The organism is Rathayibacter sp. KR2-224, from assembly GCF_049446075.1.
In the GTDB taxonomy this organism is placed as follows: Bacteria; Actinomycetota; Actinomycetes; order Actinomycetales; family Microbacteriaceae; genus Humibacter.
Genome location: NZ_JBMSEB010000002.1, coordinates 115,344 through 229,061, shown reverse-complemented (window position 1 = coordinate 229,061; position 113,718 = coordinate 115,344). Strand labels below are relative to the sequence as shown.

The following is a 113,718-nucleotide window of genomic DNA, read 5'->3' as shown; positions in this document are numbered from 1 at the left end:
CTTCCGCACCGGGCGCCCCGTGCTCATTCCCGCGGTCGACGAGATAGAGCCGCGTTGGTCGCGGTTCGGGGCAATGGCCTCGAAGGAAGGCATCCTCTCCGTCTACTGCGTGCCGCTTCGGCTGCGCCGTCTGACCATCGGCTCCCTCAACCTGTTCTCCGACCGCGAAGGCATGCCCCCTCACCTCGACCAAGTGGCCGCTCAGGCGATGGCGGATGTCGCGACGATCAGCATCCTGCAGCGCCGTGAAGCTCACGATAGCCAGGTCATCAGAGAGCAGCTGCAGCACGCCCTGGACAGTCGAGTGCTGATCGAGCAGGCCAAGGGAGTCGTCTCGTACAAGCGGCGCATCCCCGTCGACCAGGCGTTCCAGCTCATCCGCTCGTACGCACGGAGCAACCGACTGCGTCTCGACGACGTCGCCCGGCGGATAGTGGGACGCGAGCTCGACCTGTAGAACCCGAAACCCGAGTTGTAAAGGGGTACGTCGCGATTGCTATGAGATTTACCGTTGATGGTCACGTCGCCCTGGACCCCGGTGGCACCACAATCCTTCGTCTGGGGAATCATGAAGCGAATCAACATCGCAGGTACTTCGCTGGTCACCGGTTCGGCGCTCGCCGACGCCGTTCTGGCGTACTGGATGAGCTTGGCCAGACTGCACCGCCTCGACACCACTGAGATCCCGTTCGTCGACCACGACGGGTCTCGCCAGCGTGCCCGTCTCGTGCTGAGCGCCGACAGTCCCATCTGGACGTCGACGGTCACCACGAGCGAGACCGAGGTGGAGGATGCCGTCGCGCTGGCCGATCTCAGAATGCGCACGGCCGATCTCGAGCCGTCGTGGTCGCTGAGAGCGACGGGGTTCGATTGACGGCGTCCTTCGACAGGGCACGTCCTTCGGGCTGGCCACCTCGCTCAAGGCGGCCGGCGGTTCGGGCAACGACCCGCGAAGCCCTAGGATTCGAGCACGATGCTTGAGAACTTCCAGCCACAGCCCGGCTCGCAGGTCGTTGTGGTCAACAACACACCATTCACGCTCGTGCAGTCCGAAGACGGCGAGCCCTGGAACATCCTCCGCAACGAGACGGTGCTCGGGTACCTGTATCGCAATGATGCAGGCGCGTGGGCGGTCTGGCCGCTCTATGAGGGCTGCACGTACATCCCGTCTGCGCCGACCCCGGGAGAAGCGCTCCGCCAGGCTCTGTAGTCCACGCGGTCGCACGAGTCCAGCCGTTTCGTCGCCCCTACCTTGTCGGCAACAATATGCCGATGAGACCCTGGCTGAGAGCCGTCTTGCCCGTACTGCTCATCGTGGTGTGGCTGGCGCTCGCCGGAGTGGGCGGTCCGTTCTTCGGACGGGTCTCGGAGGTGTCCAGCAACGACCAGGCAAGCTATCTTCCGGCGAGTGCTGATGCCACGAGGGTGGCCGACCTCCTGCCGAAGTTCAGTGGCGAGACCTCCGTTCCGGCCATCGTCGTGTACCAGCGCTCCTCAGAACTGACCAAGAGCGACTTGGCGTCGATCGGGAATGACGCCATGAACATCGCTGGCCTGCCTGGGGTCCTCTCCCGCGTCTCGCCACCGGTCGTGTCGAGGGATGGCAAGGCCGCAGAGGTCTTCGTACCCTTCGCCGACGACTCCGAACTGGCCTCGCACGTGGCAGGGCTTCGCGGTCATTTGGACTCTCGTGCTCCACACGGTGTTTATTCCTACGTCACCGGACCCGCCGGCTTCACTGCCGACCTGGTGGCCGCGTTCGCCGGAATCGACGGCATTCTTCTCGGTGTCGCGCTCGCTGCCGTGTTCGTGATCCTGGTCATCGTCTACCGCTCGCCGCTCCTGCCGATTCTCGTGCTCGCCACGTCGATTTTCGGTCTGTGCGCCGCGTTGCTCGTGGTCTGGTGGCTCGCCAAGTGGGGAGTCGTACAGCTGAACGGTCAGGTGCAAGGCATCCTGTTCATTCTCGTGATCGGGGCGGCAACGGACTACTCGCTCCTCTACGTCTCGCGCTATCGGGAGGCTTTGCGTGACGAGCGGAGCAGATGGACGGCGACGTGGGCGGCCATCAAGGGTGCGTTCGGGCCGATAGTCGCATCGGCCGCGACGGTCATCGTGGCGCTGCTCTGCCTTCTTTTCAGCGACCTGAACTCGAACAAGGCGCTCGGCCCGGTCGCGGCCATCGGCATCGCCTTCGCGTTCCTCGCAGCGATGACGCTGCTGCCGTCGCTTCTACTTCTGATCGGAAGGGCGGCGTTCTGGCCGGTTCGACCGAACCTGGGGTCGGAGCATCCGCAGGTGGTCGGACCTCGAGCGAGTGGACTGTGGGCGGCAGCCGCCCGGTGGATCAGCCGCGCGCCACGCGTCATCTGGATCCTCTGCACCGCCGCCCTGCTGCTCGGGTCAACGGGCATCGTGCAACTCAGGGCTGAAGGTGTGCCGCAGAGCGATCTGATCCTCGGGCATTCGGACGCGCGAGACGGCCAGAAGGTTCTCGCTCAGCACTTCCCCGGCGGCTCTGGGAGCCCAGCTCTCGTGATGGGCCCGCAGTCTCAGATGCGGCACATGGCGGACCTGCTGCTCGAACACTCCGGTGTGTCCTCCGTCGGGATCGTGGCCAAGGGAGCCCCCGACGGAACGGCACAGGTGACCAAGCGGGGGGTTCAGCCGATAGGGCCGCCGGGCACTCCGGTCCCCACAGCCACCGTCGTGCACGGTGACGTACTGCTTCAGGCGACGCTCGAGCGGCCGGCCGACTCGGATGCCGCTGAGACGACGGTACGAGCGTTGCGAACGGATCTCTCGCGGCTCGACCCCGACATCAAGGTCGGGGGAGTGACTGCGGTGGCCATCGACTCGAACGACGCTTCCATCCACGACCGCAACACGATCATTCCGATCGTGCTCGCGGTGATCCTCGTGGTGCTGATGCTTCTGCTGCGGGCGGTCTTGGCGCCGATTCTGCTCGTGCTGTCCGTCGTGGTGTCGTTCGCGGCTTCCCTCGGGGTGTCCGCGTTCGTGTTCGACGGCTTTTTCGGATACCCGGGCGCGGATCCAGCGGTGCCGCTCTACGGTTTCGTCTTCCTTGTGGCGCTCGGCATCGACTACAACATCTTTCTCATGACCCGGGTGCGCGAAGAGTCTGCGCTGCACGGCACGAGGGAAGGAATTCTGCGCGGGCTCGCCGTGACCGGCGGCGTCATCACCTCTGCAGGGCTCGTGTTGGCCACGACGTTCGCGGCTCTCGGCGTGATCCCGATCCTGTTCCTTGTGCAGATCGCGTTCATCGTGGCGTTCGGGGTGCTTGTCGACACGCTTGTCGTTCGGTCGCTGCTCGTTCCCGCCGTTTCGTATGACATCGGGCGTGCGATTTGGTGGCCATCGTCGCTGTGGCGCCGTGAATCAGGACGGGCCGGTGGCGAGCATCCCGCGCCTGACCCTCAGGCGTAGCTGCGAACAGGGCGCGGACTCGAGCTCGCCGCGAGGCTGGGCGCGCGTCTCAGCTTTCGGCCGGTCCGCCGTCGGTCGTCCAGGCCTCGCCTGGACCGAGCAGCACCTGCCACAGCCAGTCGGCCGCGACTTCGGCGGGCGGCCGTGGGTCGCGCTCCAGCCAGGCGCGTACTACCCCGAGCGCCGACCCGGTGATGCCGGCGGCGACGACGTCGACCGGGACGCCGTCGAAGGCGTGCATGTTCCCTCTGCTGATTCCCTCGACGGCTACGCGTTCGATCCGATCTCGCATGCGGGCGATCACGAGCGCCGAGCCTCGCTCGCCGAGGAGCCTGGAATAGAGCGCAGCGTTCTGCTGGATGTGCTCCAGGTACACGAGTAGTCCCTCGGGTGGCCCGGACACTGGTCCGCTCAGCTGGGCGAGCCGCTCCTCGGTGTCTTTCACGGCCGAATCGAGGGCGTCTGCCAGCAGTACGTCCTTGTCTGAGTAGTGCTGGTAGAAGCTGCTGCGATTCACGCCTGCCCTGTCCGCGATGTCGGCAACGGTGATCTCGTCCAGGCTCCGCTCGCGCGCCAGCTGCAGCAGGGCGTCTTGCAGGCTGGCGCGTGTGCGTGCGATGCGGGCATCCATGATCCGTGATTCTGTCACGAAGTCTGCGATTGCCTGGGAGTTCTCCAACATTTGACGGATGTCCAACATCTGTCGAATACCGTTAGGTCATCGCATCGTCGCGCGCTCCCTCTACCCGAATCGAAAGGGCTCGTCGTGGCCAACCTGCTCAACCGCCTTGGACTCTTCTCGGCGCGACGGCCGTGGACCGTCGTGGTCGGCTGGCTGGTCATGCTGGCACTGGCCGGGGGAGCGTTCCTCGCTTTCGGCGGCACGCTCGCGACGAGCTTCACGCTTCCCGGCACCGCGACCTCGAAGGTGACTGACCAGCTCAAAGAGCACCTCCACCAGAGCGGCGGCGCCACTGGAACCGTGGTGTTTCAGTCCACGAAGGGCGCGCTCGATGCGAGCCAGCGGGCGCAGATCACGGCGCTGCTGAAGTCGGTCACCGACGTGAAGGGCGTCGACAGCACCATCGATCCGTTCCAGACGCAGCAGCAGCGCCAGGATCAGCAGACCAAGCTGGCCGACGCGCGCTCGCAGCTGGATCAAGCGCAGGCGCAACTGGATGCCGGCAGGCAGCAACTCGATGCGGCGATCGCTCAGGCCAAGTCGGCAGGGGTGTACGACAAGGCATCCGCCCAGTTCGAAGCGCAGCAGGCACAGCTCGACGCGGGTCAAAGCCGGCTCACGGCGTCCGAGAAGCAGTTGGATGCCGGGCAGACGCTGCTCAAGGCATCCGCTGGCATCAAGACGGTCTCCGACGACGGCACGACCGCAGTCGGCGCCGTTCAGTTCCACGACAGCCTGTTCGCCCTGCCCACCGAGGTGAAGAAGGCGGTGGCCGACAAGCTGGATGCCGCGCACATCGAGGGCGTCAGCATCAACTACTCGTCAGAGATCGCCAACTCGATCGATGGGGTCATCGGCCCCGGCGAGATCACCGGCGTCATCATCGCGCTCATCACGTTGATCGTGATGATGCGGGCCATTCGGCCCGCCGTGATGCCGTTGATCTCGTCGCTGATCGGCGTCGGCGTCGGCGTGGCCGGTTCCATGGCGTTCTCCCGGGTCGTCGACATGTCGTCGGTGACGCCCGTGCTCGGGTTGATGCTCGGGCTCGCTGTCGGAATCGACTACTCGCTGTTCATCCTCAATCGGCATAGGCGGCAGATTCTTGCCGGCATGAACGTGCGGGAGTCGATAGGTCTAGCCAACGGCACGGCGGGCAACGCCGTCGTGTTCGCCGGGGCAACGGTGCTCGTCGCCCTGCTGGCGCTCAACGTGAGCGGCATCCAATTCCTCAGCGTCATGGGAACGGTCGGTGCCGCGTGCGTGCTCGTCGGCGTGCTGGTCGCGGTGACGCTCACGCCTGCCCTGCTCGGCCTGCTGAAGCTGCGTGTACTCGGCCGGAAGGCGCGCGAGCGCATCGGGCACGAGGACCACCAGGCGCGCGTGGTGCGCCCGATGCGCACGAGCCGCGCCGTGATCACTGTCGTCGCCTCCGTCATCGGCCTCCTGATCATCGCGATCCCCGCGCTCTCCATGCGTCTTGGACTGCCCGACGGTTCCTCTGAGTCGACGAGTTCGACGCAGTACAAGGCGTACAAGGCCGTCGCGCAGCAGTTCGGCGCTGGCCAGAACGGTCCGCTCATCGTGACTGCCACCCTCCCGAACGGAGTGGACAAGGACGAGGTCACGATCGAACAGGCCAGGATCACCACAGAGTTGATGTCGCGCAGCGACGTCGTCGCCGTCGCGCCCGTCGGAACCTCGGATGCCCGCGACTTCTTCGCGTTCGAGGTGGTTCCCAAGGGCGGCCCCAGCAGCGCATCCACCGAGACGCTCGTGCACGACCTACGCGATCACGCCGAGCTTTCCGGCGGCGTCACGCTCGGCGTTGCGGGCCAGGCGAGTGCGAACATCGACGTGTCCGACAAGCTGGCAGGGGTGCTGCCCCTGTACCTGGCCGTCGTGATCGGACTCTCGCTGATCATCATGATCATCGTGTTCCGCTCACTGCTCGTGCCCCTGATCGCCACTGGCGGGTACGTGCTCACGCTCTTCGCGGCGTTCGGCGGGATGACGGCCGTCTACCAGTGGGGATGGCTCGGGGCGGTCTTCGGCGTGCACGATCCCGGGCCCGTGCTCAGCTTCGCCCCCATCATCGTCATGGGCGTGCTGTTCGGGCTCGCGATGGACTATCAGTTGTTCCTGGTCTCCGGCATGAGGGAGGCGTACGTGCATGGACTCTCGGCGCGCGAAGCGGTTGTGTCCGGCCTGCGCGCAGGTCGTGCGGTGGTGACGGCCGCGGCCATCATCATGATCTCGGTGTTCGGCGGATTCGTGTTCTCCGAGCTCGCGATGGTGCGTCCCCTGGGCTTCGGTCTTGCGTTCGGAGTGCTGTTCGACGCCTTCGTGGTGAGGATGCTGCTCGTGCCCAGCCTCATGCACCTGTTCGGCAGGTCGGCGTGGTGGCTGCCACGGTGGCTTGACCGCGTGCTGCCCGACGTCGACGTCGAGGGGGCCGCCCTGGAGCGCAGCCACCCGCTGCACGGGGTGTCGGCTGACGACAAGCCAGCCGCACAGAAGACTGCCGCGGCCGTGCCGTGACGGAACAGGATCGACCAAGGAGAGAAATGTCGGAAGAACGCAAACCCCTCACCGCGAACAGCTCGATCGGCGAGTGGCTCGACGATGCGGAGGGCGGCGAACTGGTTCGCGGCCTGCTGTCCGCCAGCGGTGCGGACGAGTCCACGCTGGCGCCTATCAAGGGTCTGCCGCTGCAGCAGCTCGTCGCGCTCAGCCAGGGCCAGTTGCCGCAGTCCGTGGTGGACGATCTCGTGCGCAAGGTCAACGGGGGAGTGATACCCGAAGAGACCGAGACGGCCGGTTGGCATGAGGTGATCACGCAGGGACGGTTCGCCGGCAAGACGGTCATCGTCACGGGCGCTGCCTCGGGCATCGGGCGCGCCACCGCCTCCCGGGTGGCTCGTGAGGGCGGCCGCGTCATCGCCGTCGACGTGTCTGAGGCACGATTGCAGGAGTTCGCCGATTCGCTGCCCGACGCCCAGGTGGCGACCATCGTCGGCGACATCACCAAGCAGGACGACATCGATGCCATCGTCGCAGCCGCAGGTGACCGCATCGACGCGCTCGCGAATGTGGCCGGCATCAACGACGACTTCTCGCCGCTGCACGAGACCTCGGATGCCACATGGGACCGCGTGATCGGCATCAACCTGACTGGCGCCTTCAAGCTGACACGCGCCGTGCTTCCTGCCATGATCGCCGCCGGAACCGGAGCCGTCGTGAACATCGCCTCAGAGGCGGGCCTTCGGGGCAACGCATCCGGCAACGCGTACACCGTGTCGAAACACGGTGTGATCGGACTCACCCGCAGTGCCGCCTTCATGTACGGGCCGCAGGGGATCAGGGTCAACGCCGTCGCTCCGGGCGGCGTGGCGACGGGCATCCCCTTCCCGCCGAATGTCTCGCAGGCAGGCTCGGCCCGCCTCCAGCCGTTCCAGGCAGCGATCCCCACCGTCGCAACGGCCGAGCAGCTCGCCGCCTCCATCACGTTCCTGCTCAGCGACGACAGCGTGAACATCAACGGTGCTGTACTGCCGTCCGACGGCGGCTGGTCGGTGCAGTAGGGCGTACATACCGCCGAGGTTCTAGCCTTGCCGGATGCACCGCATCGCGTTGGATGTCCACGGCAACACTCCCGCGTTGCTCGCGGTGCTCGACGCCATCGCCACAGATGGCGTCGAAGCACATCGTGAACCTCGGTGACGTCGCCTCGGGCGGAGTCGACCCCCGTGGAACGTTGGATACGCTGCGCTCGCGGCCGGACATCCTGACCGTGCGCGGCAATCACGAACGCCAGCTGCTCACGCTGCCACGGGAGCGCATGGGCCCATCCGATCGCCTGGCGTACGACGTGCTGGGCGCAGACGACCGGGAGTGGCTCCTCGCGCTGCCGATGTGTCGCGAGATCGCCCCTGGGGCGCTCGCATTCCACGGCTCGCCTGACGACGACCTGCGCTACCTGCTCGAGACCGTCGACCCCGAAGCCCCGGACGGGCTGAGGGAGGCGTCCGATGCCGAGATCGTCGAAGGGCTCGGCGAAGCGTTCGCAGACTACGACCTCTACGTCTGCGGGCACACCCACCTGCAGCGCACACGCGTCCTCCCCGAGGGCGCTCGCGTGGTCAACCCCGGCAGCGTCGGGTGGCCGGCATACGAGGACGACGCACCCGCGCCGCATCGGGTGCAGGCCGGTTCGCCCCACGCGAGGTACACGATCGTGGAGCGGCGAGCATCCGGATGGGTCGTCGACGAACGAGCGATCGACTACGACTACGACGCGGCCATCGCGCTGGCACGCGCGAACGGCCGGCCGGACGTCGCCCACGCGCTGCGCACGGGCCGCGTCGGTTCGGACGTCGGCGCCGGCCCTCAGGCGGACTCACGCACCACGAGCGTGTGAGCCACGCTGCGGTGCAGGGCGTCCCCTCTCTCGCCACGAAGCAGTGCGCCCACGAGGTCGATCGCGTGCCTGGCTACGGCCTGCATGTCGACCGCGAGGGTCGTCAGCTCGGGAGTGACGAGCGTGCCGATGTCGAGGCCGTCCACACCGATCACGGCGACATCCTGCGGAACGCGGATGCCCGCCCGCGCGAACCCCTTCAATGCACCGACCGCGAGCACGTCGTTGAAGCACACGACGGCGTCGGTGTCGGGCGAGGCGGCCATCAGGCTTGCGGCTGCTGCGATCCCACCCTCGTGCGTGGTGGGCACCGGCACTGCGCCGGCGAGCGTCAGGCCGCGCCGTTCGAGGGCCTCCGTCAGCAGTCTGCTGCGGAGCGATTCGGCGTGGTCCGCGTCGATCATCGCTATGCGACGTCGTCCGGCCGCCACGAGATGGGCGACCGCCTCGTGCATACCCTCGCCGTAGTCGAATCGCACGCTGGCTCCCGTGTCGACGGGGTCGTCGGTGAGCAGCACGGTCGGCACGCGCGAGGTGACCAGCTCTCGATGCTCGCTGCCGAGGTGGCCGACGACGGCGTCCACTCTGTCGACCATCGCCTGCACGCGTTCGGTGCCGCGCGGCCCGCCCAGATCGGTCATCACGACGCCCCAGCCCTGCTCGGCAGCCCGGCGCGTCAGCTCCGCTGCGAGCTCCGGGTAGTACGGGTTGCGCAGGTCTGAGACGACGAATCCGATGGTGACGTCGCCACCGCGCACCAGCCGCTGCGCAGCCCGGTTGGGCCGGTACCGAAGGGCGGCAGCGGCATCCTGTACGCGCTGCTTGGTGGCTGGGCTGACATCGGGCAGATCGTTCAGTGCTCGTGTCACCGTCTGGCGCGAGACTCCGGCAGCGGCTGCGACGTCGTTGATCGTCGCGGGTCTGCCGCTGCCGCGCCCGAGGGTTGCCATGCTCGGAATGGTACTGGTAATGTCGCAAGCCGTGAACGTTCACGGTTCCGCTATGGCGGCGAGAACGCGCACCACAGACATCCGGTCGCATGCGGACATCCGTTACGGCCGCCAACCACCAACGACGGAGGAAAGCCATGGCCGAGGGTCTGCAGCACGTGCGATGGGGAATCGCCGGCCCGGGTGGTATCGCCCACCGATTCGCTGAGCAGCTGCCGCACAGCAGCACGGGCGAGCTCGTCGCCCTGGCCAGCCGCAACCCCGAGCGTGGATACGCCTTCGCCGCGGAGTTCGAGCGCGAGCCGGGCGCCATCCGCGTGCACGATTCGTACGAGGCGCTCTTCGCCGATCCCGACGTCGACGCCGTCTACATCTCCACCGTGCACACGCAGCATGTGCGCCTTGCGATCCAGGCGCTGGATGCCGGCAAGCACGTCGTGTGCGAGAAGCCGCTCTCGGTCGACCACGCGGGTGCCATGGCGGTCGTCGAGGCCGCTCGTCGTAACGGCAGGTACCTGGCCGAGGCGTTCATGTACCGCTTCCACCCGCAGGCAGTGCGGCTGGCCGAGCTGGTCGCCGAGGGCGCCATCGGGGAGGTGCAGCACATCGACGCTTCGTTCGCGTTCCATGCCGACCTTCCTGCCGAGCACCGGTTGCTGAATCCGGAACTGGCCGGTGGCGGCATCCTCGACGTCGGGGGGTACCCGGTGTCGGTTGCGCGGCTCGTCGCCGGCGCGGCGGTCGGGCAGCGGTTCGCCGACCCGGTCTCGCTCACCGCGAAGGGCACCATCGGTGCGACAGGCGTGGACGAGTGGGCCAGCGCGTCGCTCGTCTTCGGGTCGGGCATCACCGCCCACGTCACGTCAGGAGTGCGACTGGAAGACGACAACCGGGTCGTCGTGACCGGGTCGAAGGGGCGCATCGTCGTCGGGCAGCCGTGGTTGCCCAGCCCGACCGAGCCGAGCGTCATCGAGGTCTTCACGACCGATGCCGACGGTCCTGCAGGTCGGCAGAGCATCCGCATCGAGCCGGCGTATCAATACGCGCTGCAGGCGGATGCCGTGGCAGAGTTCGCCTCGGCGGGCCAGAGCCCCAACATGAGTTGGGCGGACACGCTGGGCAACGCCCGCACGCTCGACCAGTGGCGGGCCGCGATCGGCCTGCAGTACCCGTTCGAAGCGGCGACCGCGAACATCCCACCGGCGAGCGGCAGTGCGCCACGACGTCGCTCCGACGCGACGATGCGGTATGGCCGCATCCCGGGGCTCGACAAGGACGTGTCGCGCCTGGTCATGGGTGTGGACAACCAGACGACGCTCGGACATGCCTCGGTGATGTTCGACGATTTCGTCGAGCGTGGCGGCAACGCGTTCGACACCGCCTACATCTACGGCGGCGGCGTGATGGAGTCTGTGCTCGGGCAGTGGATCGCCAACCGCGGCATCCGTGACGAGGTCGTCGTCATCGGCAAGGGGGCCCACACGCCGCATTGCGACCCGGAGTCGATCGTTCGCCAGCTCGACGAGTCGCTGGATCGCCTGCAGACCGACCACGTCGACCTCTACCTCATGCACCGCGACAACGAGCAGATCCCGGTCGGGGAGTTCGTCGACGTGCTCGACGAACTGGCGCGCGGGGGGCGCGTACGTGCGTTCGGTGGTTCCAACTGGTCCGTCGAGCGGTACGAGCAGGCGCTCGCGTACGCGGATGCCAACGGCAAGCAGCGTTTCTCGGCGCTCAGCGACCACTTCGGCCTGGCGCACGCGCTCGACGTTCCGTGGGCGGGATGCCGCCACGTCACCGATGTCGAAGACAAGGAGTGGCTCGAGCGCACAGGGACGACCCTGCTGCCATGGTCATCGCAGGCTCGCGGCTTCTTCGCACGTGCCGACCGTGCGGACACGTCCGACGCGGAACTCGTGCGCTGCTACTACAGCGACGACAACTTCGAGCGCCTCGCGCGGGCCCGCAAGCTGGCGGACGAGCTCGGCGTCGCGCCGACGGCCATCGCGCTTGCCTACGTGCTGGCGCAGTCGTTCCCGACGTTCCCGCTGTTCGGACCGCGAAGTGTCGAAGAGACTCGCACTTCGATGGCCGGGCTCGACGTGACACTCAGCGACGAGCAGGTGCGCTGGCTCGACCTGCGCTGAGAAGCCAGCGCGCGTTGAGTAGCACGCGGCGCGCGTCACCGTGGGTTGAGTAGCACGCGCAGCGCGCGTATCGAAACCCCGACACTGGTTTCGATACGCGTCGCCTGCGGCGTCGCTACTCAACCCACGGTGGGGATGCGCGTGCGGCGTCGCTACTCAACCATCGGTGGGTTACAGGTCCCCGGGATGCTCCACCGTCGCGTCCGTTCCGGGGAACACGAGCGTCTCCCGTCCGTCGTCGAATCGCACGACGTAGGGCGGTGCTCCGTTCTCGCCTCGCACTTCGACGATCTCACCGTGTCTGTCAGGTGTCTCGACGGTTGTTCCGCGAATGACGATGCGTTCGCCCACCGATGCGTGCACGGTCACCATCTCCTTCGACCAGCTGTGACCCGATCCGCCGACGCTTCCAGGCTACGACGGCATCCCGAAGCGTTCCAGAATCAAGGAAAGCCGTTCGCGGATACCCCGAAAAGGGGGTGCGATCAGGCCCGCGACTCGTTCACGATTGCTTGACACTGTTCACTGCCGAGGGCGAAGCTTCTCTTGGGTCGTTCATTGCTCCCGTGGGGGCGGTGAGCATGCGGCCCATTCGATCACTCGCCCGCTTGCCCCATCTATTGCCCGGTGAGCCGGATCTCCGGCCCATCGGGCATTGTGCTTGGCGGGGTGCGACAGCGAGAGTCGCGGGCAACGGTGCGCGGCCTCCCCGGGCGAGGCGGAAAGGGGAAGCGATGTTCACTGCCATCGATTCGTTCAGCGGATTCAGCGTTGACGATCTGGATGCCGCGCGAGAGTTCTACGGAACCACGCTCGGACTCGAGGTCGAAAACGAAGGCGGTATGGGCATCCATCTCACGCTGCCGAGTGGCGCCGAGGTCTTCGTCTACGGCAAGCCCAACCACACGCCCGCCGCCTTCACGATTCTCAACTTCGTCGTCGACGACATCGATGCTGCCGTCGACGAGCTGAACGCGGCGGGAGTGCAGACCAAGATCTACTCCGATGCTGACTTCCCGACCGACGAGAAGGGAATTGCCCGCCCGGAGAACCCGGAATGGGGTCCGGATATCGCGTGGTTCCGGGATCCAGCCGGCAACGTTCTGGCCGTGATCCAGGCGTGACCTTTGTGTGACCGGTCGTGACGCTGGTGTGACCGGTCGTGACGCTGGTGTGAGCCAGTCGTGACGCTGGTGTGACCCAGTCGTGACGCCGGTGTGATCCGGGCGCGACGGCGGATGCCGGTCCCGGTCTGCTGACCGGGCGCCGGCATCCGTCGTCTCTGGAGATTCAGCTGATCGGTCAGCCCACCAGACCTCGCCTGCGAACGAGTACCAGCGCGCCCAGGCCCACGAGCAGCGCGAGTACCGCGGCCCCCATCGCACCGAGCGTGTCCGATCCCGTGTCGGCGAGCGCACCGCCGCTGCCGCTCACACCTGCTGCCACCTTGGCTGCCGTGGCGTGAATCGAGGCGGCGGGCACGATGCCGCCAGGGGTGCCCGGGTTGCCGGGAGTTCCCGGCGTTCCAGGCGTTCCCGGTGTTCCCGGCGTGCCGGGGTTGCCTGGCGTGCCTGGCGTGATGGCGGTCGCGCATCCAGAGGTGCCCGAGTCGCCGAGCACGCTCACTGCGTTGCAGCCCACCGTGACCGGAACGTCGACGCCGATCGGCGTCAGGATTCCGCCAAGCAGGCCGCCACCCGTGGTGGTGCCTGCGGTGCCTCCGCCACCCGCTGTCGTGGTGGTCGCGCCGGTTGAGGTTGCATCGCCGAGCACGCTCACCGCATCTCCTGTCACCGTGACCGGTGCGCTGGCACCGATGGGTGCTAGCAGACCCCCGAGCGCCCCGTTGTCACCTGAGGTGCTGCCGCCGGCCGGAGCGGCCGAGCCGGAGCCCGAGCCGTTCGTTGTCGTCGCGCCCGTGGTTGTGGCGTCGCCGATACCGCTGACGGAGTTGCCGCTCGCGGTCACCGGCGCGCTGGCACCGATGGGTGCAAGCAGGCCGCCGAGCACCCCGTTGTCACCTGAGGTGCTGCCGCCGGCCGGAGCCGCCTGGCCCGCGCCGCTGACGCTCGTGGCCGGATGCGTGGTGGTGGAATCGCCGATCACGCTGACCGCGTTGCCCGATGCGGTGACCGGAGCGTTTGCTCCGACCGTGGCCAGTGCTCCGCCGAGCACTGCGTTATCGCCCGAGGTGGTGCCGCCGGACGGTGTGGCTGAGCCGGAGCTCGTGCCGTTCGTCGTGGTCGCACCTGTCGTGCCCCCGTTGCCGACGCCGCTGATGGAGTTGCCGCTCACTGTGATCGGAGCGTTCACGCCCGCATCCGCAAGCAAGCCGCTCAGCGCCCCGTTGTCACCAGAGGTTGTGCCTCCGGACGGTGCCTGACCGGAGCCGCTCGCCTGTGTGGCGGGATCAGCCGTCGTCGAGTCGCCGACCGCGCTGATCGAGTTTCCACTGACCGTGATCGGCGCGCTCGCCCCCACCGGCAGCAGGAGGCCGCCGAGAAGGCTGTTGTCGCCCGAGGTGGACGGCTGGCTGCCGGCGGCAGCTGGTGCTGTCGTGCTCGTCGACGTGCCTGCGTTGCTGGAAGTGGAGTCGCCCAGCACGCTGATGCCGTTGCCGCTCACGGTGATCGGTGCGCTCACGCTGACCGGTGCCACCAGACCACCGAGCACACTGCTGTCGCCGCTCGTGGTGGCCGGCTGCCCCGTGCTCGCCGAGCCAGCGCTCGTCGGAGCAGGTGCGGTCGTTGCTCCGCCGGTACTGGTGGAGCCTCCGGCCACGCTGACTGCGTTCCCCGACACCGTGACAGGCACGCTTACCGTTGCGCCCACCGCGTCGCCCGAGGCGATGCCGTTATTGCCTGAGGTGCTTGCCACAGGTGCTGACGTCGCCGGAGACGTCGAGGTCGACGTCGTCGGCGTGCTCGTGGAAGCACCGCTCGTGGTCGCGTCGCCGAGACCGCCGATCGCGTTGCCGACCAGTGAGATCGGAGCGCTGAGATTGATGCCGAGCACGTCGCCGGAGGCTGCTCCGTCGTTTCCGCTCGTGGTGGGCTCGGCCGCGTTGGCTGCACCGATTCCCGCCAGTGATAGGCCGCCGAGGATGACTGTGAACCACAGCCCTCTCGACACGATTTTGTTCATGATGTAACTCCCCGAATGAGTTGATTCGCTCCCGTGGCGCAACGAAGGCGCGCAGAATCGGGAGACTTGAGACCCGTTTTCGTCCTGGGCAGCGCGACATCACTTGGACGCCGTGCCGAAGCAGAGCGAAGAGGCCTGACTCAGTCGGGGGTGGAGTCGGTGTCGTAGGTAGGCGTCGAGGGAAGTCGATCGTCTGTGGCGAGGCCCGCGCCGAGGCCGCCGAAGGCATCCGGTGCGGTGAAGTCGAGTGCTGTGATCAGAGCGGTGCCGCCGCCGGACCCGCCGGCGCGTGAATCGGAACCGCTCGAGACGCCGCCTGGCGGCGGGTTCGGAGCGGGTCCGTCGTGCGACGGGCCCGGTTTGCCGTCGCCGAGTCCTGAACCTGCGGCGTCGGAAGCCTGTGCTGCCCCGAAGAGGGATGCCTGCCCCGAGCCGTTCCCGGAGGTCACGGCAGCCACTGCAAGCGAATCGCTCTCGATCGCCAGCCATGGAGCGGTGGTGCCTTCGGCGGTTGTCGGCGGGGTGCTGCCGCCCCCAACGGGCGGCGCAGGCGGCCCGAAGACCGAGCCTGCGACGGCTCCGATGCCGTTGAGTGCGCCGTCCACGGCTCCCGTCGCGGGAGCGGTGGCATCCGATACCGGGCCGAGCGCAGAAGTCAGTGATGGTCCGACGAGGGGCAGGCCGCTCACGACCTGGTCGACGGCACCGGTGACGGGGGCGACCGCTTGAGTGACCGAGACGGACTGGACGGTGGAGGCGACGGCATCCGTGACGGGTGCGACCGCCTGCTGAACCGGTGCGGGCAACGCGTGAGCGACCGGGCTGACGACAGCGGAGACGGTCGAGGTCACAGTGCCGACCGCCCCGGAGACAGGGGTGGTCACGCTGCCGACGAGTGCGCCGACGGAGCCCATGAGTCCGGACCCGGATGACGCGGTCGATGCCGCAGGCGCCGGCGGCGTAGTGGGCTCGTCTGCGGAGGCCGAGAGGGAGCCGAACGCGAGCCCGAGCAGCACGAGACCGCCGGCGACGCCCAGCCCGCACAGCAGCAGGCGCAGCAGTCGCCCAGGCGATCGCGCCTCGGCATGCTCCATCGTGTCCCCCAAAGTGAAGCTGAGGCCAAGGGTAACCCCGGCCCCGCGGCATCCGATAGGGGTTCAGGCGCAGCAGATCGGCTGATCGTGTACCGAAAACGGGGGACAGGACGAGCCCCGTGGACGGGCTTGAAGGCAACCGACCGGCGAGCCATGAGGCCTGAGCTGGATCGGTCGTAACGGCACCGGTCGCTTCGACACGCCGGTGCGACACGCCCTACAGGGCGGGCTCGAGGACCGTTCGACGGTGAGTCTGCGCCCGGGATCCGCGGTATGTCGGGGGCTTCGGCTAGCTTCGACATAGGCAGGCAAGAAAAATCCCAAAACACAACATCTAGTGGAATGACAATCGTGTGATTCACGTTATATAGTGGGTGAACACCGCGGGGGGAAACACCAAGCGGCCGGGCCTACAGCCCGGAATCGGAACTTCAGGGGAGGTCATCATGGACTACGAAAACGACAGCGTCGGCGGCTATGCAGTGCCCGTCGACCCGATGGACCTTCTGCAGTGCGACAGCTGCCAGTAGGCAATCGGCACTAACAGACTGCGAAGGACCCCAGGCATCGCGCCTGGGGTCCTTTCTTGTGTCACGGCCGACACCACGGGCACCAGCCTGCGGATGTCGAGCCGCGCTGCGTAGGAGATCCGCGGCGACACGCCGCGCGCTGGGCGCGACGCGCCGACCCCTCTCTCGAATCTCCGATTTTCCGCGGTGGGTGCGCGGCGGGTGCGCGGTGGGTCGGCGGTGGGTGGGCGGTGGGTCGGCGGCGAGTGCCGTGCGGGGGCGACGTCCGGAGAGGGGTGGGCGAGGCATCCGTACAATGAAGTGCGTGTCAGTGAACCCCGCGATCCAAGGTCGCAGCTACCCTCCGACTGCCCCTTACCTGGTCGGGAGGGAGAAGGTCAGAGAGTTCGCTCGGGCCGTGTTCGCGACGAATCCCGTCAACCTCGACCCCGAGGCGGCGAGGGCTGCCGGACACGCCGACGTGGTGGCCCCACCGACGTTCCCCGTCGTGGTGCAGGAGCAGACCCTCGCACAGCTGCTGGCCGATACGGATGCCGGCATCGACTTCTCGCGAGTCGTGCACGGCGACCAGCGGTTCGAGTATTCGCGCCCGATCGTGGCCGGCGATGAGCTGACCGCGCAGCTCACCGTCACCGCGGTGAAGACGCTCGGCGGCAACGCAATGGTGACCGCCGAGACCCGCATCACCGACGCCGGTGGCGATCACGTCGTGACGGCGACGTCCACTCTCGTGGTGCGAGGAGACGAGTGATGGCGTACATACAGGGGCCGGCGCCCGACCTCAGCACCTTGACCGTGGGCGACGAGGTGGCGCAGGCGGAATTCCTCGTCACGCGCGACTCCCTCGTTCGCTATGCAGGGGCATCCGGCGACTTCAACCCCATCCACTACCGCGACGACGTGGCCGAGTTCGTCGGCCTGCCCGGCGTGCTCGCGCACGGCATGTTGACCATGGGCATCGCGGTGCAGCCCGTCGTCGACTGGGCTGGCGATCCCGCCCGCATCGTCGACTACCAGGTGCGGTTCACGCGTCCGGTGGTCGTCGATCCCAACGACGGCGCCACGCTGTCCGTCACGGCGAAGGCAGCCGTCATCGACGCCGACAACGCACGCGTGCGAATCGACATCGTGGCCACCGTTGCCGGTCAGACGGTGCTCGGCAAGGCCCAGGCGTGGGTCTCGCTCGCGTGAGCACGATGCTTCTCCGCCGTCCGGCGGCGCTCGGCAGCCTGGGCCGGGGCGCATGACCGAGGCCGTCCCGACCTTCGCCGAACTCACGACGATGCGCGTGGGCGGCCCCGCGCGCGACCTGCTCACCGCGACGACGGAGGCCGATCTGGTCGCCATGGCGGCGGATGCCTACAGCAGCGGCGAACCGGTGCTGCTGCTCGGCGGCGGATCGAACACCATCGTGAGTGACGACGGATTCGACGGCACGGTCATCCGTATCGCAACGAGCGGGGTGCAACGCGTGCAGACGCGTGAAGGCGGCGACGGGCATCCGGATGCCGTACGGCTGCGCGTGCAGGCGGGTGAGAGCTGGGACGCGCTGGTGGCGCTTGCCGTTCGCAACAGGTGGGCCGGAATCGAGGCGCTGTCCGGGATCCCCGGAAGCGTCGGCGCCGCTCCCGTGCAGAACATCGGCGCGTACGGCCAGGAGCTGTCGTCTGTTCTGGTGGCCGTCGACTTCGTGGATGCCGCCAACGGCGACGTGCGACGCCTCACTGCTGTCGACCTCGAGCTCGGCTACCGCACGTCGGTGCTCAAGCGGGGGCTGGAGGGCGTCGTCGTCGCGGTCGAGCTCGAACTGATGCAGCGTCCAGCTGTGGGTGCGGCGCTGGGAGAGCCGATCGCGTACGGGCAGCTGGCCAACGCTCTCGCGGTCGACGTCGGCACGCGCGTGTCGCTTGGGGAGATGCGGCGCACAGTGCTGTCGCTGCGCGCATCGAAGGGTATGGTGCTCGATCCGAACGACCCGGATTCCGTCAGCGCCGGCTCGTTCTTCACCAACCCGATCGTCTCAGCACACTTCGCGCGCACACTCCCCGCGGATGCCCCGCGCTGGCCGCTCACCCCCGATGAGCCGGACCTGGTGGCGCCCCTCGACGGAGCGACGGCCGAGGAGAGCGTCGCGGTGGGCATGCTCGCGAACGCCGCGGCGGACCGCGAGCGCAGGCGCGCGCAGGCGGAATCGAGCGACGGCCCAGGCGTGAAGCTGAGCGCAGCATGGCTCATCGATCGGGCGGGGATCTCCAGGGGCTTTGCACTCCCGGGATCGCGTGCCGCCATCTCCAGCAAGCACACGCTGGCGATCACGAACCGCGGCGGGGCATCCGCTCTCGAGATCGCGCAGCTCGCGTCATACGTGCAGGGTCGGGTGCAGGCCGAGTTCGGCGTGCTGCTCCACCCGGAGCCCGTACTCGTCGGACTCGAGCTCTAGGGCCTCGACTTCTGGCCCCGGTGCGGCAGGCGTCGTCGCGTCAGGAAAGCAGGCCGGGGCGTTCGTCGTCAGCTTCTGGCTGAGCCGGCCGCGCGGCGCTGGGCGCCACGGATCGCGGAAACGCCCGCGACGAGGAGCACGACGACACCCAGGGCGATCACGCCTAGGACCGCCCAGCCGGCCGGAGTGACGGATGCCTGCCACGCCTGGAACGCGGATCGCACGTCGGCCGCACCGCAGACGGTGACGGCTGCCGCGGCGAACGCCATGACGAGCACGCCCCATACGATGGCGCCCGCGCGAACGCGAGGACGGATCCGGGCCGGCTCGCCGTAGCCGGCGAGCGTCGGCCGCGGTGGCTGGGGTGTGGCCTGCTGGCCGAACGGCCACGCGGCTGATCCGTCCGACGGCCCGATGCCCTCGGTGGGAGCGGTGGCCTCGGTGGCCTCGGTGGGACCGGTGGCGCTGTCCAGCACCTCGGTCGGACCGGTGGCGCTGTCCAGCACCTCGGTCGGTAGAGGCTGCGTCTCGTGGGTCTCGTGCGTCTCGTGTTTCTGGGCGGCGTCGGCGCCGCGCTCGTCGTCCGGGTTCTGCTTCACCGTCGTCTCCTCGGTCATCGGTCGGTGGATGGGTGGTACTCGACCCGGATGGTGCCGAGACCCTGATCGATATGCAGGTCGATGCTCGGTGTGCCATCGCCGATCACGTAGGTGTGTGCGCCGGCCGCACCACCCTTCGCGGATTCGACCTCTCGCGCGTTGCCTGCTTCATCGACCTGTACCGCATCGAAGGTGCTGTTCGGCGCGTGCTGCAGGACCTCGATGCGGGCGCTGACGCCGTTCTGCAGCAGCACCGTCACCGTGCCAGCGCCCTGCTCGATGTCGCCGCCGCCCGCTCCCGACACGTCGTAGTACAGCCGAGTCGCTCCGATCGGTTGGTAGACCTTCAGGTCGTGCGGGTTCGAGTACGACGTGGCAGGCAGCAGTACGAGCTGGTGAAGTCGCGGCGGCAGCGCGGCCGCGAGAGTGGCAGCGATGAGCACGATCGAGACGAAGGTGAGGAATCCACTGCGGCGCCTCAGGATGCCTGCCGTCGCGATGGCGAGACCGATCACTCCTGTCGCAGTGGCCAGAGCGATCGCGAGCGCGAAGTCTCGGCCTGAACCGGCGAGCGCGAGCGCCGCGGCTACGCCGCCGCCGACGAGCGCGATGCCCAGTGAGATGAACACGTATGCGGCGCTGGTTCGGGGGTTCGCGGCACGGCGCTGCCTGCGTGCCTCCTCAGCCTCGGCGGCCAGGGTCTGAGCCTTCGCGCGCATCTCGGCGGAGCGTTGCTGCCTGATGACGCGCTCGTCGTTGCGCTGAGCCGTCCACGCCGCGTAGTCCGTCTTCCACGCCTCCTGTCTGGCGCGCCAGTCGGCGAGGTCGCTCTCCGGCGCGTTCGCCTCGGTGGCGCCCTGCGTCGAATCGGTGGCCGCCTGCTCGCCGGCTGGCTGTTCGGTGGCCGTCTCGTCGCTGGCCGTCTGCTCCGTCGCCGTTCGCTTCGGTGTCTGGGCCCCGTCCGTGGCCGTGCGGGTCTGCTCCGTCGCTGTCGGAGCCTGTGCTGGCGATGCCGGGGCGGCGCTCGCGGAAGCGGAATACGCTGAGCCGCCACCGGCATCCGTCGGTGAAGCAGGGGGCGTGGGTCGCGGCGGTGCAGGCGGAATGCGACCGCTGCGTGCTGCCCACACGATCACCCCGACGATCAGTGCGATCACGAGCAGCGTCCACAGCACCCGGCCGGCGGACGAGAACCAGCTCAGGCCGCCCCAGAACTGTGCACCGGCCCACCAGAAGCCTTGGGCGAATGGCAGCAGAGAGAAGAGCACGATCACGATGATGGCGATGATGGGCGGATCGAAATGCCCCTTGATCAGCCGTTCGAGGTGGATGTCACCGCGTGCGTCCGGCAGCAGAAGCCAGGCCGCCGCGTACAGCAGGAACGCCGGTCCGCCGAGCACCGCGACGACGACCGCGATGCCGCGGACGATGATCGGATCGATGCCGAGGCGGGCGGCGACTCCACTGCACACGCCGCCGACCCAGCCGCCCCGCCTGGTGATGCCGAGGCTGCGAAGCCATCCGAAGAACCGGGCGGAGCCGGCGCCAGGGGCCGAGCCGGAAGCGGAGCCGGGGTCGGCGTAGTGCTGCTGGGGAAGATCAGGCATGACTCGATGGTGCCCGACCCGGACTGCGCGCCGCGATCGGGGATGCCCCTGATCCGTCCCTGAGATCCCCCATGAAGAAGTCGGTCAGCGGTCCCCGGATGATTGGATGCCTTTGTGTCCACCCTGCCCGCGCGCCCACCGCTCGCCCGCCCGCGCGACTGCGTGCTCGGCGGAGTCTGTGCAGGCGTGGCGAGGCATCTGGGCTGGGGCGAGACGGCGACCAGATGGCTGGCCTGCGGCCTCGCGCTCTGCGGTGGAGCGGGCATCCTGCTCTACGCGTGGTTGTGGGCCATGACGCCCCTCGAGCCGGCGCCCGCCGATACGCACGGTCTCGTACACCGCCGCGTCTCGATGCCCTGGGTGCTGTTCGCCATAGCCGCGGCGCTCACCGTGCTGATGTTCGGCTTCGGCGCCTCGTTCCAGGCTGGCATCGTCGGGCCCGGCGTGCTCGTGCCGGTACTCACCGGAGTCGTCGCGTGCGGGGCTGGCGCAGCCGCATGGGACCAGCTCGTGGATGCCGCGGCTCCGCGAAGCGAGACCGCGTCGCGCTGGTTGCGCGTCGCGAGCGGAGTGCTGCTCGTGGTTGCCGGCGTGCTTGGCCCGCTCGTGTGGGGCGGAGAGGCGCCCGGTTGGGCGTGGGTGGCGTTCATCGGCGTCTTGCTGGCGGGAGTCGCAGTGCTCGCGGGGCCATGGGCGCTGCGACTGTGGCGGGAGCTCATCGCCGAGCGCACCAAACGCGTTCGCGAGGAGGAGCGCGCCGAGATGGCTGCGCACCTGCACGACTCGGTGCTGCAGACGCTCGCGCTCATCCAATCGAGGGCCGGGGCATCGAGCGAGGTCGCGAGACTCGCTCGCGCCCAGGAGCGCGAGCTGCGCGAATGGCTGTTCTCGGGCGAGCCGCGAGCCGACAGCGATCTGGTCACCGACCTGCGCGACACCGCGGCAGGGCTCGAGCTGGACTACTCGGTGCGCTTCGACGTCGTGGCCGTCGGCGAGACGCGGGAGCGGTCAGGCGGTGAGGTTGCGGCGGCCGCGCGGGAGGCCATGCTGAATGCGGCACGGCACGCGGGCGGCGATGTGAGCGTGTACATCGAGAGCACTCCGGGATCGGTGGACGTCTTCGTGCGCGACCGCGGCCCGGGCTTCGCCCTTGACGAGGTGCAGGCCGACCGCATGGGCGTTCGGGAGTCGATCATCGGGAGGATGCGCAGGGCAGGCGGGCAGGCATCCGTTCGCCCAGGAGCCGGCGGGCAGGGCACGGAGGTGCACGTGCACTTCGAGCAGCAAGAGGAACAACAGTGAACGACATCAGCGTGGTCATCGTCGACGACCACTCCATCTTCCGCTCTGGCCTCAGGGCCGACCTGGGGGAGGGCATCCGGGTGATCGGCGAAGCGGATGCCGTCGAGTCGGCGATCGAGACGGTCGCTGCCCTGCGTCCGGACGTGGTGCTGCTCGACGTGCACCTGCCGGGCGGCACGGACGGTCCGAACCGCCAGGGTGGTGGAGGCGCCGAGGTCGCGAGGCGCGCTGCGCCGTTGTCGCCGCAGACGCGGTTCCTCGCCCTGAGTGTTTCGGACTCGGCAGAAGACGTCGTCGCCGTGATCCGCGCGGGAGCCAGGGGCTACATCACGAAGGGTAGTTCGGGCGCGGAGGTGACGCGCGCGGTGCACGCCGTCGCAGAGGGCGACGCCGTGTTCTCACCACGGCTGGCCGGATTCGTGCTCGATGCGTTCGGCACGGCGTCGGGAGAGCAGGCCGAGAGCGGGGACGAGCTCGACCGGCTGACGGCGCGGGAACGGGAGGTCATGCGCCTCATCGCCAGGGGATACGCATACAAAGAGGTCGCCGGAGAGCTGTTCATCTCGGTGAAGACGGTCGAGACGCACGTGTCTGCAGTGCTACGAAAGCTGCAGCTCTCGTCGCGGCACGAGCTCACGGCGTGGGCGCTCGCCCGCCGCCTGCTGTGAGGTGACGCGGCTTTGCGCTACCCGGTACCGCTCGCCTACACTTGACCGAGGTTGTTGAAGTCAGCCAAGCTTTTCTGCGCCCATTTTTGCCGGGCGTCGAAGGGGTTGAATGCGACGCCGCCAGTGAGTTCGCAGGCCGAGTGTCCAGCGTTCGCCCAGGGTGGTGACGACACGATTTCATCACCGAAGGGCGGTGGCTCAATTGGTAGAGCAGCGGTCTCCAAAACCGCAGGTTGCAGGTTCGAGTCCTGTCCGCCCTGCAAGTCGGTGCTCTTGCGCCGGCCCACGAAAGGTATGAGGTGGCCCGAAAAGTCATCGACGAACCCAGCGAGGATGTCGTCGCGAACGCCAAGAAGGAGCGGGATGCCAAGCGCAACCCCTTCTCTCGGATCGCCCTGTTCATCCGGCAGGTCTTCGGCGAACTGCGCAAGGTCGTCACGCCGACGCGCAGGGAGCTCTTCAGCTACACGGGCGTCGTGCTGGTCTTCGTGATCATCATGATGGCGATCGTGTTCGGGCTGGACCAGCTCTTCAGCTGGCTTGTCATCCTCGCCTTCGGCAGCCCGGCATCCTGACGGCCGAGAGGCCGCGGGGCGCAGGACGAGGCCTGGATGATTCGGCGGCGCGGGCCGTACCGCGCAACAACAGGAATGGATTGGTAAAGCTAAGTGTCTGAACGAGAGCGCGACGACGTCGATTGGGCGACGGCTGCCGAGCAGTCCGCCGAAGACGACGAGGCGCAGGAGGGCAACCAGCTCAAGTCCGCTGAGGACTCGACGGATGCCGCCGAGCGCGAGGCCTTGCACGTGACCGACGCAGACGGCAACGACATCGATCTCGATGCCGTGCTCGATGCGATAGCCGAGACGGCCGACCCCGAGGCGGATGCCGCGGTCGACGAGGCGCTCGAGATCGACGACGCCGACGAGGCGGAAGCCGCGTTCGAGGCGATCGAAGACGAAGAAGAGGTCGATGGCGCCGCCGAGGAGCCGTCGGACGAAGAAGAGGTCGAGGTCGACCCTTACGAGGAGTTCAAGCGCGAGCTGCGCCGCCTTCCCGGCAAGTGGTACGTCATCCACTCCTACGCCGGTTTCGAGCGTCGGGTGAAGCAGAACCTGGCCAACCGCACGGCATCTATGGGCATGGAGGACTACATCTTCCAGGTCGAGGTGCCGATGGAAGACGTCGTCGAGATCAAGAACGGCCAGCGCAAGATGGTCAACCGCGTGCGCATCCCCGGCTACGTGCTGGTGCGCATGGACCTGAACGAGGACAGCTGGTCGGTGGTTCGCCACACGCCAGGCGTGACGGGCTTCGTGGGCAACGCTCACAACCCGACGCCGCTGCGCTTCGATGAGGCCTTCAACATGCTGAAGTCGCTCGTGCAGGTCGAGCCGGTGGCGACCAAGGCCGCCTCTGGCAAGGGTTCGAAGACCACGGCACGCGTCGCCCCGATCGAGGTCGACTTCGAGATCGGCGAGACCATCACCATCAAGGAGGGCTCGTTCGCGGGCCTTCCCGGTTCGATCAGCGAGATCAAGCCGGAGAGCGGCAAGCTCACCGTGCTCGTCTCCCTGTTCGAGCGCGAGACTCCCGTCGAGCTCAGCTTCGACCAGGTCACCAAGCAGTAGGTCGTGCCGCGCCAAGAGGCATGACCGCGCAAACCGCGCGGGAACAGGCAGGACTTGCCTGCTCTCGCGCGGTTTGCCTGTTTTCGCCAGGGGCAGGCATCCGTGCGGCCAAGGCACAGCCGCGCATCGGGTAAGATTGTGTGGTTTGCGCGTTCGCGCACCGTCACCACGTTCCGGACAGTCCGGCTTCGTGGGAGAGAGGATGCCTCGGCACCCGCTCGAAGAAAGGAAAATCAATGGCACCGAAGAAGAAGGTCACTGGTCTGATCAAGCTTCAGATCAAGGCCGGCGCCGCCAACCCCGCACCGCCGATCGGTCCGGCGCTGGGTCAGCACGGCGTCAACATCATGGAGTTCTGCAAGGCGTACAACGCCGCGACGGAGTCGCAGCGCGGAAACGTCATCCCGGTGGAGATCACCGTCTACGAGGACCGTTCGTTCACGTTCGTCCTCAAGACCCCGCCGGCAGCAGAGCTCATCAAGAAGGCCGCGGGTGTGGCCAAGGGTTCCGGTGTTCCGCACACCACGAAGGTGGGCAAGCTCACCGCCGCCCAGGTGCGTGAGATCGCCGAGCAGAAGCTCGTCGACCTGAACGCGAACGACCTGGATGCCGCCTCGAAGATCATCGAGGGCACCGCCCGTTCCATGGGCATCACGGTCGAGTAATCGCACCGCTTCCTTCTTTTTTCAGTGGCAGCGTCGGCCAGGCGCGATGACCACACTCTCGTTCACAGGAGAATTCACATGGCACAGAAGTCCAAGGCCTACCGGGCCGCGGTCGAGAAGATCGAGCCCGGCAAGTTCTACACACCCGACGAGGCCGTCGCGCTCGCACGCGAGACCGGCTCGTCCAAGTTCAACTCCACCGTGGAGGTGGCGCTGAAGCTCGGCGTCGACCCCCGCAAGGCGGACCAGATGGTGCGCGGCACCGTCATCCTTCCGCACGGCACGGGCAAGACCGCCCGCGTCATCGTTTTCGCAACGGGCCCGGCGGCCGAGGCGGCCATCGCGGCCGGCGCCGACGAGGTCGGCGGCGACGAGCTCATCGAGCGCGTCGCTGGCGGCTGGACCGACTTCGACTCGGCGGTCTCCACCCCCGAGCTGATGGGCAAGGTCGGTCGCCTGGGTAAGGTGCTCGGCCCCCGCGGCCTCATGCCGAACCCGAAGACGGGCACCGTGACGCCGGATGTGGCCAAGGCCGTCTCCGACATCAAGGGCGGAAAGATCGAGTTCCGCGTCGACAAGCACGCCAACGTGCACTTCGTCGTCGGCAAGGCAGGCTTCACCCCCGAGCAGCTGCAGGAGAACCTGAAGACCGCGCTCGAGGAGGTCGTGCGCCTCAAGCCTTCCGCCGCGAAGGGCCGTTACATCCAGAAGGGCGCGGTCTCGACCACGTTCGGACCGGGCATCCCGCTGGACGTCAACGCGATTTGAGTCTGCCCCGCTAAGCAGCGCACAGAAGGCCCCACCCGTTCATCCGGGTGGGGCCTTTCTGCATTTCGGCGCAGCACGCCCCGGAAGGCGGCAGAGGCGCCTGCCCACTCCGCTACCCGTGTGTCGCTCGTGTTTCGCACCTTGTGTCCCTCTTGTGAGGGGGTGATGTGTGGGCATAGGGTCCGAATCACGCGTGTGCCGAGGGGTGGCGCCCGCGAAGAATCGAAGGGAACAACACGGATGACCATACGAGTCGGCCGGCGAGCGCTCACGAGGCGCGCGACGGCCATCCTTGCCACGGGGGCGAGCATCATCGCCTTGTCTGCCGTGGGAATGCCAGCGGCGAGCGCGGCGTCGCGCGTCGATTACTCGGGTTCGGTGCCCGGCTGGGCGACGAGCAGCAACGACGCGGGAGCGGCGGCCAGCGACACTACGGTCGAGGGCGAGCTCTACCTGCATCTGCGCGACGAGCAGGGCGCCGCAAGCCTCGCGCTCGCCGTCTCGACGCCAGGCAACAAGCAGTACCGCCACTGGCTCAGCCCACAGCAGTGGATCGCGACGTTCTCTCCGACGAAGAAGTCGTACGACGCCGTGGTCTCCTACCTGAAGTCGCAGGGGCTCACCATCACGGGCACGCCGGCGAGCCGGCAGTACGTCGTCTACCGCGGAACGGTTGACCAGCTCGATGCCGCCTTCGGCACCACGCTGCACACGTACAACCACAGCGGGCACAAGCTCGTGGCACCGTCGAGCGCGCCGTCGCTGCCATCGGATGTCGGGGCATCCGTCAGCGCCGTCAGCCTCGACCAGTCGCGCACGCTGACCAGGCCGGACTCCATCCAGCAGGGCGACATCCCCGCGACGACGGGTCCGAGCAGCCCGCAGATGCAGCGCAGGCAGGCGGTGCAGCCAACTGTCGACGCACCGTGTTCGACGTACTGGGCACAGAACACCGTGACGGTGCCGCCCGCGTACAACGGCCAGACTCAGTATCCGACCAACATCTGCGGTTACGTGCCCAAGCAGCTGCGCTCGGCATACAACCTCGACACGTGGTCGAAGTTCGGCATCAACGGGTCGGGTCAGACGGTCGCGATCATCGACGCCTACGCGTCGCCGAGCATCCAGGCGGATGTCAACCAGTACTCCGCACAGAACGGTGAGCCGGGACTCGCGCCCGGTCAGTACAACCAGATCGTGCCGGATCCCAGCCAGTTCACCGACAAGGACCTGTGCCAGGAGCCCAGCGGGTGGCAGGGGGAGCAGACGCTCGACGTCGAAGCTGTACACGCCATCGCGCCGAAGGCCAGCGTGCTTTACGTAGGCGGCTTCAACTGCGGCGGCGGCCTCGACATCGCGATGTCGACCATCCTCGACAAGAAGCTCGCCAACATCGTGAGCAACAGCTACGGCGACGTGGGTGAAGACGTGCCGGCAGACGTGATCGCTGGAGAGCAGAACATCCACCTGCAGGCCGCGGCCGAGGGCATCGGACTCTACTTCTCCAGCGGCGACAACGGCGACGAGGCAGCCAGCCTCGGCTATGCGTCGCCCGACTTCCCGGCATCCTCGCCGTACGTCACTTCGGTCGGCGGAACGTCGATCGGGGTCGACAAGAACGGCAAACTGGCCATGGAGGTCGGCTGGGGCGTTCAGGCCGACGTCATCCAGAAGGATGCCGCTGGCAACCTCTCCTACACCGACCCGCTTCCCGGATCGCTCTTCGCGGGCGGCGCGGGCGGTGGCGTCAGTGCGGTGAATGCCGAGCCGGCGTATCAGAAGGGTGTCGTGCCCGATGCGTTGTCCAACGGCAAGCGCGTCTCGCCCGACCTGGCAGCGCTTGCCGATCCCTACACCGGGTTCGAGATCGGCATCCAGCCGATCATCGACGACGACACGCTCGCCACGGGCGGCTACATCAACGAGACGTACGGCGGCACGTCGCTCGCGTCACCGCTGACGGCTGCCCAGATCGCGCTGGCGCAGCAGCTGACCCACTCGACGATCGGCTTCGCGAACCCGACGCTGTACGCGATCGACCGCGTGCTGCCGTCGTCGTTCCGCGACGTGCAACCGCCGTCGCAGGAGGTCGCTGTGGTGTACACGAGCAAGACGAGCGGTCGTTCGTTCCTGATGACGCTCAATCACGACACGTCGCTGACCGTTGCCAAGGGCTACGACGATGTGACGGGTCTTGGAGCGGTGTCGTTCGACCTCGCCCACTCGCTGGCGCTCGGAAAGCACTGAGCCGACACGGATGAAAACGGGCCGGTCCTTCGGGGCCGGCCCGTTTCGCGTCTGGCGCGCCGTTCCGCTACGTCGCCCGTTCGGCGTCAGCCGTTCTGGCCGGCAAGCCGCGATACGAAGGGATCCAACCGCGCCCACAGCGCCTCGGGATTCTCGAGTTGCGGCAGGTGTCCGGCGCGTTCGATGACTGCGAACTCCGCGTCGGGGATCTCTGTGGCCATCGCTCGGCCGTACGCCGGCGTGGCCACGCGGTCAGCCGCGCCCCAGAGGACCAACGCGGGCACGGCGATCTCGGCCAGGCGAGCCAGCAGCGAGGGGTCGTGCATGTACGGATCGCCCGCCAGAGTCCTGATCGTCGCCTGATTCGCCCGCTGAACAGCGCGTTGCTCCTCGGGGAGCGTTGCCGGGTCGAAGTATCCGCGGTCCGGGTCGAACCACGCCGCCTCGGCAAGGCCCCGAGGGTCGAGGGCGAAGACGTCCGTGATCGGTTCTCCTGCCACGGCGATTCCCGTGCCGTCGATCACGACGATTGCGGAGAGAACGCCGGCGTATCGCTCGTCACCGGCCGCAGTCGCGGCCATCTCGAGCGCCATCCAGCCGCCCATCGACGAGCCGACCACGAGCACGTCGCGTTGGCCACGCTCGAGCAGGGCGTCGAGATAGCCGCGAGCCAGCCTCGGGATGCTGTCGACGGCATCCGGCCGCGCGCTGCCGTTCCAGCCAGGCAACGTGGGAGCCAAGACCGGCCAACTCTCCGCATAACGGGCGACGATGGGAGCCATGGTCGCGGGGCCGCCCCCGCCGTGCAGCACGAGCAGCTTCCGCTCGTCCTCCTCGACGATGGGTGGCAGGGTTGCGGCCGCAGCCTCCACGACGAGTTCTGGTTCCATGGCAGATCCAATCAACATGTTTATATAAGGATGTTGATACACTAACACCATGAGCGAAGGGCGCAAGGGACCGAGCGATCTGGAACGCCTCGGGCGAGCGATCAAGCAGGTGCAGCACCGCGACCACCGGGCCATGGAGGCCGCGCTGCAGCAGGCGGGCGTGTCGCTCGTGCAGTGGGACGCACTGCGGGCCATCGATCGCATGCCGGGGGCATCGAGTCACGATCTCGCCGTCGCGGTCTTTCAGAGCGACCAGGCGTTCGGTACGCTCGCCGGCCGGCTGCAGCACCGCGGACTGATCGAGCGACGACCGGGACTCGGCCGTCGCGTCGCATTCGAACTGACCGATCTCGGCCGCCACGTGCTCGCGGAAGGACGAGCAGTGGTGGCCGACGTGTGGGAGCGACTATTCGGCGGCCTGTCGGCTGCGCAGCGCGATCAGCTCCTCGAACTGCTCGCCCTCCTCGGCGCCGACGCCGCCTGAGCGGTAGGCGGTCAGTCGTCGCTGGAGTGTAGTCCGTGCCGAGCAGCGAGCAGGGTGATCTCGGGATGCTCGTCGGCGAGCATCCTCTCGGCGCGGGAGAGCACATCGCGAACGTGTCCGGCGTCGCGCGCGACGACGCCGACGCCGATGGTGGCGCGGCGATACAGGTCCAGCGTTCCGACCTCTGCGACTGCTGCCTCGGTGCGACGGCTCAGCTCCGCGATCAACGGACGCACGACCGCCCGCTTCTGCTTGAGCGAGCGCACGTCGCCGAGCAGGATGTCGAACTCGATCCATCCGATCCACATCGGCTCGAGTCTGACATGCGGTGCCGGCCGAGACACCCGTCGCCCTTGGGCACCCCCGGTCTTATGCTGTGCGGCATGGGGGAGCTCACGGACTACTACGCGACGCTGCCGAGCGACGTTCGCGAGCTGTTCGACGGCATCCGTCTTCGTGCGCTCGAACTGGTGCCCGATGCAGTCGAAGGGCGCAGCTACGGGATGCCGGCCCTCCTGTACCGCGGCAAAGGGCTGCTCGCCGCGATGCAGACGAAGACGCATCTGGCGATCTATCCGTTCAGCGGCTCCGTGGTGTCTCGCGTGGCGGACCGCCTGCCCGGCTACTCGGTCTCCAGGGGCGCAATTCGCTTCAGCCTTGATCACCCACTGCCGGCCGAGGTCGTGGACGACGTCATCCTGTTCCGCGCCCACGAACTCGACGGCAAACACGCATGACATTCGGTTCGGAGACGTGGGCAACCCTGGGCGGTTCGATGCATTTCAACGAGCGCGCCGAGGACTACGACAGTGCCCGCCCGTCGTACCCCGCTGACCTGTGGACGACCCTGAGAGAACAGGGCCTTCTCGAGCCTGGGCTTCGGGCGCTCGACCTCGGCGCAGGCACGGGCCAGGCGACCGGGCCGCTCGTTGCTGCCGGTCTGTCGGTGACGGCCGTTGAGCCCGGGCCGAGGTTGGCAGAGCGACTACGGGCCCGCTATCCAGGAGTCTCGGTCGTCGCGGATCGTGCCGAAGACCTCGGGATGCCCGATGCCTCGTTCGATCTGGTGGTTGCCGCCACGGCCGTTCACTGGTTCGACCTCGACGTCGTGCTGCCGAAGATCTCCCGCCTTCTGGCACCCGGCGGCCGCTTCGCTGTGTGGCGGAACGTCTTCGGCGATCCCACGGTGACGACGCCGTTCCGACAGCGGGTGGGCGACATCGTGCGACGACGCGACCCGCGACAGCGGCGGTCGCCGGATCCGGAAGATCTGGATGCCACGGTCGAGCGGCTGACCCGCGGCGGCATGTTCGAGCTCGTACAGACGTCGACCTACCGCTGGAGCGTGGAGCTCAGCGCCGAGCACGTCCGGCGGCTGTTCGGCACGTTCAGTGACTGGTCCGAGAGGGAAGCAGCGCAGGCGGGAGCAGCGGTGGAAGAACTGGGTGGAAGCGTCGTCGAGCACTACCAGTCGTGGCTGATCCTGCTTCGCCCGGGTAAGCGATAGCGGCCGAGGGGACTTGCGGTCAGCCGATGCGGATGAGCTTCTTGTTCACGAACTCGTCTGCGCCGAGGCGTCCCATCTCGCGGCCCGTGCCGGAGCGCTTCACGCCGCCGAACGGCAGCTCCACCCCATCGGCGAGCACGACGTTGACGAACACCATGCCTGCCTCGATCTTGTCTGCCACCCGCTGTGCCTGCGCTGGGTCTGTCGTGTACACGTAGGATCCGAGCCCGAACGGGATGTCGTTGGCTACTTCGACCGCCTCGTCCTCGTTCGCCACCCGATAGACCGAAGCGACGGGCCCGAAGAACTCCTCCTGACGAACCGGATTGCCCGGCGCGATGTCTGTGAGCACGATGGGCGCGAAGTAGTTGCCCCTGCGATCGCCCGTGGCATGCAGCTTCGCGCCGTTCGCCACAGCGCGGTCGAGCTGTTCCTGCAGCCGGTCGGCGGCAGCCGACGACGACAGCGGGCCGAGTGGCGAGTCGGGGCTGGTCGGATCCGCCGGCTGCGATTCGGCGAGCTTCGCCCTGAACTTCTCGAGGAAGGGCTCGTAGAGGTCGTCGACCACGATGAACCGCTTTGCGGCGTTGCACGACTGACCGCTGTTGTCGAGGCGCGCTGCAGCAGCATCCGCCGCGACCTTGTCGAGGTCATCCGCGGACAGCACGATGAAGGGATCCGAGCCGCCGAGCTCGAGCACGACCTTCTTGAGATTCCGTCCGGCGATCTCCGCAACGGCTGCGCCGGCGCGTTCCGAACCGGTGAGCGAGACGCCCTGGAGGCGGCGGTCGGCGATGACCCACTCGATCTGCTCGTTCGTGGCGAAGATGTTGATGTACGCATCGTCGGGGAACCCTGCGTCGTGGAAGATCTGCTCGATCGCGAGGGCCGACTCCGGACACTGTGGCGCGTGCTTGAGCAGGATGGCGTTGCCGATCACGAGGTTCGGCCCTGCGAAGCGCGCGACCTGGTAATAGGGGAAGTTCCACGGCATGATGCCGAGCAGAACGCCGAGCGGGCTGCGTCGGATGACGGCCGATCCTTCGCCTGCGAGCAGCTCGATGGGCTCGTCTTCGAGAACCTTCGGCGAGACATCCGCGTAGTAGCGGTAGATGTCTGCGGCGAAGTCGACCTCCGCGAGTGCCTGCTCGACGGGCTTTCCCATTTCGCGCACGATGATCGCAGCGAGCTCATCGCGACGCTCCGAGTGCAGGTCGCCGACCTTGCGCACGAGCTCTGCCCGTTCCGCCGCGGTCGTGGTGCGGCCCCAGCTGCGGAAGGTCGCATCCGCTCGCGCGATCGCGTCGTGCAACTCGTCGTCGGTGATCGTCTGGTATTCCTTGACGGTCTCGCCGGTAGCGGGGTTGACCACGGCGTAATAGCTCATGGGAGTCCTTTCTCGCCTCTGCGGCGTCGCGCACCGCTGGTGTGTGCGACGCGAGCGGATGCCTGGAGCGGCGCATCGGGAGCGGCGCGTGGCATCCGCTGCCAGCCTAGGCGGAGGATCGGCGCGGAGTGCAGGGTCTCGCGTCCGGAATCGCGGACGTCGGCGAGCGATTCGTCCGCCCTGCCGGGGTCAGGAGACGGGCGCGTGCGCCTCGAGGAACTCGAACACCTCGGTCTCGTCCACACCGGGAAAGCTCCCCGTCGGCAGGGCAGCGAGGAGCGATGTGGGCGTGCGCGCCGCCGGCCACGCGTAGGAAGCCCAGGCATCCGCGAGTTCCGGGGGAGCCTTGCGGCAGCAGCTCTCCTCGGGGCAACGCGAACTGGCACGGTTGACGGTCTCTCGTCCCCTGAACCACTTCACGTGTGCGAACGGCACACCGACACTTACCGAGTACTCGCCCTCCTTGGCCTTCTCGATTCGGGATGTGCACCAGAACGTTCCCGTTGACGTGTCCGTGTACTGATACCAGGGGCTGAACCGGTCGGATGCCTCGAACACCGTGCGCGCGGTCCAGTTGCGGCACACCGTGGTGCCTTCCACGGCACCGGTCGCATCGGACGGAAACCGCACCGAGTCGTTCTCGTAGGCCTTGATGATGGTGCCCGACTCGTGCACTTTCATGAAGTGCACGGGGATGCCGAGCCGAGTCGTGGCGAGGTTCGTGAAGCGGTGCGCGGCCGTCTCGTACGAGACCGCGAACGCATCGCGCAGGTCTTCCATCGAGATGCGATGCAGGTTCTTCGCCTCGGTGAGCTGGCGCACGGCATCCTTCTCGGGCAGCAGCACGGCCGCGGTGAGGTAATTGGTCTCCACTCGTTGTCTGAGGAAGTCGGCGTAGCTGCGCGGTTCGTCATGCGCGAGCACCTGGCTGGCCAGCGCCTGTAGCACGGGGGAACGGGAGTCGCGCGACGAGAACTGCTGCACGGGAAGGTAGATGCGGTGATGCCCCTTGTCGGTCACCGACCTCGTCGCGTGCGGCAGGTCGCCCACATAGTGCAGGGTGAATCCGAGCCGAGCGGCGATGTCGCTCACGGTCTGCTGCGACACCGGGCCGCCCGAGTGTCCGGCGACACCCAGAAGGTCGGCCGCGGCACGCTCGAGCTCGGGAAAGTGGTTGTCGCGTGCACGCATCTCGGCGCGCAGTTCCGCATTGGCGCGTCTGGCCTCCTCCGGCGTCGATGCCCGCTCCCTGTGCAGCCGCTCGATCTCGCCGTGCAGTCCGATCAGAGCCTTGAGTACGTCGTCGCTCATCGACTTGGACGCACGGATGCCTGGCAGCCCGAGCGAGGCGAACACCGGTCCGCGCACGGCCCGCTCCACCGCGATCTCCAGAGCCGCACGCTCGTCGGGTGCATCGGCGCGCACGAGGTCGTCCACCGTGGTGTGCAGCGCCGCAGCGATGGTACGCAGCATGGAGAGGCGCGGTTCTCGCTTGCCGTTCTCGATCATGGAGACCTGTGATGGGGCACGCTCGACGGCTGCCGCCAGGTCGTCGAGCGTCATACCGAGTCGTCTGCGGCGCTCCCGGATGCGCCTGCCGAGGGTGAGAGCATCCAGCTCGTCGGCCGACTCAGGTGCTGCGGGCGCTCGATCGACGGTGATCATGTGCCGATGCTGTCACCGGTGCTGCTCTTCAGCTGGGCGTGAGACAGCAGAAGAACTGCCGTTCTTCTGCATTCGGGGGAGGAGTCGTGGATTTTCCGCGGCACGGAAGTCAGGCCCACCTTCTTCTTCCGAATCCCGGATCGCGGCGGCCCGACGGCCGCAGTCTTGTCGCAGCGAGCCGATCAGACCGGGTGGGTGGTGCTCGCAGCCACCGAATACGAGCGTCAGGAGAACACGATGACCGAGCAGATCGCACCACGACCAGGCGAGGCGACACAGACCGCTGACGAGCTGGAACTGGAATGGAGCGCCGATTCGCGATGGGACGGCATCCGCCGCGACTACAGTGCCGCCGACGTCGTCGCGCTTCGCGGTCGGATCGGCGAAGAGCACACGCTCGCCCGTCGCGGAGCCGAGCGGCTGTGGCGGCAGCTGCAGCAGACCGAGGTTCCTGCCACGGGTGCGGACTCCCGCTCGGCGGGCGGCGACTACCGGTGGATCGCAGCTCTGGGTGCGCTCACCGGCAACCAGGCGGTACAGCAGGTGCGTGCCGGCCTTCAGGCCATCTACCTCTCCGGTTGGCAGGTGGCGGCCGACGCCAACCTCTCCGGCCAGACCTACCCGGACCAGAGCCTCTACCCGGCGAACTCGGTGCCGGCGGTCGTGCGTCGCATCAACAACGCGCTGTTGCGAGCTGACCAGATCGACGCCTCGAGCGGCAGCCCGAGCGACATCGACTGGCTCGCCCCCATCGTGGCCGACGCGGAGGCCGGCTTCGGAGGACCGCTCAACGCCTACGAGCTCATGCGCTCGATGATCGAGGCGGGCGCTGCCGGGGTGCACTGGGAAGACCAGCTCGCCAGCGAGAAGAAGTGCGGGCACATGGGCGGCAAAGTGCTCGTGCCGACGTCGCAGCACATCCGCACCCTCAACGCCGCGAGACTCGCGGCCGATGTGGCAGACGTACCCACTGTCGTCATCGCGAGAACGGATGCGCTGGCCGCCACCTTGCTCACGAGCGACCACGACGAACGCGACCGCGAGTTCCTCACCGGAACGCGCACCGCCGAAGGGTTCTACGAAGTGCGGAACGGCATCGACCCCGTCATCGCCCGCGGAATCGCGTACGCACCGTACGCGGACCTGCTCTGGGTCGAGAGCTCCGAACCCGACCTCGAGCTCGCGCGACGCTTCGCCGAACGCATCCATGACGACTTCCCGAACAAGCGGCTGGCGTACAACTGCTCGCCGTCGTTCAACTGGAAGCGACACCTCGACGACGCGACGATCGCACGGTTCCAGCGGGAGCTGGCCGCGATGGGGTACGCGTTCCAGTTCATCACCCTCGCGGGCTTCCACGCGCTGAACCACTCGATGTTCACGCTCGCACGTGACTACTCGCAGCGGCAGATGAGCGCGTACGTCGAGCTGCAAGAGGCCGAGCTCGCATCCGAGGCCGACGGGTACACCGCCACCCGCCACCAGCGAGAGGTCGGTACGGGCTACTTCGACCTCATCGCGACCGCTCTGAACCCTTCGAGCGCCACGCTCGCGCTCGCCGGTTCGACCGAACAAGCACAGTTCTAAAGCCGCTCGCTCAGGGAGCCTGGAAAAACGAAGGAATGGACATGAACACCACCGAAGAACACGAGCCGCGCATTGAGATCGCCGCGGCGCTGGGCGACCGCTACGAGCAAATCCTCTCGCCTGGCGCGCTCGGTTTCCTCACCGAACTGCACGATCGCTTCGCTGCGCGTCGGCACGAGCTTCTCGCGGACAGGATGCGACGGCGCGCCGAAATCGCGAACGGCCGGGATCCCGACTTCATGCCCGAAACGGCATGGATACGCGACGACTCCACGTGGCGAGTCGCCGGCGCAGGTCCCGGGCTCGAGGACCGGCGCGTCGAGATCACCGGGCCAACGGATCGCAAAATGGCGATCAACGCGCTGAACTCAGGCGCCCGAGTGTGGCTGGCCGACCAGGAGGACGCGACCAGCCCGACCTGGGCGAACGTCGTAGAGGGTCAGCTGTCGCTGTTCGACGCCGTCCGAGGAGAACTGACCCACAGGAGTCCAGAAGGCAAGGAATACCGGGTCACCGCGGAACACCCGCCCACCATCGTGATGCGTCCCCGCGGCTGGCACCTCGGAGAGAAACACCTGCTGTTCGTCGACCGCCAGGGTCGCAGCCTCGCGGCGTCAGGCAGCCTCGTCGACTTCGGTCTGTACTTCTGGCACAACGCGCAGAGCCTCGTGGACGGCGGCACCGGCCCGTACTTCTACCTGCCCAAGCTCGAGCATCACGAGGAGGCGCGGCTCTGGAACGACGTCTTCGCGTTCGCGCAGGAACGCATCGGGATGCCAGTTGGCACGATTCGCGCAACGGTCCTGATCGAGACCCTGCATGCCGCTTTCCAGATGGAGGAGATCCTGTACCAGCTGCGCGAGCACTGCGCCGGCCTGAACGCCGGACGCTGGGACTACCTCTTCAGCATCATCAAGACCTACCGCTCACGCGGCAGCGCCTACGTGCTTCCCGACCGGTCGCAGCTGACCATGACGGTGCCCTTCATGCGCGCGTACACTGAACTCCTCGTCTCCACGTGCCATCGGCGCTGGGCATATGCCATCGGCGGCATGAGCGCGTTCATCCCCAACCGGCGGGACCCCGAGGTCACACGGCGCGCACTCGAGAGAGTGGCGGACGACAAGAGGCGCGAAGCGGGCGACGGGTTCGACGGCACGTGGGTGGCGCATCCGGATCTCATCGCGACCGCGCTGGCCGAATTCGACGCCGTGCTCGGGTCGAAGCCGCATCAGCTGGAACGCACGAGGCAGGACGTGCGGGTGCAGGCATCCGACCTGCTCGGCTTCGCGGGGGCCCCGGGAACGGTGTCTCGTGCTGGAGTGCGCGACGACATCCAGGTCACGTTGCGCTACGTCGAGGCGTGGCTGCGGGGCGTGGGCGCCGTCGCGATCGATAACCTCATGGAGGATGCCGCCACCGCCGAGATCGCACGCTCGCAGCTGTGGCAGTGGATCGAGAACCGGGTAGTGACCGCGGAAGGCGAGCTCATCGATCTGGAGTTCGTTCGACGCGTGCGAGACGAGGTGATGGCAGGCCTACCGCGAACACCGGCGGACCGTTTCGACGACGCCGCCAGGGTGCTCGACGAGGTGGCGCTGCGGCCCGAGTATCCGGCGTTCCTCACCGTGGTCGCCTACCTGCGCTACCTGGGCGACGATGCAGACGTCGTCGTGCCGCCGAAGCCGGCGAGGGAGCACGCAGCCATGGAGCGGGCGGCGTGAGCAGCAGCGCCCTGCGACCGAGTGCGAAGGCGAGCGGCTAGCGTGAAGGCATGACCGAAGTGACGATCCGCCGGGCGACCGCGACGGATGCCGACGCCCTGGCATTCGTCGCGGCCGTCACGTTCCCGCTCGCCTGCCCTCCGCACACCACGAGGGAGGATGCCGCCACCTTCGTCATTGAGAACCTCTCGGCCGCCTCCTTCCGGGCATACCTCTCCGATCCGGATCGGGTCGTGCTCGTCGCCGAAGAGAACGGGCAGCCGATCGGCTACACCATGGTCGTGTTCGGCGAGCCGCACGACGAGGACGTGGCCGGCGCCCTCACGTTGCGCCCGACCAGCGAGCTGAGCAAGTGCTACGTGCTGCCAGGCCATCACGGCCGAGGCGTGGCGGGACGCCTGATGCAGGTATCCATCGATGCCGCCCGCGAGCACGGTGCCGCCGGAATGTGGCTGGGCGTCAATGAAGAGAACGAGCGCGCACAGCGGTTCTACCTCAAGAGCGGCTTCTCGAAGGTGGGCGTGAAGCGTTTCCGGGTCGGGGACCGCTGGGAGGACGACTTCGTATTCGAGCAGGCACTGGCGCCGGTGACCGCTAAGTGACGCCGGGCCTCATACCTTCACTCAGCTTCTGACCCATTGGCGGCCTGTCGCCCTGCGCCCTCCCTCAGTCCTCGGAGCGAGTCGGCGAACTCCGTCAACGCTTGCGGCTCGAGCGAGCCGCCGATCAGCCGGTCGAGTGCGTCATCGAAGACAGGACCGGCCCCTTTTGTCACGGCGGTTCCGGCATCGCTCAATTGAACGATCGAGGATCGACGATCGCTCGGGTGCGCGGCGCGTCCTCGTGGCGGACCTCGCGGAGAACGAAGGGATCCAGACTGTCGCCGATCGCCTTTCCCAAGGCGATGTCGACGTTCTCGTGAATAACGCCGGAGCCGGCGGTTACGCTCCGCTTGCCACGGTCACGCCGGAGATGGTCAGTCAGCTCTGGACGTTGAATGCCGCCGCGCCGCTCCTTCTCAGTCGCGCAATCCTTCCGAGACTGCTCGAGAGGGGATCGGGAGGGACCATCAACGTCGCGTCGTTGCTCGCGTTCAGCGCGGGGCAGCGCGCGCCGTATCTGCCAGCCCGTGCGATCTATGCCTCGGCCAAAGCCGGAATCGTCGCGCTCAGCCGGCTGCTGGCCGGCGAAGTGGCGGGTACCGGCGTACAGGTCACGCTCGTGTGTCCCGGACGCGTGCAGACCGAGTTCGCCGAAGGTGCTGCCCGGAGCGACCCTCAAGCCATGACCGCTGATGACGTCGCTGTCGCTGCCTGGGGCGCATTCAGCCGCGGCGAAAGCGTGTGCATTCCCGCGCTGGGCAATGCGAACGATCTGCAGGATCTCGCGGCGGTTGAGCTGGGACTGCTGGAGGGCGGGAACCGTCCGTCCCTGAACGCGCGCTATAGGACGTAGACCAACCGCCGACGGCATCGGGCGCGACATTGGCCCGGGGCGCCAACGCTCACGCAGACGCCCTCCGTCACACCCGGCCGGTCGCGAGCACTCCGATGAGCTGACCGGCAAGGCGCACCAGCAGCTCGATCTCGTCCTCGTCGCGATCGATCCAGCGGCACTCCGGCTCGCCGATCGGCACGAATCCGTCGTGACGCTCCCACACGACGAGCGTGCGTTCGGCACCGAGCACATACTGCTGCCACCACACCTGTCGCAGGTAGTGCCTTGGGATGCTTCGCCACGGCTTGTTCGTCGTCTTGATCTCGGCGAGCTCCAGGCGACCGGTCTCCCGTGCCACGAGCCCGTCAGGAGTTGCGAGGTGTCGTCTGTCGCTCACCGCGTGGAACAGTGCGTCGCTCGGCACTATCCCGTGCTCGCTCAGCACCCACTTGGCGATCTGCGGTTCCCTGGCCTTGCCGTGTTCCGTGAAGACGTTTCCGGTGAATCCGGATCCGTGCACCTTCTGCCTGGCGGCGGCCAGAACGGATGCCGGAGTGGACAGCTTCGCGACATCGGTCGCGGTGATGCCGCGGGCACGGGCACGCAGCCACGCAACACGATCCGATGCGTGGGCGAGGATGCGCCGCTCGTGCGGAAGCACGGGCTTTGCCGCGGCCCGCGGCGCTTGCGCGCCCTGGGGGTGGAGAGCGGCCTCGAGCTCCTCATCGAACAGAGAGAGCATCGTGTCGGTCACCGCTCCATTGTGCCCCCGGCGGGAGACGACGCCGCGCGTCGTGGCGGGTGTCCGAAGAGTTCCACCGCACGACGGAGTGTTTCGAAGCGACTCATCCCGGCCCCGAAGTGTGGTTCAATCGATTCGACCCCGATCTCTGGCCGTCGCAAGCGGTGCCAGAAGCGGTGCGCGAAGCAGTGTCCAGGAGCATTCGCTGGATCAGTGCCTCGACGCGTGCCCGCAGGGGACGTTGACAACGAAGCATCGGCCTCGCCGCGGCATCCGTCCGCGCTACGAGGCTCTCGACGAGGAGAATCGTGACCACCTCACCTGTTTCCGTGCAGCTCTACACCGTGCGTGAGGCGCTGCAAGACGATCTGCAGGGCACCCTGAACAAGCTCGCCGAGGTGGGCTTCACTCAGGTCGAGCCTTTCGCCTTCACCAACTTCCCCGGCTTGGGCGACGCACTGTCTGCCGCCGGACTCGCCGCACCGACCGTGCACGTGCATTTCCTCGGCGAGACCGACGAGGAGATCGCGGCGACGTTCGACGCGGCCAAGGCGCTCGGCGTGCAGACCGTTATCGATCCGCACGTGCCTGAAGACCGGTGGAAGACCGCCGAGGCCATCGAGCACACGGCGGCTCAGCTGAACAGCGCAGCGAAGATCGCTGCCCAGCACGGCGTGCGCGTCGGGTACCACAACCACGCTCACGAGTTCGAGAACAAGATCGACGGGCAGAACGCCCTCGAGTACTTCGTCTCGAAGCTCGACCCCGAGGTGGTCATCGAGCTCGACACCTACTGGGTCGCCGTCGGCGGCGAGAACCCCGTCGAGGTGCTCGGCAGACTGGGCGACCGCGTGGTCGCACTGCACATCAAGGACGGCCCCGCGACGAAGGACACAAAGGACCAGGTCGCAGTGGGAAGCGGAAGCCTGCCGATCCGTGACATCATCGAGGCCGCCCCGAACGCGCTGCGAGTCATCGAGCTCGACGACTCACGCGACAACCGCTTCACTGCGGTCGCCGACAGCTTCGCGTTCCTCACCAAGGAAGGTCTGGCATGAGCGAGTCCACCACCACTCCGGGTAAGACCGGCCCCGTCGGAGTCGGCGTCATCGGCGCAGGCAACATTTCGACGCAGTACCTGACCAACCTCACGGCGTTCCCGGATGTCGACGTGCGCTTCATCGCCGACATCGACCTCGAGCGCGCCGCCGAGCAGGCCGAGAAATTCGGAGTGCCGGCATCCGGCACCGTCGAGCAGCTGCTGGCGGATCCCGAGATCGAGATCGTCGTGAATCTCACGATCCCGAGCGCTCACGCCGAGGTGGCACTCCAGGCTGTGGCCGCAGGCAAGAACGTGTGGAGCGAGAAGCCCATCGCTCTTGACCGCGAGAGCGGAAAGCGTGTACTGGACGCGGCCCACGCCGCCGGCCTGCGGGTGGCATGCGCACCCGACACCTTCCTGGGTGCGGGCATCCAGACGGCCCGAAGGCTCCTCGAGTCGGGCGCGATCGGCGTGCCGCAGACGGCGCTCACGATCATCCAGAACCCGGGTCCGGAGTCGTGGCACCCGAACCCCGCCTTCCTGTTCCAGGAGGGCGCGGGCCCGCTTTTCGACATCGGCCCGTACTACATCACGACGCTGATCCAGTTCTTCGGACCGGTGAAGCGCGTGGCGGCGGTGGCGTCGAAGGCCAAGCCGATTCGCACGATCGGATCCGGCCCGCTTGCTGGCCAGACCTTCGACGTGACGGTCCCCACCCACGTGACCGCCGTCTTCGAGTTCGAGAGCGGCCAGACGTCGCAGAGCATCTTCAGCTTCGAATCGCAGATCAAGCGCACGCTCTTCGAGGTGACCGGCGTCGACGGCGCGCTCGAGGTCAATGACCCGAACATGTTCGTCGGCAACCTCGTGCTGCACGACGGCAGCGACGAGCCCAAGACGATCGAGGTCGAGGGCGAGCTGTCGGCCCGCGGAACCGGCGTTGTCGAGCTGGCGCGCGCCATCCGCGCAGGAGTGCCTGAACGTGCAAGCGGTGAGCAGGCGTACCACGCGCTCGATGTGATGGTCTCGACCATCCAGGCGGCCGAGACCGGCGAATGGGTCACGGTCGAAAGCACCTTCACTCCGACTGCAGTCCTCCCAGACGGATGGGATGCCTCGGCAGCGACGCTGGCCTGACATCCACCAGGCATAATGCCGCGAGTCCCGCCCCCTGAGGGGCGGGACTCGCGGCATTTGCGTCTGCCGAGCGGTCGGTCTATGCGACCTCTTTGACCTTGCCCTGCTTGATGTGCAGGCGACGCTGGGCGCGGCGGGCGACCGCTGAGTCGTGCGTGACGATCACGAGCGTGAGGCCGCGGGCGCGCCACAGACCCTCGAGCAGCTCCATGATCTCGTCGCGGGTCTCCTCGTCAAGGTTGCCCGTCGGCTCGTCCGCCAACAACACTTCGGGTTCCTTCACCAGCGCCCTGGCGATGGCGACGCGCTGCTGCTGACCTCCGGAGAGCTCCGCCGGCCGGTGGTCGCCGCGATCGCCCAGCCCCACCGATTCCAACGCCTTCGTCGCGCGCTCCCTTCGCTCCGGACCGGGAATGCCGAGCGGAACGAGCGCGGTCTCGACGTTCTCGAGCGCCGTGAGCGTGGGGATGAGGTTGAAGCCCTGGAAGACGAACCCGATCTCCTTGCCTCGGATGCCCGTCAACCGTCCGTCGCCCAGCTTGCCAAGGCTCGAGTCCTCCAGCTCGACCGTCCCGGAGGTCGGCCGGTCGAGCGCGCCCAGCATCTGCAGCAGCGTCGACTTGCCGCCACCTGTTGGTCCCTGGATGGCCACAAGCTGGCCGTCCGGGATCTCGAGCGTGACATCGTTCAGCGCCGTCACCTTTCCCCCCTTGGCCTGGTATTGCTTGGTGACGTTCGTCAGCTTGTACATGTCGCGTTCCTTATGTTGTCGTTGATCGCGGATGCCCGGCCTACTGCACGGACCGCAGCGCTTCGGCGGGGCGCAGGCGCGAGGCCCGCCATCCGCCGATGGCACCGGCCAGCAGGCCGCCGAGGATCGCGAGCCCGACGGCGGCGGCGATGATCCAGACCGTGACGGGTGCGCTCAGGTCAACCTGGGTGGTGGCAGAGCTCGCAGCGGATCTCGCCGCCGCCCCGAACCCTCCGAACCTGCCCGTGCCGGGCGCCGCGCTCGATGCAGCACCGCTTCCGCTCGCGCCACCACCGGAGAACGCTCGGCGGGCTCCGTCGGCGAGGGCGCCGCCGAATCCACCGCTGGAGACGCCTCCGGTGAGACTGGGCGAGATGACGTTGACCACGAGAACGCCGATGAGTCCGATGGCGATGCCGACCACGCCGCCGATGAGCCCCTGCACGACGGATTCGCCCGCCACCTGGCCGACGATGCGGCGGTTCGACCAGCCGATCGCCTTCAGAGTTCCGAACTCCCGGGTGCGGCGGGTGACGCCGGAGATGGTGAAGAGGATGGCGATCAGGAACGCCGCCGCAAGCACGATGACCGAGAGCCACGTGCCGAGGTTGGCGACCAGTTGTCCCGCGCTCCCGAGCGAGCCCGACACGTTGGAGGCCAGGTCTGCCTGAGTGGAGACCGTGGTGCTCGGCAGGGTCTTCTCCAGGGACGTCTTCAGCGAGTCGACGTCGGTTGCCGATGCTGCCGTGACGTAGATGGTGGAGATCTTGCCCTTCTCGTCAGAGAGCGTCTGCGCGAGGTCCAACGGGATGTAGACATTGGATGCGGTCGTCGAGTCTGAGCCGGTCGGCTTCACGGTTCCGACGATCTTGAAGTCCTTGCCGCCGACGCTGATCGTGTCGCCGACCGACAGGCTCTTCGACTTCGCGTAGCTCGAGTCGAGCACGGCGACGTACTTGCCGGCGTCGGACGACGTGAGCGTGCGTCCCTTCGCGAGTGCGGTTGATGCGACCGGGCCGACGGCCTTCGCTCCTGGCGTGATGCCCATGACGCTGAACGAGTTGACCTGGAACGAGCTTCCGCCCTGGCCGTCGGATCCGCCGGTGCCTCCAGACGTCGACGTGCCCGACTTGGGCGTGGTGCCCGTGCCGTCCCTCAGCTTGCTGAAGTCGGGCAGTGTTCCCTTGAAGCTCGTGTTCTGGAGCGATAGCACAGCGGCGGCCCCGGAGACGCCCGAGGTCTTCTGCACCTTGGCGAGGGCCGAAGCGCTCAAGGTGTTGCCGCCCGGGCCGACGCTCAACCGTGAGGAATCGACGCTGCGGCTTCCGTCACTGCTCTGCGAACCGGCGTTCGCACCGAAGTCGAACCGCGGCCCCTGTGCGGATCCTGCGGTAGGGGTGCTGACGGGCTTCGTGATGGTGATGTCGGTGCCGACTCCGTACACGGACTGCAGCACCTCCGCCTGGGCGTTCTTCACGCCTGCCGCCACCGAGTTCACGATGATGACGAGTGCGATCGCCAACGCCATGCCGATGGCGATGATGAGCGTCTGTCTGCGGCGGCCGAGGAGTTCTCGGCGCAGGTAGGTTCCGAACATAGTGGTCCTCCGTGGGGTCTTCCCGCACCGTAGGCATCCGTTTTGTGGCGCCGCTATGTCGCGCTTGTGCTTCAGCAGTGCGTCTTCGGCGGAGTCAAACGCGGGAGGCGGCCGCAGCGACCGGTGACCTCGGAACGCTTCTGGTCACCGACGTTCCCGCATGAGAGCCGGATGGGCGTTTCTCAGACTTCGCATAAGTAGCGCACAGGAGGCCCGAACCGGGCTTTCGATAATGGGAAGCATGTCCACCCCAGTCACCGCCGCGTCCGAGCGCGGCCAACTCCGCCCCACGACGGCACCCCTGCATCACGCGGACGGCTCGCCGATCCGGATCCTCGTCGTCGACGACGAGCACACCCTCACCGATCTGCTCCAGATGGCCCTGCGCTATGAGGGCTGGGAGGTGAAGTCTGCCGCCAATGGTCAGCAGGCCCTCACCGTCGCACGCGAGTTCAAGCCGGACGCCGTCGTGCTCGACATCATGCTTCCCGACATCGACGGGCTCCAGGTGATGGCGAGGATGCGTGAGGGCGGCGGCGAGACCCCCGTGCTCTTCCTCACCGCGAAGGACTCGCTCGACGACCGCATCGCGGGCCTCACCGCAGGCGGCGACGACTACGTGACCAAGCCGTTCAGCTTGGAGGAGCTCGTCGCCAGGCTGCGTTCGCTGCTGCGAAGGTCGCGCGCGCTCATCGCCGACACGCAGGATCCGCGCATCGTGGTCGGCGACCTCGTGCTCGACGAGGATTCGTACGAGGTGACGAGGGCAGGTGAGCCCATTTCGCTGACCGCGACGGAGTTCGAACTGCTGCGCTATCTCATGCGTAACCCGCGCCGCGTGCTCTCGAAGGCGCAGATCCTCGACCGCGTATGGAGCTACGACTTCGGCGGCACCTCCAGCGTCGTCGAGCTGTACATCTCCTATCTGCGCAAGAAGATCGACGCAGGGCGGCCGGCGATGATCCACACGGTCCGTGGCGCCGGGTACATGATCAAGGCCGCGGAGTGACCCTCCGTCGACGTCTCTCAGGGCGAGAGTGAGCGGAACGTGAGCACGAGTTCCGAAGCGGGTACCGCGAACCCCTATGCCGCGACCACGGCTGCGCCAGGTACGCCGCATCCGGAGCCACGGCAGGGGACGGGGCGGGGCCGAAGGACCGGGCGTGCGTGGTTGCGCGCCGCGTTGCATCCGCTTCGCCATACGACGCTGCGCACGAAGCTCGTGCTCTCCGTCGTCGCGCTCGTCGCGGTGCTCGGCGTCGTGATCAGCCTGGTCAGCGCCCTGTTCCTGCAGCGGTACCTGGTCGAGCGCCTTGACGCGCAACTGGGTAACGCCGCGAGCAGAGGCGAGCTGACCGCGTTGCAGGCGATCGGCGCTCCGGGCGGTGTCGCGGCCGACGACCTTCTTCGGCAGGTGCTCGACTCACGCGGGCTTTCGCCCGGCACCGTCGCGGCGCTCATCACCTCAGACGGACACACCTATTCCATGTATCTGAGCGGTGACCAGGCAGCCACCCCGCAGACCGCGTCGCCCGACGCGAGCACCAAGATCGCGGCCGTCCCGACGAACGGCACCGCGACGTCCGTAGACCTCGGCGGAACACTCGGCCAGTACCGGCTCGTGGCCGTCGCTCTGCCGCAGTCGGCGGAGCTCGTCGTTGGCCTTCCGCTCGCCGATGTGAACGCCACAACGACCCAACTGCTCACGATCATCCTTCTCGTCACTGTGGTCGCCATCGCGGCCGCCGGCGGAGTCGGTCTGCTCATCGTGGTGCTCGCGCTGCGCCCGCTCGGACGCGTCGCAGCGACGGCCACAGCCGTCTCCCGGCTACCGCTCGAGCGGGGCGAGGTGGCCCTCGCGGTGCGTGTGCCGACCGAAGACACCGACCCACGCACCGAGGTGGGCAGGCTGGGGGCCGCCTTCAACAACATGCTGGGGCACGTGGCATCCGCTCTCTCGGCCAGACAGGCGAGCGAGAACAAGGTTCGGCAGTTCGTGGCGGATGCCTCGCACGAGCTGCGAACGCCGCTCGCGTCCATCCGCGGCTACGCAGAGCTCACGCGACGCGCCCCTGAGCAACTACCGCCGGACACCGTTCGGGCCATCGGACGCATCGAGTCGGAGGCCGAGCGCATGACGGCGCTCGTCGAAGACCTGCTGCTGCTCGCCCGGCTCGACGAGGGCAGGGAACTCGACCACGAACCCGTCGACCTGTCGCGGTTGGTGATCGACGCAGTGTCAGACGCACATGCCGCCGGCCGCGACCACACGTGGACGGTCGACTTGCCGCCGGAGCCGGTGTCGGTGCTCGGAGACGCGCCACGGCTCTACGAGGTGATCGCCAACCTGCTCACGAACGCCAGGGTGCACACCCCGGAGGGAACGAGCGTGTCCACCGAGTTGAGCGTCGAAAAGAGCGCGGACCGCTCCTTCGCGGTCGTCACCGTTACCGATGACGGACCGGGCATTCCCGATGATCTGCAGCCGGTGCTGTTCGAACGATTCGCCAGGGGAGACTCGTCGCGTTCACGGCACACCGGGTCGACCGGCCTGGGTCTGGCGATCGTGCGTGCTGTCGTCGGGGCCCAGGGCGGAACCGTCGATGTGGAGAGCGAGCCGGGACGCACCCGGTTCACGGTGAGACTGCCGGTGGACGAGTCGGCCAATGCCGCAACGGGTGGCGGCCTTGACGCCGCCTCCGATGGCGCCGTCTCCGTCACCCAGGAGGAGCCGCTCCCACTCGCCGAGCACGACGCCGAAGCGCCTGGGGCCGATGCAGCGCAGGCCGAGGCGCACGACGACGAGGCGGCCACACGCAAACGCGGCACGTGATGCCAAACTGGCGATCATGCGCATTGCTCTCACCGGTGGATCAGGAAAACTTGGACGAACGGCCGTGCGGATGCTCCGCGAAGCCGGTCACGACGTCACCTCCTTCGATGTCGTCGGCCCGCGCGGGCCGGGCTATCTGCAGGTCGACCTCACGGACTACGGCCAGGTCATCGACGCCCTCGCCGGTGTTCACGAGGGCGTGAGGCAGACCGGGTACGACGCGATCGTTCACCTTGGCGCAATCCCTGCGCCAGGCATCCGCAGCGATGTGGCCACGTTCGAGAACAACATCCTGAGCACGTACCACGTCTTCCAGGCGGCGCGCACGCTCGGTATCAGCAACATCGTCTACGCGTCGAGCGAGACGGTGCTCGGCCTGCCCTTCGACGAGGATCCGCCGTATCTTCCGATCGACGAGGAGTATCCGGGGCGCCCCGAGTCCACCTACTCGCTCGTGAAGCACCTCGAGGAGACCATGGCGAGGCAGCTCACCAGGTGGGATCCGGAGCTGAAGATCATCGGCCTGCGCTTCTCCAACGTCATGGACCCCGAGGACTACGCGGCGTTCCCCGGGTACGACTCGGACACCAAGAACCGCCGCTGGAATGCGTGGGGCTACATCGACGCGCGCGACGGCTCGCAGGCGATCCTCAAAGCGCTGGAGGCCGAGCTGACCGGTTTCGAGGTGTTCATCATCGCCGCCGCCGACACGGTGTCCGATCGGCCGAATGCCGAGCTGGCGGCTGCGGAGTTCCCCAACGTGCCCGTGCACGGCGACCTGGGAACGCACGACACTCTGCTCTCGATCGGCAAGGCGCGCCGCCTGCTCGGCTATGAGCCGCAGCACTCCTGGCGCAACCACGTGTAGCCGCTGCTGACCTGCGGCCGAGCATCCGCGGAGCATCCGCAAAGCCCTGCCAAGCCCTGGAAGCCCTGCCAAACCCTGCCAAGCCCTGCCGAGCCCTGCCAAGCCCTGCCGAAAATCGGAGATTCGTCGCGACCCGCCGACGAGCGTCGCGGCCAGCCCGCGCGTCGGCGCGAATCTCCGATTTTCGGAAGAGCGTCGATGGATGCCTGTCACCGCGCGGTGTCGTGCGGAGCGACGCACGCGGATGTCTGCGACCTCGATTTGGGCATCCGTTCGCCGTCGCGTACGATTGTGGATGCCCAAGACCGCCGGTCATCGGCGTGCCAGCACGTCGATCGAAGGTTCTCGAGCCGGACAGCACCGAAATGTGCCGCCCGAACCGAGACGGCCCGCGCAGGCGAGAACGAGAAGATGGCAGCATTTCGCTGCCGTTCGACACGCTCCGTGCCTGCGCACGGAGCTTTTTTCATTTCCGGCCGGTGCGAAGGCGACGCGCAGCATCCGCAGCGCGTCTCGTATGTAAGAGGAGTGGCCATGGCGAACAAGGAAGCCACGGTTGCCGAGCTCGAAGAGAAGTTCAAGAGCTCGACCGCCGTTCTGCTGACCGAGTATCGCGGTCTGTCTGTTGCGAAGCTCAAGGAGCTCCGCAGGTCCATCAGTGCAGACGCGACCTACGCCGTGGTGAAGAACACGCTGACCAAGATCGCGGCGAACAACGCCGGCATCTCGACGTTCGACGACGAGCTCGCCGGACCGTCCGCGATCGCCTTCGTGCACGGTGACCCCGTGAACGTCGCAAAGGGTCTGCGTGACTTCGCCAAGGCGAACCCCCTTCTCGTCGTCAAGGGCGGCTACTTCGATGGCAGCCCCCTTACCGCCGAAGAGGTAGGCAAGCTCGCCGACCTCGAGTCCCGTGAGGTGCTGCTGGCCAAGCTGGCCGGCGCCTTCAAGGCCTCGCTGTTCGGAGCCGCATATCTGTTCAACGCGCCGCTGTCGAAGGCCGTCCGCACGGTCGACGCGCTGCGTGAGAAGCAGGAGTCCGCAGCGTAGGCATCCACCGCCCATTCGGGGTGAAGGATGCTCGCCGCGGTGAGTACACGTAGAAACCAAGGAGAAGAAAATGGCTGACAAGCTGTCCACCGAGGAGCTGCTCGAGCAGTTCAAGGGTCTGACGCTCATCGAGCTGTCGGAGTTCGTCAAGGCGTTCGAGGAGACCTTCGAGGTCACCGCCGCCGCTCCCGTCGCCGTCGCTGCCGCGCCGGCCGCCGGTGGCGCAGGTGCCGGTGCCGAAGAGGTCGAGGAGAAGGACTCGTTCGATGTCGTTCTCGAGGCCGCTGGCGAGAAGAAGATCCAGGTCATCAAGGTCGTGCGCGAGCTGACCTCGCTCGGCCTTGGCGAGGCGAAGGCCGTCGTCGACGGTGCTCCGAAGGCCGTGCTCGAGGGCGCGAACAAGGAGACCGCCGAGAAGGCGAAGGCTGCCCTCGAAGAGGCCGGCGCGACCGTCACGCTCAAGTAGTTCCCGCCCCGGTAGGGGCATCGTTCCGCAGGCCTTATGGCGTGCAGAACCGCAGCGAGGGCGTCATCCCATCAGGGGTGGCGCCCTTCGTCGTGTCCGAAGCGCCGCACCCCGCGACCCGGTGGTGCCGTTGCCCGCGTTGCGTCACCCGATCCGGCCCATCCCGCCCGTCTCGTCCGCAGGACCGCGTCGGCTGAGGTTCCCCCACCCACACAAACACCCACGATTTCAGGACATGGCCTCATCCGCGGGCGCTATGTCACCCGCCTTCCGCATGTCCTGAAAACGTGTCGTGTTTGGTGGCGAACCGCCGGCCTCAGCGGCCGCTGAGAGCCGATACTGACCCCACCCGGCAGCTCCCGCCGAAAACAGCAGAAGTGCCCGAGAACAGCAGGATTCCTGCTGTTCTCGGCGCGAGAGCGTGATCACTGCTGTTTTCAGAGCGGCCGCCGCCGGGGCGTGGCCGCCGGTCGAGGCTCGGCGGTCCGGTACGGGGCTCGGCCGCCCCGGGGCGCGGCAGAGCAGAAGCGGGACTCGACTGGGCGGAAGCGGAGGCGACGCCGCGGAGGCGCCCGGCTTGAGATATATAGCTAAGCTATATATAATAGTTTCATGCTTACCGAACCGATCTCTCTTCCCTTCAGGGACGACACGGGCAGCGACGCTGAACTGCGATACCTTCTGAGCGACTACGTGCAGCTCTCTGGCCGACTCACCCGACTGGCCCACCGTCTCTCCGGTGGGCCAGAAGGCCCAGCCACGTGGCGCACGCTCGCCGTGCTTCAGCAGTCCGGCCCGATGCGCCTCGGCGAACTCGCCGCCCTGAGTCACGTCGCCCAGCCGACGATGACCAAGATCGTGGCCGGCCTCGTCGAACGCGAATGGGTGAAGCGCATCGCAGACGCCGACGATGCCAGGGCATGGCAGATCGGCATTTCCGCGAAGGGCATCATCCAGCTCGTGGAGTGGCGCAACAACCTTGCGAGCGCCCTGCTGCCGTACTTCCAGGACCTGTCCGACGACGATCGCCGCACCATGCAGCGTGCCCTCGAGCTGCTGCTTCCCCGGCTGGCGGAGGCATCCGCCTCAGCAAACCCCCTCTCAGGAAAGACGAACGACTGATCTCGATGACCCAGACCGACATCCCCGACACGAACTCCATCGCACAGCCCACGGTCGGCGCCGCCAAGAACCGGGCGGATGCCACGCCCACCGCACGAAGCAGTGGAGCGAACAACCCGCACGCCGGTGGGCATTCCGGAGGCAGCGGCATCCTGAAGCAGCCGCTCGCCGTGTGGGCAGTGGCCTTCGCCTGCGTCGTCTCGTTCATGGGCATCGGTCTCGTCGACCCGATCCTGCCCGCTATCGCGGCAAGCCTGAAAGCCACCCCGTCGCAGACCGAGCTGCTCTTCACGACCTACCTGCTCATCACCGGTGCCGCCATGTTCTTCACGAGCTGGCTGTCCACCCGCATCGGCACGAAGAAGACGCTGCTCATCGGGCTCGCGGTCATCGTGGTCTTCGCGGCGCTCGCCGGCGCGAGCGGTTCGGTGTGGGAGATCATTGGGTTCCGGGCAGGCTGGGGACTCGGCAACGCGCTGTTCATCTCCACCGCGCTCGCCGCCATCGTCGGTGCGGCATCCGGCGGTGCCTCGCAGGCGATCATCCTCTATGAGGCGGCCCTCGGCCTCGGGATGGCCCTCGGCCCGCTCCTCGGCGGCCTGCTCGGCAACGTGTCGTGGCGTGGACCGTTCTTCGGCACGGCGACGCTCATGGCCGTCGGCTTCGTCGCGATCATGACCATGCTGCGCAAGGGCAGCGAGTCCAAGCCAACGCCCACGAAGCTGACGGCACCGTTCCGCGGCCTCGCCCGCCCCGGTCTCGGCGTCATGGCCGGAGCAGCGCTGTTCTACAACATGGGCTTCTTCGTGCTGCTGGCCTACACACCGTTCGCGTTGGCCGACCTCGGCCTGGATGCCGCCATCCCGCTAGGCCTCATCTTCACCGGTTGGGGAATCGCGCTCGCCATCTCATCCGTGTGGCTCGCTCCCGCGCTGACCAACCGGCTGCGCCGCACCACGGTGCTCATCATGGTCATCCCGCTGCTCGCGGCCGACCTGTTGCTGATCGCCCTGCTCGTGAAGTCGATCGTCGCCATCATCGTTCTGGTGATCGTGGGCGGCATCTTCCTAGGCATCCTCAACACCGTGCTCACCGAGTGCTCCATGGAGGCGACAGATCTTCCCCGTCCCGTGGCGTCGTCCGCCTACTCAGGTGTTCGCTTCATCGGTGGCGCCGTCGCTCCTCCCGTCGCCGCAGCGCTGGGCAACTCCTTCGGTGCTGCCGTTCCGTTCTTCTTCGGGACGGCCGTGCTCGTGATCTCGACGCTCATCGTGGTCTTCGGCCGGCGCGCGCTCCGTCGGGCGGACGGCGCCGTCGAGAACGCGGAGCAGGAGGCGGAGGCGATCGCCATCGGCGACGCCGACTAAGACCCCAGGGGCGGACCGAAGCCGGCTCCCTGACCACTCAGCTGCGCAGGGACTGCGCCACTTCTACGAGGAGGCCCTCCGGTCCGCGGAGGTAGCCGAGGCGGTAGACATCCTCGTAGTCGACGAGCTCGCCGACCAGGTCGTAGCCGGCGGCCCTGCTGTTGGCGACGACCGCGTCGAGGTCGTCGACCTCATAGCTGAGATGGCGGTATCCGACCGTGTTCGACGGCAGGTCCTCCTCGCCGATCGCTTCGGGGGAGCGGAACGCAGACAGCTCGAGCGCCGCACCGCCGCCAGGCGGGCGGAGGAACACCACCTCGCTTCGCACATCCCCGAGGCCGATGATGCGGTCCACCCATTCCCCGCTCACCTCGGACGAGCCCTCGCGCGTGAACCCGAGCGCGACGAAGAAGTCCACGACGCGCTCGAGGTCGCGCACAACCACACCGACATGATCGAGTCTGAAGGATGCCATATCGGCAGGCTAGCGCCGGCCGCGGCCCTCAAGGTTCAGGTGGGCAGGGCCGACTCTCCGGAGACATGCCGCCGCGCAGCTTCGCGGCGCTCCCGCCAGACCCGCTGCCAGCTCCCCAGAGCTGAGCCCTGCCCTCCGCCGCCGTGTCAGCGCGGCGGCGCCGTGCTGCCGCGGTCGACGAAACGCACGGGATGCCGTACCGACCGCATGCGCTTGTCACTGCCCGCCAACTCGTCCAGCAGCATCCGGGCGGCCGCAGCACCCTGCGCCGCGGGATCCTGCTCGAAGGTGCTCAGCGAGAACACGCCGGAAAGCGGATGCCCGTCGACGCCGATCACGGAGACGTCGTCCGGGATGCGTAGCCGGTGCGCCCACAGCGACAGCATGGCCCCCATGGCCATCTCGTCGCTGCCGGCGAAGATGGCGGTCGGATGCCCGTCCGCGGCATCCAGCATGGCGTCCACTGCGTGCCGGCTGACCTCGGTGTCGAACCGGCCGTGCAGCACCCGGTCGTCGCGTGCCGCGAGCCCGGCGGCCTCCATCGCCCGGCGCCACCCCTTCTGCCTCGACCGCGGCACAGTTGGGTTCAGTCCTTCCTCGTCGTCGCCGCCCAGGTAGGCGATGTCGGTGTGACCAAGGTCGATGAGGTGCCTCGTCGCGGCCTCCGCCACGCCGAGGTCGTCGATGCCGATGTGACGGATGCCGCGCACCGGTCCGCCCACCGCGATGGTCGGGTGCCCGGTCGACGCGAGCTGCCTGCGTTCCTCCGCGCTGAAGTCGAGGCACAACGCCACGAGCGCATCGGTGCGCTTGCGCAGGATCGACCTGTGGAAGACGCGCGACCGGTCCCCGCCGCGCCCGCCGAGGTTGAACAGGATGAGGTCGTAGCTCGCCTCGCGCAGCTCACGGTCGATGCCCTCGAGCACCGAGGTATAGAACCACCTGCTCACCGACGGGACCACGGCTCCCATCGCGAGCGTGCGACCGGATGCCAGCCCTGCCGCGCCCGCGGACGGCACGTACCCGAGGTGGTCGGCCGCCCGCCTGACCGCCTCCCTCGTCGTCGGTGCCACGTTCGGCAAGCCGCGCAGAGCGCGCGACACCGTGGCCGTGGACACGCCGCTCGCGCGTGCGACGTCATCGATGCCGGTCATTGCGGAACCTAGTGGCCGGTGGTGCCGGTGCGGTTCTCGGTGGGAGGCCGCACCAAGTGGTCATCGCCGGCGGGGCGCATCCGTTCGGTCATGCGGTGCCGTGCTGCCAGCAGCAGTGCGAACAGCACGACGAACGCGAGCAGGGTGATCGCCCAGCCGAGGGCATCCTGCCCCGTTAGCTCGTAGATCACGGTGATGACGAAGAACGCGGCCGTGAAGAACCCGATGCCCCCGATGAAGAGGTCGAGGATCTCCCGCGGGTCGGGTTGCGACGCGCTGCTCAACATGCGGATGCGCGGCACCGGCGTCAGCCCTTCACACCGCCGGCGGTCAGGCCGGCCACGATGCGGCGCTGGAAGATCAGCACCAGGATGACGAGCGGGATCGTCACGACGACGCCGGCAGCCATGACCGCCGTGTACGGCTCCTGGTGTGGCTGGCTGCCGGTGAAGCCGGCGATCGCCACCGTGACCGTCTGCGTCGCATCGGTGGTCAGCTGGCTGGCGATGAGGTACTCGTTCCAGCTGGCGATGAACGCGAGGATGGCTGTGGTGAAGACCGCGGGAGCGGCCAGCGGCAGGATGATCTTGCGGAACGCCTGCGCCGACGTGCAGCCGTCGATGCGTGCGGCCTCCTCGAGATCCCACGGCATCTCCCGGAAGAACGACGTGAGCGTGTAGACCGTCAGCGGCAGTGCGAACGAGATGTCCGGCAGAATCAGTGCCTGGTACGTGCCGATCCAGCCCCAGTTCGTGAAGAGCTGGAACAGCGGGGTCAGCAGCGCGACGCCAGGGAACATCGAGGCGCCGAGGATGATGCCCATCACGATGCCCTTGAACCGGAAGTCCAGGCGCGCCAGCGCGTAGGCGGCGAAGATGCCGAACAAGAGGCAGACGATGGTGGTCGCGGCGCCGATGATCAGGCTGTTCAGCAGCGCGAGGCCAAGATGGTTGCCGAGGTTCGTCGACAGCGCCGTGACGTAGTTGTCGAACGTGACGTGGGTGAACCAGAACGTGTTGTCGAAGGTGAAGCCCACGTCGCGGAACGACGTGACGATCATCCAGTAGAACGGGGCGATGCACCAGATGACGATGACGATGGCGCTGATGCCCGTGCGGAGGCTCTGATTGCGGCGCCGGCGCCTGCCGGTCTTATTCGCCGCCTTGGTTCCGGACCGCCGCAGATCCGCGCCTTCGGTCGTGGCAGTGGCTGGCCCCGCGATGGCGCTCATAGCGTGCCCTTCTGCTGGGACTCCTGAGTTCGCACAACGTTCGCGCCGAGGAACCGCACGAAGATGAATGCGACCAGGAAGATGATGATGAACGTGATGGTCGACAGTGCAGATGCGCTGTTCGGTCCCTGCCTGATCTGATCGACGACCAGGATCGAGAGGGTGGTCGTGGCGTTGCCGCTTCCGCCGCCGCCTCCCGTGAGGATGGCGGGCAGGTCGTAGATGCGCAACGCATCGAGGATGCGGAAGAGCACCGCGACCATGAGGGCCGGCTTCAGCAGCGGTAGCGTCACGCGCCAGAACCGCTGCAACGTGGTGGTCCCGTCCACCTTCGCCGCTTCGTACAGCTCCTCAGGGATCAGCTGCAGACCGGCCAGGATGAGCAGGGCCATGAACGGCGTGGTCTTCCAGGTGTCGGCGATGATGATCGCCCAGCGCGACGACCACTCGCCGCTCACCCAGAGGATGCGCTGGCCGACGAGAGCGTTGGCGATGCCGGCTGCCGAGAAGATGAAGTACCAGAGCTTCGCGGTGACCGCCGTCGGGATGGCCCACGGCACGAGGATTGCTGCACGCACGATGCCGCGGCCGTGGAATGCGCGGTTCATGATGATGGCCATCCAGAGCCCGAACAGCGTCTCGAGGATCACGGTGACCACCGTGAAGAAGAACGTGACCCCGACGGCGTTCCAGAACTGGGCACCCAGGCTACCTGGCGGGCACGCGATGGCGCCGGTGGACGACGAGCACTGCTGCAGGAGCCAGTGCGCGTAGTTCTGGAAACCGGCGAAGCCGCCCTGTACGAACAGGCCGGTGGCCGAGTCGAGGCCGGGATCCTTCTGGAACGACATCACGATCGCGCTGACGATCGGGTAGCCGATCACGACGGCCAGGAGGGCCATCGTCGGCAGGATCAGCCAGACGACCGATTGCACCTGACTGCGCTTGCGCTGTTGTCTGCCGGGTCGCGGTGTTCGCACCGTCCCCGCGGCGGTGGCTGTCTCCGTTGACATGCACGCCTCCATGAGCTTTCGAGCCGATGACCCCGTCGCGGCGACTGCACGCCTCGGACGGAGCCGAAGAAAAGAGATGGGTGGGGATGGGCCGGCGGCGAGACGGATGCCTCGACGCCGGCCCGATGACGCGGCTAGCTTCCCGCGCCTGCCGCCTTGATGGCGTCGGACATGTCGCTGAGCGCCTTGTCGACGGTTTTGTCACCCTTCAGTGCGCCGTATGCGTTGTCCTGAATCGCCTTGGTCACCGCCGGGTAGAACGGGGTCACCGGGCGGGGAACCGCGTTCTCGATCGACGTCTTGAGCGTCTTCAGGTAGCCGAACTTGGCGTTGAGGCTGGCGTCGTCGTACAGCGAGGCGAGCACAGGCGACAGCGAGCCCTGGGTCACGAAGAACTTCTGTGTCTCCGCGCTCTGCAGGAACTCGACGAAGTCGTGCGCCGTCTTCTTGTGCTTCGAGTACACGCTGATGCCCGCGTTGTGTCCGCCAAGGCTGGATGCGCCGGGCTTGCCGTCGCCGTTGCCCGGAAGCGGCGCGATCGCGAACTTGTCCTTCACGACGCTGGATCCGTCGGTCTTGGCCAGGTTGTACACGTACGGCCAGTTGCGCAGGAACAGCAGCTTGCCCGACTCGAACGCCTGCCTGCCCTGCTCCTCCTGGTAGGTGATCGCCTCCGCGGGGATGTTGCCGTCCTTGAAGGCGTCGACGAGTCGCTGCAGGCCCTTCTTCGCCTCAGACGAGTTCACGGTCGGCGTCTTGCCGTCCTTGCCGACGATCGTGCCGCCTGCGGTGTTGATCGCCTCGGCCGCGTTCACCGTGAGGCCCTCGTACTGCGCGAACTGCCCTGCATAGCATCCGATGCCGGCCTGCTTTGCGATCGAGCAGTCGCTCATCATCTCGTCCCACGAGGTGGGCGGGGTCTTCACCAGGTCTGTGCGGTAATAGAGCAGCCCACCGTCGCTGGTCTGCGGGGCCGCGTACAACGTGCCGTTGTAGGTGGCGGTAGCGACCGTCGGCTTCAACAGCTTCGACGTGTCGATCGCCATCTTGCCGGTCAGCGGCTGCAGCCAGCCCTTTGCCGCGAACTCCGCCGTCCAGACCACGTCGACGTCGACGACGTCGTAGTTGGCGTTCTTGGCCTGGAAGTTCTGCACGAGGTCGTCGTGCTGCTGGTCGGCCTGGTCGGACTGCTCCTTGAACGTGACCTTCTCGTTCGGGTGCGCCTGATTCCATTTCGCGATCAGCGGGCGAACCACGTTGCTGTTGTCCTTGCCCTGAACGTAGGTGATGGGCCCCGTGCCATCCAGGTTCTGCTGAGCGGGGCCCGAGCCACCGCCTCCTCCCCCTGAGCAGCCGGCCAAGACCATGCCGATCACTGCGACGCCGGCGACCCCCGCCAGACGTAGAGACGTTTTGCGCGCTCTTCTCATGTCCACTCCTCTTCGAGCGTGATGGTGCGTGTGCTGTCCGGCAACGATAGGCCTAGGCGGCCTCAAATGTAAGCGTTTGCGTCAAGCGCTTACAAGGTGTATCCGACCTGTTATTCAGAACCGGAGCCGCAGGAAACGATCGAATTCTCCCGTTGGACGCATGAGTGCACGGGGCGCCAGGCTTGATCACATGGAATACACGCATCTCGGACGCACCGGCCTCACGGTGTCTCGCATCGTGCTCGGAACGATGAACTTCGGCCCCCAGACGGATGAGCAGACGGCCCACGCGATCATGGACACGGCCCTGAGCGAGGGCATCAACTTCTTCGATACCGCGAACGGCTACGGCGGCCCCGACCACCCCGGCCACACCGAGGAGATCATCGGCAACTGGTTCGCCAAGGGCGGCGGACGCCGCGAGAAGACGGTGCTGGCGACCAAGCTCTACGGCGACATGGGCAACAAGTGGCCGAACAGCGGCAAGCTGTCGGCACTGAACATCCGCAACTCCCTCGACGCGAGCCTGCGCCGGCTGCAGACCGACCACGTCGAGCTGATCCAGTTCCACCACGTCGACCGCGACACGCCATGGGATGAGATCTGGCAGGCCATCGAGGTGGCGGTTCAACAGGGCAAGGTGATCTACGCCGGAAGCAGCAACTTCGCGGGCTGGCACATCGCGCAGGCGCAGGAGGCGGCGGCATCCCGTCACTTCCTGGGACTGGTCAGCGAGCAGTCGCTCTACAACCTGATCGTCCGCGACCTCGAGCGCGAGGTGATCCCGGCCGCGCAGCAGTACGGCCTCGGCATCATTCCGTGGTCGCCGCTGCAAGGCGGTCTGCTCGGCGGCATCATCAAGAAGCAGGAGGATGCCTCGCGGCGCAACGAGGGACGCTCGGCCCAGTCGTTCGAGGGGCACCGGGCGCAGCTGGAGGCATACGAGGCGCTCGCCGATGAGCTGGGCGTCGAGCCCGCGCAGCTCGCCCTGGCGTGGCTGTTGCACCAGCCGGCGGTGACCGGCCCGATCACGGGACCGCGCACGCCCGAGCAGCTCACGAGCATCCTTGGCACCCTCGACCTGAAGCTCGACCAGGCCGCGCTCGCGCGACTCGACGAGATCTTCCCCGGATACAAGACCGCGCCCGAGGACTACGCCTGGTAAGGACCGACGCCACCGGAGGGATCCGACCTCGCCGGGCGACTCGCACTGGGTCGCTCACGCCGCGAGGTCGGATCCCTCCAGCTGGGTGAGGAATGCGCTCGCCGCCGGTCCGACGACCTCGGGCGTCGCCACTCCCACCGACCACTCGAGACCGGGCGCGTCCAACGGCACAGACGACAACGCCTGGGGCCGCTTCTTGGCGAAGTGAGCGGGGACGACCGCGATTCCCAGGCCGTGCTGCACGAGGTCGAGTAGGGAATGCACGTCGTTGGTTTCCAGGTCGGCTGTGCGGCCGGCCCCGATCGAGGCGAGAGCGCGCCCGACCAGCAGCTGGGCGCCCCAGTCGCTCTGGAAGCCGACGATGGTCTCGGTCGCGATGTCGTGCAGGGTGACGGATGAGCGCGAAGACCACGGGTGGGTTGTGCCGCACAGAACCGTGAACGGCTCGGTCGAAACCCGTCGCACCCTCACACCCAGCGGATTGACGCCGCACTCGGCGATCAACGCGACGTCGAGGCGGCCGGATGCCACGTCATCCAGCAACCGAGCAGAGCCCGCGAAACCCAGACGTACGCGCACGCCAGGGTGCGCGGTCCTGAAGTCGGCGAGCTCGGCGGGGAGGTCGCCGAGACCCAGGCACTGCTCGGACCCGACCGACAGCGTGCCGGAGAGCACCTCGCGAACCGCGGCGACGGCCTCCTTGGCCGCCGCGGCGCTCGCGACCGTGCGCACCGACTCGGTGAACAGCGCACGGCCCGCGTGGGTGAGTTCCACTTTGCGGGTGCTGCGGAGGAAGAGCTCTGTCCCGAGTTCGGTCTCCAGTGCCCTGATCGATGCCGAGAGTCCCGATTGCGAGATGTTCAGCGACCGTGCGGCCTTGGTGAAGTGCCTCGTCTCGGCGACGGCGATGAAGTGTTCGAGCTGCCGCAATTCCACGTAGCGACGCTACGCCATCCGCCCTTCATTCCCCGACGATGCGAAGTCCACGTGCGCCGAAAGCACGGCGATCGGAGCGGATCGAGACGAGCAGCCGATCGAGGTTCGCCTGCGTGTGGTGAGCGATCGCGGCGGCGGCGGCATCCGCATTTCTGTGCACGATGGCGTCCACGATCTCGGCGTGCTCGTCCCATGCCGCGGCCCTGCCGTCCTCGGTGCGCATCTCGAGCCAGCGCGCTCTCGCCATGCGGGTCACGGCATCCGCGACCGCCTGAACGATGAACGGGTTGCGGCTCAGGGCGGCGAGGCCCTCGTGGAAGTCCGAGCCGCGCCGCATGCCGGCGTGCTCGTCGTCTGGCTCGGTGCTCTGCGCGGTGACCGACTCGGCGAAGCGGGCGAGGTCGGCATCGGATGCCCGTTCGCACGCGAGTCTCGCGGCGGCCGCCTCGATCGCCTCTCGATACTCGGCCAGCGCCGTCACCTCGTCGAGATCGATCGGCGTCGCCTGCCAGGCTCGTCCGTCGCGGGCGACCAGGCCCTCGCCTTGCAAGCGCATCAGGGCTGCGCGGACCGGCGTTCTGGATGCCCCGAATTCCGCCTCGAGACTGCGCTCGCTCAGCCGCGCCCCTGGCACGATGTCGAGCGACAGGATCGCCTGCCGCACCTGGTCGTACACCTGGTCTGTCTGTGAGGCGGCTTGCATGGATGCTCGTTTCCCGCGGTCGCGCGTCAGGTGGATGGCTGGGCCGTCCCTCCAGTATGGCCAGTGCGAGTACCGGGACTGCCTCCTGTTGCGAGAGCATTGGTATACCACTATGGTATCCCGTAACGAGCAGGAGTCACGGCCGATCGAGCCCGCGGCCGCGGCCCGGGACTCCAGGCATGGAGTTTCGCCGACGCGGCACACGGTAAAGGAGAAGGCCTTCATGGCGCCGAGACGACCAGCACACCCCGCTTCGACGCCCCGAACGGGATCGGTTCGGCCGTGGCTCATGCTCGCTACCGCGGTTCTGGCCCAGGCGGCGGGAACCGTCTTCCAGTCCGCTCCCGCGTTCCTCATCCCGCTGTTGCACACCCAGCGCGGCGTTCCTCTCGCGCAAGCCGGACTGCTGGCATCCGCGCCGACGCTCGGCCTCGTTCTCACGCTCGTCGCGTGGGGCGCACTCACCGACCGGGTGGGCGAGCGCTGGGTGATCGCCGGGGGCATGGCGCTGACGGCGCTCGCTGCGGTCGGGGCGATGACGGCATCCGGATATCTCGGGCTCGGTGGGTTCCTGCTGCTCGGCGGTGCGGCATCCGCAAGCACCAACGCGGCCAGTGGTCGCGTCGTCGTCGGTTGGTTTCCCAAGGAGCGCCGCGGGCTGGCCATGGGCATCAGGCAGATGTGCCAGCCGCTCGGAGTCGCGCTCGCGGCCGTCGCTGTTCCGCCGCTGGCGGCATCCGGGGGAGTGGGTGCGGCCATGGTGCTGCCGCTCGTGCTGACCGCCGTCCTCGCCGTGCTCAGCGCCGTGATCATCGCCGACCCGCCGCGTCCGCCGCGCCATGCAGGGTCGGCAGGGGATGCGCCGTCGCGCCCCGCGAACCCGTATCGCGGCACCGCCACGTTGGTGCGCATCCATCTGGCGTCGGCGCTTCTCGTCGTGCCGCAGTTCACGGTCTCGATCTTCGGCCTGATCTGGCTCACGGCGGACCGCGGCATGGCCGCCACCTCGGCCGGGATCGTCGTCGGAGTGTCGCAGTTCGTCGGAGCTCTCGGCCGCGTTGCGGTCGGAGTGCTTTCCGACCGGGTGGGCAGCCGGTTGCGACCGCTGCGCTGGGTTGCCTGGGCGGCGGCAGGAGTGATGCTGGTGCTGGCGGTCAGCGAAGCAGGGCCTGCCTGGCTGGGGGCGTCCGCGCTCATCGTCGCCGCGACGATCACGGTCGCAGACAACGGCCTGGCCTACACGGCGGTGGCGGAGCTTGCCGGGCCGTTCTGGTCGGGACGAGCGCTCGGCACGCAGAACACCGGTCAGTTCCTCGCCGCTTCGATCGTGGGGCCGGCCGTCGGCGCGCTCATCACGCTCGTCGGGTATCCGATCGCGTTCGCCGTCGTGGCCCTCGCGCCCGTCGCGGCCGTTCCCATCGTGCCGCGTCCGGCCGCCGAGGAGGCGCCGGTCGGAAGACAGCTGGATGCCGCGGCCGTGCGCTGACACGGGGGCTGGGTCTGGGCTGGGTGCCGCCGAAAATCGGAGACACGCCGCGGGGCCGGCGTCCGTTCGGCCGCTCGGCGGCGCGTCGCGACGAATCTCCGATTTTCGGCGGGTGTGAGGGTGGCGGTTGCGACTGGCTGGTTGCGGCTGGCAGGTTTCGATACGCGGCTGCGCCGCCACTCAACCAGCGGTGCTCGGAGCTACTCGGCCAGCGGGAGCGGCGCCACCCACACCGCGTCGGCGGCGACGACGCCGATGGTCATCGGATCGCCGTCGTCGACCGAGACCACGACGTCACCGGCGAACGAGCGTGTCTCGAGAAGCGACGCACGAGCATCCAAACGGATGCCCCGCTCGGCCAGGTAGCGCAGCACAGCCGGATCGGCATCCGAGATGCGCACCACGCGAAGGCGCTCGTTGACCTCGGCGTCGAGCAGGCGCTGGGCGCGCGGGGTGCGCGGGTCGCCTTCGGCGGTCGGGATGGGGTCGCCGTGCGGATCCCGCACGGGATGCCCCAGCACCGCGTCGATGCGGTCGACGAGCGTGTCGGAGACCGCGTGCTCGAGCACCTCGGCCTCGTCGTGCACTTCGTCCCACGGATACCCGAGCGTCTCGACCAGGAAGGTCTCGATCAAGCGGTGCCTGCGGACCATGGCGAGCGCGTGCATCCTGCCCGCAGCGGTCAGCTCGACCGCGCCGTACGGCTCGTGCACCACGAGACCCTGCTCGGCAAGACGGCGGATGGCGTCGCTCACGGTCGCAGCGCGCACGCCGATGCGTGCCGCGAGAGCCGTGACCGTGACGGGCGCCGACTCCCACTCGTTGGCGGCCCAGATCACCTTGAGGTAGTCCTGCGCCGTGTTCGTGAGTGACGAGACGGACATGCGGATCAGTCTAGGGATGCCCGCTCGCCAGTCGCGGGGGTCGGCTCACGTGCATCAAAGGGCGATACCAGCGACGTCGGTGCCGTGACCGGGCAGGGCAGAGTGGGAGATGCGGCCGATGTGCTCTATCGTTGAGCGCGTGTTCCTGAACTGTTGTCGCCACTGACGCCGCGCCGCCATGAGGCGTGCGTGCGGCATAAGACCCACGACCGACCTTATGAGCAGTCAGGACGACCATGAAGTTCGCCGCCTCCATCACCGATCTCATCGGCAACACGCCCCTCGTACGCCTCAATCGCGTGACGGACGGCATCCGCGCCACCGTGCTCGTGAAGGTGGAGTACCTGAACCCTGGCGGCTCGAGCAAGGACCGCATCGCCGAGCGCATCATCGACGCGGCGGAGCGCGATGGGCTGCTGAAGCCGGGCGGCACGATCGTCGAGCCCACGAGCGGGAACACGGGCGTCGGACTGGCGCTGGTCGCGCAGCAACGCGGTTACCGGTGCATCTTCGTGCTCCCCGACAAGGTCGGTGAAGACAAGCGCAACGTGCTCACGGCATACGGTGCGGAGATCGTGGTCACTCCAACGGCCGTCGCGCCAGACGCCCCCGACTCGTACTACAGCGTCTCCGACCGGCTGGTGCGCGAGATCCCAGGGGCGTATAAGCCCAACCAGTACTCGAACCCCAATGGTCCGCGCAGCCACTACGAGACCACAGGGCCGGAGATCTGGCGCGACACCGACGGCCGCGTCACGCACTTCGTCGCGGGCGTCGGCACCGGCGGAACGATCACCGGAACGGGGCGGTACCTGAAGGAGGCGTCTCAGGGGCGCGTGCGCATCATCGGCGCCGACCCGGAGGGATCCGTGTACTCGGGCGGCACTGGAAGGCCGTACCTCGTCGAGGGCGTCGGCGAGGACTTTTGGCCGGATGCCTACGATCCTTCCGTCCCCGACGAGATCATCGCCGTCTCCGACGCCGACTCGTTCGCGATGACCAGGCGGCTCGCCCGCGAGGAGGGTCTGCTCGTTGGCGGTTCGAGCGGGATGGCTGTGGTCGCCGCACTGCGCGCCGCACGCGAGCTCGGCCCGGACGACGTCGTCGTCGTTCTGCTGCCGGATGGCGGCCGCGGCTACCTCGCCAAGATCTTCAACGACGCCTGGATGCGCTCCTACGGCTTCAGCGACGACACGGGCGAAGCCACGGTGCGGGAGGTGATCGCCACGAAATCGGGCGAGCTCCCGGATCTGGTGCACGCGCATCCGAGTGACACAGTGCACGACGCCATCGCGATCATGACGGAGTACGGCGTGAGCCAGCTGCCCATCTTGAACGCAGAGCCGCCCGTCGTGATCGGTGAGGTCGTCGGCTCGCTCGACGAGCGCACGCTGCTCGACCAGGTCTTCGCAGGCCAGGCGAAGATGGCCGATAGCGTCGGGTCGCTCGTAGCGCCACCGCTGCCCCTGATCGGTGCGAACGAGACGGTCGGGGCGGCACGCGCAGCGCTCGGAGAGGCGAACGCGCTGCTTGTGACCGACGAGGGCAAGCCGGTCTCGGTGATCACGCGCGCCGACCTGCTGGCGTTCCTCAGCCGATGAGGCGCCCCATCGGCGCCCCCTTGCATCAGGCAAGCACTTCCACCTTGCGCATTTCTGGCGAACCACGAGAGAACGGGAGACGGCAATGACCGCCGAACACCACGCTGACTCAGCACACCCCCAGAGCGGATTCGCCACACGAGCCATCCATGCCGGGCAGGAATTCGATCCGACGACGGGGGCGGTCGTGCCGCCCATCTACCAGACGTCGACGTTCGTGCAAGACGGCATCGGCGGTCTGCGCGGCGGTTACGAGTACGGGCGCTCGGGCAACCCCACGCGCACCTCGCTCGAGACCGTGCTCGCTGCCCTCGAAGGTGGTGACCGCGGGCTCGCGTTCGCGTCAGGGCTCGCCGCAGAGGATGCCCTCCTGCGCGCCGCCCTCCGCTCAGGGGACCACGTGGTGCTGGGCAACGATGTGTACGGCGGAACGCACCGGCTGATCGATCGAATCCACGGCGAGTGGGGCATCCGTCACACCACCGTCGATCTTGCCGACCTCGACGCCGTTCGGACCGCTCTCGAGACCGAGCGCACCAAGCTGCTCTGGGTCGAGACGCCGAGTAACCCACTGATGAAGATCAGTGACATCGCCGCCCTCGCGGAGCTCGGCCACGCCGCAGGTGCGCTCATCGTGGTGGACAACACCTTCGCCTCGCCGGCGCTGCAGCAGCCGCTCTTCCTCGGCGCCGACATCGTCGTGCATTCGACCACCAAGTACCTGGGCGGCCACTCGGATGTGATCGGCGGGTCGGTCGTGCTCGGCGACGGCGAACTGGCCGAGAAGCTGGCGTTCCAGCAGTTCGCGGCGGGAGCCGTGCTGGCCCCCATGGAGGCGTGGCTGACCGTGCGTGGCATCAAGACGCTCGACGTACGCATGCAGCGGCATTCCGACAACGCGCAGGCGATCGCGGAGCGGCTGGCGGAGCATCCGGCCATCGAGCAGGTCTACTACCCCGGCCTTCCGTCGCACCCGGGCCACGAGCTGGCGGCCCGCCAGATGTCGCGCTTCGGCGGGATGCTCTCGGTCGCGCTGAAAGACGGAGCGGATGCCGCACGCCGGTTCGCCGAGTCCACCGAGGTCTTCCAGCTCGCCGAGTCGCTCGGCGGCGTCGAGTCGCTGATCGGCTACCCGAGCGAGATGACGCACGCATCGGTTCGCGGAACCGCCTTGGAGGTGCCGGGGAACATCGTGCGCCTCTCGGTCGGAATCGAGTCGATCGACGACCTGATCGCCGACCTGGAGCGCGCGCTCGAGCGTTGATCCACCGCCATCGGGCATAGGAGGCCCATGGCGTTCTCCCCGAACGCTTGCGGGACTCACATCGTTTCGTGACATTGCAGGGAAAGGGGCTGCAGAAGGCGGGCGGCAACCATGGCTGCCATGTCCGAGAACAGCACGCCCCATGAGCAAGAGCTCGACGTCGAGGTCGTGGTTCCCGTCTACGACGAGGAACGATCCCTCGCCGCGGGCATCCGCGCCCTGCACGCGCACCTGACGGCGCACCTGCCGCAGTCGTGGCGCATCACGATCGCCGACAACGCGAGCACGGACGCCACGCCCCGCATAGCCGACGAGCTCGCGGCGGAGCTGCCTCAGGTGTGCGCCGTGCACCTGAACGAGAGGGGCAGGGGCAGAGCACTCAAGCAGGTGTGGCTCGCGTCTCCCGCGGCCGTCGTCGCGTACCTCGACGTCGACCTCTCGACGGATCTCGCCGCCGTTGCACCGCTCATCGCCCCGCTGCTTTCCGGACACTCCGATCTCGCGATCGGCACGAGGCTCGATCGCGCTTCTCGCGTGATGCGCGGCGGAAAGCGTGAGTTCATCTCCCGCGGCTACAACACCATGCTTCGCATGGCGGGCGCCCGCTTCAGCGACGCGCAGTGCGGTTTCAAGGCCATGCGAACGGATGTCGCGCGACGGTTGCTACCGCTCGTCGAGGACACGGGGTGGTTCTTCGACACCGAGCTGCTCCTGCTCGCCGAGCGCGCGGGCTTGCGAATCCACGAGGTGCCCGTCGACTGGGTGGACGATCCGCAGAGCTCCGTCGACATCTGGGCGACGGCGGTTGCCGACATGCGAGGACTGTGCCGCGTGTGGTGGGGGCTCGCACGGGGGCGGGTGCCGGTCGCGGCGATCTACGCGGAGTTCGGCAGGCATCCGTACGCGCCGCCCACGCGACCGGGCTTCTTCGGCCAGGTGCTTCGATTCGGTGCGATCGGCGTGCTCTCCACCGCTGCGTACGCGCTGCTCTACCTCGCGCTCCAGCAGGCGATGACCGCGCAGGTGGCGAACTTCGCCGCTCTCCTGATCACGGCTGTGGCCAACACATGGGCGAACCGGCGATTCACATTCGGGGTGCGCGGCCCGGAACGTGCGCTCGCCCATCAGGTGCAGGGTCTCGTCGTGTTCGGTATCGCGTGGGCCATCACGTCGGGTTCGCTCTCGGTGTTGGGGGCGTTGCGGCCGGATGCCTCGTCCGGGCTTCAGATCGCGGTGCTCACCTGCGCGAATCTGCTCGCCACCGTGGTGCGCTTCGTGCTGCTGCGGGCCTGGGTCTTCGCCCGTGAGCGACGCAGCCCGACGACGGTCGGTGGTCCGGGAGAAGAGCCTCCGAGTGTGCCCGGCTCAGTGCCGCAGCATCCCATCGCATCCGTCACCGCGCACGTCGCAGAGCCTGTTCCCGAAAGCGCCGGATCTGCCATATCCGGGAGACACCCGACCCATCCCATCCAGAAAGCGAGCCGATGATGAGCGCGACGACATCGACCCAGGCCATCCCGACCAATCCGTCAGGCACGAAGAGGCCATCGAGCGCAGCGATGCCGCCGCCGACCTGGGCGCGCTGGCGAGAGCTCGCACGCTGGATCGTTCGCGGCCGCGCAAACACCGCCCGCTGGGAGCGGCCGGCGCTCCTCGGGCTGCTCGCCGTCACGGCAGTGCTCTATGTGTGGGACCTGGCCGCGAGCGGCTGGGCGAATTCGTTCTACTCCGCCGCCGTGCAGGCCGGCAGCAAGAACTGGGAGGCCTTCTTCTACGGTTCCTCCGATGCAGGCAATTCGATCACCGTCGACAAGCCGCCGGCCAGCCTGTGGATCATGGAGCTGTCGGCACGCGTCTTCGGGCTGAGCCCGCTGAGCATCCTGCTGCCTGAGGCGATCATGGGGGTCGCAACGGTCGGCATCCTCTATGTGACCGTGCGCAGGCACTTCACGGCGCGCGCAGCCCTGCTGGCCGGCGGCGTGCTCGCGATCACGCCGGTTGCTGCGCTCATGTTCCGGTTCAACAACCCGGATGCCCTGCTCGTGCTGCTCACGGTGCTCGCGACGTACTTCACGCTGCGGGGCATCGAGTCCGGACGCATTCGCTGGGTGGTGTGGGCCGGCGCAATGGTGGGCCTCGCCTTCCTGACAAAGCAGCTGCAGGGGTTCCTGGTCGTTCCCGTGCTCGCGCTCGCATACCTCGGAATGGCGAACACGTCGTTCGGCAAACGGCTGCTCCATCTGCTCGCGGCGCTCGCCGCCATCGTCGTATCGGCCGGCTGGTGGGTTGCGATCGTCGAGTTGATGCCGGCATCCATGCGGCCCTACGTGGGCGGTTCGCAGAGCAACAGCTTTCTCGAGCTCACGTTCGGCTACAACGGGCTCGGGCGCATAACGGGCAACGAGACCGGAAGCGTCACGGGCGGTGGGAACGCGACGGGCGGCAGCATGTGGGGTGCGACCGGGCCGCTGCGCCTGTTCGATAACGAGATAGGCGGGCAGATCTCGTGGCTGCTCCCCGCGGCGCTCGTGCTGCTCGTGATCGGCATCGTGCTGATCGGGCGTGCTCCGCGCACGGATGCCCGCCGGGCCACCCTCGTGCTGTTCGGCGGAACGCTCGTGGTCACCGCGCTCGCCTTCAGCTTCATGGCTGGCATCTTCCACGCCTACTACACCGTTGCGCTTGCTCCCTCGTTGGCCGCGGTGATCGGTATCGGCGCTGAGTTGCTCTGGGGCAGGCGGTGGGCGTTGTGGGCCCGCATCGTGGCCGCGGTGCTCGTACTCGGCAGTGCCGTCTGGGCCTTCGTTCTGCTGCAGGAGGCATCCGACTGGCTTCCGTGGCTCAAGTGGGTCGTGGTGGCCGTCGCCGCGGTGGGCTCAGTCCTTTTCGTGAGCGGCTTCAAGTCGGCACGGATGTCTGCACTCGCCGCGACCGTCGCGCTCGTCGCCGTACTGCTCGCCCCCTTCGCGTACACGGTGGAGACCATCACGACGGCGCATACCGGATCCATTCCCACGGCCGGTCCCGCCGTCGCGGGCGGCATGGGCGGCCCAGGGGGAGGATTCCGGCAAGGAGCGGCCGGCGGACAGCCACCAGCAGGGGCCGCGCCGGGCGGGCGGCCGGGCACGGCCCAGAACGGAACCGCCCAGAACGGAACCGCGCCGAACGGCACCGCCCGGAACGGCACTGCCCCGAACGCAACGACACAGGGCGGGGCGCCCACTGCCGGAGGACGCGCCGGTGGGGCGGCCGGCCTGCTCGGCTCATCCACAGTGGGGCCCGCTGTGAAGGCCGCATTGCAGAAGGACGCGGCCCAATACACGTGGGTCGCGGCGGCGGTCGGCTCGAACAGCGCGGCTGGTTATCAACTCGCGACCGGCGACTCCGTGATGCCGATCGGCGGGTTCAACGGCAGTGACCCGTCCCCGACGCTCGCGCAGTTCGAGAAGCTCGTCGCGGCAGGCAAGATCCACTACTTCATCGGTGGATCGGTCGGACAGGCGAATGGAGGCAGCAGCGACTCGAGCGCCATCGCATCATGGGTGGCGAAGAACTTCACCGCCGAGACGGTGGGCGGGGTGACGCTGTACGACCTCACGAAGTGATACCTCCATCGCGATCAGGGGTGGCGGCCGCGCCAATATGCTGGCTCGGCCGGCACCCCCGTCGAGACCCGGCGGCCTGCGACGTCACAAAAAGGAGAGCCCAATGACAGATCGCCGAATCGTCGACCTCAGCCATCGCATCCGCGCCGGCCTCGTCACCTACCCGGGCCTGCCGTCGCCGACGATCACCCCGCACCTCACGCGCGAGGCCTCACGTGCGGTCTACGCGCCGGGCACCGAGTTCGCCATGGACGTCATCACGATGATCGGCAACACCGGAACGTATCTCGACAGCCCGTTCCACCGTTACGCAGATGGGGGAGATCTGGCCTCGCTCGACCTGGCGACCCTTGTCGACCTCCGCGCGGAGGTCGTGCACGTGACGGGCGCGGCGGACCGCGGCATACCGGCATCCGCGTTCGCCGGCCGCGACGTGCGCGGCGCGGCCGTGCTTGTGCACACCGGATGGGATCGGCACTTCGGCACGCCCGAGTACGCGAAGGCCGCCCCGTTCCTGGCAACGGATGCCGTCACGTACCTCATCGAGCATGGTGCGGCACTCGTCGGCATCGACTCCCTCAACATCGACGACGCCGAGTCTGGCGGGGAGCGGCCGGCGCACTCCGGACTGCTCGCAGCAGGCATCCATGTCGTCGAGCACCTGACCAACCTCGGTGAGCTGCCGCCCGCCGGTGCCCGATTCACAGCAGCGCCGCCGGCCGTCGAAGGCTTCGGCACCTTCCCGGTACGAGCCTTCGCGATCGTGTAGCAGGGCCGTGTCCGAACGAGCCGCGCCGTGCGCGTAACGTGGCGAGCGGATGCCGCGGCATCCGTGTCGCTGCCTGAGAACGGAGGATGAATGGACACCAGAGACCTGCTGACGGATGCCGTCGGTCGCATCGGCGACGGCGTGCATCGCCTGCTCGCTGGAGCGGACGAGCGACTGCTCACGTTCCGTCCCGACCCGGAAGCCAACACGATCGCGTGGCTCGTCTGGCACCTCACCCGCGGGCAAGATGCGCAGATCGCCGACGCATACGACACGGAGCAGGTGTGGACGGCGGAGGGCTGGGCCGACAGATTCGCGCTTCCGTTCTCGCCTGGCGTCACGGGTTACGGACAGTCGAGCGACGAGGTCGCCGCGGTGCGTGTGCCGGCCGACCTTCTCCTCGGCTATTACGACGCGACCCAGAAGGCCACGCTCGCATTGCTGGCATCCACGACCGAGAACGAGCTCGATCGCGTCGTCGACACCCGCTGGGACCCTCCCGTCACGCTCGGAATCCGGCTCATCAGCATCGTCGACGACGACGTCAAGCATCTGGGCCAGGCCGAGTACGTGAAGGGGATGGCGCGCCGCGCAACGCCGTGACGGCCTCCGCCCGCGCACGGGCAGCGGCTCAGGCGCCGCCCGCCCACCGGAGCGCCGGGACAGACAGCAGCCCGGAGCGCAGCCCGTCTGCCGCGGCGTCGAGGTCTTGCATCCTGAACCGCGCGCCGTAGAGCTCCCGGGAGCGGGCGACGACGTCGTCGATCGCCCGCCTCGTGGCTCGGTCGGTCAGGGCTGCCGCGGTGGAATTGGCGATGACGATGCGCAGGATGTTCGTGCCCGCAAGGAGCGCGTCTGTCACGTCGGCCTCGTACGGCGGCGCGTACAGCACACCGCACGGGCGCCCGTTCATCTCAACGGTTGCCACGTCTCCCAACGGAGTCTCCGCCTCGGTGCGGTACGACGCTCCACGGAGTCCGCGCTCCGCGGCCGCGTCGTCGTGCAGCGGTACCGCGTCGCCGAGGTCGAGCACGACGCGCTCCGGAACTCCGCCCGGCCAGAGCGCCTGCGCGTCGAACTCGCACACGTACTCGGTCGAACCGGCGTAGCCCTGACGCTCGAGCAGCCAGTCGTGCGGAAGCACGACTGGAGCGGATTCCCGACGATCGAGGAAGCGCACGCGCCAGCCGTCACGCAGCGGAAGACCTGCCGACAGCTCCTCGCCGCCGTGCCGGTCGACCACGGTTGGAGCAGAGCCTGACGCGCGAGCGCCGTCGGTGACGAGCACGACGGCCTGGTAGGCATCCAGTCGCACCGTGATGGGGGAGCCGGCACCGCCCGCTCCGACGACTACTGCAGCTTCGCTCGACCACAGCTGCCACCCGCGCCGGAGCGCCCTCGGCCTGGCCTCGAACGTTCGTGCCTCCGGTCCCGTGTTGACCAGCAGGTAGAGGTCGCCGTCGTCGAGGGCACGATGCACGAATCCGACCGAGGGCGAGTGCGGCTCCATGACGAGGTCGGGTTCGCGCAGGTGCCGGAGTTCGGAGCTCAGCGCTGAGGCGGTCGTCGGCGTGAATTCGGGTGCCGCAGCCGCACCTTCGACGTCGAGCACGAGCGCGCCCGATTCCTGGCCCGCGCGCAGGTGCGCGAGCGTGCGCTCGGGCATCCGGTCGACGAACGGCAGCACAACGATGGACCGCTCGTCGAGCGTCATGTCTGCCAGGGCGTCGTCGTCCACGAGGTCGAAGTCGAAGCCGGCGTCCCGGATGGCGGCGGGTATCTGCGAGCCGATGGCGTCGCGCAGTTGCCGCCACAGGTCGAGGCTGCCGCCGCGCTCGGGGCCGAGCCGAGGGTAGACATCCAGTGACGGGAGGTAGAGCAGCACGTCGCGCACAGGCCGGCCCTGGCGGAGCAGCCAGCTCAGCCGGGCGAGATAGCCGGTCAGCGCGGGCATGGCGGGCCACCACGCATTGCGGTCGTCGAGGGCGCCTGACGCGTAGAAGAACCAGCCGAGGCCCGGCGCATCGTGCGGAGAGTACGGCCAGCCGTGCCCGATCAGCTGGTTGATGCCAAGCAGGAAGTGCTCGTGAGCCTCGCCCTTGAGATCCAGGGGAGTTGCCCGGAACGACGGGGAGTGCACCCACGTCCACGCCTCGGCGGAGACGATTGTTCTGCCCGCGTGGTGCGCGGAGGATGACGCCCAGCGCGTCTGAGGCACGCCTCGCCAGCCCCATCCCTCACCCTCCACAAGGTCGGCGTGCGCATAGCTTCCCAGTCGCGCGGGCGGCGACCCGTAGCTTTGCACGCGGAACGGGACGCCGCGGGTGTTGGCCCATGCGCGCACCACGTCGAGGAAGTTCTCCTCGTAGAGCTCACCGAGTGTTTGGTAGAACGCGGCCCGGAAGGCGTCGGACCCTGGCGACTCGAACCGCAGGCGCCACAGCTCGGGTGTGGGATCGGCTCCCCGCCGCCTCCGGAATTCGCCGGGAAGATCGGGCGTCCAGTTCGCGCCGTACACCTCGAGGCTGTCGCAGAACACCGATCCGACCAGCTCGGCGGATGCGGCTTCGAGCAGGGGATCCGCAACAGCGCTCAGGTGCGCGGCGGTTGCCTCCGCGCTGTAGTGGTCGAGCACGGGACCCTCGGCACCTGCGGCAGCACGTTTGACCTGCTGCCCGGTGAGCACGGACCAGGCGATCGCGAGCACTCGGGGACCGCCTCCGGCTGGAATCCGAAGCCGCTCGCTCGTCGCATCCAGGTGCGTGGCATCCACAGCGTCGAACTCCTCGGGCAGCTCCTGCAGCGTGCCGTCGCCTACGAAGGCCGCGACGAAGGCATCCCCCGGGTGGCGGCTTCCGAGCCTGACCTCAGTCGCCTGCGCTCCGATGTCGCGCACGTCCCACTGCAAGGCCCGTGCGGCCGTGTGCTCCGTGATGTGCGGACCGCCGTACGACCATCCGCTGCCCACCGTGAGGTCGAAACGCAGTCCGAGCTCGTGTGCCTTGCGCGCCGCGAAGGTGACGTCGTCGAGGCAGCGCTGCGAGAGGAACGGATGCCTCACCTCCGATAGCGGGTACACGAACGCCAGCTCCGCGCCTCCGATTCCGGCATCGCGCATGGCGACGAGTTCGCGCTCGAGCTCGTCGCGATCGACGTCGGGGCCGAACCACCACCAGCGCATCATGGGACGAGCCTCGGGAGGGGGCGATCGGAAACCTTCGAAGAGCGAGGCGTCGCCCGCGCTCACGTCGCCCACGCGTCCCTGCCCGGTCTCGTCGGAGGACCTCTCGCTCGTCATCGCTTCTCGCTTTCATCGACCTGTACTGCGCGATCACGCCACGCGGCGAGGAACCGGGTCGCGGCATCCATCATCGGTCCGGTGAACTCATGGCCGGCGTCGAAGAATTCGCCGCGGTAGGCGCCCAGTTCGCTCAGACGGTGGTGCGCCGCCAACATGCCGTCGAGAGGGAACAGCGGATCGCGCTCGCCGTAGAGCACGAGCAGTTCCCGCGGTGTGCCGACGCGTGCGATGTCCGGCCAGTCGGTCACTTGCGCCAGGCCGGGGCTGTGCAGCAGCCACGAATGCGTCTCGAGGTAGTCGGGCACGAGTGAATCGAACGTCGCCATCATGCCCGCGATCACGACGGCGCCGATGCCGTCGTCGAGCGCGCCGAGGAGGTGTGCACGCCCGCCTCCCCCCGAGAACCCGATCGCGGCGATGCTGCCGGCGTCGACCCCGGGGAGTCCGCGCAGCACGTCTGCCGCAACCAGATCGTCGGAGACGACCGCACCTGCGAACGTCTCGCCGAGCACTCCCGCGGCCTTCGCGATGAGGTCTTCATGCTCGCCCGAGACCGCGTCGAAGACCTCGTCTTCCGTCGGCTCGTGGCCTTCCGCCTCCCAGAGCGCGAGGAACGCGTCGAGGGTGCGGCGGAGCTTGGGTGGAGGCGCTGCGAGGTCGAACCGTCTGCTCGCCCACGAGAACGTGTCGTGCGCCAGCACGACGAAGCCCGCCAGTGCCAGACGATTCCCGATGGCCGAGGGGTTCTCGCCCGCGAAGTCGATCAGCTGCGCCGCGCCGGTCGATCGTCGTCCCCCATGTGAGTGCAACGCCAGGATGCCCGTGAGCGGCTCAGGGTCGTCCTCCCGCCCCTGCGTCTGCGCCGGCCGCAACTCCCATGCTTCGGTCGGCGGTCCGTACGGCAGCTGCCAGTGCAGAGGGGTAATGGCGACGCCCTCGTGCACGGTGGTTGTTCCACGGCGAACGGGCGGAGGTGCCGGCTTGGCGCGCAGGCCGAGCACGTCCGCGAGCCGCTGCGCCGTGGCATTCTTCGCCACGAACGCCGGTGTCTCGCGGGCGTGCTCGGGCCAGTCCTCGTATCCGGGAATCGCCGATGAACTCACGAGGCCGAGGTGATGAGTCCCTGCACCTCGGTGGTGAATGCCTGTGCGGCGGCAGCGGGCGTTGCGCGGCCGAAGATCACATCCTGCGTGTGCCGCTGCGAGACGGCTGCCGCGGTGCTGGTTCCCTTCGGAGGCACGGGCGGCACCCACTTGATCTCGCTCTTGATGTCTTCCAGGTACTTCACCGCGAGCTGGTCGGTGGGGGAGAGCAGCGGCTTGACCACGGCGAGCACCTTGGAGTTTGCGGGAACGCCGCGCTCCGCGAGCTGCAGCTTGGCGGCATCCGTGCTGTTCAGGAAGTAGTTGATGATCCCGCCCGCCTGTGCCGGGTATTTGGTCTGGGAACCGATCGACCAGTACATCGACGCCTTGTAGTAGATCCCGTTCTTGCTGGCTGAACCCGCGACGCTCGGCGGGCGCAGAAGTACGATGTCGCCGCCGTTGGACTGCTGATACGCGGTGATCTGGTTGCTCCACGTCCAGCCGAGGGCCACCTTGTTCGTGCCGAACAGGGTCTGCTGCAGCGATGCCGCCACGTCGTTGGTGAACTCGTCGGGTGTTGGACCGTAGCCGGCGTCGAAGAACTTCTTGATCATCGTGAACCAGCTCGTCATGGTTGCCACCTTGAAGCCGAGCTTGCCCTTGTCGGTGTACAGCTGCTCGTTGTGCTGGTGCAGCCACACCTGGATGTCCTGGTCGCCGCTCTGCCAGCTCGAGCCGGTGAAGGCACCGCCGGAACCACTCTTGAGCTTGTTGCAGATGTCGAGGTAGTCGTTCCAGGTCCACGTCTTGTCATCGGGCAGGTCCACACCCGCCTTGTCGAAGAGCGTCTTGTTCGCGGCGATTCCGTAGGCGTTGTTGCCGGTCGGGATGCCGTACAGCTTGCCGTCAAGGGTCCCGGCGGCGAGCGACGACTTGAGCGGCGCAGTGTCGATGGTCGCGACCTTCGACATGTCGAGCAGCGCGCCACGGCCGCCGTATTCGGCGATGTACGCCTGGTCCATCTGGATGATGTCCGGCTCGGTCTGTCCCGCAACCTGCGTCGACAGCTTGGTCCAGTAGGTCGCCCACTGTCCTGGCGCCTGGTTCACGGTGATCGTGGGGTGCGCCGTCGTGTAGCTCTGGATGATCTTGTCGGTATAGGCCGAGCGCACCGGGTTGGTCCACCACTCGAAGTTGAGCGTCGCCTTCTTGAAGGCATCACCTGCCGCCGCGGTCTTCGTCGCACCGGCTCCGGCCGGGGTTGCGGATGTTCCGCACCCGGCGAGCAGGAACGTGGTTCCTATGCCTGTCAACGCAAGGGCGCCGAACTGGCGCCGGGAAATCTGCTGCTGTGCCATGTCTGGCCTCCTTGCCATGCTGTGGTCACGACGGGCAAACGCTTTCCAGCGCCGTCTGCCACATTATGGTGAGGCATCTTGAATCGTGTCAAGCGGCGTGGCAAGTTCTCAGAAATCGCTTTCTGAGCTGCCGCCGAGGGCCACGAACCTTCGCTTCGCGCCCGGCGCACCAGCCCGGGCTGGCCGAGCGCTGTTGCTCAATCGGTCGTCCATGCGTACGTCCAAGTACCCATCGGCGAGGCCGCTGTACGAAAGGCGCGGACCGCAGCAGCCCGGCAGCAACGAATGCTCGACAATAGTGATCGTTCACTGTAGCTGGCAACGACGGTCGTCGTTCCCCGGCTCACACTGGTGCAGGGCCGCTCGATCCTCTGGCGATGAGCCGGCCCATCACCTGGGGTGCGAAGCTCGGGGGCTCGCGATCCTCGATGCGGGCGATGAGCTCTTGCATGGCCTGCCTGCCGATCAACTCGAGGTTCAGCTCGACCGTGGACAGCGTCGGCGACATGAAGCGCCCGACCTCGTCGTTGTCCCATCCGACAACACTGACGTCGTCCGGAACCCGGATGCCTCGATCCTGAAGCCCGCGGATCACTCCGAACGCGACCTGGTCGTTGGCGGCCAGTACAGCGGTCACGCCCGAGTTCGCGGGCAGGTCCCTGGCAGCTTCGTACCCGGCTCTTACCGACCACTCTCCGCCAACGACTCCGTAGGACTCGAGGCCCAGTCGTTCGATCGTCTCCAGGTATACTGCGCGTCGATTCCGGGCGGAAGCCCAGCCGGGAGAGCCGGCCACGTGCAGGAAACGGCGATGCCCGAGATCCGCGAGGTGCCGAACCACATCTGCCGCGAAGGCTCCGTCTGCGAATGCACCCGTCGACCGCATCTTGTCGTCGTACTCGCCCATGACGAGGATCGGGACCGAGTCCTGAGCCTCCACCGATAACACATCGCCGAGCGGTGTCAGGGAGAAGACGCCCTCCACCCGTTCGTCCATCAGTGTCAGAACACGTTCGCGACGGCGGGTCTCATCGCCTTCCAGGCTGACCACGTCTACCTGATACCCGGCTTCGTGCGCTGCATCCGCCGCACCCCGGAACGGGGATGGGACGAAGTAGGAGAGCTCGGGCAGAACCACGGCGATGCGACGAGTACGCCTGGTTCGCATCGATCTGGCGATGAGATCGGGGCGATAGTCCAGGTCGCGAATCGCGGCTTCGATCTTCTCCACGGTCGCGACCTTGAGTCCCCCGTTGAAGCGGAGATATCGCGAGACGGTTTGATGGGAGACGCCCGCATGCTCAGCGACCTCGACGATGGTCACGCGCTTACGGCGAGTGGCATCGATGCCGGCACCTGTTGCCTCCGCCATGTTCTTCCCCCTCATCGTTGATGTCGCAGTTGCGACCTGCTCTCGCCGCTCGAAACCCTATCCCGAGCGTGCCACGGCAACTGATTTCCAGCCAGATAGTGAACGATCACTATTCATGCTACTGTGACGCAGAATCGGGAAAGCGGTTGCCGACCCGGAGCATCGCGAACACACCATGGCAAGGAGGCCACATGTCACAGCAGCTCTCCCGGCGCCAGTTCGGCGCCCTGGCACTGACCGGTATCGGGACGACGTTCCTGCTCGCGGGCTGCGGTACGTCCGCAACGCCGGCGACCGGCTCCACATCCACGATCGCAGCGGGAAACGCCTTCAAGAAGGCGACCCTCAACTTCGCATGGTGGACGAACCCCGTGCGGTCGTCGAACACGAACAAGATGGTCGACGGCTACACCAAGGCTCACTCGAAGATCACCGTGAATCAGCAGCCGGGCCAGTGGGCGACGTACTGGACGAAGCTGTCGACGCAGGTCGCAGGGCAGACGGAGCCCGACGTCATGCAGATGGACCAGGCGTACATCGCCGAGTACGGCGGGCGGGGCGCGTTGCTCGACCTTTCCACCGTCGGCTCCATCGACACCGCCCCTGTGAAGTCTTCCCTCGCCGACGGAACGCTCGACGGCAAGCTCTACGGCATCCCCATCGGCGAGACGGCCTACAGCATCTGCGCGAACAAGACCCTGTTCCAGAAGGCCGGCGTCGACGTGCCAGACGACAAGACGTGGACGTGGGACGACTACTTGTCGATCTGCAAGAAGTTGGCCGAGGGCAGCAAGGGCGCGTTCACGGGCAGCAATTGGTACGGCGGCGACATGGACTTGCAGATCTGGCTACACCAGCACGGGCAGCAGCTCTACACCGACAAGGGCAAGCTCGGATTCAATGTCGACACAGTGACGAGCTGGCTGACGATGGTGCAGAAGCTCTTCACCTCGGGCGGCGGACCGACGCCGGATATCTACACGAACGACATCGCCGCATCCGTGCAGCAGACCCAGTTCGGCACGGGCAAGGCGGCGCTCGGATGGATCTGGAACACGCAGATCACGGCGTTCCAGCAGGCCAACGGTGGCGACTGCGTCTTGCTGCGTCCGCCGAGCGTTGCGGGATCCGCCGACAAGAACGGCCTGTACTACAAGCCGTCGATGTACTGGTCGATCGGATCGCAGACGAAGTATCCGGCGCAGGCGGGCGCGTTGATCAACTACCTGCTCAATGACATCCCGGCCAACAAGATTCAGCTCACGGAGCGCGGGGTGCCGGTCGGTTCGGCCGTCGTTGCGGCCATCAAGCCGCTGCTTTCGCAGTACGACCAGAATGCGGTCGATTACCTGTCGAAGATCAAGCCCGAGATCAAGTGGGTGCCGCCGGTGCCGCCGAAGGGCACGAGCACGGTGTCTTCGGTGGCTCAGCGCCACGAACAGGATGTGATCTTCGGTCGAGCCACCCCGGCCAGCGCCGCTGCCGCCTTCAAGACAGAGGTTCAGAGTCTGCTCGCCAGCAACTCGTAGCACCCGTGCTCGCCATGCTCGGGGCTACCGTCCCGCGCACGTTGTGAAAGGAATACATGTCGGAGTACGTCATCAACGACAACGGAGCCTGGTGCTGGTTCCAGGATGAGCGAGCGCTCGTCGACCAGGAGACCCAGACGCTCGTCGTCGGCTCCATCGCCGCGGCGGAGGGGCAGGGAGGTGAGGGACGGGCAGGCAACGTCGAGCTGACGATCGTCGACCTCGTTTCGCACAGCGCTCAGGTCGTCGTTCTGCACGAGGCACTGGAAGCCGATGATCACGACGTGCCCGCCCTTTGGCGCAGGTCCGACGGCAGGTGGCTCGCGGCGTACACCAAGCACAAGACCGACGATCTTTTGCGGTGGCGCGTGAGCGAACCGAACGACCCGACGACGTGGGGAGTCGAGCGCACGTTCGACTGGGCACCTTATACAGGTGGCCGCGGCGTCACGTATGCGAACCTGCACGAGCTCGACGGCAAGCTGTACTGCTTCACGCGAGCAGTGAACGACGATCCCTGCGCGCTCGTCTCCGACGACGAGGGCGACAGCTGGGCGTACGCAGGCAAGATCTTCACTCGCCCGAAGCTGGGTTACGTCAACGGCTACACGCGCTACGCAGCAACGGCCGACCGGATCGACCTTGTCACGACCGACCATCATCCGCGCGACTACGACAACTCGATCTATCACGGCTACTTCGCCGAGGGTGCCTTGCATCGCTCCGACGGTTCGCGCGTGCACGATCACCTCTTCGATGCCGAGGCGGATGCGCCGTCCCAGATCGAGCTGACCACCGTGCTGGCCGCTGGGGAGCAACTCGACGGCGTGAGCCTGACGCACGCCTGGACCTCGGACATCCGTCGCTCGGTCGACGGGACCATTGCCGCGACGCTCACGGCCCGCGGTGACGACAATCCGGCAGGACCCGACGAGGAGTTCGCGCGCACACGTCCGGTTCTCGATCACCGCTTCGTCTATGCACGAAAGGAACCAGGGCGGGAGTGGGTGCGGCATCCGTTGGGAAAGGCCGGCGCCGGCCTCCTGCCGCACGAGCAGGACTACACCGGGCTCGCGGCCATCGATCCGTATGACCTGGACTCCGTCTACATCTCCACACCGTTCGACCCACGCTCCGGAAACGCGACCGAGCACCACGAGATCTACGCGGGTCGAACAACGGATGCCGGGGCGACGTGGTCGTGGACGGCCATCACCGAGGGATCGGACGTGGACAACCTTCGCCCGATCGTGGTGCCTGGAGACCCCGAGCGGGTGGCGCTGCTCTGGTTCCGTGGGGAGATGACGGCCTCGCAGCACTATCGCTGTGAAGTGGTACTGCGCGATACCTCACGGCTCGGCGCCGCACGTGCGGGCGACCAGGTCGCCGAAAGGGGGCAGACGCGATGAGCGGAGACTTCGGAGTCCCACTCGAGCTGCTTCCGGAGGGTGATCGCAGTGTCGCCCTGTCGGCAGCCGCCGGCGACGGTGCCCGCGTTGAACTGATGCGGTACGTGTACCGGCCGTCCGAGGCGCAGTACGAGTCGCCTCGCCCATACGTGCACCCGGTTCGCACTCTCGAGGGCCGGCTTGTGACTGTCTTCAGGCCGTGGGACCACGTGTGGCACAAAGGCATCACGCTCGCATTGCCCGTCGTCGGTGCTGACAACTTCTGGGGAGGCCCGAGCTTCAGACGAGACGCAGGCGGATACGTCGACCTTCCGAACAACGGCTCGCAAGACTACGAGGGTGCAGTGGTCGTCGAGCAGCCCGGGGAGGGTGTCGCGTTCGGACACCGGCTCACCTGGCGCCGGCAGCCGGCGCGAGCCGGCGAGGCGGGCGAGAGCGTTTTCAGCGAGAACAGAGCGATCTCGGCGGCACTCCTGCCCGAGGCCGGGGCATGGATGCTCGGTTGGCACTCGCGACTCACGAACATCTCAGGTGAGGTCATCGAGATGGGCTCGCCCACCACTGAGGGTCGAGAAAACGCCGGATACGGTGGCCTGTTCTGGCGCGGTCCTCGATCGTTCACGGGCGGAGACCTGATCGGCTCAGACGGAACGAAGGGCGAGGCCGTACGTGGCAGCCGGGGGCCGTGGACCGGTTTCAGCGGACGTCACGATGGCGAAGACGCGGCATCCACCGTCGTGTTCGTCGACCGCACGCCCGACCAACGCTTCGACACCAAGTGGTTCGCGCGGTCCGAGCCCTTCGCGTGCATCAATCCGGCACCGTTCTTCGACCGGGTTCGTGTCGTGGAAGCAGGGGAGACGATCGAATTGCTGCACACCGTGGTGATCGCCGACGGTTCATCGGATCGGCATCGGATGTCCGCGCTGGCCGAGGCCGGCCGGCTGGCGGCCGAGCGGTCCGATCTGACTGTTGAGGAGATCCGATCATGACGGAAACGACATCCGGCGTCGACCTCGGCAACGAGCGGCGCCCACACCCAGAGGCGGCCACCCGCGAACGCCCTCTACGGGTGGGCATCGTCGGTACCGGCGGCATCGCAGGTGCCCACGCGGAGAATCTGAAGAGCCTCGGCGGGCGGGCGTTCATCGTCGGGGCGTGCGACATCGAGCAGGAGCGCGTCGACGCGTTCCGAGACAAGTGGGATGTGCCGGTCGGTGCCACAAGCATCGAGGAGCTGCTCGATGCCGTTGAACTGGACATCGTGCACCTCTGCTCCCCTCCTGGGCTGCACAAGCAGCAAGCGGTCGTAGCCCTTCGCCGAGGCATCCATGTGCTCAGCGAAAAGCCGCCGGCTCTATCTCTCGCCGAGCTGGATGAGATCGCCGATGCCGAGCGCGCAGGAGGCGCGCAGTTCGCCACGGTGTCGCAGCACAGATTCGGGTCGCGCGCCCAGTGGCTTCGCGACCGCGTCGCCGATGGTGCGCTCGGCCGTCCGCTCACAGCCGTGTGCAACACGCTCTGGTATCGTCCCGACTCGTATTTCGACGTGCCGTGGCGCGGCGATTGGCGCCTCGAAGGCGGCGGGCCGACCATGGGGCACGGCATCCATCAGATGGACACCATGCTGTCGGTCCTCGGCCCGTGGTCGCAGGTGGTCGCCGTCGCGGCCAGGCGGGCGCGTCCCGTGGCGACCGAAGATCTGACGCACGCGATCGTCACGTTGCAGAACGGAGCGGTCGTCAGCGTCGTGAACAGCGTGCTTTCCCCTCGCGAGACGAGCTACCTGCGCTTCGATTTCGAGTTCGCGACCGTGGAGCTCGAGCACCTTTACGGCTACTCGGATGCCTCGTGGCAGATCACCGCCGCGCCCGGCTACGAAGACCGCGCCGCTGCGGCATGGACGATGGGCCCGACGGGCAAGGAGAGCAGCCACGCTGCGCAGTTCGCCGCCATAGCGGATGCCTTACAGGACGGTCACCCGATTCCCGTGCCTCTCGAGCAGGCCAGGGCCACGTTGGAATTGATCGCAGGCATCTATGCCTCTGCATTCACCGGTGAGCGCGTGTCCGCGGGGGAGATCGGGGAGGGCTCTCCGTTCTACCGAAGCATGGCGGGCGACGGCGCACCCTGGTCCGAAAGGGCAGGGCGATGAATGACGGAGCCCTGGACAGCGGGCTACCCGGCGGCGTCGCGGTGTCGCGGCTTCGCGTCTACGACTGGCCCGCCTCCGATGGTCTTCGTGGCGGATCCCCGCATCTGCACACCGCCTCGAGTGAGGCCTACGTGGTGCTCGCCGGCCGGGGCAAGGTTCAGACCCTCAGCTCTCAGGGTTTCGCGAGCACTGAGCTCGTGCCGGGAACGATCGCGTGGTTCACGCCGGGAACCGTGCACCGGCTCATCAACGACGATGGTGAGTTGGACATCCTCACGGTGATGTCGAACGCCGGGCTTCCCGAGGCGGGGGACGCCGTGCTCACCTTTCCGATGAGTGTTCTGCAGGACCCGGACGCCTACGCACGGAACGCCGCGCTTCCGCAGGCAGTCGGGCAGTCGTGGTCGGCGGACGCCGCCAGGGTCCGGCGCGATCTGGCTCTCGAAGGGTTTGCTGAGCTGCGCGCCAGCGTCGCCCAGGACCTGGAGGGGACCCTCAGCCGGCTCTATTCCGCAGCGGCGTTGCTCGTGGGCGGCCGCACCGCCTCATGGCAGCGACTGGTTGAATCCGGGCCATCCGGCCAGGTGCGCGAGACGGAAGCTCAGCTCGATGCGCTCGCGGCCGGGCTGCCCGGCATCATGACCGGCTCTGGTATTCGCGAGGCGATTCAGGGTGCCGAGCCGAGGTATGGCATGTGCGGCCTGCTCACGACGTGGGACTTCGGCTTGTGATGTCCAGGACGAGCAGAAATCGTTTTCTGGTCCCGCTTGACTCGATGGGAGCGGCACGGGTAACGTTGCCGCAGCGGTCGGCGGCAAGCGCTTTCCGATTCCCGCACCGCACAGCAGTGATCGGCGGCACGATCGCCCAAGTGACCCGCACCATGTACTCAACGTCGACTACAAGGGAGCTCGCGTGAGCGTCTTCGAAGAACTGCGTTCTGTCCGCTCATCCAAGTCGACGGGCAAGCGCGATAACAAGGCGGCGTTCTTCTTCCTGCTGCCCTGGCTCATCGGCCTGGTGCTCATCACGGCCGGCCCGATGATCGCCTCGCTCTGGATCTCGTTCACGAACTACAACCTGATCCAGTCGCCGAACTTCATCGGCTTCGACAACTACGTTCGAATGTTCCAGGACCCGCGCCTGCTGAACTCGCTGCGCGTGACGTTCGAGTACGTCTTCATCTCGGTGCCGATCCAGCTGGTCATCGCGCTTGCCGCCGCCATGCTGCTCGACAAGGGGATGCGGGCGCTGCCGTTCTACCGGTCGGTCTTCTATCTGCCGTCGCTCCTCGGCAGCTCGGTCGCCGTGGCGATCCTCTGGCGGCAGATCTTCGGCCAGGGCGGACTGGTGAACCAGGTACTCGGCGTCGTGGGCCTTCACAACCTGCCTGGCTGGATCTCGGACCCGCAGTTCGCTCTCGGCACGATCATCCTGCTGAACATCTGGACGTTCGGCGCACCGATGATCATCTTCCTCGCCGGCCTGCGGCAGATCCCGGACATGTACTACGAGGCCGCGTCGATCGACGGCGCCGGCCGGTGGATGCGGTTCGCCAGAATCACGCTGCCAATGCTCAGCCCGATCATCTTCTTCAACATCATTCTTCAGCTGATCGGCGCGTTCCAGTCGTTCACGCAGGCCTTCATCGTCTCGGGTGGAACCGGTGGACCGTCCGACTCGACGATGTTCTACACGCTGTACCTCTACCAGCAGGGCTTCAACCAGTTCAACATGGGCTACGCGTCTGCGATGGCCTGGCTCCTTTTCATCATCATCGCCATCATCACCGCGGTGACGTTCGTCACCTCGAAGTATTGGGTGTTCTATGACAACTGAGACCGCAACCAAGGCGCTGCTCGTCCCGGCGGGACGCCAGGGCAGGGCGACATCTCGTGGCCTGAAGGCTTCGGTGCGAGGCGTGGTCAAGCACGTGATCATGATCGCCCTGGCGATCCTGATGATCTATCCGCTGCTCTGGATGGTCGTCAGCTCGCTGCGCCCCAACGACCAGATCTTCACGAACCCGGGCATCATTCCGAACAGCTTCGAGTGGAAGAACTACGTCGCGGGGTGGAACGCGCTCTCGTCGCCGTTCGGGCTGTACCTGGGCAACTCGATCATCATTGTGATCGGTGCGATCCTGGGCAACCTCTTCGCCTGCTCGCTCGCCGCATATGCGTTCGCGAGGCTCGAGTTCCGGTTCAAGCGCATCGCGTTCACGATCATGCTTCTGACGATCATGCTGCCGTTCCAGGTGACGCTGGTTCCGCAGTACATCATGTTCTCGTACGTGCACATGCTGAACACGTTCTGGCCGCTCATCCTGCCCAAGGTGCTTGGCACTGACTCCTTCTTCATCTTCCTCATGGTGCAGTTCATCCGCGCCATCCCCAGGGAACTCGACGAAGCCGCCCGCATCGACGGCTGCGGTCATCCGCGCATCTTCTTCCGCGTCATCCTTCCGCTCATGACGCCGGCGCTCGCGACCACCACGATCTTCACGTTCATCTGGATGTGGAACGAGTTCTTCGGCCCCATCGTCTACCTCACCCAGCCGCACACCTGGACGGTGCAGGTCGCGCTCGGCCAGTTCATCGACAATCAGACGGGCGGAAACTGGGGCGCCCTGTTCGCCATGTCGGTGGTGTCGCTCGTGCCCGTGTTCATCGCCTTCCTCGTCGGCCAGCGGTTCCTGATCAGAGGCATCGCCACAACCGGCATCAAGTAGCCTCGGGCAAGCACGCGGTCGGCACGCCTGAACAGCGGCGACGATCGCACCGACGCGCGGGAGAACCCCGGTGAGCAGCGGATGCCGAGGGGTGCGCGACAATCGGAGTGTCCGCCGGGTGCGGCGTTCGAAGGAGCAGGCGTGGCAGCACATATCCAGATCGCCGCGGGCGACGAGCCGGAAGTGAGTGCTTCGGTGCCTACCCTCGCCGATGTGGCGCGACACGCGGGGGTGTCGCTGGCGACGGCATCCCGAGCGCTGAACGGGAGCACGCGCACGGTCAATCCCGAGCTCAAGGCCAAGGTGGAGGCATCCGCGCGGCAGCTGCACTACACGGCCAACGCCCAGGCCCAGGCCGTGGCGCGCGGCACGAGCCGCACGGTGGCGCTCGTGCTCGGCGACATCGCCGACCCGTACTTCTCCGCGATAGCGGCGGGCGTTGCGGATGCCGCAGCGAGGCACCGCCTCGTGGTCACGATGTCCACCGCGGGGACCGACCCGGATCACGTCGTAGAGACGATCGCGGCGCTGCGCGGCCAGAGGCCCACAGCGGTGATCGTGGTCGGCAGCCGCTACGTGGACGACGCGACGGAGGCGGCGATCGCCGACGAGCTGCGCGCGGTGGAAGGGCAGGGCGGCAGCGTGGCCCTGATCGGGGCGCGCGCGAACGGATTCCGTGCCGTTCCCGTGCTCAACGACGAGGGCGCATCCGATCTCGCTCAGGCGCTCGTCGGGCTGGGTTACCGCGACTTCGCCGTGCTCGCCGGGCCGGCGGGGCTGACGACCGCCGCCGATCGTGCGCGAGGATTCAGGGACGGGCTGGCGAGGCACAGCATCCGCCTCGGCGATGCCTCGTTCGTCACGGGCGGGTTCACGCGGAACGCCGGATACCGCGACATGGGCGCTTTGCTGGATGCAGGCATCCGCCCTGAGTGCGTCTTCGCGGTCACGGACGTAATGGCGGTCGGCGCCATGACCGCTATGCGTGAGCGGGGCCTGACGCCGGGAGCGGACATCGCGGTAGCAGGGTTCGACGACATCGAGATGCTGCAAGACGTCGTGCCGTCGTTGACGACGGTGTCGTTGCCGCTACGGGAGCTGGGCGAGCGCTCGCTCGAGCTCGCGCTTGCCGAGGTGCCGCCCGAGTTGGAGCCGTTCCGCGGCGAGGTCACGCTGCGCGACAGCACGCCGTCGCGGGTCTGAGGCGTCGGGCGGCGACCGCGGATGCCGGCGGGTGGGTCAGGCGAACGCGACCACCGTGATCGCGCCGTCGGGCCACGTGACCTCGAGTTGCACGGCGTCACCCGCGCGCAGCGTTCGCGCGCTCGGGGCGCGCGTCGCTGACCTCGTCGGCAGTGCCGACGAGGCGTCTCGCCCGAGGAACGACGCCGCGATCACAGTCTCTCCCGGCTCCACCGAGTCGAACTCGAGCCAGGGCACCGCTACGCGCGAACCGATGGGCGACGTGCCCGCCTCCTCGTGCACGCGCGCGTGAGCATCCCCGGCCAGGGCGATCAGCTCGGCGACGAGCCCGTCCGACTCGGCCCGAGCCACACCGTCTCCGACAGCGATGCTGGGCGACTCGCCCGCAACCGGCCATCCGCTCAGCCGCAACTTCACCGCATCGGATGCCTGCCCGCCTTCGCCCGACAGGCGTACGGCCCGCACTTCCCAGGCCCCGCGCATGACCGAAGCGCTCTGCAGCACGGGGCCGTCGCTCACGAGCCCTTCCCGCCCTGAACCGTGATCCGGGCCGGAGACGCCGCTGGAGTCCACCCAGTGCGAGTGCGCGAGAGAGGTGGCGAACGCGGCGATCCCGTCATCGCCGATGGGGCCGCGCTCGAACCCCGTGCGGTGCGTCGACCTGCCGACGTCATCCACTGCTCCGGCCGAGTTGTCGACGGGAGAGTCGATCGTCTCGCCCGTAAGCGGAGGGATCGTCGAGCTCGAGTAGCCGAAACGTGCGTACAGCGGGGAATCACCAGCTCTGTCGCCGGGCAACGCGTGGTCGGTGCCGTGATTGTAGAGGCGCACGATGCCGTCGGACCGGGTGCCGCTGACGATCCATCCCGCCGGCCTGATGATGCGGCGGACGTCCCCGAGTTCGATCGGAAGCGGCTCCTCGACCGCCTGCCAGACGGGATGCTCGGCGGGGAGCATGAGGCCGAGCATCCCTTTCGACGCCCAGTAGGGCGACCCCGCTCCGGAGTAGGTCTGAGCCATTCGCGGCCACTCGCCGTACAGGCCGAGCGTGAGCAGTCCGCGCTCGTCGATGCCGTCGTGCTCGACGAACGCTCGGAGAATGCCGGATGCCGCGCGCCTGATCAGCCCGGGCGACAGGGCGGTGGCGCCCGTCACTGCTCCCATCCACAGAGGTGCCGCCGCGGCGAAGCGGTAGATCAGGCTGCGGCCCTGGAGCACGGGCATTCCGTCGGATCCGATGAGGCACACATAGTCGTCGAGGAAATCGGCGAGCCGCTGGCGGAACACGGGCTCGAGTGCCGCGGCCCCTAGCCCGGCCGCGCCTGCGGACCGGACCCAGAGCAGGGGGTACACCTGCATGGCCCACCCGCAGTAGTAGTCGTAGGCGCGCAGCGAACCGTCTGCGTACCAACCGTCCGCGCTGTAGTACGACTCGATCGTGGCGAGGTCGGCGCTCACTCGTGAGCGGTCGACGAGCCCGTTCACGGAAGCCAGGAACGTCTCGACGGTAATGCGGAACCACAGCCAGTTGTTGTCCGGGTACCACCCCCGCGGAGCAAGCTCCAGCCAGTCGATGACCTGCTGCTGTTCGCCCGTCGAGAGCGTGTCCCAGAGCCACGGCCTGGTCAGCTGCAGGGCGAGCGCGACGGATGCCGCCTCCACCTTCGCCTGGTCCGTCTCGGCTGCTGTGGGCCACCGTTCGGGGTTCAGCGGGTCCGTGCCTGCGACGAGCCCATCGCGGTACCAGGCCGTGAAGCCGAGCGGATCGCGGCCGCTCTCGCCGGACATCCGAAAGGCGTACAGCAGCAGCGAGCGGGCGAAGCCCTCGAGGCCGTCGCTGTCTGCGCCGCTCGAGCTCGTGCGGCCGGGAAGTACGACGCGGCTCCTGGTGGCGGAGAAGTAGGGCCTCAGCGACAGCAGCAGGTGATCGGCGACCGCGGCCCAATGGTCGCGGGCCCACCCGGTGAGGGGTGAGAGCTGCCGGTTCTCGGCTGGCAGATCGAGTGTCACGCGCTTGCTCCCTCCTGCGCGGTAGCCATCCGGCCCTCCTCGGCTTCCAAGCCGGTGTCGACCGGTGGGCGCATCGACGAATCGCGCACGTGGAGCTCAGGGGAGAGCTTCACCCGATGCGCCGGACGGGAGTCTGCGGCCTCGAGGCGGGCGATGAGCAGGTTGACGGCTTCGCGACCGACGAACTGCTTCGGCGGACGCACGGCAGTGATGGCCGGATCGCCGAAGCGGGCGACGTCGTCGTCGTACGCGACGATCGCCAGGTCGTGCGGAACCCGCACGCCGCGGTCGAGACAGTGCTGCTCGAGAGCTATGGCCTGCGGGTCGGGTAGCACGATCACCGCGGTCGTCTCCGTCTTCGCACAGCCGTCGAGCACCTCGTCCATCTCTCGCTCGCGGCCCGGTGCATCGAAGCGGATGCCGTCGACGTGCACGCCGTCGGTGGGAAGTCCGAGCGATCGCAGCGCCGTCTGCCACCCGCGCCGAACGTAGCGGCCGGTCGGGTACTCGGACTGCGTGAGCAGGCCGATGCGTTCGTGACCTGCGGCGTGCAGGTGACGAACAGCTTCGGCCGTGCCCGCGACGTGGTCAGTGACCACGGACTCAAGACCGTGCACGCCCGCGGCGGAGCGGATGCGTCGCTCGGCAAGCACGACGGGCATCGGCAGCGAATCCAGCCACCTCAGCATCTCAAGTCCGTCGTCGCCCGAGGTGTCAGGCGCCACGATCAGCCCGTGCATGCCTGGCGTGTTCAGGAGCGCCTCGACCTGCCGGCGGTTGTCGCGTGCGTCGTAGGTGGATGCCCGCAGCATGAGTCGCGCGCGCAGCTGCAGCGCCTGGGCCCTGGCTCCGTTGACGATGGGCGGCCAGTAGTAGTCCAGCGACGGCACGACCATGCCGATCGTGTACTTCGTCACCCCGGGGTCGTGGCCGGCGAGCCCGGGAGCCAGGCCGGGCTCGATGGAGCTGCGCAGCGTTGCACCGCCGTGCACCCTCGTGACGAGACCCTGCTGTGCGAGCGAGTTGATGTCGCGCCTGATGGTGAGTTCGCTCACACCCAGCCGGACGGCGATGGCGCTGACGGTCACAGACCCGTGCTCGCGGATCTCGTCCATGATCCGCTCCCGCCGCTGCAGCGCGAACAACTGGTCTCCGCTCATGGCGCGAGCTCCTCGATGATGGTCGTGAGTGATCCGGCGGACGCCTCGATCGGGTAGGTCAGCCGAGTGAGGCGTGCGCCCCACACGTCGATCAGTTCCTGGTCGTCGAGTTCCCACACCTCGGTGGTGGGCGCGACGCCTTCGGCGGTCGTGATGCGGATGCCCCGTCCTTCCGCCGTCACTCGGGCCTCCGCACCGCTAACGTGGACGTCTCCCGCTGCGATCAGGTGTACGGCGCCCGTGCCATGAGCATCCGATCCCGTCTCATCGCGCGGGTCGGTCAGGATCCAGGTGTCCACGATCTCCACGCGGCGCTCGGAGGCGAGCCGGAAGGTTCTGAGCCAGCGCTCGCCGTGACGGGGTGGATACGCCCCCGTGAGCTCGAGCTCGAGTTCGACCGGAAGTTCGCTTTCGGCTCGAGCGGTGCCGGGCTCGCCTCCGAGCGGTGCGCGCAGAACGGATGCCGCGAACTCGGGGCCTTCGCTCTGCTCGAGTCCATGCGGGGCCGGCGCGTTGTGCCATCCGCTCTGCATCGCCCGAATGCCGTACCGTCCCGCGCTGAACGTCTGCCTCGTGTACGTGGGCTTGCCGACGTCGACCAGCAGCGGACGGCCACCGGCGGCGACGATGAACGACCCGAGGTCTTTGTGATTGTGGTTCTCGTCATTCGTTCCGCCCTTGGCGGCGAGGACGAGCCCGCGCTGCTCTCCGCCACGTGCCCGGCAGACGAGCACCTGAACCGAGGGTAGCCACACGAGCGCGGGGAGCGGGGAAGCGGCGGCGGATGCGTCCCGCCACGTGGTGTCGGACAGGGCGCGCAGAAGGCGCGGCAGGCCACCGCTCGCGTACGCAAGCGGCTCTCCGGGTCGCTTGCCGCCGCTCGCCCACGCCACGACGCGCTCGTCACCCAGCCGAGCGCCCCACCTGAAGGGAACCTGCCAGGGCTGCTCGCCCGAACTGCGAGCCCAGCCGTCGGCGACATTGACATACCAATCGCCCGCCGCTGAACTGCCCAGCTGCATGCGCATCGGGAACCGCAGCACCTCTGTCACTACAGGCACGTGCCCGGCATCAAGCAAACCGTTCGTCACACGAGCAACGAGCTCGAGACACTCGAGCATGCGGGCTGCGCCGTTCCACCAGTACGCGACGCCCTCGTCGATGGCGCCGTCGGCGGGCAAGGTCGCGACGTAGCGGTCGAGGCTCTCGAGGCCGCGCGCCATCAACCTGGCCAGTCGTTCGTCGTCGTCGAGGAGCAGCACGGCGGCCAGCAGCACGTTGCCGATGATCCACGGGTTCCAGTTGTTGACATCGCGCCAGTAGCCCAGCCACCACAGGTCGTCGCGGGTCTCGAACGGGATGAAGACCCGGTGCTCAGCCTCGTGGCGGATGCGTTCCCGCACCCCGGGCCACGTGGCATCCCATCGCGCGCCCAGCACATGATCTGCGACTGCCAGTTGCGCCACGATCTCGCCGGCCCAGAGATCGAGGTAGGGGGACGCTGCATCCGGGATGACGAAACCTCGCCTGGCGTGGGCGTCGTCGTGCGCGGGCAGCGACCACGTGCTCTGTTCGCAGAGCAGCACGGCGCCGTCAGCGGCCTCGTCGAGCCACCCGCGGGCATCCGGGTCGTTGTCGTCGGCGCTCGCGGCCGCCACGACCGCCCGGCTCAGCCGCTCCTGCCTGGCGAAGAGCGAGTCCTCATATGTTCGCCGGTTGCCATCACGCACGTAACGGGCGAAGAGGGTGGCCGGCAGAGCAGGCCAAGGGGTGCCTCGCTCTGCGCGTGCTGCCTCGCGGACGGCGGAGAGGGTGGTCGCGTCCATGGCGCGCCAAGCGTCGCGATCGGATGAGGAGGGGAGTCCGAGCCGGCCCCGCAGGTCGCTCGCGTCCGCCTCCTGGAAGGCAGAGACCAGCCCCTGCTCACGCATCGCGTCGCCCCACACTGCGTGCAGCGGACCACGGAATTCCCGGTAATCGACACGGATGCTTGCGGGCGGGACCGCATGACCGCTCACCCTGGAAGTACTACCGGCTTCGGCCGGAGAAGCCGAGCCATCGTGGGTGTCGTTGGTGCGTTCCAGCATCGTCGCTGTCCTTGGCTCCTCTGTCGATCATTTCGCGGCGATGATTCGGCGTCGAGCATTGGCGCCGATCATTGGGCGTCGGTCGTTCGGTTGTGTATCTTGTTGTTCGAGTGTGTTCGTGGTGTTTGTTGTCGATCGGAATTGAGTATCTACTGTTCATCGCGACGACGCAACGCGAATCCGTCGCAGGTCCTAGATCCGATGAATTCGCTGGAGCCCGCCGAGAATGACCGCCACGAGCCTTCCGAGTTCGAGCCACGAGAGCTCGGCCCGCGCGACCCGCCAAGCCGCACGGCGCGCCGGCATGAGCCGTCCCAACGCGCTCGTCGTGATGGCTCGGGACGTGTTCGAGAGCCAGTTCGACGCGGATCGCATCGAGCGACTGCACCGTCTCGCGCAGGTGCCGGACCCGCTCTTCACAGACGACCTCGACGATCCAGGGCTTGCGGACCGGCTCGCTCAGGTCGAAGTGCTGCTCACGGGTTGGGGAGCGCCTCGCCTGGACCACGAATTCCTCGACCGCATGCCAGGGCTCAGGGCGATGCTCCACTGCGCCGGCACGATCAGGCCGCAGGTCAGCGACGAGTTCTGGCGCCGCGGCATCCGTGCATCCACCGTGGCGGAGGCGAACGCGGTGCCGGTCGCAGAGTTCACACTCGCCGCTGTGATCTTCGCAGGCAAGAAGGCTCCGTTCATCGCGGCCGACTCGGAGGCCCGACGCAGCAACGGGCTGAGCATCGAGCGTTACGGCGAGTTGTCGAACCTGGGCCGCACGGTCGGTGTCGTCGGCTTCAGCCGGGTGGGAAGGCGTGTCGTCGACCTGCTGCAGCAACTCGAGGACGTCACATGCCTGGTGGCGGATCCTTATGCCGATCCGCGCGCGGTTCGTGCGGCCGGAGCGGAACTGGTCACGCTCGACGAGCTGCTGCCGCGGGTGGACGTGCTGTCGTTGCATGCGCCCGCGCTGGCATCCACCCACCACATGATCGGTGCCGAGCAGCTCGCTGCTCTGCGCGACCATGCAACCGTGATCAACACCGCCCGGGGCAGCCTCGTCGACACTTCAGCGCTCGAGGCCGAATGCTCGACGGGCCGCATCAACGCCATTCTCGACGTGACCGAACCAGAGCCGCTGCCGGTGAACTCGGTGCTCTACGCGCTGCCGAACGTGATGGTGACACCGCACCTGGCAGGGTCGCTCGGCAGCGAGCTGCACCGCATGACCGATGCCGCCCTCGACGAGCTCGAGCGCTATGCGGCCGGGGAGCCGCTGATGGATGAGATCACCAGCGAAGACCTGCGGCTGAGCGCCTGAGAAGAGGCCGACCGCATTCACAACGACAACCACGCACGAGGAGGAAGACACCACCGAACACACTCCGCGATGCCCCCCGCTCTCGCCGATCACAGCCCCGCATAACAAAGGAGTTATCCCTCATGAAACGCCCACTCATCGCAGCAGCGGCGATCGCCGCCGCCGTTGCGCTCGGCCTCTCCGGCTGCGCAGGCACCCCCTCGTCGTCCTCCTCGGCAGCCGCAGGCGGCGACGCGAAGACCACTCTCCGGGTCTCGGTGTGGAACTACGCCCAGACGCCCGAGTTCAAAGCCCTGTTCGACGCATTCCACAAGGCCAACCCGAACATCACGATCCAGCCGGTGGACATCCTCGCGGCCAACTACGAAGACAAGGTCACGACCATGCTGGCCGGTGGCGACACCACCGACATCATCACGGTGAAGAACCTCACCGACTACTCCGGCTACGCGCAGAAGAAGCAGTTCGTCGACGTGTCCGCTCTGGCGAAGTCGCTGCCGTCTGAGAAGATCCCGGCGCTCTCGAACTACAAGTTCGACGGCGCGACCTACGCCATCCCGTACCGGCAGGACTTCAACGTCCTCTACTACAACAAGACGATGTTCAAGGATGCCGGCATCGCCGACCCCGAGAACCTCACCTGGGACGAGTTCGCCGCAGACGCCAAGAAGCTCACCAAGGGTGACGGCGCATCGAAGGTGTACGGGGCGTACATCCACACCTGGAACTCGATGGTGCAGGGCATCGCGGCGGCTCAGACGGGAAACAACCCGAACAAGCCCAGCTACGGCTGGATGAAAGACCAGTACAACCTCACGCTCGGCATGCAGAAAGACGGCACGATCATGAACTGGGCGACGGCGAACAGCCAGCAGGTCCAGTACAAAGACGTCTTCGAGAAGCAGCAGGCCGCGATGGTGCCGATGGGAACCTGGTTGATCGCGCCCCTCCTGGCCGACAAGAAGGCCGGAACGACGAACGTGGACTGGGGCATCGCTCCGCTGCCGCAGATCAAGTCGGGCGGAAAGGTCGTCACAGACGGCGGCCCGACCGGCTTCGGCATCAACAAGAACTCCAAGAACGTCGCGGCGGCGAAGAAGTTCCTGCAGTTCGCGGTCAGCCCAGCCGGAGCCAAGGCCGTGGTCTCGGTCGGAATCGTGCCTGCGTACCACAGCGCCGACATCACGAAGGCCTACTTCGGCCTCGACGGAATGCCGCAGGACGCCACGTCGAAGAAGGCGTTCAATCCGGACACGATCAACCTCGACGCACCCGTTGCGGCGAACACGGCCGCAATCAGCACCATCCTCAACCAGGAGCACCAGCTGATCATGACCGGCAGCAAGTCGGTCGACGACGGCCTCACCGAAATGGCGAGCCGGGTCAAGTCGGAAGTGCTCAACCAGTAGCATCCCGAGCCGTGATGCGGCCGGCGCCGAGTGCACACCACCGGCGCCGGCCGCGCACCGGTTTCACGCAACAGAACGGAGCGGTTCCGCTGAGCCGAAACAGATCATGACGACCATCACGCAACCACCGGAGACAACGACGCCTCCCTCTCGGCCCAGACCCGCGCCCGCGCGCGCGACCGTGAGCCGCAGGATGCGTCGCCGCAGCATCCTCATCGGCTGGAGCTTCATCCTGCCGAACTTCGTCGGCTTCGCCCTGTTCACGCTCGTGCCGGTGATCGCAGCGTTCGTGCTGGCGTTCATGAACTGGGATGCCTACAACCCGCCGACGTGGGCCGGCGTCAACAACTTCGTGCGCCTGTTCCGCGACGACAGTTTCCACGTCGCTCTCGGCAACACGCTGCTGTACGCGGTCGGGCACGTGCCCCTGACGCTCGCCTTCTCGCTCGGGCTGGCCATCCTGCTCAATCAGAAGCTGCGAGGCATCGCGTTCTTCCGGGTAGCGATCTTCTTCCCGTACATCACCTCGCTGGTCGCCATAGCGATCGTCTGGAACATGCTGTTCGATCCGACGAACGGCCCCATCAATCAGTTCCTGCACTCGATCGGCATCGCCAACGCGCCCGGCTGGACCTCGAGCACCGCCTGGGCGCTCCCGGCCGTCATCATCACGAGCGTCTGGCGCGACATGGGCTACTACATGGTGCTCTTCCTCGCCGGGCTGCAGGCCATTCCCAACGAGTACTACGAGGCGGCGGAGGTGGACGGCGCAGGGCGGTGGCGCAAGTTCTGGAGCATCACGCTTCCGTCGCTGCGTCCCACGACGTTCCTGGTGCTCGTGCTGCTCAGCGTGTCGAGCTTCAAAGTGTTCGACCTGATCTTCGTCATGACCCAGGGCGGTCCAGGCAGGGCCACGCTCGTGCTGTCCCAGCTCATCTACCAGGACGGCATCATCAACGGCCAGTTCGGCTACTCCTCGGCCATCTCGCTCGTGCTGTTCCTCATCGTGCTGGTCGTGACCGTTTTCCAGTTCAAGCTGCAGCAGAGACGGGAGCGCTGATGTCCACCCTCACCTCGGACCTCGCCCAAGAGCTCGAAACCGGGCGAACGCATCCTTCGTCATCTCCTCAGCGGCGCGGGGGGCGGCGCATCCGTTCCCGCTTCGGCAAGGCCGCGATGTACGCACTGCTGGTCGTGCTGCTCGTCCTCGTGCTGCTGCCGTTCCTCTGGATGCTGTCGTCCTCTTTCAAGCACGACAACGAGGTGCTCAGCGTTCCGATCAAGTGGATCCCGAGCACGTTCGTGTGGAGCAACTACTCGCACATCTGGACGCAGATCCCGATGGCCGGATACCTGGCGAACTCGGCCCTGCTCGCCGTCGTGATCACGTTCCTGCAGGTGCTCACGGGAAGCTTCGCGGCGTACGGGTTCTCGAAGGTGCGCTTCCCCGGACGGGATGCCCTGTTCCTCGCATACATCGCCACGATCGCCGTGCCGTGGCAGGCGTACATGATCCCGCAGTACGTGATGATGCAGAAGGTCGGGCTCACGAACACCTTCACCGCGCTCATCCTGCTGCAGGCGTTCGGTGCGTTCGGGGTGTTCCTGATGCGGCAGTACTACGTGACCATTCCGGACGAGCTCAACGAGGCGGCCCGCATCGACGGTCTCAACGACTACGGCATCTGGGCGCGCATCATCCTGCCGCTGTCCAAGCCCGCGCTGGCATCCCTCGCGCTGCTCACCTTCGTGAACACCTGGAACGACTACATGGGCCCGTTCATCTACCTGTCGAGCAACGAGCTGTGGACGGTGCAGATCGGGCTCAGATCGTTCATCGGCCAGTACTCGGCGCAGTACGCCATGATCATGACCGGATCGGTCATCTCGATCATCCCCATCCTGGCGATCTTCCTCGCCGGTCAGCGCTACTTCATCAGCGGCATCGCGACGAGCGGAATGAAGGGATGACCGCCACGGCTCCCCGCCCCCGTCGCCGTCTCTTCCGTCTCGGCCACGAGACGACGGAGACGATCTTCGGATACGCCTACGCCCTGCTGATGGTCGACGTGCTGCTCGTGCTGTTCAACCTGCCCCTTGCCGTCATGCTGTTCGTCACCGTGGATTCGCTGCAGTCGTGGCTGTTCTTCCTGCTGCTCTCGCTCACACTCGCACCCTCGCTGGTCGGCGCGTTCGAGGTGTTCCGAGCGATGCGGGAAGACGGAAGGCCGCGCCCGTTCGCGGCCTTCATGCAGGGCTATCGGCGACGAGGCGGTGCGGGATTCGTCGTGGGTCTCGGGACCGCCGTCATGGTGGCGCTCGCGCTGTTCGACGGCACGGCGCTCGCCGGAACCGTCTGGGCACCGCTGCTCGGACCGCTCCTGGCCGTGCTCGGCATCGGCTCGGTAGCGGTCGCTCTCTTCGCACTGGGCGGGCTCGCGGTGTTCCCTTCGGCTTCGCTGCGTGCGATCGCGAAGGCAGCCCTCTACCTCGCCGTGCGCCGGTGGTACTTCAGCCTCGTGGGGCTCGCCATGGTGGGACTCATTGGGGCGGCGGTTCTGCTGCAGCCGGTACTGGGCGCGGCGCTCGTGCCTGGCATCCTGTTGTACGCGGTGTTCGCGAACGCGCAGTACTCGTTCCACCGGGCCGTCGAGGCCGAAACCCGTGCGCAGGAAGGGCGCACGGTGGAACACTCGATGGGTCGCCCGAAGCAGACCGAGACCTGCGCCAAAGCCTGAGCTTCGGGAGAGTTTCAGCCAGACCAGAAGGAAGAGTTCACAACAAATGCGAGACCGTCTGGATGCCGCTCCCTGGCTCTACGCGATGGATCCCAGAGAAGAAGAACGAGCCGAGCAGCGCCTCCTGCAGGAGCAGCTCGCGCGAGAAGGGTCAGCCTTCGGCTCCGACGTCTACATCTCCCCCAGGGCGATTCTCGCGGCCGACGAGTTGCGCCTCGGTGACCGCTGCTATCTGGCTGTCAACTCCTACGTCACGCACAACCTGACGACAGGCGACGACTGCACGATCAACCCGTTCGCCGTCGTGCGCGGCACGGTGAGGATGGGCGACGGAGTGCGTGTGGGCGCACACGCGTCGATTCTCGGGTTCAATCACTCGACCGGCATCGACCTGCCCGTGTTCCGGCAGCCGACCACCTCGAAAGGCATCGAGATCGGGGACGACGTCTGGATCGGTTCCTCGGCCATCGTCCTCGATGGCGTGTGCATAGGAGATCACGCCATTGTCGGCGCCGGGGCCGTAGTCACGAAGAACGTGGACAGCTGGTCGGTTGTGGCCGGCAACCCCGCTCGCGTCGTGAAGGATCGGCGCGGTGAGGCGAAGGCCCGATCAACGGCGAGTCGCCTCAAGGAGTTCGCCGATCGGGCACGTGCCGACGCGCCATCGCTGATCGCACGATCGTGGGACTCGGCCGAGGGCGTCTACGTCGACCGTCCGGGAGCAGCACCCACAGTGCGTGCGCACGCCGATGCCATCGAGATCGCGGATCTGCTGCTCGGCGACGTTCCGGCCCAGTTCAGTCGTCCCGAGCATGCAAGACTCCTGCGCGAACGCCAGCTCGAGGAGAGCGGCCTCGTTCCCGAACTAGGCGATCGCGACGCGCCGCACTTCGGAGAAGGTCCCGCCACGTACCACGTGCTCTCCGTTGGCTACGCCTTGAGCGTTCTCGGCAGCGCGTTCCCGTATCCGGTCCGGGAGGTTTCCGAGGCCAGTTCCGGCGATGTGTGCGACCGGCTCGAGCGGCTCGATTGGCGTGACGCTGGCTGGGCGTGCGGCGCGTGGGTGGATGCGTGGGGGACGGCGCTGCACTGGAACGGTTCGAAGGGCGACTTCGGCCGGCCGGGAGCCGCGGAAGCGTTCTTCGGCTGGCTGGTGACCCGTATGGATCCGGAGACCGGCATGTGGTCTCCGCCTTCCGATGAACAGGGATGGCTGCAGGCGGTCAATGGTTACTACCGGCTGACACGAGGTACTTTCGCGCAATTCGGCGTGCCGCTGCCCGCGGGCGATCGGACGATCGACACCGTGATCGAGCATGCTGCAGACGAGCGCTGGTTCGCCGAAGGCAAGCAGAACGCGTGCAATGTGCTCGATGTGGCTCATCCGATGTGGCATCTTCGGCGGCAGACGATGTACCGCGGCGAGGAGTCGAAAGCGTGGGCGCGGGATCAGCTCGAGTCGGCGCTCGGCAGGTGGCGCGACGGCGAGGGCATGGCATTCGCCGCAGCGGGGTCTGGCCCTGACAGCGAAGCCAGCCTGCAGGGCACGGAGATGTGGCTCAGCATCATCTGGCTTCTCGCCGACCTCCTGGGTGAGGCGGATGCGTTGGGCTACCGGCCCCGTGGAGTACACCGGCCAGAGCCGGTGGAACCGGTAGCGTACCCGTTTCGGCCGGTCAGTAGAGGCGACGGCTCGCCTTAGCCTCTCAGGCTTATCCCAGCAGCCACGCCGTCGAGTTCAACAGGATAGTGCGGTGCTCATGCGAGTCGTACGAGCCCGCGTCGTGCCCGAGTGCGTCGTACACGATGCGCGCCCCGCGGTACTCATGCGTCCAGACGAGCGGATGGCGCACACCATCGATGTCATGCCACGCGAGCTGCTGAGAACGGGGCGAGACCCGAAGCTTCGAGTAGCGCTCGTCGTCGACGTCGAAGTCGGGGATTCCAGCCACGATGGAGTGGGCGTCCGTCGCCACGTGCACACGAGCCTTCGAGTACGGCGGATGCATGCTGGTTCCGCGAACCCAGATGCCGCCCAGAACGTATTCCCATTCGGGCATGAACCCGAACGTGGTGGCCGAGACGTGCAGGGCAAGCAGCGCTCCGCCGCGCTCCAGGTACGAGAGCAGGCCGTGCGCGGTAGCGGCATCCTCGGCCGAGAGGGGTGTCTCCGCCCTGTCGTCCGAGCTCTCGAGCACTGCTCGCTCATCTGGAGTGCGACCGGCGCCGACGTTGAGAACCAGAAGCTCGACATCGTCGTGCGCCGCGCTTGCGAGCGAGGCTAGGCGGGCATCCACGGCGTCGTCGACCGTCACCGTGTGCCCGGCCGAGCTGAGAACATCGGCGACTCGCGCCGAGGTCTCCGCAAGCGGATGCCACGGATCGGCGTACCGGCCGCTCCCGGACACGACGACGATGTTGGCGCTCACGATTGGTCCTCCTCGGGTTCCGGGTTCGGCTGTGCGGCGGTGTGCGGCCCGGATGTCAACCGACTTGCGCGGCTCGGGAGTCAGCCTATGCTAGTTCGGCAACCGCTTTCCTGTACCTCATACGGGGGCCACGAGAGGACCGGACGCGGCAGGGTCACACGAAAGGAACTGGCCATGACAACGGCGTCGGCACCGACCAGACGACTGACCTCCGACCAGCGAAACGCGTTCGCCGCCTCGCTGCTCGGCTGGATGATGGATGCCTTCGACTACTTCATCGTGGTGCTCGTCTACGCGGAAATCGCGAAGGAGTTCCGGGTATCGCTCGAGCAGATCGCATTCCTCACCACGATCACGCTCATCATGCGACCTGTAGGTGCTTACCTGTTCGGCCTCTGGGCGGACCGGGTCGGACGGCGCATCCCCCTCATCGTCGACGTCTGCTTCTACTCGTTCGTCGGATTCCTCTGCGCCTTCGCGCCGAACTTCACGGTGCTGTTCATCCTGCGGCTGCTCTACGGCATCGGCATGGGCGGCGAATGGGGCCTCGGCGCCGCGCTCACCATGGAGAAGGTGCCGCGCGAGCGTCGGGGATTCTTCTCGGGCATCCTGCAGGCCGGCTACTCCGCCGGTTATCTGTTGGCCGCACTGGCGTTCCTGCTCGTGCACTCGGCGCTCGGCCTGAGCTGGCGCTGGCTGTTCGTGCTGAGCCTGCTGCCGGCGCTGATCAGCCTGATCATCCGCACGCGCGTCAAGGAATCCGAAGTGTGGGAGACCACGCGCGACCGCATGCAGAAGAAGAACACGTCGATCAGGGCCGTGTTCTTCAACGCCAAAGTGCTGCGCCGCTTCATCTACCTCGTGCTGCTGATGGCGGCCTTCAACTGGATGTCGCACGGCACGCAAGACATCTACCCCACCTTCCTGAAGGCCACGAATCAGGGCGGGGCGGGCCTCGATGCCGCCACCGCCGGCTGGATAGCCGTCGTCTACAACATCGGAGCCATCGTCGGATGCATCGTGCTCGGTTCGCTCTCGGACCGCTGGGGGCGCAAGGCGACGATCATCCTCGGCGCAGCGCTCACGCTGCCGATCATTCCGATCTTCGCGTTCTCGCAGACCGCGGGGCTGCTCTGCCTCGGGTCCGCGCTCATCCAGTTCACGACGCAGGGCGCATGGGGCGCCATCCCCGCCCACCTGAACGAGATGTCGCCGAACGCCATCCGAGGGTTCTACCCGGGCGTCACGTACCAGCTCGGCAACGTGATCGCCGCGTTCAACCTGCCGATCCAGCAGGCCCTGGCCGCACACATCGGATATCCGTGGGCGATGGCCATCACGGTCGCGGGAGCGGCGGCAGCGGTCATCCTGCTCACGGCGTTCGGCACGCACGCGAAGGGCGTCGACTTCACCGCGGAGGAGCCGGATGCCGTCGCTGCGGCAGACCCTGTCGGTCGCGCCCGCCCCGCGGAGGCCTGACTGCGCCCCAACCGCGCCCGCCCCGCGGAGGCCTGACCGCCGCCACGGCCGGGCCTCACCCGCGGCCCGCACCCACAACAGCCGCGGCCCGCACCCCCCAACCCCGCACCCGGCTCCCGCCTCCAACACCTGCGGAAAATCGGAGATTCGCGGCGACGCGCCGGTGAACGGTGCGACGCGCTCGGCGGCCGCGACGAATCTCCGATTTTCGGCGGCGGCACTCGACCGGTCACCGGGCCGAGCATGATCGGAGAAGCGCCGCCACCGCCGCCCGCATAGCCTGGGCGCATGAACGCGACTTCGTCTACGATCTCGGCTCAGGCATCCGCTCCGTCCACGCACGACAGCACGCACGACACCATTCGCGTCCACGGCGCACGAGAGAACAACCTCAAGAACGTCGACGTCGAGCTGCCCAAACGCAAGCTGACGGTGTTCACGGGCGTCTCGGGCTCGGGCAAGAGCTCGCTCGTGTTCTCCACGATCGCCGCGGAGTCCCAGCGCCTGATCAACGAGACGTACAGCGCATTCATCCAGGGGTTCATGCCGACGCTGTCCCGTCCAGACGTCGACGTGCTCGAGGGGCTCACGACGGCGATCACGGTGGATCAGGAGCGGATCGGCTCCGATCCCCGATCCACGGTCGGCACGGCCACGGACGCCAACGCGATGCTCCGCATCCTCTTCAGCCGCCTAGGGGAGCCGCACATCGGGTCGCCGCAGGCGTACTCGTTCAACGTCGCGTCGGTGAGCGGCAGCGGTGCCGTCACTCTGGAGCGTGCGCAGGGCGGAACGACCAAGGAGCGACGCAGCTTCAGCGTCACTGGCGGCATGTGCCCCCGCTGCGAGGGCCGCGGCACGGTGCAGGACTTCGACCTCGCACAGCTCTTCGACGAGACCAAATCGTTGAACGAGGGTGCCCTGCTCGTGCCCAACCACACGGGCGGGAGCTGGTACGTGCGCATCTACGGGGGCGCGGGATTCCTCGACCCCGACAAGCCCATCGCGCGGTACAGCAAGCGCGAGCTGAACGACCTGCTGTACAAGGAACCGACGCGCGTCAAGGTCGACGGCATCAACGTCTGGTTCATGGGGCTCATCCCGCGCATCAGGCAGTCGTTCCTCTCGAAGGAACTCGACGCGATGCAGCCGCACATCCGCGCATTCGTGGAGCGCGCGATCACATTCGGCACGTGCCCGGAGTGCGGCGGGAGTCGCCTGAACGAGCGCGCGAGGTCGTCGAAGATCGACGGCATCAGCATTGCGGATGCCTGTGCCATGCAGATCACGGACCTCGCCGAGTGGGTGCGCGGCATCCAGGACCCGAAGCTGGGGCCCCTGCTGACCTCGTTGCAACGGCTTCTCGAGTCGTTCGTCGAGATCGGCCTCGGATACCTCTCGCTCGACCGCTCGGCAGGCACGCTCTCCGGCGGCGAGGCGCAGCGCACGAAGATGATCAGGCACTTGGGTTCGGCCCTGACCGACGTCACCTATGTGTTCGACGAGCCGAGCATCGGCTTGCACCCGCACGACGTTCAGCGTATGAACCGGTTGCTGAAGCGACTGCGCGACAAGGGCAACACCGTGCTGGTCGTCGAGCACAAACCCGAGCTGATCGAGATCGCGGATCACGTGGTCGACCTCGGCCCAGGTGCAGGCACGAACGGCGGAACCATCTGCTTCCAGGGCACGCTGGAGGATCTGCGGGCCAGCGACACCGTGACGGGGCGCCACCTCGAAGACCGGGCGCGGCTCAAGCCAGAGGTGCGCGAGGCATCCGGCGCGCTCGAGGTGCGCGGTGCGAACACGCACAACCTGCAGAACGTGGATGTCGACATCCCGCTCGGCGTGCTCGTCGTCGTGACGGGCGTGGCGGGCTCCGGCAAGAGCTCGCTGATCGCAGGGGCGGTCGCGCCGCGCGACGGCGTCGTTACCGTGGATCAGACGCCCATCCGTGGATCCCGCCGCAGCAACCCGGCGACGTACACAGGGCTGCTCGAGCCGATCCGCAAGGCGTTCGCGAAGGCTAACGGCGTGAAGCCTGCGCTGTTCAGCTCCAACTCGGAGGGCGCGTGCCCCGTCTGCAGCGGAGCTGGTGTCGTCTATACCGACCTCGGCATCATGGCCACGGTCTCGACCGTGTGCGAGGAGTGCGGGGGCAAGCGGTTCGAGGCATCCGTGCTCGGGTACAAGCTGCATGGACCCGACGGCGCCGGTAAGGACATCAGCGAGGTGCTCGGGATGTCCGTGGTCGACGCCCGCGATTTCTTCTCAGGCGGCGAGGCACGCACGCCGGCCGCTGCAGGCATCCTCGACCGGCTGGCGGATGTCGGCCTCGGCTACCTGACGATCGGCCAGCCGCTCACAACGCTGTCCGGCGGCGAGCGGCAGCGGCTCAAGCTGGCGACGCACATGGGGGAGAAGGGCGGCATCCTGATCCTGGACGAGCCGACTGTTGGCCTGCATCTTGCGGATGTGCAGCAACTGCTGGCGCTGCTCGACCGGCTCGTCGACAGCGGCAAGTCCGTCATCGTGGTGGAGCATCATCAGGCGGTGATGGCCCACGCCGACTGGATCATCGACCTCGGTCCGGGGGCCGGGCACGACGGCGGTCGCATCGTCTTCGAGGGGACCCCGGCCGACCTCGTCGCCACACGCCCGACCCTGACCGGCCAATACCTCTCGGAGTACGCGAGTGAGCGAGAGAAGAGAGCAAGCTCGCTTGCTCTCGGATCGAGCGATTGAGTGTTGAGGGTGCGTAGCGCCCGAGTACGCGAGTGAGCGAGAGAAGAGGGCAAGCTCGCTTGCTCTCGGATCGAGCGATTGAGTGTTGAGGGTGTGTAGCGCCGGACATGTCGGTTGAGCGCAGCAGTGCCGAAGCCGCGGCGCCGGCAACACTATTTCAGGAAATGGTCCCGCTCGGCCCGACTGGCGGCCTGGCCGGCCCTGTGTCCTGAAAACGGCCGCTGCTGGTGTGGCACGCCGAGGGTGATGCGGCCCGGCCGACGGCGACGCGGCCCGGCAGACGGTGGCCTGATCTGGCCGCCGCTGGCGTGGTGCGGCCGCCGCCGGCGCCGAAGCCGGGGCGGAGGCAACGCTATTTCAGGACGTCATCCCGCTCGTCCCCACTATTGGCTCGGCCGGCCGTATGTCCTGAAAACGGCCGATGCTGGCGCCGCGCGGCCGACGATGACGCGGTCCGCCGGCGGCGAAGCGCCGCGGCCGGTGCTGGCGCGGCGCGGACGACGGTGGCGCCGCGCACCCCGGGATTGTCGTCGTGGGGCGCCTGCTGTTATGGTGTGGTAAGCGCTTTCCCGATCGGAGTGGAAGCCGCGACGACCACGAAAGAGAACGACAGTGTCAGAGTCGACCATCGGAATCATCATGAACGGCGTCTCCGGACGCATGGGATACCGGCAGCACCTCGTGCGCTCCATCCTCGCGATCAGGGAGCAGGGGGGCGTCGAGCTCTCCAATGGCACCCGTGTACAGGTCGAGCCGCTGCTCGTAGGCCGCAACGAGGCGAAGCTCGCCGAGCTGGCGAAGCGCCACGGCCTCGAGCACTACACGACCGACCTCGACGCAGCGCTGGCCGATGACCGGTGGCAGGTGTACGCGGACTTCCTCGTGACGAAGGCGCGGGCATCCGCCATCAAGAAGGCGATCGCCGCAGGCAAGGCCATCTACACCGAGAAGCCGACCGCAGAGTCCTTCGAGGAGGCGCTCGAGCTCGCCCGGCTGGCCGACGAGGCCGGCGTCAAGAACGGCGTCGTCCACGACAAGCTCTACCTGCCCGGGCTCCGCAAGTTGCGCCGCCTGATCGACTCCGGGTTCTTCGGTCGCATCCTCTCGGTTCGCGGCGAGTTCGGCTACTGGGTGTTCGAGGGCGATTGGATGCCCGCGCAGCGCCCGAGCTGGAACTACCGCACCGAAGACGGCGGCGGCATCATCGTCGACATGTTCCCGCACTGGAACTACGTGCTGGAGTACCTGTTCGGACGCGTCGAGTCCGTCTATGCGCGGGCCGTCACGGAGATCGCCGAGCGCATCGACGAGCAGGGACGCGCGTACCGGGCGACGGCGGACGACGCGGCGTACGCCGTCTTCGATCTCGCCGGCGGCATCACGGCACAGCTCAACTCGAGCTGGACGACACGGGTCAATCGTGACGAGCTCGTCGAGTTCCACGTGGACGGAACCCTCGGCAGCGCGGTCGTCGGGCTGTTCGGCTGCAAGATCCAGCCGCGCAACGCCACGCCTCGACCCACCTGGAATCCGGACATTCCCGACACGCACGACTACGCGGCGGACTGGCACGAGCTGCCGGACACCGAGGCGTTCGAGAACGGCTTCAAGGTGCAGTGGGAAGAGTTCATCCGCCATGTCGCGGAAGACGCCCCGTTCCCGTACGACTTCCTCTCCGGCGCCCGGGGTGTGCTGCTCGCGGAGAAGGGCCTGGAGAGCTCGCGCGACGGAGTTCGCGTCGACGTGCCAACCGTCACTGCCGAGAACGTGCGCGAGCTGGCCGGGGTTGTGGAGAGCGGCGCCGAGGCAGCCGGAGCGCTGCGATGACGGATCTGCTTCTCGTCGCCAAAGACGGAGCCCTGAGCACGCAGCCACTCATCGAGCATGAGCCAGCGCTCGCGGCGGCGAAGCCGCTGCGGTCGCGGGTCGCCTACGCGGCGGCGCACGTCATCCCGAAGCCGTACGCCGAGAACGTGCCGGGCGCTCCCGCCGACCTGGACTGGGATGCCACACTCGCCTTCCGCCACCACGTCTGGTCGCAGGGTCTGGGCGTCGCCGATGCCATGGACACGGCCCAGCGCAACATGGGACTGGATGCCGCAGCGACGCGCGAGCTCATTTCGCGCAGCGCCGGCGAGGCGGCAACCGTCGGCGGTGCGCTCGTGGTGGGGGTCAACACCGACCACGTGGACGACGAGGCGATCTCGCTCGACGCCGTGATCGACGCCTATCTCGAGCAGCTCGAGTTCACCGAGGATGCCGGCGCAGGCGTCGTGCTCATGGCCTCGCGTCACCTTGCGCGCGCCGCGCAATCGCCCGCCGACTACGAGCGCGTCTACGGCGCCGTGCTGCAGCGCGCGAGCGGGCCGGTCATCCTGCACTGGCTGGGCGAGGCGTTCGACCCTGCGCTGAAGGGGTACTTCGGCGGGCGCGACGGCGGCTTCCGCGAAGCCGCGGACACGGTCATCCGCATCATCGAGGCGAATGCTGACAAGGTGTCCGGCATCAAGATGAGCCTGCTGGATGCCGACGCAGAGATCCACGTTCGCTCCCGTCTTCCGCGCGCCGCGAGCATGTTCACCGGCGACGACTTCAATTACGTCGATCTCATCGCGGGCGACGGCACGGGACCGGTCGGCGCCGAGGAGCACGGACACTACTCGGATGCCCTGCTCGGCGCGTTCGCGGCGATCGCGCCCGTGGCATCCAGAGCCATCCGCGCGCTCGACGACGGCGATCGCGATGGCTACGAGCGCATCCTTCGCCCGACCGAGGCGCTCAGCCGGCAGGTGTTCGCCGCGCCCACGTTCTACTACAAGACGGGCGTGGCGTTCCTCAGCTGGCTCAACGGCCACCAGGAGTCGTTCACCATGGTCGGCGGCTTGCACTCGGCACGCAGCCTCCCGCACCTCTCGGAGATCGTGCGGCTCGCCAACGGATCGGGCGCGCTCGAGCGTCCTGAGCTGGCGGCGGCGCGCTGGCACGGGATGCTCGCCCTGAACGGCATCGTCGGAGGCGTGTCGCAGACCGCGACCCGAGCAGGATCGACGCAAGCGGCCACGGCGCCCGCGGAGCCGGATGCTTCGCACGAGGCGGCGCGCGCATGACCGCGCATCCCAGGTACTCGCTCAATCAGGCGACGGTCAAGCACGCATCGCTCGCCGAGGCGATAGCGGCGACGCAGAGCGCGGGCATCCAGAGCATCGGACTGTGGCGGGAGCCGGTCGCCGACGTCGGCCTCGAGGTCGCGACGCGTCTTGTCGCCGACTCCGGGCTGCGTGTCTCGAGCCTGTGCCGCGGCGGGTTCTTCACGGCGCCGGATGGGCCCGAACGCGTGGCAGCGCTCGACGACAACCGCCGCGCGATCGAGGAGACAGCCGCGCTCGCCGCGGCAGGCGCCCAGGGATCGGCGGCCGTGCTCGTGCTCGTGGCAGGCGGACTTCCGCACGGCTCCAGGGACCTGGCAGGGGCGCGCGAACGGGTTCGGGACGCTCTCGGCGAGCTCGAGCCGTTTGCGGCATCCGCCGGAGTGGCGCTCGCAGTAGAGCCGCTTCATCCGATGTTCGCCGCCGACCGGGCCGTGGTCTCGACGCTCGGGCAGGCGATCGATCTCGCCGTCGCGGCGGGTCCCACGGCAGGCGTCGTCGTCGACACCTACCACGTGTGGTGGGATCCCGACGTGCTGCAGCAGATCGAGCGCGCCGGCCGGCTCGGCCGCATCGCGTCGTACCAGGTGTGCGATTGGCTGACCCCGCTGCCCGCCGACGTTCTGCTCGGACGAGGTGTTCCCGGCGAGGGCCACATCGATTTCGCACCCATCACACGTGCTGTCGCCGAGGCGGGGTACGTGGGCGACATCGAGTGCGAGATCTTCAACGCGGATGTCTGGGCACGCCCCTACGACCAGGTCGCCGCCCAGACCTCGGCCGCCTTCAGCGGCGTCGTCGCCCCACACCTCTGAGCACGGGTGCGCGGCGGGCGCCGGCGTCCACCACGAAAGATGCGGAAGAGTGAACGCATGCGCATCGTGATCGCCCCCGACTCCTTCAAGGGGTCCGCAACGGCCGTTCAGGTGGCAGAAGCGCTCGCCGCTGGATGGCGATCGGTACACCCCGACGATGAGCTGGTCGAGCTCCCGATGGCCGACGGGGGAGAGGGCACGCTCGACGCATTCGAACTCGCGGTGCCAGGCGCGAAGCGCATGCCCGTCGAGGTGACGGGGCCGAACGGCGGCCGCGTGAAGGCATCCTGGATGCTGCTGCCACCTACCAATGGTCTGCCGGGCGGAACGGGTGTCGTCGAGCTGGCAGAGACGAGCGGGCTCACGCTGCTCGAGCGGCTGGATCCGCTCGGCGCGCACACGCTCGGCTTCGGGCAGGCCATCGCCGACGCGCTCGATCACGGCCTCTCCCGCCTGCTGCTTGGCATCGGAGGGAGCGCGTCGACCGACGGCGGCACAGGGGCGCTGGTCGCTCTCGGCGCGCGGATGCTCGACGCGGTAGGCAGACCCGTCGCGCTGGGCGGCGCCACGCTCAGCGAGGTGGCATCCGTCGACCTTTCCGAAGTGCGCGGGCTGCCGAGCGGCGGTGCGCTCGTGCTCAGCGATGTGACGAACCCGCTGCTCGGGCCGGCCGGCGCCGCACACGTCTTCGGGGAGCAGAAGGGAGCGGACGCCGCCCAGCGCTTCGCCCTCGACGCGGGCCTCGCCTCGTGGTCGGCACTCGTCGCCGCCGAGACCGGGATCGATCCGGCAGCGCCGGGTGCGGGCGCGGCGGGAGGCACCGGTTTCGGCCTTCTCGCCTGGGGTGCGCGGCTCACCTCCGGGGCGACGGCCATCGCCGACGCGGTCGGACTCGACGCCGCTCTGGCTCGAGCGAACCTCGTGATCGTCGGTGAGGGGCGCTACGACGCGCAGACCGACTCCGGCAAGGCTCCCGCCGTCGTGGCCGGCCGCGCGCGAGCGGTCGACGTGCCCGTCGCGCTGGTGGCAGGCGCGGTGGCGGCCGAGCCGCAGGGGATGGCCGACGTCGTCTCCCTGACCGACCTGGCCGGCTCGGTCGATCGTGCGATCGAGGATCCCGCGCGCTGGCTTCGCGAGGCCGGCCGCCGGCTTGCCCTCAGCGCGGGATCCTCACCCGCCCCCTAGGGAGTGGCTCGAGACCGGGCCGCGTCCAGGGCTGAACGTCAGCCGAAGGCCGGCCCGGCCCCGACTTCACCGCGTGCCGAGCTCCGGATGCTCGCCCCAGAATCCCGCAAGCCGCACCGCGAGCGCGCGGCCCTGGTCGTGACCTCCGCGAGCGGCCTGAAGCCGAGTCGACGGGTCCAAGGCGTTGGCATCGAAGACGTCGCCGGCGCCGGCATCCGGAAAGACCGTCTCGACCACGCTTCCGGCCGCGCGCAGCTCGTCGACCTGGGTGGCCAGATCCATGCCCCACTCGCGCGGCATGCGCGACCTGCCGCCGAACGGCGAGAGCACGAGCACGCGGGCGTAACCGGCCGCCAGATCGGCGTTCTCGCTGCGTCGGTACCCGCCGTTGAGGTACCTGTGCTCGCCGATGGGGTACGGGGTCAACGCCGAGGTGCTTGCAGCGACGGCGTCCACCAGTTCGACGCCGCTGTGCCGGTCGAACACCACCGGTTCCCCTGTGGCAGCGTCGACTGCCGGGATGAGCACCCTGCGGTCCGGCCACTCGTTGCTCGTAAGCCGCGCGGCGACCACGTTGCGCCACCGCGCCGCGTCGGCGCCGTCCGAGGCATCCTTCGCGAGCGCCGCGGCGCCCATCCTGCGCCGCATGTCCGAGGCATCCGCGGCGGAGCCGATGATGGCGTTCGACCACTCGAGATAGCTCGGTCCGGAGAGAGCGGGGCCGCGTCCCCTTGCAGACTGTGCTGCGCCAGCCTGCGGCGGGCGGGGAGCCTCGGCGAGGATGCTCGCGTACAGGTCTGCAGGATGCGCACCGCTGGTGATCTGGGCGGCAACCGTCGATCCGGATGACGTTCCGACGATGAGGTCGGCGTCGGTCACGTCGATCCCCTCGTCGGCGAGACCGGCGATGAGGCCGAGCGCCCAGGCGTTGCCCGCCGCCCCGCCGCCTGCGATGACGAGTGCTCGCTCGTGCGGATTGGGTGACGTTGCCGAATCGGGCTGTTCGGCGGAAGAAGGTGTTGTGTTCATGGGAGTCGCCTTTCGCGATCGCGTTTCCGGCGCTCCCCGTGACGACTACCTCAGTCGCGCGATCGTGGACTGCGGGGGAGCACCCATTCGGATACTGCGTTCATGGGTCTCACCTCCTGTGTCGTGTCACGATCACCCAGATGCTCGCACACCTCTCTGGCGATCGGCAAATGCCTTCGAGGAACTAGAGCGCCGCGATGCGCGCGTACCGGTCGTACTGCTGGCGGATGACCGGCCGGAAGTCCTGCTCGGGCTCTGCCACGACCTCGAGCGTCCACTCGGGACGCGTTCCGGTGAGCGCCCACGCTGCCTGCGCCGCTGCGCCGTTCGCCACGTACTCTCCGGGGGCAGGCACGACGACCGGCGCGTCGAAGACCTGCGCGGCCACCGCCTGCACCGCCGGGTTGAGCGAGGCGCCGCCGATCAGCAGAAGCCGCTGCTCGCGCACCCCGACGGCGCGCACGGCGTCGAGTCCGGCCGCCAGGCCGCCGAGCATGCCCTCGACCGCCGCCCGCGCCAGGTTCTCCCGGCGGCTCGACGCGATGGACAGCCCGTGCACGCTCGCACGTGCGTCGGGAAGATTCGGTGTGCGCTCGCCCTCGAAATACGGCACGAGCACGACGCCCTCCGAGCCTGCGGGCGCGCGCAGCGCCAGCTCGGCGAACTCGTCGAAGTCCACGTCGAGCAGATCAGCCACCGTGCCGAGCACGCGCGCTGCGTTCAGGGTGGCGACGAGCGGCAGGAAGCGGCCGGTGGCATCCGCGAAGCCCGCGACCGAGCCAGTCGGATCGGGCACAGAGGTGTCGGTCACGGCGAACACAGTGCCGCTCGTGCCCAGTGAGACGATGACGTCTCCGGATGCCGCACCCAGCCCGAGCGCGGCCCCTGCGTTGTCACCGGCTCCCGGTCCGACGAGCACGCCGCCGGGAACCGTGACGGTGCCGCTCTGGGCCACGGTGGTGCCCGCTGCGCCTGCTGCCCCGAGCACGCGCGGGAGCACGACGGCGCCGGATGCCGCATCGCCGTTCCCGGCGACCCGCGCTGCACGCCCGAGTGCCAGCTCGAACAGCCCGAGGTCGTAGTCCTCTGCGGCGGGCGACCAATATGCCGTGCCGGAGGCATCCGATCTGTCGGTCACCATGGCATCCAGCTGAGGACCGAGCGGGGACTCGTCAGCCGGGCCGTACCCGAGCAGGCGCCAGGTCAGCCAATCGTGCGGCAGAGCCACGGCCGCGACGCGCGCAGCGTTCTCCGGCTCGGCATCCCGCAGCCAGCGCAGCTTGGTGGCCGTGAACGACGCGACAGGCACGGAGCCGGCGCGCATGGCGTATTCGCCCGCACCGACCTCCTCGGTTAGCGCCGCGGCAGCCGCTGCGCTTCGCGTGTCGTTCCAGAGCAGCGCCGGACGGATGACGCGCCCATCGGCATCCAGCACGACCATGCCGTGCTGCTGACCCGCGATCGAGACCGCCGCGACGTCGTCGAGGCCGCGCGCGTCGGCGATGGCCCTGCCCAGCGCCGACCACCACTCGGCCGGGTCGACCTCTGTGCCGTCCGGATGCGTCGCGCGGCCGGAGCGCACGAGCGCGCCCGTCTCGAGGTCGCGGATGACGACCTTGCAACTCTGCGTCGACGAGTCGACGCCGGCGATCAGGGTCATGTCATCCCTCTTCCTCTGTGCTGGGGGCCGACCGCGTGCCGTCACTTACCGTCGTCACGCCGGAGCATGACGGCCGAAATGACGGCACGCGGGCGAAGGCCGATTGTGCCTGTGGCTTGCGCTGACGCGCGGCCTCGGGTCAGCGGGCGCCGAGCAGGTGCTCGGTGGCCAGCTGCTGCAGGCGAACGAAACCGTAGCCCTTGCCGCCGAAGTACGAGTCCGTGTCGAAGTCCTCGAACGCGCTGCGGTCGGCGAGCAGCTGCTCGTAGCCCTCGCCCTCGTTGAGCGTTGGCTGCGCGAGCTCCGCGACGCGGGCCGCCTCGAGCGCCTCCTGCACCTCGGGGTCCGCACGGAATGCGGCGGCCCGCTCCTTGAGCAGCAGGTACGTGCGCATGTTGGCGGCAGCGGAATCCCACACACCGTTGATGTCCTCGGTGCGCGACGGCTTGTAGTCGAAGTGACGCGGGCCGTCGTAGGCGGGCACGCCGGCGATCCCGCCGTTCTCCAGCAGGTCGACGAGCGCGAACGCGTTGTGCAGGTCGCCGTGACCGAACACCAGGTCCTGGTCGTACTTGATGCCGCGCTGACCGTTCAGGTCGATGTGGAACAGCTTGCCGTGGTACAGCGCCTGAGCGATGCCAGCGGCGAAGTTGAGGCCGGCCATCTGCTCGTGGCCCACCTCGGGGTTGAGACCCACGAGCTCCGGGTGCTCGAGCGAGTCGATGAACGCGAGCGCGTGACCGAGCGTCGGCAGCAGGATGTCGCCGCGCGGCTCGTTCGGCTTGGGCTCGATCGCGAAGCGGATGTCGTAACCCTTGTCGAGCACGTAGTCCGACAGCAGGTTCACAGCCTCGCGATAGCGCTCGAGCGCGGAACGGACGTCCTTGGCCGAGTCGTACTCGGCACCCTCGCGTCCACCCCACATCACGAATGTCTTCGCACCGAGCTCGACTCCGAGCTCGAGCTGGCGCAGCGCCTTGCGCAGCGCGAAGCGCCGAACGCCGCGGTCGTTCGAGGTGAAGCCGCCGTCCTTGAAGACGGGGGCGCTGAAGAGGTTGGTGGTCACCATCGGGATGATGAGCCCGGTGTCGTTCAGTGCCTGCTTGAGGCGGTCGATCTGCTTCTGGCGCTCGGCATCCGTCGAACCGAAGGCGAACAGGTCGTCGTCGTGGAACGTGAGGCCGTATGCGCCGAGCTCGCTCAGCTTCTCGACCGCTTCGACCACGTCGAGCTGGGGCCGCGTGGGACCGCCGAACGGGTCGGTGCCGTTGTAGCCGATGGTCCAGAGACCGAACGAGAACTTGTCTTCGCGGGTGGGCGTGACTGCCATGGGAAAAGTCCTTCAGCGTCGTTGATGAGTATTTGTTGCGGAGCCAAACATATCAGACTCCGGCTGGTTCGCCTAGCGGCAGGTCAGGTTTGCGTGACGGACTCGAGGCCGAGGAGCTCGGTCAGGGGAGCGCGTCCCGGGGCCGCGACATCGACGGAGCCGCCGTCGTGAAGCGAGCAGGCGATGCGTCGCTGCACTGGCTTGTCGGCGTAACCCTCCAGCCGCGCGATCAATGCCTCCGCGGCGAGCCAGCCGAGAGGACTGCCTGGCGCTTCATAGGTGGTGAGCGGCGGCGAGAACAGGTCGCCTGTCGCCGTGGAGGTCGCCACGCCGACGACGGAGATATCGTCGGGGATGCGCACCCCGCGTCGCTGCAGGGTGTTCACGAGAACCAGGGCCGCCTCGTCATGCATGGCGATGACCGCGGTCGAGTCGGGTGACCGTCTCGCGAGTTCGTCCGTCAGCCCGAGCACTGATGCGGAGTCGTGCCCCACCCTCAGCACGGTGCCACGGGCTCCGTGCGCAGCGATTGCCTCGTTGAATGCCTGCTCGGTCCGGATCGGTGGGCCGTAGCCGGCGAGCGGCGTGTCGGAAAGGTCTTCGATGACGAGGCTGAAGTCGCGGTGTCCGAGGGCTGCCAGGTCGTCGACGGCCTGCTCGATGGTGCGCTCGAAGTCGATGTCGACGTAGTCGATCCCGTCCAGTTCGCGCGTGCGTCCGATGAGCGCGAACGGAGCCCCCGCCTGCTGCAGGTGCATCACGCGCTCGTCGTCCATCTGGACTTCCATCAGGATGACGCCGTCTGCGAATCCGGCCTGGATGAGCGAGGCGATCTCGGCCGAGACGTTGTCGCTGTGGATCGGCCACAGCACCAGGCTGTAGCCGCGTTCCTCGGCGGCGGTCGCCGCGGCATCCACGAACGAATGGTGGTGCCTGTGGTCGAGCAGCGGGTAGATGAGCGCGATGACCCTCGACTTGCGGCTCGCGAGAGCCCTGGCCATGGAGTTGCGCCGGTAACCGAGCTCCTCGATGGCTCGCAGCACGCGTTCGCGCGTTTCGGCCGTCACCGGCTTGGTGTCGTTCACCACGAACGAGACGGTGGAGATGGACACTTTCGCACGGTCGGCGACCTCCTGCATCGTGACCATGGCCAACCTCCATTCGCGCCGCCGGCATCCGTGCTCGTGCTCGCGGGGCAAGTATCGCACCGATCCGTCACGATTTAGTAAAGCGCTTGACTTGATGGGCGATGGATGCGCAGAATGCCTGTCAAGCACTTTCCGCACGTTCGGCGCAGCCCACCGACGCAGCATCCCCCG

98 protein-coding genes and 1 tRNA gene (1 of these 99 cut by a window edge) are annotated in these 113,718 nt (G+C 67.6%); 64 read left to right on the top strand and 35 right to left on the bottom strand.

Features of this window, described 5'->3' with window-relative positions:
• The 4 genes from ACO2Q7_RS13380 to ACO2Q7_RS13365 all read left to right on the top strand — a co-directional run.
• Nucleotides 1-457, top strand: partial view of a GAF and ANTAR domain-containing protein gene (locus ACO2Q7_RS13380; RefSeq protein ID WP_423356201.1) — the 3' portion only. 266 nt of this gene lie to the left of the window's left edge; the window shows 457 of its 723 coding nt (coding positions 267-723); its start codon lies off the left edge, out of view; its stop codon occupies nucleotides 455-457.
• A 111-nt stretch (nucleotides 458-568) separates the two neighbouring features.
• Nucleotides 569-874 carry a hypothetical protein gene (locus tag ACO2Q7_RS13375; protein WP_423356200.1) on the top strand — a complete coding sequence of 102 codons (306 nt, stop codon included), beginning with the start codon at nucleotides 569-571 and terminating at the stop codon, nucleotides 872-874.
• Nucleotides 875-973: 99 nt separating this feature from the next.
• Entirely contained in the window at nucleotides 974-1,210 is a 237-nt protein-coding gene (locus ACO2Q7_RS13370) for a hypothetical protein (RefSeq protein ID WP_423356199.1), read from the top strand.
• Nucleotides 1,211-1,272: 62 nt separating this feature from the next.
• Nucleotides 1,273-3,450: an MMPL family transporter gene (locus ACO2Q7_RS13365; RefSeq protein ID WP_423356198.1), complete on the top strand. Its 2,178-nt coding sequence runs from the start codon at nucleotides 1,273-1,275 to the stop codon at nucleotides 3,448-3,450.
• Between the two features lie 49 nt (nucleotides 3,451-3,499).
• Here ACO2Q7_RS13365 and ACO2Q7_RS13360 read toward each other — a convergent pair whose 3' ends face one another.
• Nucleotides 3,500-4,099 (bottom strand): TetR/AcrR family transcriptional regulator, encoded by a 600-nt coding sequence (locus ACO2Q7_RS13360; RefSeq protein ID WP_423356197.1) that lies wholly within the window; start codon nucleotides 4,097-4,099, stop codon nucleotides 3,500-3,502.
• A gap of 117 nt (nucleotides 4,100-4,216) precedes the next feature.
• Between ACO2Q7_RS13360 and ACO2Q7_RS13355 the strand changes: the two genes are divergently transcribed.
• From ACO2Q7_RS13355 to ACO2Q7_RS13345, 3 genes are all read left to right on the top strand, one after another.
• Nucleotides 4,217-6,673 carry an MMPL family transporter gene (locus ACO2Q7_RS13355; protein WP_423356196.1) on the top strand — a complete coding sequence of 819 codons (2,457 nt, stop codon included), beginning with the start codon at nucleotides 4,217-4,219 and terminating at the stop codon, nucleotides 6,671-6,673.
• A gap of 26 nt (nucleotides 6,674-6,699) precedes the next feature.
• Nucleotides 6,700-7,716: an SDR family NAD(P)-dependent oxidoreductase gene (locus ACO2Q7_RS13350; RefSeq protein WP_423356195.1), complete on the top strand. Its 1,017-nt coding sequence runs from the start codon at nucleotides 6,700-6,702 to the stop codon at nucleotides 7,714-7,716.
• 107 nt (nucleotides 7,717-7,823) lie between these two features.
• Nucleotides 7,824-8,552, top strand: a complete 729-nt coding sequence (locus ACO2Q7_RS13345) for a metallophosphoesterase family protein (RefSeq protein WP_423356194.1) — start codon at nucleotides 7,824-7,826, stop codon at nucleotides 8,550-8,552.
• Here the strand turns inward: ACO2Q7_RS13345 and ACO2Q7_RS13340 are convergent.
• Nucleotides 8,522-9,502 carry a LacI family DNA-binding transcriptional regulator gene (locus tag ACO2Q7_RS13340; RefSeq protein ID WP_423356193.1) on the bottom strand — a complete coding sequence of 327 codons (981 nt, stop codon included), beginning with the start codon at nucleotides 9,500-9,502 and terminating at the stop codon, nucleotides 8,522-8,524. The genes ACO2Q7_RS13345 and ACO2Q7_RS13340 overlap by 31 nt on opposite strands.
• A gap of 137 nt (nucleotides 9,503-9,639) precedes the next feature.
• Here ACO2Q7_RS13340 and ACO2Q7_RS13335 point away from each other — a divergent pair, with 137 nt between their 5' ends.
• The gene (locus tag ACO2Q7_RS13335) at nucleotides 9,640-11,652 is read left to right on the top strand and encodes an aldo/keto reductase (protein ID WP_423356192.1); all 2,013 of its coding nucleotides are present in this window, start codon (nucleotides 9,640-9,642) and stop codon (nucleotides 11,650-11,652) included.
• A gap of 171 nt (nucleotides 11,653-11,823) precedes the next feature.
• Here the strand turns inward: ACO2Q7_RS13335 and ACO2Q7_RS13330 are convergent, their stop codons facing one another.
• Entirely contained in the window at nucleotides 11,824-12,021 is a 198-nt protein-coding gene (locus ACO2Q7_RS13330) for a DUF1918 domain-containing protein (protein WP_423356191.1), read from the bottom strand.
• Nucleotides 12,022-12,386: 365 nt separating this feature from the next.
• Between ACO2Q7_RS13330 and ACO2Q7_RS13325 the strand changes: the two genes are divergently transcribed.
• Nucleotides 12,387-12,776: a VOC family protein gene (locus ACO2Q7_RS13325; RefSeq protein WP_423356190.1), complete on the top strand. Its 390-nt coding sequence runs from the start codon at nucleotides 12,387-12,389 to the stop codon at nucleotides 12,774-12,776.
• A gap of 178 nt (nucleotides 12,777-12,954) precedes the next feature.
• On the opposite strand, the gene ACO2Q7_RS13320 is transcribed toward ACO2Q7_RS13325, so the two are convergent.
• Nucleotides 12,955-14,796, bottom strand: a complete 1,842-nt coding sequence (locus tag ACO2Q7_RS13320) for a beta strand repeat-containing protein (RefSeq protein ID WP_423356189.1) — start codon at nucleotides 14,794-14,796, stop codon at nucleotides 12,955-12,957.
• Between the two features lie 140 nt (nucleotides 14,797-14,936).
• Nucleotides 14,937-15,890: a hypothetical protein gene (locus ACO2Q7_RS13315; RefSeq protein WP_423356188.1), complete on the bottom strand. Its 954-nt coding sequence runs from the start codon at nucleotides 15,888-15,890 to the stop codon at nucleotides 14,937-14,939.
• Between the two features lie 834 nt (nucleotides 15,891-16,724).
• Between ACO2Q7_RS13315 and ACO2Q7_RS13310 the strand changes: the two genes are divergently transcribed.
• Genes ACO2Q7_RS13310 through ACO2Q7_RS13300 form a run of 3 tightly spaced genes read left to right on the top strand, consistent with a single transcriptional unit; the run spans nucleotide 16,725 to nucleotide 18,860 of the window.
• Nucleotides 16,725-17,171, top strand: a complete 447-nt coding sequence (locus ACO2Q7_RS13310; protein ID WP_423356187.1) for an FAS1-like dehydratase domain-containing protein — start codon at nucleotides 16,725-16,727, stop codon at nucleotides 17,169-17,171.
• Nucleotides 17,171-17,611, top strand: coding sequence for a MaoC family dehydratase (locus tag ACO2Q7_RS13305; RefSeq protein ID WP_423356186.1), 441 nt, complete (start codon nucleotides 17,171-17,173; stop codon nucleotides 17,609-17,611). The genes ACO2Q7_RS13310 and ACO2Q7_RS13305 overlap by 1 nt, the downstream gene beginning before the upstream one ends.
• Before the next feature lie 52 nt (nucleotides 17,612-17,663).
• Nucleotides 17,664-18,860: a UDP-N-acetylmuramate dehydrogenase gene (locus ACO2Q7_RS13300; protein ID WP_423356185.1), complete on the top strand. Its 1,197-nt coding sequence runs from the start codon at nucleotides 17,664-17,666 to the stop codon at nucleotides 18,858-18,860.
• A gap of 68 nt (nucleotides 18,861-18,928) precedes the next feature.
• Here ACO2Q7_RS13300 and ACO2Q7_RS13295 read toward each other — a convergent pair whose 3' ends face one another.
• On the bottom strand, nucleotides 18,929-19,477 hold the full coding sequence (locus ACO2Q7_RS13295; protein ID WP_423356184.1) for a hypothetical protein: 549 nt from the start codon (nucleotides 19,475-19,477) through the stop codon (nucleotides 18,929-18,931).
• Nucleotides 19,474-21,066, bottom strand: coding sequence for a PspC domain-containing protein (locus tag ACO2Q7_RS13290; RefSeq protein ID WP_423356183.1), 1,593 nt, complete (start codon nucleotides 21,064-21,066; stop codon nucleotides 19,474-19,476). The genes ACO2Q7_RS13295 and ACO2Q7_RS13290 overlap by 4 nt, the downstream gene beginning before the upstream one ends.
• A 114-nt stretch (nucleotides 21,067-21,180) precedes the next feature.
• On the opposite strand from ACO2Q7_RS13290, the gene ACO2Q7_RS13285 reads away from it, so the two are divergent.
• From ACO2Q7_RS13285 to ACO2Q7_RS13250, 8 genes are all read left to right on the top strand, one after another.
• Nucleotides 21,181-22,368: a PspC domain-containing protein gene (locus tag ACO2Q7_RS13285; RefSeq protein ID WP_423356182.1), complete on the top strand. Its 1,188-nt coding sequence runs from the start codon at nucleotides 21,181-21,183 to the stop codon at nucleotides 22,366-22,368.
• A complete protein-coding gene (locus tag ACO2Q7_RS13280; protein ID WP_423356181.1) occupies nucleotides 22,365-23,036 on the top strand; it encodes a LuxR C-terminal-related transcriptional regulator in 672 nt (223 codons plus the stop codon). The genes ACO2Q7_RS13285 and ACO2Q7_RS13280 overlap by 4 nt, the downstream gene beginning before the upstream one ends.
• 187 nt (nucleotides 23,037-23,223) lie before the next feature.
• Nucleotides 23,224-23,296 (top strand) — tRNA-Trp (locus ACO2Q7_RS13275).
• A gap of 39 nt (nucleotides 23,297-23,335) precedes the next feature.
• A complete protein-coding gene (gene secE / locus ACO2Q7_RS13270) occupies nucleotides 23,336-23,611 on the top strand; it encodes a preprotein translocase subunit SecE (protein ID WP_423356180.1) in 276 nt (91 codons plus the stop codon).
• A 93-nt stretch (nucleotides 23,612-23,704) separates the two neighbouring features.
• A complete protein-coding gene (gene nusG, locus ACO2Q7_RS13265; RefSeq protein WP_423356179.1) occupies nucleotides 23,705-24,667 on the top strand; it encodes a transcription termination/antitermination protein NusG in 963 nt (320 codons plus the stop codon).
• 236 nt (nucleotides 24,668-24,903) lie between these two features.
• Nucleotides 24,904-25,332: a 50S ribosomal protein L11 gene (gene rplK / locus ACO2Q7_RS13260; RefSeq protein WP_423356178.1), complete on the top strand. Its 429-nt coding sequence runs from the start codon at nucleotides 24,904-24,906 to the stop codon at nucleotides 25,330-25,332.
• Between the two features lie 78 nt (nucleotides 25,333-25,410).
• Nucleotides 25,411-26,100 (top strand): 50S ribosomal protein L1, encoded by a 690-nt coding sequence (gene rplA / locus ACO2Q7_RS13255; RefSeq protein WP_423356177.1) that lies wholly within the window; start codon nucleotides 25,411-25,413, stop codon nucleotides 26,098-26,100.
• Nucleotides 26,101-26,340: 240 nt separating this feature from the next.
• Nucleotides 26,341-28,347 (top strand): S53 family peptidase, encoded by a 2,007-nt coding sequence (locus ACO2Q7_RS13250; protein ID WP_423356176.1) that lies wholly within the window; start codon nucleotides 26,341-26,343, stop codon nucleotides 28,345-28,347.
• 86 nt (nucleotides 28,348-28,433) lie between these two features.
• Here ACO2Q7_RS13250 and ACO2Q7_RS13245 read toward each other — a convergent pair whose 3' ends face one another.
• Nucleotides 28,434-29,237: an alpha/beta fold hydrolase gene (locus tag ACO2Q7_RS13245; protein ID WP_423356175.1), complete on the bottom strand. Its 804-nt coding sequence runs from the start codon at nucleotides 29,235-29,237 to the stop codon at nucleotides 28,434-28,436.
• 49 nt (nucleotides 29,238-29,286) lie between these two features.
• Between ACO2Q7_RS13245 and ACO2Q7_RS13240 the strand changes: the two genes are divergently transcribed.
• Entirely contained in the window at nucleotides 29,287-29,721 is a 435-nt protein-coding gene (locus ACO2Q7_RS13240) for a MarR family winged helix-turn-helix transcriptional regulator (RefSeq protein ID WP_423356174.1), read from the top strand.
• A gap of 11 nt (nucleotides 29,722-29,732) precedes the next feature.
• On the opposite strand, the gene ACO2Q7_RS13235 is transcribed toward ACO2Q7_RS13240, so the two are convergent.
• Entirely contained in the window at nucleotides 29,733-30,029 is a 297-nt protein-coding gene (locus ACO2Q7_RS13235) for a DUF503 domain-containing protein (RefSeq protein WP_423356173.1), read from the bottom strand.
• 75 nt (nucleotides 30,030-30,104) lie between these two features.
• Between ACO2Q7_RS13235 and ACO2Q7_RS13230 the strand changes: the two genes are divergently transcribed.
• The gene (locus tag ACO2Q7_RS13230) at nucleotides 30,105-30,458 is read left to right on the top strand and encodes an iron chaperone (protein WP_423356172.1); all 354 of its coding nucleotides are present in this window, start codon (nucleotides 30,105-30,107) and stop codon (nucleotides 30,456-30,458) included.
• Nucleotides 30,455-31,228, top strand: coding sequence for a class I SAM-dependent methyltransferase (locus ACO2Q7_RS13225; RefSeq protein WP_423356171.1), 774 nt, complete (start codon nucleotides 30,455-30,457; stop codon nucleotides 31,226-31,228). The genes ACO2Q7_RS13230 and ACO2Q7_RS13225 overlap by 4 nt, the downstream gene beginning before the upstream one ends.
• Before the next feature lie 19 nt (nucleotides 31,229-31,247).
• Here ACO2Q7_RS13225 and ACO2Q7_RS13220 read toward each other — a convergent pair whose 3' ends face one another.
• Entirely contained in the window at nucleotides 31,248-32,615 is a 1,368-nt protein-coding gene (locus ACO2Q7_RS13220; protein ID WP_423356170.1) for an NAD-dependent succinate-semialdehyde dehydrogenase, read from the bottom strand.
• 189 nt (nucleotides 32,616-32,804) lie between these two features.
• Nucleotides 32,805-34,280 (bottom strand): helix-turn-helix domain-containing protein, encoded by a 1,476-nt coding sequence (locus ACO2Q7_RS13215; protein WP_423356169.1) that lies wholly within the window; start codon nucleotides 34,278-34,280, stop codon nucleotides 32,805-32,807.
• Between the two features lie 237 nt (nucleotides 34,281-34,517).
• Here ACO2Q7_RS13215 and aceA point away from each other — a divergent pair, with 237 nt between their 5' ends.
• From aceA to ACO2Q7_RS13195, 4 genes are all read left to right on the top strand, one after another.
• Nucleotides 34,518-35,867 (top strand): isocitrate lyase, encoded by a 1,350-nt coding sequence (gene aceA, locus ACO2Q7_RS13210; RefSeq protein WP_423356168.1) that lies wholly within the window; start codon nucleotides 34,518-34,520, stop codon nucleotides 35,865-35,867.
• Nucleotides 35,868-35,908: 41 nt separating this feature from the next.
• Nucleotides 35,909-37,591, top strand: a complete 1,683-nt coding sequence (gene aceB, locus ACO2Q7_RS13205) for a malate synthase A (RefSeq protein ID WP_423356167.1) — start codon at nucleotides 35,909-35,911, stop codon at nucleotides 37,589-37,591.
• A gap of 50 nt (nucleotides 37,592-37,641) precedes the next feature.
• Nucleotides 37,642-38,193: a GNAT family N-acetyltransferase gene (locus tag ACO2Q7_RS13200; RefSeq protein ID WP_423356166.1), complete on the top strand. Its 552-nt coding sequence runs from the start codon at nucleotides 37,642-37,644 to the stop codon at nucleotides 38,191-38,193.
• A 136-nt stretch (nucleotides 38,194-38,329) separates the two neighbouring features.
• On the top strand, nucleotides 38,330-39,046 hold the full coding sequence (locus tag ACO2Q7_RS13195; RefSeq protein ID WP_423356165.1) for an SDR family NAD(P)-dependent oxidoreductase: 717 nt from the start codon (nucleotides 38,330-38,332) through the stop codon (nucleotides 39,044-39,046).
• A 67-nt stretch (nucleotides 39,047-39,113) separates the two neighbouring features.
• Here ACO2Q7_RS13195 and ACO2Q7_RS13190 read toward each other — a convergent pair whose 3' ends face one another.
• Nucleotides 39,114-39,782 carry a YqaJ viral recombinase family protein gene (locus ACO2Q7_RS13190; RefSeq protein WP_423356164.1) on the bottom strand — a complete coding sequence of 223 codons (669 nt, stop codon included), beginning with the start codon at nucleotides 39,780-39,782 and terminating at the stop codon, nucleotides 39,114-39,116.
• A gap of 296 nt (nucleotides 39,783-40,078) precedes the next feature.
• Here ACO2Q7_RS13190 and ACO2Q7_RS13185 point away from each other — a divergent pair, with 296 nt between their 5' ends.
• Together ACO2Q7_RS13185 and ACO2Q7_RS13180 are read left to right on the top strand one after the other, a co-directional pair.
• A complete protein-coding gene (locus tag ACO2Q7_RS13185) occupies nucleotides 40,079-40,828 on the top strand; it encodes a sugar phosphate isomerase/epimerase family protein (RefSeq protein ID WP_423356163.1) in 750 nt (249 codons plus the stop codon).
• Nucleotides 40,825-41,949: a Gfo/Idh/MocA family protein gene (locus tag ACO2Q7_RS13180; protein ID WP_423356162.1), complete on the top strand. Its 1,125-nt coding sequence runs from the start codon at nucleotides 40,825-40,827 to the stop codon at nucleotides 41,947-41,949. The genes ACO2Q7_RS13185 and ACO2Q7_RS13180 overlap by 4 nt, the downstream gene beginning before the upstream one ends.
• A 79-nt stretch (nucleotides 41,950-42,028) precedes the next feature.
• Here ACO2Q7_RS13180 and ACO2Q7_RS13175 read toward each other — a convergent pair whose 3' ends face one another.
• Complete coding sequence (locus tag ACO2Q7_RS13175) at nucleotides 42,029-42,700, bottom strand: ABC transporter ATP-binding protein (protein WP_423356161.1); 672 nt, start codon at nucleotides 42,698-42,700, stop codon at nucleotides 42,029-42,031.
• A 40-nt stretch (nucleotides 42,701-42,740) separates the two neighbouring features.
• Nucleotides 42,741-44,297 (bottom strand): ABC transporter permease, encoded by a 1,557-nt coding sequence (locus ACO2Q7_RS13170; protein ID WP_423356160.1) that lies wholly within the window; start codon nucleotides 44,295-44,297, stop codon nucleotides 42,741-42,743.
• A 241-nt stretch (nucleotides 44,298-44,538) separates the two neighbouring features.
• Between ACO2Q7_RS13170 and ACO2Q7_RS13165 the strand changes: the two genes are divergently transcribed.
• From ACO2Q7_RS13165 to ACO2Q7_RS13135, 7 genes are all read left to right on the top strand, one after another.
• Nucleotides 44,539-45,306 carry a response regulator transcription factor gene (locus ACO2Q7_RS13165; RefSeq protein ID WP_423356159.1) on the top strand — a complete coding sequence of 256 codons (768 nt, stop codon included), beginning with the start codon at nucleotides 44,539-44,541 and terminating at the stop codon, nucleotides 45,304-45,306.
• Between the two features lie 39 nt (nucleotides 45,307-45,345).
• Nucleotides 45,346-47,130: a sensor histidine kinase gene (locus ACO2Q7_RS13160; RefSeq protein WP_423356158.1), complete on the top strand. Its 1,785-nt coding sequence runs from the start codon at nucleotides 45,346-45,348 to the stop codon at nucleotides 47,128-47,130.
• Nucleotides 47,131-47,146: 16 nt separating this feature from the next.
• A complete protein-coding gene (locus ACO2Q7_RS13155) occupies nucleotides 47,147-47,998 on the top strand; it encodes an NAD-dependent epimerase/dehydratase family protein (RefSeq protein ID WP_423356157.1) in 852 nt (283 codons plus the stop codon).
• Between the two features lie 534 nt (nucleotides 47,999-48,532).
• Nucleotides 48,533-49,048, top strand: a complete 516-nt coding sequence (rplJ, locus tag ACO2Q7_RS13150; protein WP_423356156.1) for a 50S ribosomal protein L10 — start codon at nucleotides 48,533-48,535, stop codon at nucleotides 49,046-49,048.
• A 70-nt stretch (nucleotides 49,049-49,118) separates the two neighbouring features.
• Nucleotides 49,119-49,514 carry a 50S ribosomal protein L7/L12 gene (gene rplL, locus ACO2Q7_RS13145; protein ID WP_423356155.1) on the top strand — a complete coding sequence of 132 codons (396 nt, stop codon included), beginning with the start codon at nucleotides 49,119-49,121 and terminating at the stop codon, nucleotides 49,512-49,514.
• Between the two features lie 612 nt (nucleotides 49,515-50,126).
• Nucleotides 50,127-50,636, top strand: a complete 510-nt coding sequence (locus ACO2Q7_RS13140) for a MarR family winged helix-turn-helix transcriptional regulator (RefSeq protein WP_423356154.1) — start codon at nucleotides 50,127-50,129, stop codon at nucleotides 50,634-50,636.
• A 5-nt stretch (nucleotides 50,637-50,641) separates the two neighbouring features.
• Nucleotides 50,642-52,003 carry an MFS transporter gene (locus tag ACO2Q7_RS13135; protein WP_423356153.1) on the top strand — a complete coding sequence of 454 codons (1,362 nt, stop codon included), beginning with the start codon at nucleotides 50,642-50,644 and terminating at the stop codon, nucleotides 52,001-52,003.
• A 37-nt stretch (nucleotides 52,004-52,040) separates the two neighbouring features.
• Here ACO2Q7_RS13135 and ACO2Q7_RS13130 read toward each other — a convergent pair whose 3' ends face one another.
• The 6 genes from ACO2Q7_RS13130 to ACO2Q7_RS13105 all read right to left on the bottom strand — a co-directional run bounded on the left by ACO2Q7_RS13130 (nucleotide 52,041) and on the right by ACO2Q7_RS13105 (nucleotide 57,306).
• Complete coding sequence (locus ACO2Q7_RS13130) at nucleotides 52,041-52,478, bottom strand: VOC family protein (RefSeq protein WP_423356152.1); 438 nt, start codon at nucleotides 52,476-52,478, stop codon at nucleotides 52,041-52,043.
• 146 nt (nucleotides 52,479-52,624) lie between these two features.
• Nucleotides 52,625-53,632: a LacI family DNA-binding transcriptional regulator gene (locus ACO2Q7_RS13125; protein ID WP_423356151.1), complete on the bottom strand. Its 1,008-nt coding sequence runs from the start codon at nucleotides 53,630-53,632 to the stop codon at nucleotides 52,625-52,627.
• Between the two features lie 8 nt (nucleotides 53,633-53,640).
• A complete protein-coding gene (locus tag ACO2Q7_RS13120; protein ID WP_423356150.1) occupies nucleotides 53,641-53,934 on the bottom strand; it encodes a hypothetical protein in 294 nt (97 codons plus the stop codon).
• A 5-nt stretch (nucleotides 53,935-53,939) separates the two neighbouring features.
• Complete coding sequence (locus ACO2Q7_RS13115; RefSeq protein WP_423356149.1) at nucleotides 53,940-54,863, bottom strand: carbohydrate ABC transporter permease; 924 nt, start codon at nucleotides 54,861-54,863, stop codon at nucleotides 53,940-53,942.
• A complete protein-coding gene (locus tag ACO2Q7_RS13110; RefSeq protein WP_423356148.1) occupies nucleotides 54,860-55,876 on the bottom strand; it encodes a carbohydrate ABC transporter permease in 1,017 nt (338 codons plus the stop codon). The genes ACO2Q7_RS13115 and ACO2Q7_RS13110 overlap by 4 nt, the downstream gene beginning before the upstream one ends.
• A 134-nt stretch (nucleotides 55,877-56,010) precedes the next feature.
• The gene (locus tag ACO2Q7_RS13105; RefSeq protein ID WP_423356147.1) at nucleotides 56,011-57,306 is read right to left on the bottom strand and encodes an ABC transporter substrate-binding protein; all 1,296 of its coding nucleotides are present in this window, start codon (nucleotides 57,304-57,306) and stop codon (nucleotides 56,011-56,013) included.
• Between the two features lie 190 nt (nucleotides 57,307-57,496).
• Here ACO2Q7_RS13105 and ACO2Q7_RS13100 point away from each other — a divergent pair, with 190 nt between their 5' ends.
• The gene (locus tag ACO2Q7_RS13100; protein WP_423356146.1) at nucleotides 57,497-58,471 is read left to right on the top strand and encodes an aldo/keto reductase; all 975 of its coding nucleotides are present in this window, start codon (nucleotides 57,497-57,499) and stop codon (nucleotides 58,469-58,471) included.
• A gap of 54 nt (nucleotides 58,472-58,525) precedes the next feature.
• Here the strand turns inward: ACO2Q7_RS13100 and ACO2Q7_RS13095 are convergent, their stop codons facing one another.
• Nucleotides 58,526-59,407, bottom strand: a complete 882-nt coding sequence (locus ACO2Q7_RS13095; protein WP_423356145.1) for a LysR family transcriptional regulator — start codon at nucleotides 59,405-59,407, stop codon at nucleotides 58,526-58,528.
• Nucleotides 59,408-59,432: 25 nt separating this feature from the next.
• Nucleotides 59,433-60,110 carry a GntR family transcriptional regulator gene (locus ACO2Q7_RS13090; RefSeq protein WP_423356144.1) on the bottom strand — a complete coding sequence of 226 codons (678 nt, stop codon included), beginning with the start codon at nucleotides 60,108-60,110 and terminating at the stop codon, nucleotides 59,433-59,435.
• Between the two features lie 223 nt (nucleotides 60,111-60,333).
• On the opposite strand from ACO2Q7_RS13090, the gene ACO2Q7_RS13085 reads away from it, so the two are divergent.
• Nucleotides 60,334-61,596, top strand: a complete 1,263-nt coding sequence (locus ACO2Q7_RS13085) for an MFS transporter (RefSeq protein WP_423356143.1) — start codon at nucleotides 60,334-60,336, stop codon at nucleotides 61,594-61,596.
• Nucleotides 61,597-61,796: 200 nt separating this feature from the next.
• On the opposite strand, the gene ACO2Q7_RS13080 is transcribed toward ACO2Q7_RS13085, so the two are convergent.
• Complete coding sequence (locus ACO2Q7_RS13080) at nucleotides 61,797-62,480, bottom strand: metal-dependent transcriptional regulator (RefSeq protein ID WP_423356142.1); 684 nt, start codon at nucleotides 62,478-62,480, stop codon at nucleotides 61,797-61,799.
• A gap of 236 nt (nucleotides 62,481-62,716) precedes the next feature.
• Here ACO2Q7_RS13080 and ACO2Q7_RS13075 point away from each other — a divergent pair, with 236 nt between their 5' ends.
• The 6 genes from ACO2Q7_RS13075 (at nucleotide 62,717) to ACO2Q7_RS13050 (ending at nucleotide 70,322) form a co-directional block, all read left to right on the top strand.
• Nucleotides 62,717-64,081: a cystathionine beta-synthase gene (locus tag ACO2Q7_RS13075; protein WP_423356141.1), complete on the top strand. Its 1,365-nt coding sequence runs from the start codon at nucleotides 62,717-62,719 to the stop codon at nucleotides 64,079-64,081.
• An 85-nt stretch (nucleotides 64,082-64,166) separates the two neighbouring features.
• A complete protein-coding gene (locus ACO2Q7_RS13070) occupies nucleotides 64,167-65,345 on the top strand; it encodes a cystathionine gamma-synthase (RefSeq protein ID WP_423356140.1) in 1,179 nt (392 codons plus the stop codon).
• Between the two features lie 120 nt (nucleotides 65,346-65,465).
• Complete coding sequence (locus ACO2Q7_RS13065) at nucleotides 65,466-66,833, top strand: glycosyltransferase (RefSeq protein WP_423356139.1); 1,368 nt, start codon at nucleotides 65,466-65,468, stop codon at nucleotides 66,831-66,833.
• Nucleotides 66,833-68,950: a glycosyltransferase family 39 protein gene (locus ACO2Q7_RS13060; RefSeq protein WP_423356138.1), complete on the top strand. Its 2,118-nt coding sequence runs from the start codon at nucleotides 66,833-66,835 to the stop codon at nucleotides 68,948-68,950. Before ACO2Q7_RS13065 ends, ACO2Q7_RS13060 begins: the two co-directional genes overlap by 1 nt.
• A 103-nt stretch (nucleotides 68,951-69,053) precedes the next feature.
• Nucleotides 69,054-69,719: a cyclase family protein gene (locus ACO2Q7_RS13055; RefSeq protein WP_423356137.1), complete on the top strand. Its 666-nt coding sequence runs from the start codon at nucleotides 69,054-69,056 to the stop codon at nucleotides 69,717-69,719.
• A gap of 90 nt (nucleotides 69,720-69,809) precedes the next feature.
• Entirely contained in the window at nucleotides 69,810-70,322 is a 513-nt protein-coding gene (locus ACO2Q7_RS13050) for a mycothiol transferase (RefSeq protein WP_423356136.1), read from the top strand.
• Nucleotides 70,323-70,350: 28 nt separating this feature from the next.
• Here the strand turns inward: ACO2Q7_RS13050 and ACO2Q7_RS13045 are convergent, their stop codons facing one another.
• The 4 genes from ACO2Q7_RS13045 to ACO2Q7_RS13030 all read right to left on the bottom strand — a co-directional run bounded on the left by ACO2Q7_RS13045 (nucleotide 70,351) and on the right by ACO2Q7_RS13030 (nucleotide 76,835).
• Nucleotides 70,351-73,017, bottom strand: coding sequence for a glycosyl hydrolase (locus ACO2Q7_RS13045; protein ID WP_423356135.1), 2,667 nt, complete (start codon nucleotides 73,015-73,017; stop codon nucleotides 70,351-70,353).
• Entirely contained in the window at nucleotides 73,014-74,123 is a 1,110-nt protein-coding gene (locus ACO2Q7_RS13040; RefSeq protein ID WP_423356134.1) for a dienelactone hydrolase family protein, read from the bottom strand. Before ACO2Q7_RS13040 ends, ACO2Q7_RS13045 begins: the two co-directional genes overlap by 4 nt.
• The gene (locus ACO2Q7_RS13035; protein WP_423356133.1) at nucleotides 74,120-75,463 is read right to left on the bottom strand and encodes an ABC transporter substrate-binding protein; all 1,344 of its coding nucleotides are present in this window, start codon (nucleotides 75,461-75,463) and stop codon (nucleotides 74,120-74,122) included. Before ACO2Q7_RS13035 ends, ACO2Q7_RS13040 begins: the two co-directional genes overlap by 4 nt.
• 343 nt (nucleotides 75,464-75,806) lie before the next feature.
• Nucleotides 75,807-76,835, bottom strand: coding sequence for a LacI family DNA-binding transcriptional regulator (locus tag ACO2Q7_RS13030; protein WP_423356132.1), 1,029 nt, complete (start codon nucleotides 76,833-76,835; stop codon nucleotides 75,807-75,809).
• Between the two features lie 191 nt (nucleotides 76,836-77,026).
• Between ACO2Q7_RS13030 and ACO2Q7_RS13025 the strand changes: the two genes are divergently transcribed.
• From ACO2Q7_RS13025 to ACO2Q7_RS12990, 8 genes are all read left to right on the top strand, one after another.
• Entirely contained in the window at nucleotides 77,027-78,364 is a 1,338-nt protein-coding gene (locus ACO2Q7_RS13025; protein WP_423356131.1) for an ABC transporter substrate-binding protein, read from the top strand.
• A gap of 56 nt (nucleotides 78,365-78,420) precedes the next feature.
• A complete protein-coding gene (locus ACO2Q7_RS13020; RefSeq protein WP_423356130.1) occupies nucleotides 78,421-79,773 on the top strand; it encodes a BNR-4 repeat-containing protein in 1,353 nt (450 codons plus the stop codon).
• Nucleotides 79,770-80,765 (top strand): PmoA family protein, encoded by a 996-nt coding sequence (locus tag ACO2Q7_RS13015; protein ID WP_423356129.1) that lies wholly within the window; start codon nucleotides 79,770-79,772, stop codon nucleotides 80,763-80,765. Before ACO2Q7_RS13020 ends, ACO2Q7_RS13015 begins: the two co-directional genes overlap by 4 nt.
• Nucleotides 80,762-81,928 (top strand): Gfo/Idh/MocA family protein, encoded by a 1,167-nt coding sequence (locus ACO2Q7_RS13010; protein ID WP_423356128.1) that lies wholly within the window; start codon nucleotides 80,762-80,764, stop codon nucleotides 81,926-81,928. The genes ACO2Q7_RS13015 and ACO2Q7_RS13010 overlap by 4 nt, the downstream gene beginning before the upstream one ends.
• A complete protein-coding gene (locus ACO2Q7_RS13005) occupies nucleotides 81,925-82,659 on the top strand; it encodes a cupin domain-containing protein (protein ID WP_423356127.1) in 735 nt (244 codons plus the stop codon). The genes ACO2Q7_RS13010 and ACO2Q7_RS13005 overlap by 4 nt, the downstream gene beginning before the upstream one ends.
• Nucleotides 82,660-82,843: 184 nt before the next feature.
• Nucleotides 82,844-83,767 (top strand): carbohydrate ABC transporter permease, encoded by a 924-nt coding sequence (locus ACO2Q7_RS13000; RefSeq protein ID WP_423356126.1) that lies wholly within the window; start codon nucleotides 82,844-82,846, stop codon nucleotides 83,765-83,767.
• Complete coding sequence (locus ACO2Q7_RS12995; protein ID WP_423356125.1) at nucleotides 83,757-84,659, top strand: carbohydrate ABC transporter permease; 903 nt, start codon at nucleotides 83,757-83,759, stop codon at nucleotides 84,657-84,659. Before ACO2Q7_RS13000 ends, ACO2Q7_RS12995 begins: the two co-directional genes overlap by 11 nt.
• 141 nt (nucleotides 84,660-84,800) lie before the next feature.
• Complete coding sequence (locus ACO2Q7_RS12990) at nucleotides 84,801-85,862, top strand: LacI family DNA-binding transcriptional regulator (protein WP_423356124.1); 1,062 nt, start codon at nucleotides 84,801-84,803, stop codon at nucleotides 85,860-85,862.
• Between the two features lie 36 nt (nucleotides 85,863-85,898).
• On the opposite strand, the gene ACO2Q7_RS12985 is transcribed toward ACO2Q7_RS12990, so the two are convergent.
• From ACO2Q7_RS12985 to ACO2Q7_RS12975, 3 genes are read right to left on the bottom strand one after another with little or no spacing between them, the layout of a single operon-like run.
• Nucleotides 85,899-87,872 carry a DUF2264 domain-containing protein gene (locus tag ACO2Q7_RS12985; RefSeq protein ID WP_423356123.1) on the bottom strand — a complete coding sequence of 658 codons (1,974 nt, stop codon included), beginning with the start codon at nucleotides 87,870-87,872 and terminating at the stop codon, nucleotides 85,899-85,901.
• On the bottom strand, nucleotides 87,869-89,032 hold the full coding sequence (locus tag ACO2Q7_RS12980; RefSeq protein WP_423356122.1) for a substrate-binding domain-containing protein: 1,164 nt from the start codon (nucleotides 89,030-89,032) through the stop codon (nucleotides 87,869-87,871). Before ACO2Q7_RS12980 ends, ACO2Q7_RS12985 begins: the two co-directional genes overlap by 4 nt.
• On the bottom strand, nucleotides 89,029-91,119 hold the full coding sequence (locus tag ACO2Q7_RS12975; protein ID WP_423356121.1) for a heparinase II/III domain-containing protein: 2,091 nt from the start codon (nucleotides 91,117-91,119) through the stop codon (nucleotides 89,029-89,031). The genes ACO2Q7_RS12980 and ACO2Q7_RS12975 overlap by 4 nt, the downstream gene beginning before the upstream one ends.
• 304 nt (nucleotides 91,120-91,423) lie before the next feature.
• Between ACO2Q7_RS12975 and ACO2Q7_RS12970 the strand changes: the two genes are divergently transcribed.
• The 6 genes from ACO2Q7_RS12970 to ACO2Q7_RS12945 all read left to right on the top strand — a co-directional run bounded on the left by ACO2Q7_RS12970 (nucleotide 91,424) and on the right by ACO2Q7_RS12945 (nucleotide 98,283).
• The gene (locus ACO2Q7_RS12970) at nucleotides 91,424-92,434 is read left to right on the top strand and encodes a hydroxyacid dehydrogenase (protein WP_423356120.1); all 1,011 of its coding nucleotides are present in this window, start codon (nucleotides 91,424-91,426) and stop codon (nucleotides 92,432-92,434) included.
• A 122-nt stretch (nucleotides 92,435-92,556) separates the two neighbouring features.
• The gene (locus ACO2Q7_RS12965; protein ID WP_423356119.1) at nucleotides 92,557-93,843 is read left to right on the top strand and encodes an ABC transporter substrate-binding protein; all 1,287 of its coding nucleotides are present in this window, start codon (nucleotides 92,557-92,559) and stop codon (nucleotides 93,841-93,843) included.
• Nucleotides 93,844-93,949: 106 nt separating this feature from the next.
• Nucleotides 93,950-94,903 carry a carbohydrate ABC transporter permease gene (locus ACO2Q7_RS12960; protein ID WP_423356118.1) on the top strand — a complete coding sequence of 318 codons (954 nt, stop codon included), beginning with the start codon at nucleotides 93,950-93,952 and terminating at the stop codon, nucleotides 94,901-94,903.
• A 116-nt stretch (nucleotides 94,904-95,019) separates the two neighbouring features.
• A complete protein-coding gene (locus ACO2Q7_RS12955) occupies nucleotides 95,020-95,814 on the top strand; it encodes a carbohydrate ABC transporter permease (RefSeq protein ID WP_423356503.1) in 795 nt (264 codons plus the stop codon).
• Nucleotides 95,811-96,581 (top strand): hypothetical protein, encoded by a 771-nt coding sequence (locus tag ACO2Q7_RS12950; RefSeq protein WP_423356117.1) that lies wholly within the window; start codon nucleotides 95,811-95,813, stop codon nucleotides 96,579-96,581. Before ACO2Q7_RS12955 ends, ACO2Q7_RS12950 begins: the two co-directional genes overlap by 4 nt.
• Nucleotides 96,582-96,627: 46 nt before the next feature.
• Entirely contained in the window at nucleotides 96,628-98,283 is a 1,656-nt protein-coding gene (locus tag ACO2Q7_RS12945; protein ID WP_423356116.1) for an acyltransferase, read from the top strand.
• Nucleotides 98,284-98,293: 10 nt separating this feature from the next.
• On the opposite strand, the gene ACO2Q7_RS12940 is transcribed toward ACO2Q7_RS12945, so the two are convergent.
• Entirely contained in the window at nucleotides 98,294-99,010 is a 717-nt protein-coding gene (locus ACO2Q7_RS12940) for a ThuA domain-containing protein (protein ID WP_423356115.1), read from the bottom strand.
• A 174-nt stretch (nucleotides 99,011-99,184) separates the two neighbouring features.
• Between ACO2Q7_RS12940 and ACO2Q7_RS12935 the strand changes: the two genes are divergently transcribed.
• The 6 genes from ACO2Q7_RS12935 (at nucleotide 99,185) to ACO2Q7_RS12910 (ending at nucleotide 108,380) form a co-directional block, all read left to right on the top strand.
• Nucleotides 99,185-100,489: an MFS transporter gene (locus ACO2Q7_RS12935; RefSeq protein WP_423356114.1), complete on the top strand. Its 1,305-nt coding sequence runs from the start codon at nucleotides 99,185-99,187 to the stop codon at nucleotides 100,487-100,489.
• Between the two features lie 288 nt (nucleotides 100,490-100,777).
• Nucleotides 100,778-103,234 carry an ATP-binding cassette domain-containing protein gene (locus tag ACO2Q7_RS12930; protein ID WP_423356113.1) on the top strand — a complete coding sequence of 819 codons (2,457 nt, stop codon included), beginning with the start codon at nucleotides 100,778-100,780 and terminating at the stop codon, nucleotides 103,232-103,234.
• Between the two features lie 639 nt (nucleotides 103,235-103,873).
• Entirely contained in the window at nucleotides 103,874-105,061 is a 1,188-nt protein-coding gene (locus ACO2Q7_RS12925) for a Gfo/Idh/MocA family protein (RefSeq protein WP_423356502.1), read from the top strand.
• On the top strand, nucleotides 105,058-106,341 hold the full coding sequence (locus tag ACO2Q7_RS12920; protein WP_423356112.1) for a dihydrodipicolinate synthase family protein: 1,284 nt from the start codon (nucleotides 105,058-105,060) through the stop codon (nucleotides 106,339-106,341). The genes ACO2Q7_RS12925 and ACO2Q7_RS12920 overlap by 4 nt, the downstream gene beginning before the upstream one ends.
• A complete protein-coding gene (locus tag ACO2Q7_RS12915; protein ID WP_423356111.1) occupies nucleotides 106,338-107,195 on the top strand; it encodes a sugar phosphate isomerase/epimerase family protein in 858 nt (285 codons plus the stop codon). The genes ACO2Q7_RS12920 and ACO2Q7_RS12915 overlap by 4 nt, the downstream gene beginning before the upstream one ends.
• 57 nt (nucleotides 107,196-107,252) lie before the next feature.
• On the top strand, nucleotides 107,253-108,380 hold the full coding sequence (locus ACO2Q7_RS12910; RefSeq protein ID WP_423356110.1) for a glycerate kinase: 1,128 nt from the start codon (nucleotides 107,253-107,255) through the stop codon (nucleotides 108,378-108,380).
• Between the two features lie 66 nt (nucleotides 108,381-108,446).
• On the opposite strand, the gene ACO2Q7_RS12905 is transcribed toward ACO2Q7_RS12910, so the two are convergent.
• The 4 genes from ACO2Q7_RS12905 to ACO2Q7_RS12890 all read right to left on the bottom strand — a co-directional run bounded on the left by ACO2Q7_RS12905 (nucleotide 108,447) and on the right by ACO2Q7_RS12890 (nucleotide 113,547).
• Nucleotides 108,447-109,409, bottom strand: coding sequence for a patatin-like phospholipase family protein (locus ACO2Q7_RS12905; RefSeq protein WP_423356109.1), 963 nt, complete (start codon nucleotides 109,407-109,409; stop codon nucleotides 108,447-108,449).
• A gap of 184 nt (nucleotides 109,410-109,593) precedes the next feature.
• Entirely contained in the window at nucleotides 109,594-111,069 is a 1,476-nt protein-coding gene (gene xylB / locus ACO2Q7_RS12900) for a xylulokinase (protein WP_423356108.1), read from the bottom strand.
• Between the two features lie 139 nt (nucleotides 111,070-111,208).
• A complete protein-coding gene (gene xylA, locus ACO2Q7_RS12895; protein ID WP_423356107.1) occupies nucleotides 111,209-112,399 on the bottom strand; it encodes a xylose isomerase in 1,191 nt (396 codons plus the stop codon).
• Nucleotides 112,400-112,482: 83 nt separating this feature from the next.
• Nucleotides 112,483-113,547, bottom strand: coding sequence for a LacI family DNA-binding transcriptional regulator (locus tag ACO2Q7_RS12890; protein ID WP_423356106.1), 1,065 nt, complete (start codon nucleotides 113,545-113,547; stop codon nucleotides 112,483-112,485).
• Between the last annotated feature and the right edge of the window lie 171 nt (nucleotides 113,548-113,718).

Bases quoted from the DNA above. Each gene is read 5' to 3' on its own strand.
- ACO2Q7_RS13030 (WP_423356132.1), bottom strand. From the start codon at position 76,835: ATGGCGGAGGCAACAGGTGCCGGCATCGATGCCACTCGCCGTAAGCGC.
- ACO2Q7_RS13340 (WP_423356193.1), bottom strand. From the start codon at position 9,502: ATGGCAACCCTCGGGCGCGGCAGCGGCAGACCCGCGACGATCAACGAC.
- ACO2Q7_RS13075 (WP_423356141.1), top strand. From the start codon at position 62,717: ATGAAGTTCGCCGCCTCCATCACCGATCTCATCGGCAACACGCCCCTC.
- ACO2Q7_RS12970 (WP_423356120.1), top strand. From the start codon at position 91,424: ATGAGCCGTCCCAACGCGCTCGTCGTGATGGCTCGGGACGTGTTCGAG.
- ACO2Q7_RS13070 (WP_423356140.1), top strand. From the start codon at position 64,167: ATGACCGCCGAACACCACGCTGACTCAGCACACCCCCAGAGCGGATTC.
- ACO2Q7_RS12945 (WP_423356116.1), top strand. From the start codon at position 96,628: ATGCGAGACCGTCTGGATGCCGCTCCCTGGCTCTACGCGATGGATCCC.
- ACO2Q7_RS13090 (WP_423356144.1), bottom strand. From the start codon at position 60,110: ATGCAAGCCGCCTCACAGACAGACCAGGTGTACGACCAGGTGCGGCAG.
- ACO2Q7_RS13115 (WP_423356149.1), bottom strand. From the start codon at position 54,863: ATGAGCGCCATCGCGGGGCCAGCCACTGCCACGACCGAAGGCGCGGAT.
- ACO2Q7_RS12995 (WP_423356125.1), top strand. From the start codon at position 83,757: ATGACAACTGAGACCGCAACCAAGGCGCTGCTCGTCCCGGCGGGACGC.
- ACO2Q7_RS12930 (WP_423356113.1), top strand. From the start codon at position 100,778: ATGAACGCGACTTCGTCTACGATCTCGGCTCAGGCATCCGCTCCGTCC.
- ACO2Q7_RS13290 (WP_423356183.1), bottom strand. From the start codon at position 21,066: ATGCCTGATCTTCCCCAGCAGCACTACGCCGACCCCGGCTCCGCTTCC.
- aceA (WP_423356168.1), top strand. From the start codon at position 34,518: ATGACCGAGCAGATCGCACCACGACCAGGCGAGGCGACACAGACCGCT.
- ACO2Q7_RS13230 (WP_423356172.1), top strand. From the start codon at position 30,105: ATGGGGGAGCTCACGGACTACTACGCGACGCTGCCGAGCGACGTTCGC.
- rplK (WP_423356178.1), top strand. From the start codon at position 24,904: ATGGCACCGAAGAAGAAGGTCACTGGTCTGATCAAGCTTCAGATCAAG.
- ACO2Q7_RS13335 (WP_423356192.1), top strand. From the start codon at position 9,640: ATGGCCGAGGGTCTGCAGCACGTGCGATGGGGAATCGCCGGCCCGGGT.
- rplA (WP_423356177.1), top strand. From the start codon at position 25,411: ATGGCACAGAAGTCCAAGGCCTACCGGGCCGCGGTCGAGAAGATCGAG.
- ACO2Q7_RS13065 (WP_423356139.1), top strand. From the start codon at position 65,466: ATGTCCGAGAACAGCACGCCCCATGAGCAAGAGCTCGACGTCGAGGTC.
- ACO2Q7_RS13125 (WP_423356151.1), bottom strand. From the start codon at position 53,632: ATGACCGGCATCGATGACGTCGCACGCGCGAGCGGCGTGTCCACGGCC.
- ACO2Q7_RS13020 (WP_423356130.1), top strand. From the start codon at position 78,421: ATGTCGGAGTACGTCATCAACGACAACGGAGCCTGGTGCTGGTTCCAG.
- ACO2Q7_RS12905 (WP_423356109.1), bottom strand. From the start codon at position 109,409: ATGAACACAACACCTTCTTCCGCCGAACAGCCCGATTCGGCAACGTCA.
- ACO2Q7_RS13245 (WP_423356175.1), bottom strand. From the start codon at position 29,237: ATGGAACCAGAACTCGTCGTGGAGGCTGCGGCCGCAACCCTGCCACCC.
- ACO2Q7_RS13350 (WP_423356195.1), top strand. From the start codon at position 6,700: ATGTCGGAAGAACGCAAACCCCTCACCGCGAACAGCTCGATCGGCGAG.
- ACO2Q7_RS13140 (WP_423356154.1), top strand. From the start codon at position 50,127: ATGCTTACCGAACCGATCTCTCTTCCCTTCAGGGACGACACGGGCAGC.
- ACO2Q7_RS13060 (WP_423356138.1), top strand. From the start codon at position 66,833: ATGAGCGCGACGACATCGACCCAGGCCATCCCGACCAATCCGTCAGGC.
- ACO2Q7_RS13240 (WP_423356174.1), top strand. From the start codon at position 29,287: ATGAGCGAAGGGCGCAAGGGACCGAGCGATCTGGAACGCCTCGGGCGA.
- xylA (WP_423356107.1), bottom strand. From the start codon at position 112,399: ATGGCAGTCACGCCCACCCGCGAAGACAAGTTCTCGTTCGGTCTCTGG.
- ACO2Q7_RS13005 (WP_423356127.1), top strand. From the start codon at position 81,925: ATGAATGACGGAGCCCTGGACAGCGGGCTACCCGGCGGCGTCGCGGTG.
- ACO2Q7_RS13055 (WP_423356137.1), top strand. From the start codon at position 69,054: ATGACAGATCGCCGAATCGTCGACCTCAGCCATCGCATCCGCGCCGGC.
- ACO2Q7_RS13225 (WP_423356171.1), top strand. From the start codon at position 30,455: ATGACATTCGGTTCGGAGACGTGGGCAACCCTGGGCGGTTCGATGCAT.
- ACO2Q7_RS12935 (WP_423356114.1), top strand. From the start codon at position 99,185: ATGACAACGGCGTCGGCACCGACCAGACGACTGACCTCCGACCAGCGA.
- ACO2Q7_RS13180 (WP_423356162.1), top strand. From the start codon at position 40,825: ATGAGCGAGTCCACCACCACTCCGGGTAAGACCGGCCCCGTCGGAGTC.
- ACO2Q7_RS13100 (WP_423356146.1), top strand. From the start codon at position 57,497: ATGGAATACACGCATCTCGGACGCACCGGCCTCACGGTGTCTCGCATC.
- ACO2Q7_RS13130 (WP_423356152.1), bottom strand. From the start codon at position 52,478: ATGGCATCCTTCAGACTCGATCATGTCGGTGTGGTTGTGCGCGACCTC.
- ACO2Q7_RS13175 (WP_423356161.1), bottom strand. From the start codon at position 42,700: ATGTACAAGCTGACGAACGTCACCAAGCAATACCAGGCCAAGGGGGGA.
- ACO2Q7_RS12965 (WP_423356119.1), top strand. From the start codon at position 92,557: ATGAAACGCCCACTCATCGCAGCAGCGGCGATCGCCGCCGCCGTTGCG.
- ACO2Q7_RS12915 (WP_423356111.1), top strand. From the start codon at position 106,338: ATGACCGCGCATCCCAGGTACTCGCTCAATCAGGCGACGGTCAAGCAC.
- ACO2Q7_RS13295 (WP_423356184.1), bottom strand. From the start codon at position 19,477: ATGACCGAGGAGACGACGGTGAAGCAGAACCCGGACGACGAGCGCGGC.
- ACO2Q7_RS13345 (WP_423356194.1), top strand. From the start codon at position 7,824: ATGGCGTCGAAGCACATCGTGAACCTCGGTGACGTCGCCTCGGGCGGA.
- aceB (WP_423356167.1), top strand. From the start codon at position 35,909: ATGAACACCACCGAAGAACACGAGCCGCGCATTGAGATCGCCGCGGCG.
- ACO2Q7_RS12955 (WP_423356503.1), top strand. From the start codon at position 95,020: ATGTACGCACTGCTGGTCGTGCTGCTCGTCCTCGTGCTGCTGCCGTTC.
- ACO2Q7_RS12975 (WP_423356121.1), bottom strand. From the start codon at position 91,119: ATGCTGGAACGCACCAACGACACCCACGATGGCTCGGCTTCTCCGGCC.
- rplL (WP_423356155.1), top strand. From the start codon at position 49,119: ATGGCTGACAAGCTGTCCACCGAGGAGCTGCTCGAGCAGTTCAAGGGT.
- ACO2Q7_RS13320 (WP_423356189.1), bottom strand. From the start codon at position 14,796: ATGAACAAAATCGTGTCGAGAGGGCTGTGGTTCACAGTCATCCTCGGC.
- ACO2Q7_RS13085 (WP_423356143.1), top strand. From the start codon at position 60,334: ATGGCGCCGAGACGACCAGCACACCCCGCTTCGACGCCCCGAACGGGA.
- ACO2Q7_RS13370 (WP_423356199.1), top strand. From the start codon at position 974: ATGCTTGAGAACTTCCAGCCACAGCCCGGCTCGCAGGTCGTTGTGGTC.
- ACO2Q7_RS13155 (WP_423356157.1), top strand. From the start codon at position 47,147: ATGCGCATTGCTCTCACCGGTGGATCAGGAAAACTTGGACGAACGGCC.
- ACO2Q7_RS13010 (WP_423356128.1), top strand. From the start codon at position 80,762: ATGACGGAAACGACATCCGGCGTCGACCTCGGCAACGAGCGGCGCCCA.
- ACO2Q7_RS13015 (WP_423356129.1), top strand. From the start codon at position 79,770: ATGAGCGGAGACTTCGGAGTCCCACTCGAGCTGCTTCCGGAGGGTGAT.
- ACO2Q7_RS12920 (WP_423356112.1), top strand. From the start codon at position 105,058: ATGACGGATCTGCTTCTCGTCGCCAAAGACGGAGCCCTGAGCACGCAG.
- ACO2Q7_RS12910 (WP_423356110.1), top strand. From the start codon at position 107,253: ATGCGCATCGTGATCGCCCCCGACTCCTTCAAGGGGTCCGCAACGGCC.
- ACO2Q7_RS13235 (WP_423356173.1), bottom strand. From the start codon at position 30,029: ATGTGGATCGGATGGATCGAGTTCGACATCCTGCTCGGCGACGTGCGC.
- ACO2Q7_RS13250 (WP_423356176.1), top strand. From the start codon at position 26,341: ATGACCATACGAGTCGGCCGGCGAGCGCTCACGAGGCGCGCGACGGCC.
- ACO2Q7_RS13080 (WP_423356142.1), bottom strand. From the start codon at position 62,480: ATGTCCGTCTCGTCACTCACGAACACGGCGCAGGACTACCTCAAGGTG.
- ACO2Q7_RS13045 (WP_423356135.1), bottom strand. From the start codon at position 73,017: ATGACGAGCGAGAGGTCCTCCGACGAGACCGGGCAGGGACGCGTGGGC.
- ACO2Q7_RS13035 (WP_423356133.1), bottom strand. From the start codon at position 75,463: ATGGCACAGCAGCAGATTTCCCGGCGCCAGTTCGGCGCCCTTGCGTTG.
- ACO2Q7_RS13300 (WP_423356185.1), top strand. From the start codon at position 17,664: ATGACCGAGGCCGTCCCGACCTTCGCCGAACTCACGACGATGCGCGTG.
- ACO2Q7_RS13135 (WP_423356153.1), top strand. From the start codon at position 50,642: ATGACCCAGACCGACATCCCCGACACGAACTCCATCGCACAGCCCACG.
- ACO2Q7_RS13110 (WP_423356148.1), bottom strand. From the start codon at position 55,876: ATGTCAACGGAGACAGCCACCGCCGCGGGGACGGTGCGAACACCGCGA.
- ACO2Q7_RS13025 (WP_423356131.1), top strand. From the start codon at position 77,027: ATGTCACAGCAGCTCTCCCGGCGCCAGTTCGGCGCCCTGGCACTGACC.
- ACO2Q7_RS13050 (WP_423356136.1), top strand. From the start codon at position 69,810: ATGGACACCAGAGACCTGCTGACGGATGCCGTCGGTCGCATCGGCGAC.
- ACO2Q7_RS13170 (WP_423356160.1), bottom strand. From the start codon at position 44,297: ATGTTCGGAACCTACCTGCGCCGAGAACTCCTCGGCCGCCGCAGACAG.
- ACO2Q7_RS13315 (WP_423356188.1), bottom strand. From the start codon at position 15,890: ATGGAGCATGCCGAGGCGCGATCGCCTGGGCGACTGCTGCGCCTGCTG.
- ACO2Q7_RS13105 (WP_423356147.1), bottom strand. From the start codon at position 57,306: ATGAGAAGAGCGCGCAAAACGTCTCTACGTCTGGCGGGGGTCGCCGGC.
- ACO2Q7_RS13365 (WP_423356198.1), top strand. From the start codon at position 1,273: ATGAGACCCTGGCTGAGAGCCGTCTTGCCCGTACTGCTCATCGTGGTG.
- ACO2Q7_RS12960 (WP_423356118.1), top strand. From the start codon at position 93,950: ATGACGACCATCACGCAACCACCGGAGACAACGACGCCTCCCTCTCGG.
- ACO2Q7_RS12980 (WP_423356122.1), bottom strand. From the start codon at position 89,032: ATGAGCGGAGACCAGTTGTTCGCGCTGCAGCGGCGGGAGCGGATCATG.
- ACO2Q7_RS13165 (WP_423356159.1), top strand. From the start codon at position 44,539: ATGTCCACCCCAGTCACCGCCGCGTCCGAGCGCGGCCAACTCCGCCCC.
- ACO2Q7_RS12890 (WP_423356106.1), bottom strand. From the start codon at position 113,547: ATGGTCACGATGCAGGAGGTCGCCGACCGTGCGAAAGTGTCCATCTCC.
- rplJ (WP_423356156.1), top strand. From the start codon at position 48,533: ATGGCGAACAAGGAAGCCACGGTTGCCGAGCTCGAAGAGAAGTTCAAG.
- ACO2Q7_RS13325 (WP_423356190.1), top strand. From the start codon at position 12,387: ATGTTCACTGCCATCGATTCGTTCAGCGGATTCAGCGTTGACGATCTG.
- ACO2Q7_RS12925 (WP_423356502.1), top strand. From the start codon at position 103,874: ATGAACGGCGTCTCCGGACGCATGGGATACCGGCAGCACCTCGTGCGC.
- xylB (WP_423356108.1), bottom strand. From the start codon at position 111,069: ATGACCCTGATCGCCGGCGTCGACTCGTCGACGCAGAGTTGCAAGGTC.
- ACO2Q7_RS13215 (WP_423356169.1), bottom strand. From the start codon at position 34,280: ATGATCACCGTCGATCGAGCGCCCGCAGCACCTGAGTCGGCCGACGAG.
- ACO2Q7_RS13200 (WP_423356166.1), top strand. From the start codon at position 37,642: ATGACCGAAGTGACGATCCGCCGGGCGACCGCGACGGATGCCGACGCC.
- ACO2Q7_RS13305 (WP_423356186.1), top strand. From the start codon at position 17,171: ATGGCGTACATACAGGGGCCGGCGCCCGACCTCAGCACCTTGACCGTG.
- ACO2Q7_RS12950 (WP_423356117.1), top strand. From the start codon at position 95,811: ATGACCGCCACGGCTCCCCGCCCCCGTCGCCGTCTCTTCCGTCTCGGC.
- ACO2Q7_RS13375 (WP_423356200.1), top strand. From the start codon at position 569: ATGAAGCGAATCAACATCGCAGGTACTTCGCTGGTCACCGGTTCGGCG.
- ACO2Q7_RS13220 (WP_423356170.1), bottom strand. From the start codon at position 32,615: ATGAGCTATTACGCCGTGGTCAACCCCGCTACCGGCGAGACCGTCAAG.